Annotated in this window: 98 protein-coding genes, 2 tRNA genes and 3 pseudogenes (2 of these 103 running past the window's edge); 45 read left to right on the plus strand and 58 right to left on the minus strand. The window is 47.4% G+C overall.

The window, feature by feature from the left end:
• From rpsI to rpmJ, 8 genes are all read right to left on the minus strand, one after another.
• Positions 1 to 260 carry the 5' portion of a 30S ribosomal protein S9 gene (gene rpsI / locus ON05_RS26165; protein WP_010480589.1) on the minus strand. 154 nt of this gene lie to the left of the window's left edge, so only the first 260 of its 414 coding nucleotides appear in the window; the start codon lies at positions 258 to 260; its stop codon lies beyond the left edge, outside the window.
• Positions 260 to 715: a 50S ribosomal protein L13 gene (gene rplM, locus ON05_RS26170; protein WP_010480586.1), complete on the minus strand. Its 456-nt coding sequence runs from the start codon at positions 713 to 715 to the stop codon at positions 260 to 262. Before rplM ends, rpsI begins: the two co-directional genes overlap by 1 nt.
• Positions 716 to 747: 32 nt before the next feature.
• Positions 748 to 1,626 carry a tRNA pseudouridine(38-40) synthase TruA gene (truA, locus tag ON05_RS26175; protein WP_010480582.1) on the minus strand — a complete coding sequence of 293 codons (879 nt, stop codon included), beginning with the start codon at positions 1,624 to 1,626 and terminating at the stop codon, positions 748 to 750.
• A gap of 19 nt (positions 1,627 to 1,645) precedes the next feature.
• On the minus strand, positions 1,646 to 1,996 hold the full coding sequence (gene rplQ, locus ON05_RS26180; protein ID WP_010480580.1) for a 50S ribosomal protein L17: 351 nt from the start codon (positions 1,994 to 1,996) through the stop codon (positions 1,646 to 1,648).
• Positions 1,997 to 2,007: 11 nt separating this feature from the next.
• On the minus strand, positions 2,008 to 2,949 hold the full coding sequence (locus ON05_RS26185; RefSeq protein WP_010480579.1) for a DNA-directed RNA polymerase subunit alpha: 942 nt from the start codon (positions 2,947 to 2,949) through the stop codon (positions 2,008 to 2,010).
• Positions 2,950 to 3,179: 230 nt separating this feature from the next.
• Positions 3,180 to 3,572: a 30S ribosomal protein S11 gene (gene rpsK / locus ON05_RS26190; protein WP_010480577.1), complete on the minus strand. Its 393-nt coding sequence runs from the start codon at positions 3,570 to 3,572 to the stop codon at positions 3,180 to 3,182.
• Positions 3,573 to 3,631: 59 nt separating this feature from the next.
• Positions 3,632 to 4,012, minus strand: coding sequence for a 30S ribosomal protein S13 (rpsM, locus tag ON05_RS26195; RefSeq protein ID WP_010480576.1), 381 nt, complete (start codon positions 4,010 to 4,012; stop codon positions 3,632 to 3,634).
• 89 nt (positions 4,013 to 4,101) lie between these two features.
• Positions 4,102 to 4,215 (minus strand): 50S ribosomal protein L36, encoded by a 114-nt coding sequence (gene rpmJ / locus ON05_RS26200; RefSeq protein WP_010480573.1) that lies wholly within the window; start codon positions 4,213 to 4,215, stop codon positions 4,102 to 4,104.
• A 347-nt stretch (positions 4,216 to 4,562) separates the two neighbouring features.
• Here rpmJ and metH point away from each other — a divergent pair, with 347 nt between their 5' ends.
• The 4 genes from metH to ON05_RS26220 all read left to right on the plus strand — a co-directional run bounded on the left by metH (position 4,563) and on the right by ON05_RS26220 (position 9,524).
• Positions 4,563 to 8,159: a methionine synthase gene (metH, locus tag ON05_RS26205; RefSeq protein WP_010480571.1), complete on the plus strand. Its 3,597-nt coding sequence runs from the start codon at positions 4,563 to 4,565 to the stop codon at positions 8,157 to 8,159.
• Positions 8,160 to 8,254: 95 nt separating this feature from the next.
• Positions 8,255 to 8,479, plus strand: coding sequence for an AbrB/MazE/SpoVT family DNA-binding domain-containing protein (locus ON05_RS26210; protein ID WP_010480568.1), 225 nt, complete (start codon positions 8,255 to 8,257; stop codon positions 8,477 to 8,479).
• Between the two features lie 38 nt (positions 8,480 to 8,517).
• Positions 8,518 to 8,907, plus strand: coding sequence for a type II toxin-antitoxin system death-on-curing family toxin (locus ON05_RS26215; protein WP_010480567.1), 390 nt, complete (start codon positions 8,518 to 8,520; stop codon positions 8,905 to 8,907).
• Positions 8,908 to 9,227: 320 nt separating this feature from the next.
• Positions 9,228 to 9,524 (plus strand): hypothetical protein, encoded by a 297-nt coding sequence (locus ON05_RS26220; RefSeq protein WP_010480566.1) that lies wholly within the window; start codon positions 9,228 to 9,230, stop codon positions 9,522 to 9,524.
• A gap of 50 nt (positions 9,525 to 9,574) precedes the next feature.
• Here ON05_RS26220 and ON05_RS26225 read toward each other — a convergent pair.
• The 4 genes and pseudogenes from ON05_RS26225 to ON05_RS26240 all read right to left on the minus strand — a co-directional run bounded on the left by ON05_RS26225 (position 9,575) and on the right by ON05_RS26240 (position 15,713).
• Positions 9,575 to 11,103, minus strand: a pseudogene (locus ON05_RS26225) (IS5 family transposase).
• A gap of 398 nt (positions 11,104 to 11,501) precedes the next feature.
• Positions 11,502 to 12,161, minus strand: a complete 660-nt coding sequence (locus tag ON05_RS26230; RefSeq protein WP_010473685.1) for a Uma2 family endonuclease — start codon at positions 12,159 to 12,161, stop codon at positions 11,502 to 11,504.
• Positions 12,162 to 12,294: 133 nt separating this feature from the next.
• Complete coding sequence (locus tag ON05_RS26235; protein ID WP_010473686.1) at positions 12,295 to 13,005, minus strand: glycerophosphodiester phosphodiesterase; 711 nt, start codon at positions 13,003 to 13,005, stop codon at positions 12,295 to 12,297.
• Positions 13,006 to 13,037: 32 nt separating this feature from the next.
• Positions 13,038 to 15,713 carry a bifunctional diguanylate cyclase/phosphodiesterase gene (locus tag ON05_RS26240; RefSeq protein ID WP_010473687.1) on the minus strand — a complete coding sequence of 892 codons (2,676 nt, stop codon included), beginning with the start codon at positions 15,711 to 15,713 and terminating at the stop codon, positions 13,038 to 13,040.
• A gap of 557 nt (positions 15,714 to 16,270) precedes the next feature.
• Here ON05_RS26240 and ON05_RS26245 point away from each other — a divergent pair.
• Positions 16,271 to 18,346: a dynamin family protein gene (locus tag ON05_RS26245; RefSeq protein WP_010473688.1), complete on the plus strand. Its 2,076-nt coding sequence runs from the start codon at positions 16,271 to 16,273 to the stop codon at positions 18,344 to 18,346.
• Positions 18,347 to 18,434: 88 nt separating this feature from the next.
• Here the strand turns inward: ON05_RS26245 and ON05_RS26250 are convergent, their stop codons facing one another.
• From ON05_RS26250 to ON05_RS26285, 8 genes are all read right to left on the minus strand, one after another.
• On the minus strand, positions 18,435 to 19,556 hold the full coding sequence (locus tag ON05_RS26250) for an aminotransferase class V-fold PLP-dependent enzyme (RefSeq protein WP_010473689.1): 1,122 nt from the start codon (positions 19,554 to 19,556) through the stop codon (positions 18,435 to 18,437).
• A 34-nt stretch (positions 19,557 to 19,590) separates the two neighbouring features.
• Entirely contained in the window at positions 19,591 to 20,016 is a 426-nt protein-coding gene (arfB, locus tag ON05_RS26255; RefSeq protein WP_010473690.1) for an alternative ribosome rescue aminoacyl-tRNA hydrolase ArfB, read from the minus strand.
• Between the two features lie 56 nt (positions 20,017 to 20,072).
• The gene (locus ON05_RS26260) at positions 20,073 to 20,330 is read right to left on the minus strand and encodes a GIY-YIG nuclease family protein (protein WP_010473692.1); all 258 of its coding nucleotides are present in this window, start codon (positions 20,328 to 20,330) and stop codon (positions 20,073 to 20,075) included.
• A gap of 294 nt (positions 20,331 to 20,624) precedes the next feature.
• Positions 20,625 to 21,218, minus strand: coding sequence for a Uma2 family endonuclease (locus tag ON05_RS26265; protein ID WP_010473693.1), 594 nt, complete (start codon positions 21,216 to 21,218; stop codon positions 20,625 to 20,627).
• 86 nt (positions 21,219 to 21,304) lie between these two features.
• The gene (locus ON05_RS26270) at positions 21,305 to 21,712 is read right to left on the minus strand and encodes a PIN domain-containing protein (RefSeq protein WP_010473694.1); all 408 of its coding nucleotides are present in this window, start codon (positions 21,710 to 21,712) and stop codon (positions 21,305 to 21,307) included.
• On the minus strand, positions 21,712 to 21,903 hold the full coding sequence (locus tag ON05_RS26275) for a type II toxin-antitoxin system VapB family antitoxin (protein WP_010473695.1): 192 nt from the start codon (positions 21,901 to 21,903) through the stop codon (positions 21,712 to 21,714). Before ON05_RS26275 ends, ON05_RS26270 begins: the two co-directional genes overlap by 1 nt.
• A gap of 162 nt (positions 21,904 to 22,065) precedes the next feature.
• Positions 22,066 to 22,566, minus strand: a complete 501-nt coding sequence (locus tag ON05_RS26280) for a YchJ family protein (RefSeq protein WP_010473699.1) — start codon at positions 22,564 to 22,566, stop codon at positions 22,066 to 22,068.
• Positions 22,567 to 22,682: 116 nt separating this feature from the next.
• On the minus strand, positions 22,683 to 22,874 hold the full coding sequence (locus ON05_RS26285; protein ID WP_010473702.1) for a type II toxin-antitoxin system HicB family antitoxin: 192 nt from the start codon (positions 22,872 to 22,874) through the stop codon (positions 22,683 to 22,685).
• A 273-nt stretch (positions 22,875 to 23,147) separates the two neighbouring features.
• Here ON05_RS26285 and ON05_RS26290 point away from each other — a divergent pair, with 273 nt between their 5' ends.
• Entirely contained in the window at positions 23,148 to 23,372 is a 225-nt protein-coding gene (locus ON05_RS26290; protein WP_010473704.1) for a CopG family transcriptional regulator, read from the plus strand.
• Positions 23,356 to 23,667 (plus strand): type II toxin-antitoxin system VapC family toxin, encoded by a 312-nt coding sequence (locus ON05_RS26295; protein WP_010473707.1) that lies wholly within the window; start codon positions 23,356 to 23,358, stop codon positions 23,665 to 23,667. The genes ON05_RS26290 and ON05_RS26295 overlap by 17 nt, the downstream gene beginning before the upstream one ends.
• Positions 23,668 to 23,679: 12 nt before the next feature.
• Here ON05_RS26295 and ON05_RS26300 read toward each other — a convergent pair.
• A pseudogene (locus tag ON05_RS26300) lies at positions 23,680 to 24,872 on the minus strand (ISAzo13 family transposase).
• 595 nt (positions 24,873 to 25,467) lie between these two features.
• Here ON05_RS26300 and ON05_RS26310 point away from each other — a divergent pair.
• Both ON05_RS26310 and ON05_RS26315 read left to right on the plus strand, forming a co-directional pair.
• Positions 25,468 to 26,124: a hypothetical protein gene (locus tag ON05_RS26310; RefSeq protein ID WP_010469077.1), complete on the plus strand. Its 657-nt coding sequence runs from the start codon at positions 25,468 to 25,470 to the stop codon at positions 26,122 to 26,124.
• Between the two features lie 22 nt (positions 26,125 to 26,146).
• The gene (locus tag ON05_RS26315) at positions 26,147 to 26,761 is read left to right on the plus strand and encodes a TIR domain-containing protein (RefSeq protein WP_010469076.1); all 615 of its coding nucleotides are present in this window, start codon (positions 26,147 to 26,149) and stop codon (positions 26,759 to 26,761) included.
• Between the two features lie 124 nt (positions 26,762 to 26,885).
• Here the strand turns inward: ON05_RS26315 and ON05_RS26320 are convergent, their stop codons facing one another.
• Positions 26,886 to 27,425, minus strand: coding sequence for a PadR family transcriptional regulator (locus tag ON05_RS26320; RefSeq protein ID WP_010469075.1), 540 nt, complete (start codon positions 27,423 to 27,425; stop codon positions 26,886 to 26,888).
• 93 nt (positions 27,426 to 27,518) lie between these two features.
• Between ON05_RS26320 and ON05_RS26325 the strand changes: the two genes are divergently transcribed.
• From ON05_RS26325 to prmA, 4 genes are all read left to right on the plus strand, one after another.
• A complete protein-coding gene (locus ON05_RS26325) occupies positions 27,519 to 28,958 on the plus strand; it encodes a carotenoid oxygenase family protein (protein WP_010469074.1) in 1,440 nt (479 codons plus the stop codon).
• 124 nt (positions 28,959 to 29,082) lie between these two features.
• Positions 29,083 to 31,299, plus strand: coding sequence for an amino acid permease (locus ON05_RS26330; RefSeq protein WP_010469073.1), 2,217 nt, complete (start codon positions 29,083 to 29,085; stop codon positions 31,297 to 31,299).
• A gap of 137 nt (positions 31,300 to 31,436) precedes the next feature.
• Complete coding sequence (gene serA, locus ON05_RS26335; RefSeq protein WP_010469072.1) at positions 31,437 to 33,020, plus strand: phosphoglycerate dehydrogenase; 1,584 nt, start codon at positions 31,437 to 31,439, stop codon at positions 33,018 to 33,020.
• Positions 33,020 to 33,958, plus strand: a complete 939-nt coding sequence (gene prmA, locus ON05_RS26340) for a 50S ribosomal protein L11 methyltransferase (protein ID WP_010469071.1) — start codon at positions 33,020 to 33,022, stop codon at positions 33,956 to 33,958. The genes serA and prmA overlap by 1 nt, the downstream gene beginning before the upstream one ends.
• Positions 33,959 to 34,024: 66 nt before the next feature.
• On the opposite strand, the gene ON05_RS26345 is transcribed toward prmA, so the two are convergent.
• Positions 34,025 to 35,114 (minus strand): ISAs1 family transposase gene (locus ON05_RS26345; RefSeq protein ID WP_262561924.1). Its coding sequence is split into 2 segments (ribosomal slippage): positions 34,025 to 34,573 and positions 34,575 to 35,114, totalling 1,089 coding nucleotides; the frame shifts between segments, so codons are not numbered across the junction.
• Between the two features lie 1,362 nt (positions 35,115 to 36,476).
• Between ON05_RS26345 and ON05_RS26350 the strand changes: the two genes are divergently transcribed.
• Complete coding sequence (locus ON05_RS26350; protein ID WP_139025720.1) at positions 36,477 to 38,459, plus strand: alginate lyase family protein; 1,983 nt, start codon at positions 36,477 to 36,479, stop codon at positions 38,457 to 38,459.
• Positions 38,460 to 38,577: 118 nt separating this feature from the next.
• Here ON05_RS26350 and ON05_RS26355 read toward each other — a convergent pair whose 3' ends face one another.
• Positions 38,578 to 39,642, minus strand: a complete 1,065-nt coding sequence (locus ON05_RS26355; RefSeq protein WP_010472829.1) for a hypothetical protein — start codon at positions 39,640 to 39,642, stop codon at positions 38,578 to 38,580.
• Positions 39,643 to 39,874: 232 nt separating this feature from the next.
• Here ON05_RS26355 and ON05_RS26360 point away from each other — a divergent pair, with 232 nt between their 5' ends.
• Positions 39,875 to 40,309, plus strand: a complete 435-nt coding sequence (locus tag ON05_RS26360) for an HIT family protein (protein ID WP_010472830.1) — start codon at positions 39,875 to 39,877, stop codon at positions 40,307 to 40,309.
• 77 nt (positions 40,310 to 40,386) lie between these two features.
• On the opposite strand, the gene ON05_RS26365 is transcribed toward ON05_RS26360, so the two are convergent.
• Positions 40,387 to 41,457: a chlorophyll a/b binding light-harvesting protein gene (locus ON05_RS26365; RefSeq protein ID WP_010472831.1), complete on the minus strand. Its 1,071-nt coding sequence runs from the start codon at positions 41,455 to 41,457 to the stop codon at positions 40,387 to 40,389.
• Between the two features lie 660 nt (positions 41,458 to 42,117).
• Here ON05_RS26365 and ON05_RS26370 point away from each other — a divergent pair.
• On the plus strand, positions 42,118 to 43,338 hold the full coding sequence (locus ON05_RS26370; protein ID WP_236618940.1) for a lipid-A-disaccharide synthase-related protein: 1,221 nt from the start codon (positions 42,118 to 42,120) through the stop codon (positions 43,336 to 43,338).
• Positions 43,339 to 43,489: 151 nt separating this feature from the next.
• Positions 43,490 to 44,755, plus strand: a complete 1,266-nt coding sequence (locus tag ON05_RS26375) for an S-layer homology domain-containing protein (RefSeq protein ID WP_010472835.1) — start codon at positions 43,490 to 43,492, stop codon at positions 44,753 to 44,755.
• A gap of 59 nt (positions 44,756 to 44,814) precedes the next feature.
• Here the strand turns inward: ON05_RS26375 and hemW are convergent, their stop codons facing one another.
• Complete coding sequence (hemW, locus tag ON05_RS26380; protein ID WP_010472837.1) at positions 44,815 to 46,029, minus strand: radical SAM family heme chaperone HemW; 1,215 nt, start codon at positions 46,027 to 46,029, stop codon at positions 44,815 to 44,817.
• 232 nt (positions 46,030 to 46,261) lie between these two features.
• Here hemW and ON05_RS26385 point away from each other — a divergent pair, with 232 nt between their 5' ends.
• Together ON05_RS26385 and ON05_RS26390 are read left to right on the plus strand one after the other, a co-directional pair.
• Positions 46,262 to 47,347 (plus strand): PIN/TRAM domain-containing protein, encoded by a 1,086-nt coding sequence (locus ON05_RS26385; RefSeq protein WP_010472841.1) that lies wholly within the window; start codon positions 46,262 to 46,264, stop codon positions 47,345 to 47,347.
• A 59-nt stretch (positions 47,348 to 47,406) separates the two neighbouring features.
• Positions 47,407 to 47,478, plus strand: a tRNA-Thr gene (locus ON05_RS26390).
• A gap of 73 nt (positions 47,479 to 47,551) precedes the next feature.
• On the opposite strand, the gene ON05_RS26395 is transcribed toward ON05_RS26390, so the two are convergent.
• The 7 genes from ON05_RS26395 to ON05_RS26425 form a co-directional block, all read right to left on the minus strand.
• Entirely contained in the window at positions 47,552 to 47,974 is a 423-nt protein-coding gene (locus ON05_RS26395) for a hypothetical protein (protein ID WP_010472844.1), read from the minus strand.
• Positions 47,971 to 48,666: a DUF433 domain-containing protein gene (locus ON05_RS26400; RefSeq protein WP_010472846.1), complete on the minus strand. Its 696-nt coding sequence runs from the start codon at positions 48,664 to 48,666 to the stop codon at positions 47,971 to 47,973. Before ON05_RS26400 ends, ON05_RS26395 begins: the two co-directional genes overlap by 4 nt.
• 115 nt (positions 48,667 to 48,781) lie before the next feature.
• Positions 48,782 to 49,585 (minus strand): tryptophan synthase subunit alpha, encoded by an 804-nt coding sequence (gene trpA, locus ON05_RS26405; RefSeq protein ID WP_010472848.1) that lies wholly within the window; start codon positions 49,583 to 49,585, stop codon positions 48,782 to 48,784.
• Positions 49,586 to 49,587: 2 nt separating this feature from the next.
• The gene (locus ON05_RS26410; protein ID WP_010472850.1) at positions 49,588 to 49,890 is read right to left on the minus strand and encodes a DUF3007 family protein; all 303 of its coding nucleotides are present in this window, start codon (positions 49,888 to 49,890) and stop codon (positions 49,588 to 49,590) included.
• 4 nt (positions 49,891 to 49,894) lie between these two features.
• Positions 49,895 to 50,104, minus strand: a complete 210-nt coding sequence (ndhL, locus tag ON05_RS26415; RefSeq protein WP_010472853.1) for an NAD(P)H-quinone oxidoreductase subunit L — start codon at positions 50,102 to 50,104, stop codon at positions 49,895 to 49,897.
• A 157-nt stretch (positions 50,105 to 50,261) separates the two neighbouring features.
• Positions 50,262 to 51,320: a UDP-3-O-(3-hydroxymyristoyl)glucosamine N-acyltransferase gene (gene lpxD / locus ON05_RS26420; protein ID WP_029315165.1), complete on the minus strand. Its 1,059-nt coding sequence runs from the start codon at positions 51,318 to 51,320 to the stop codon at positions 50,262 to 50,264.
• Between the two features lie 45 nt (positions 51,321 to 51,365).
• Entirely contained in the window at positions 51,366 to 53,519 is a 2,154-nt protein-coding gene (locus ON05_RS26425) for an IMS domain-containing protein (protein ID WP_010472857.1), read from the minus strand.
• 298 nt (positions 53,520 to 53,817) lie between these two features.
• On the opposite strand from ON05_RS26425, the gene pdhA reads away from it, so the two are divergent.
• Positions 53,818 to 54,846 carry a pyruvate dehydrogenase (acetyl-transferring) E1 component subunit alpha gene (gene pdhA, locus ON05_RS26430; RefSeq protein ID WP_010472859.1) on the plus strand — a complete coding sequence of 343 codons (1,029 nt, stop codon included), beginning with the start codon at positions 53,818 to 53,820 and terminating at the stop codon, positions 54,844 to 54,846.
• Positions 54,847 to 54,967: 121 nt separating this feature from the next.
• Complete coding sequence (locus ON05_RS26435) at positions 54,968 to 55,381, plus strand: NUDIX hydrolase (protein ID WP_010472863.1); 414 nt, start codon at positions 54,968 to 54,970, stop codon at positions 55,379 to 55,381.
• 73 nt (positions 55,382 to 55,454) lie between these two features.
• Here the strand turns inward: ON05_RS26435 and ON05_RS26440 are convergent, their stop codons facing one another.
• The 3 genes from ON05_RS26440 to ON05_RS26450 form a co-directional block, all read right to left on the minus strand.
• A complete protein-coding gene (locus tag ON05_RS26440; RefSeq protein ID WP_029315166.1) occupies positions 55,455 to 56,252 on the minus strand; it encodes a hypothetical protein in 798 nt (265 codons plus the stop codon).
• 41 nt (positions 56,253 to 56,293) lie between these two features.
• Positions 56,294 to 56,770 carry a type IV pilin protein gene (locus ON05_RS26445; RefSeq protein ID WP_010472867.1) on the minus strand — a complete coding sequence of 159 codons (477 nt, stop codon included), beginning with the start codon at positions 56,768 to 56,770 and terminating at the stop codon, positions 56,294 to 56,296.
• Between the two features lie 919 nt (positions 56,771 to 57,689).
• Positions 57,690 to 58,154 (minus strand): type IV pilin protein, encoded by a 465-nt coding sequence (locus tag ON05_RS26450; protein WP_010472869.1) that lies wholly within the window; start codon positions 58,152 to 58,154, stop codon positions 57,690 to 57,692.
• 327 nt (positions 58,155 to 58,481) lie between these two features.
• Between ON05_RS26450 and ON05_RS26455 the strand changes: the two are divergent.
• Positions 58,482 to 59,474, plus strand: a pseudogene (locus tag ON05_RS26455) (IS1 family transposase).
• Positions 59,475 to 59,631: 157 nt separating this feature from the next.
• A complete protein-coding gene (locus ON05_RS26460; protein ID WP_010481871.1) occupies positions 59,632 to 61,158 on the plus strand; it encodes a YifB family Mg chelatase-like AAA ATPase in 1,527 nt (508 codons plus the stop codon).
• Positions 61,159 to 61,225: 67 nt separating this feature from the next.
• Here the strand turns inward: ON05_RS26460 and ON05_RS26465 are convergent, their stop codons facing one another.
• Together ON05_RS26465 and ON05_RS26470 are read right to left on the minus strand one after the other, a co-directional pair.
• Positions 61,226 to 62,413 carry a hypothetical protein gene (locus ON05_RS26465; protein ID WP_010481869.1) on the minus strand — a complete coding sequence of 396 codons (1,188 nt, stop codon included), beginning with the start codon at positions 62,411 to 62,413 and terminating at the stop codon, positions 61,226 to 61,228.
• An 88-nt stretch (positions 62,414 to 62,501) separates the two neighbouring features.
• Entirely contained in the window at positions 62,502 to 64,436 is a 1,935-nt protein-coding gene (locus ON05_RS26470) for an ABC transporter ATP-binding protein (protein WP_010481867.1), read from the minus strand.
• Positions 64,437 to 64,632: 196 nt separating this feature from the next.
• On the opposite strand from ON05_RS26470, the gene ON05_RS26475 reads away from it, so the two are divergent.
• Both ON05_RS26475 and ON05_RS26480 read left to right on the plus strand, forming a co-directional pair.
• The gene (locus ON05_RS26475) at positions 64,633 to 64,860 is read left to right on the plus strand and encodes a ferredoxin family protein (RefSeq protein WP_010481866.1); all 228 of its coding nucleotides are present in this window, start codon (positions 64,633 to 64,635) and stop codon (positions 64,858 to 64,860) included.
• Between the two features lie 15 nt (positions 64,861 to 64,875).
• Positions 64,876 to 65,631, plus strand: coding sequence for an ABC transporter ATP-binding protein (locus tag ON05_RS26480; protein WP_050857551.1), 756 nt, complete (start codon positions 64,876 to 64,878; stop codon positions 65,629 to 65,631).
• 22 nt (positions 65,632 to 65,653) lie between these two features.
• On the opposite strand, the gene ON05_RS26485 is transcribed toward ON05_RS26480, so the two are convergent.
• The 5 genes from ON05_RS26485 to ON05_RS26505 form a co-directional block, all read right to left on the minus strand.
• Complete coding sequence (locus tag ON05_RS26485) at positions 65,654 to 66,295, minus strand: thylakoid membrane photosystem I accumulation factor (protein WP_010481863.1); 642 nt, start codon at positions 66,293 to 66,295, stop codon at positions 65,654 to 65,656.
• Between the two features lie 207 nt (positions 66,296 to 66,502).
• Positions 66,503 to 67,285: a hypothetical protein gene (locus ON05_RS26490; RefSeq protein WP_262562379.1), complete on the minus strand. Its 783-nt coding sequence runs from the start codon at positions 67,283 to 67,285 to the stop codon at positions 66,503 to 66,505.
• Between the two features lie 26 nt (positions 67,286 to 67,311).
• Entirely contained in the window at positions 67,312 to 68,025 is a 714-nt protein-coding gene (locus tag ON05_RS26495) for a 2-phosphosulfolactate phosphatase family protein (RefSeq protein ID WP_262562380.1), read from the minus strand.
• A 187-nt stretch (positions 68,026 to 68,212) separates the two neighbouring features.
• Positions 68,213 to 69,277 carry a high light inducible protein gene (locus tag ON05_RS26500; protein WP_029315055.1) on the minus strand — a complete coding sequence of 355 codons (1,065 nt, stop codon included), beginning with the start codon at positions 69,275 to 69,277 and terminating at the stop codon, positions 68,213 to 68,215.
• Between the two features lie 268 nt (positions 69,278 to 69,545).
• A complete protein-coding gene (locus tag ON05_RS26505) occupies positions 69,546 to 70,595 on the minus strand; it encodes a chlorophyll a/b binding light-harvesting protein (protein WP_010476381.1) in 1,050 nt (349 codons plus the stop codon).
• A gap of 465 nt (positions 70,596 to 71,060) precedes the next feature.
• On the opposite strand from ON05_RS26505, the gene ON05_RS26510 reads away from it, so the two are divergent.
• From ON05_RS26510 to ON05_RS26550, 9 genes are all read left to right on the plus strand, one after another.
• Positions 71,061 to 71,133 (plus strand) — tRNA-Glu (locus ON05_RS26510).
• A 317-nt stretch (positions 71,134 to 71,450) separates the two neighbouring features.
• On the plus strand, positions 71,451 to 72,149 hold the full coding sequence (locus ON05_RS26515; RefSeq protein ID WP_010476380.1) for an NADH dehydrogenase subunit K: 699 nt from the start codon (positions 71,451 to 71,453) through the stop codon (positions 72,147 to 72,149).
• A gap of 89 nt (positions 72,150 to 72,238) precedes the next feature.
• A complete protein-coding gene (pheS, locus tag ON05_RS26520) occupies positions 72,239 to 73,231 on the plus strand; it encodes a phenylalanine--tRNA ligase subunit alpha (protein ID WP_010476379.1) in 993 nt (330 codons plus the stop codon).
• Positions 73,232 to 73,316: 85 nt separating this feature from the next.
• Positions 73,317 to 74,102, plus strand: coding sequence for a Uma2 family endonuclease (locus tag ON05_RS26525; protein WP_010476378.1), 786 nt, complete (start codon positions 73,317 to 73,319; stop codon positions 74,100 to 74,102).
• Positions 74,103 to 74,117: 15 nt separating this feature from the next.
• Positions 74,118 to 75,170: a tRNA dihydrouridine synthase DusB gene (gene dusB / locus ON05_RS26530; RefSeq protein ID WP_010476376.1), complete on the plus strand. Its 1,053-nt coding sequence runs from the start codon at positions 74,118 to 74,120 to the stop codon at positions 75,168 to 75,170.
• 107 nt (positions 75,171 to 75,277) lie between these two features.
• Entirely contained in the window at positions 75,278 to 77,389 is a 2,112-nt protein-coding gene (locus tag ON05_RS26535) for a M3 family metallopeptidase (RefSeq protein ID WP_010476374.1), read from the plus strand.
• 449 nt (positions 77,390 to 77,838) lie between these two features.
• On the plus strand, positions 77,839 to 79,290 hold the full coding sequence (locus ON05_RS26540) for a serine/threonine-protein kinase (RefSeq protein WP_029315374.1): 1,452 nt from the start codon (positions 77,839 to 77,841) through the stop codon (positions 79,288 to 79,290).
• 349 nt (positions 79,291 to 79,639) lie between these two features.
• Positions 79,640 to 81,730 (plus strand): GAF domain-containing protein, encoded by a 2,091-nt coding sequence (locus ON05_RS26545; protein ID WP_010476372.1) that lies wholly within the window; start codon positions 79,640 to 79,642, stop codon positions 81,728 to 81,730.
• 127 nt (positions 81,731 to 81,857) lie between these two features.
• Positions 81,858 to 83,678 (plus strand): response regulator, encoded by a 1,821-nt coding sequence (locus ON05_RS26550; protein ID WP_010476371.1) that lies wholly within the window; start codon positions 81,858 to 81,860, stop codon positions 83,676 to 83,678.
• A 60-nt stretch (positions 83,679 to 83,738) separates the two neighbouring features.
• Here ON05_RS26550 and ON05_RS26555 read toward each other — a convergent pair whose 3' ends face one another.
• Positions 83,739 to 83,960, minus strand: a complete 222-nt coding sequence (locus ON05_RS26555) for a ferredoxin-thioredoxin reductase variable chain (protein ID WP_010476370.1) — start codon at positions 83,958 to 83,960, stop codon at positions 83,739 to 83,741.
• Between the two features lie 300 nt (positions 83,961 to 84,260).
• On the opposite strand from ON05_RS26555, the gene glp reads away from it, so the two are divergent.
• Both glp and ON05_RS26565 read left to right on the plus strand, forming a co-directional pair.
• Complete coding sequence (glp, locus tag ON05_RS26560; protein WP_010476369.1) at positions 84,261 to 85,508, plus strand: gephyrin-like molybdotransferase Glp; 1,248 nt, start codon at positions 84,261 to 84,263, stop codon at positions 85,506 to 85,508.
• A gap of 176 nt (positions 85,509 to 85,684) precedes the next feature.
• Positions 85,685 to 87,013, plus strand: coding sequence for an ATP-binding protein (locus ON05_RS26565; RefSeq protein ID WP_029315373.1), 1,329 nt, complete (start codon positions 85,685 to 85,687; stop codon positions 87,011 to 87,013).
• A gap of 51 nt (positions 87,014 to 87,064) precedes the next feature.
• Here the strand turns inward: ON05_RS26565 and ON05_RS26570 are convergent, their stop codons facing one another.
• The 3 genes from ON05_RS26570 to ON05_RS26580 form a co-directional block, all read right to left on the minus strand.
• The gene (locus tag ON05_RS26570; RefSeq protein WP_010476367.1) at positions 87,065 to 88,939 is read right to left on the minus strand and encodes a diflavin flavoprotein; all 1,875 of its coding nucleotides are present in this window, start codon (positions 88,937 to 88,939) and stop codon (positions 87,065 to 87,067) included.
• Between the two features lie 164 nt (positions 88,940 to 89,103).
• Positions 89,104 to 90,840 (minus strand): diflavin flavoprotein, encoded by a 1,737-nt coding sequence (locus ON05_RS26575; protein WP_010476365.1) that lies wholly within the window; start codon positions 90,838 to 90,840, stop codon positions 89,104 to 89,106.
• A gap of 110 nt (positions 90,841 to 90,950) precedes the next feature.
• The gene (locus ON05_RS26580) at positions 90,951 to 91,868 is read right to left on the minus strand and encodes an alpha/beta fold hydrolase (RefSeq protein ID WP_010476362.1); all 918 of its coding nucleotides are present in this window, start codon (positions 91,866 to 91,868) and stop codon (positions 90,951 to 90,953) included.
• A 153-nt stretch (positions 91,869 to 92,021) separates the two neighbouring features.
• Between ON05_RS26580 and ON05_RS26585 the strand changes: the two genes are divergently transcribed.
• Together ON05_RS26585 and ON05_RS26590 are read left to right on the plus strand one after the other, a co-directional pair.
• Entirely contained in the window at positions 92,022 to 92,885 is an 864-nt protein-coding gene (locus ON05_RS26585) for a uroporphyrinogen-III synthase (RefSeq protein ID WP_010476360.1), read from the plus strand.
• A gap of 73 nt (positions 92,886 to 92,958) precedes the next feature.
• On the plus strand, positions 92,959 to 94,026 hold the full coding sequence (locus ON05_RS26590) for a 3-deoxy-7-phosphoheptulonate synthase (protein ID WP_010476358.1): 1,068 nt from the start codon (positions 92,959 to 92,961) through the stop codon (positions 94,024 to 94,026).
• 13 nt (positions 94,027 to 94,039) lie between these two features.
• Here ON05_RS26590 and ON05_RS26595 read toward each other — a convergent pair whose 3' ends face one another.
• Positions 94,040 to 94,870, minus strand: coding sequence for a hypothetical protein (locus tag ON05_RS26595; protein WP_050857503.1), 831 nt, complete (start codon positions 94,868 to 94,870; stop codon positions 94,040 to 94,042).
• Positions 94,871 to 95,025: 155 nt separating this feature from the next.
• Here ON05_RS26595 and ON05_RS26600 point away from each other — a divergent pair, with 155 nt between their 5' ends.
• Positions 95,026 to 95,412, plus strand: a complete 387-nt coding sequence (locus tag ON05_RS26600; RefSeq protein WP_010476355.1) for a nuclear transport factor 2 family protein — start codon at positions 95,026 to 95,028, stop codon at positions 95,410 to 95,412.
• A gap of 63 nt (positions 95,413 to 95,475) precedes the next feature.
• Here ON05_RS26600 and ON05_RS26605 read toward each other — a convergent pair whose 3' ends face one another.
• Entirely contained in the window at positions 95,476 to 96,087 is a 612-nt protein-coding gene (locus ON05_RS26605) for a hypothetical protein (RefSeq protein WP_236619036.1), read from the minus strand.
• Positions 96,088 to 96,156: 69 nt separating this feature from the next.
• Positions 96,157 to 97,536, minus strand: coding sequence for a class II fumarate hydratase (fumC, locus tag ON05_RS26610; RefSeq protein WP_010476353.1), 1,380 nt, complete (start codon positions 97,534 to 97,536; stop codon positions 96,157 to 96,159).
• 313 nt (positions 97,537 to 97,849) lie between these two features.
• Here fumC and pilM point away from each other — a divergent pair, with 313 nt between their 5' ends.
• From pilM to ON05_RS26630, 4 genes are all read left to right on the plus strand, one after another.
• Positions 97,850 to 98,938, plus strand: coding sequence for a type IV pilus assembly protein PilM (pilM, locus tag ON05_RS26615; RefSeq protein WP_010476352.1), 1,089 nt, complete (start codon positions 97,850 to 97,852; stop codon positions 98,936 to 98,938).
• 4 nt (positions 98,939 to 98,942) lie between these two features.
• On the plus strand, positions 98,943 to 99,698 hold the full coding sequence (locus ON05_RS26620; protein WP_010476351.1) for a PilN domain-containing protein: 756 nt from the start codon (positions 98,943 to 98,945) through the stop codon (positions 99,696 to 99,698).
• Positions 99,695 to 100,411: a type 4a pilus biogenesis protein PilO gene (locus tag ON05_RS26625; RefSeq protein WP_010476350.1), complete on the plus strand. Its 717-nt coding sequence runs from the start codon at positions 99,695 to 99,697 to the stop codon at positions 100,409 to 100,411. Before ON05_RS26620 ends, ON05_RS26625 begins: the two co-directional genes overlap by 4 nt.
• A 98-nt stretch (positions 100,412 to 100,509) precedes the next feature.
• Complete coding sequence (locus tag ON05_RS26630) at positions 100,510 to 102,558, plus strand: AMIN domain-containing protein (protein WP_010476348.1); 2,049 nt, start codon at positions 100,510 to 100,512, stop codon at positions 102,556 to 102,558.
• An 81-nt stretch (positions 102,559 to 102,639) separates the two neighbouring features.
• Here the strand turns inward: ON05_RS26630 and rpe are convergent, their stop codons facing one another.
• The 4 genes from rpe to ON05_RS26650 form a co-directional block, all read right to left on the minus strand.
• Positions 102,640 to 103,347, minus strand: coding sequence for a ribulose-phosphate 3-epimerase (gene rpe / locus ON05_RS26635; protein WP_010476346.1), 708 nt, complete (start codon positions 103,345 to 103,347; stop codon positions 102,640 to 102,642).
• 133 nt (positions 103,348 to 103,480) lie between these two features.
• Complete coding sequence (locus ON05_RS26640) at positions 103,481 to 104,932, minus strand: mechanosensitive ion channel family protein (protein ID WP_029315372.1); 1,452 nt, start codon at positions 104,930 to 104,932, stop codon at positions 103,481 to 103,483.
• 43 nt (positions 104,933 to 104,975) lie between these two features.
• The gene (locus ON05_RS26645; RefSeq protein ID WP_010476342.1) at positions 104,976 to 107,075 is read right to left on the minus strand and encodes an adenylate/guanylate cyclase domain-containing protein; all 2,100 of its coding nucleotides are present in this window, start codon (positions 107,073 to 107,075) and stop codon (positions 104,976 to 104,978) included.
• A gap of 70 nt (positions 107,076 to 107,145) precedes the next feature.
• Positions 107,146 to 107,337 carry a hypothetical protein gene (locus ON05_RS26650; protein ID WP_139025933.1) on the minus strand — a complete coding sequence of 64 codons (192 nt, stop codon included), beginning with the start codon at positions 107,335 to 107,337 and terminating at the stop codon, positions 107,146 to 107,148.
• A gap of 255 nt (positions 107,338 to 107,592) precedes the next feature.
• Here ON05_RS26650 and ON05_RS26655 point away from each other — a divergent pair, with 255 nt between their 5' ends.
• The gene (locus ON05_RS26655; RefSeq protein ID WP_010476340.1) at positions 107,593 to 109,308 is read left to right on the plus strand and encodes an AarF/ABC1/UbiB kinase family protein; all 1,716 of its coding nucleotides are present in this window, start codon (positions 107,593 to 107,595) and stop codon (positions 109,306 to 109,308) included.
• A 21-nt stretch (positions 109,309 to 109,329) separates the two neighbouring features.
• Here ON05_RS26655 and ON05_RS26660 read toward each other — a convergent pair whose 3' ends face one another.
• The 4 genes from ON05_RS26660 to ON05_RS26675 all read right to left on the minus strand — a co-directional run bounded on the left by ON05_RS26660 (position 109,330) and on the right by ON05_RS26675 (position 114,165).
• Positions 109,330 to 110,823 (minus strand): UDP-N-acetylmuramoyl-L-alanyl-D-glutamate--2,6-diaminopimelate ligase, encoded by a 1,494-nt coding sequence (locus ON05_RS26660; RefSeq protein WP_010476338.1) that lies wholly within the window; start codon positions 110,821 to 110,823, stop codon positions 109,330 to 109,332.
• A 28-nt stretch (positions 110,824 to 110,851) separates the two neighbouring features.
• Positions 110,852 to 111,124: a glutaredoxin family protein gene (locus ON05_RS26665; RefSeq protein WP_010476337.1), complete on the minus strand. Its 273-nt coding sequence runs from the start codon at positions 111,122 to 111,124 to the stop codon at positions 110,852 to 110,854.
• A 63-nt stretch (positions 111,125 to 111,187) separates the two neighbouring features.
• The gene (locus ON05_RS26670) at positions 111,188 to 113,542 is read right to left on the minus strand and encodes a tetratricopeptide repeat protein (RefSeq protein ID WP_010476336.1); all 2,355 of its coding nucleotides are present in this window, start codon (positions 113,540 to 113,542) and stop codon (positions 111,188 to 111,190) included.
• Positions 113,543 to 113,814: 272 nt separating this feature from the next.
• Positions 113,815 to 114,165: a hypothetical protein gene (locus ON05_RS26675; protein WP_010476335.1), complete on the minus strand. Its 351-nt coding sequence runs from the start codon at positions 114,163 to 114,165 to the stop codon at positions 113,815 to 113,817.
• 235 nt (positions 114,166 to 114,400) lie between these two features.
• Between ON05_RS26675 and ON05_RS26680 the strand changes: the two genes are divergently transcribed.
• A protein-coding gene (locus tag ON05_RS26680) for a M20 family metallopeptidase (RefSeq protein ID WP_010476334.1) crosses the window boundary here: on the plus strand, positions 114,401 to 115,343 show its 5' portion. The gene runs 236 nt beyond the window's last position; 943 of the gene's 1,179 nt are visible here — the first part of the coding sequence; its start codon is at positions 114,401 to 114,403; its stop codon lies off the right edge, out of view.

Below are 115,343 nucleotides of genomic sequence, written 5' to 3' on the forward strand. Positions count from 1 at the left end.
TTAATGGCATCTGCTTGCCCGGTCAAACCACCACCCCGTGCATTCACCAGCACATCGTAATCGTTCTCTAGTCCTAAGGATTCTAGAGGTGCCTTAGCATTGGCAACATAGCTGGGGTTAAACTGCAAGTACAAATCCCCAGGCTTACCGTTAATGGTCATCACACCACTGCCGGGAACCAGTCTGACCCGAACAATAGAGGATTTACGGCGGCCTGTGCCTCGGTAAGCGACGGCGTTAGATTGATCAGTGGCTTGCATTATGATTTAGCTCCTGGAATGGTCTGAATAGATAGAACTTCGGGTTTTTGAGCCGCATGGGGATGATCAGGACCCGCATACACTTTGAGACTTCTGAACAACTGACGGCCTAGGGCATTTTTGGGCAACATCCCTTTCACAGCTTTCTCGATAATGCGCTCGGGAATCCGCTCTTGTAGATGGTTAAACGTTTCAGTCTTCATTCCACCAGGGCGACCCGAATGGCGGCGATAGAGCTTTTGTTCGCCCTTATTGCCGGTGACGGTCACTTTTTCAGCGTTGATGACAATCACAAAGTCACCGGTATTCATAAAGGGGGTGTAAGTGGGCTTATTCTTGCCCCGCAGAATCATTGCAATCTGGGTTGCCAGACGCCCTAGTCGCTGATTTTCGGCATCAACGACGTACCACTTCTTGTCAGCGGTCGATACGGTGGGTAAGTAGGTTTTTTCCATGAGAGTTATCTATTTCAAAACAGGAAGAGGGGTTAGGACGCTGGATTCCAGCAATATTCAGAGGGCACACTCGACATCATCAGATGGGGAAAGGTATCAAACCAAACATCAGGGGAAAAGGGAAAGTCAGGATATCCTACCCGCAACAGGCAGAGACCCTTGGCTGGGGCAGAATATTTCACCTGATCCCGCCGCTCCGCTTGCCACAGCTCCGTAAAGCTATCGGGAGAGCGTAATCCCCGTCCCACCTGAACCAATAAGCCGACGAGCAGACGCATCATCCCGTACAGGAAACCGCTCGCCTGGACTTCAATCTGAATCAAAGGGCTACTGTCTTTCGCTTCGACTGTTGGCCGCTGCACACAAGTCGCTTCATGCACGTCTACCCAGGAGTGGGGACGACTGGAGCCAGCCCGGTGAAAGGCAGCCAGGTGATGACGACCAATCAGCGGGTCAAGAGCCGCCTGCATTCGCTGCACATCTAAGGGCTGATAATAATAATGCCAGCTATAGGGGCGCAAAAACAGATTGGGGCAAGGATCAGTATACAAAGTGTACCGATATCGTCGCCAGGTTGCAGAAAAGCGAGCATGCCAGTCCGAAGGGACTAAGGCTGATCCACGAATCAAAATATCCTGGGGCAACCGAGCATTGAGAACACTTGCCCACCGATGGGCTGGAATCGGAGACTCTACATCAAAATGGGCCACTTGGGCCGCTGCATGGACGCCCGAATCTGTCCTGCCTGCACCATGAAGGGTGACCGGATGCTGAACAATTTCCGCTAAGGTATCCTCGATATCCGCCTGCACACTCCGATGCTGAGGTTGCCGCTGCCAGCCATGAAAATGAGTGCCCAGGTACTGAATAACCAGGGCAACTCGTTGGGATGTTGGGGATGGCAATGGCATGACCGAGGCGGTTTAGTCCTTAAGTGAGTTCGATAATCGCCATTTCAGCATTATCACCGCGCCGACGGATCGTGCGAATGATGCGGGTGTAGCCACCGTTGCGATCGCCATAGCGGTCTGCCACCTGGTCAAACAGGGCATGAACCAACTGCTTGTCATAGATGTATCCCAAAGCCTGACGACGAGAGGCCAATGACCCATCCTTAGCTAAGGTGATCATTTTTTCAACTTGAGACCGTACGGCTTTGGCCCGCGCCTTAGTGGTCGTCACTCGACCATGGCGAATCAGCTGAGTAGACAAGGATCTGAGGAGAGCCTTACGCTGGTCGGCAGGTTTGCCTAACTTATGAACTCGACAACGATGACGCATGGAAATTAACCTTAACTTTTCGATTTTTCAGTCGGCATAGTAATACCAAGATGATCTTGGAGCGCTGCGATCACTTCATCCGCAGACTTGGCTCCAAAATTCTTGATTTCGAGGAGATCTTCTTGGGAATATTCCAGAAGATCCGCAACGCTATTGATTTGAGCCCGTTTGAGGCAGTTATAAGCCCGGACAGAGAGGTTTAGACCTTCAATGGGGATTTGATTGGTCTCGTCCTCTTCTTCCAGTTCAATATCCTCAACCACGTTAAAGGTGGCATCTTTGAGAGGGTTGAACAGATCAACCAAAATGGTAGCAGCCTGGCTTAAGGATTCCTGAGGCGTCAGATTGCCATTGGTCCAGATATCCAGAATCAGGCGATCCTTTTCTAAGGCACCACCGACTCGAGCGTCTTCTACTTCGTAGTTGACCCGTCGGACGGGCATATAAATCGCATCAATCTCTAAAAAGTCGAGGGCTGCGGCTTCATCTCGGTTTTTACCGACCGCATGGTATCCCTTACCCTGCTCGATTCTAAACTCCATCTCTAGGGTGGCATCCGAAGACAGAGTGGCGACGTACTGGGTTGGATTTACAATCTCAACTTCAGTGGGTAATTCAAAGTCATCGGTCGTGACCGTCGCTGGACCTTGGACAAATAAGCGACCAATCTGCGGATCGTTGGTATGGCTTCTCAAGACAACCTGCTTCATATTCAGCAGAATGTCGAGAACATCCTCACGAACCCCAGGAATGGTAGCAAATTCATGGTTCACACCAGCAATACGAACAGCCGTGACCGCAGTTCCTCTCAGATTTGCAAGTAAAACGCGTCTAAGAGCATTTCCAACTGTCGTGCCTTGCCCCCGATCTAAGGGCTCCAGAATAAACCTGCTATACTGGCTAAAATCCTCTTCAACTGTAGTTTCAAGACATTCAACCTGAAATTGCGCCACGAAAATCCCTCCCTTGTTGCTGTGCTCGAAATGTAGGTCGGTTCTTTGGAACCTGTGGAGTGAGAAAAAAGGTTTTAAAAGTTAGCTTTAGCTTGAGGTCTGCAAAAGCAAAGTTTTTAACTTCGTTGATGGATGAGGTATGCCATCAAATTCCAGGAGTTTCCATCAGCGCATGACTTGCTTTAACCCAGCAGAATGCTGCTAGCCAGCCAGCCTGATGAATCTTCGCCCTAGACGCGACGTCGTTTTGGAGGACGACAACCGTTGTGAGGAATGGGGGTAACATCTCGGATTAAAGTGATTTCAAGTCCTGCACCTTGAAGCGCACGAATCGCTGTCTCACGACCGGCCCCCGGGCCACTCACCATCACTTCGATTTGGCGCATGCCTTGATCCATGGCCCGACGAGCTGCGCTTTCTGAAGCAGTTTGAGCGGCAAAGGGAGTCCCTTTTTTAGCGCCTTTGAAACCGCTTGAGCCTGCAGAGGCCCAGGATACGACATCACCACTGGCATCGCTAATGGTGACAATTGTGTTATTGAATGTGGACTGGATGTGAGCCACCCCATTGGGGACATGCTTTTTTTGCTTCCGTCCACCGGAGCGTTTAGATTGTGGAGCCATACCTGATATTCTTTTGAACCAACTAAATCAGCGATAAAAAACAGAAGAATTTGAAAGGGTTACTTCTTGCTGGGAGCCTTCTTCTTACCAGCCACCGTCCGCTTAGCACTCCGCCTTGTTCGACTATTTGTCCGAGTCCGCTGGCCTCGAACGGGTAAGCCAGCCCGATGACGACGTCCTCGATAGGAACCAATATCCATCAGTCTCTTGACATTCATGGATTCCCATCGGCGTAAGTCACCCTCTACCTGATAGCCAGCCACAGCATTACGAAGAGCAGCGACATCCTGATCGCCCAATTCTCTCACTCGGGTATCAGGGTTAACGCCCGTCGCTGCCAAGATCTCTTGGGATCTGGTCAAGCCAATTCCATATATATAGGTCAGACCAATCTCGATCCGCTTATCGCGGGGCAGGTCTACTCCGGCAATCCGTGCCACTCTTTTATTACTCCCTAGGCTGTTTAATCAAAAATTTGTGTGGTTGCTAACGCGATGGGTTTAGAGACCAATCGGTTGATAGAAGATGGTTAACCTTGGCGTTGTTTATGCTTGGGGTTAGAACAAATCACCATCACGCGACCTCGCCGACGAATGACTCGGCATTTGTCACACATTCTCCGAACGGATGAACGAACTTTCATACTAGATTAGAGGACTACAAAACTATTACCATATCACTTCTATTGAAGTCCTACAAGCTTAATTTAGAGAAACTTGAATAGATGGGATCACGGCTCTGCCGGCATCCTGTGTAAAGCCCCGACAGTCATAACTTATAGCCGATTCAATATATTAGACTGAGTATAAAAATAATTTAGTCAGGCTCCTTATATTATCGGTCTTTCGGGGCAAATTTACAGGATTTTCCAGGGCAACTCCCCAAAAAATCTGGCTAAATGGATTTAAAGTGTATATCTAACCGCCATATGTATTGCGTCAGAAAACCGCAGCACAGCGGGAAACAGTAGTTTCTAACTTTATCTGGATCATGAAGAGTGTTTTCCTCGATCGGCTCCATAGTCCCGAACGCCCTGTCATTGTTTTTGACGGTGCCATGGGAACCTCTCTACAGATGCAAAATCTGACAGCAGAAGATTTTGGTGGTCCAGAGTATGAAGGGTGTAATGAATACCTAATCCAGACGAAACCAGATGCTGTAGCTACGGTTCATCGCAACTTCTTGAAGGCCGGGGCAGACGTTATCGAGACAGATACCTTTGGGGCGACTTCGATTGTCTTGGCTGAATATGATTTAGCAGATCGCGCCTATGAATTGAATAAAGCTGCTGCTGAACTTGCCAAGCAGGTCACTGCTGAATTCTCAACTCCTGAAAAACCTCGGTTTGTAGCTGGCTCGATGGGTCCAGGTACAAAGCTTCCCACACTCGGACATATTGATTTCGATACGCTGAAGGCGGCTTATGTCGAGCAAGCTAAAGGACTGTTCGACGGAGGTGCCGATCTCCTTTTGGTCGAGACCTGCCAGGATGTCTTACAAATCAAGGCAGCTTTGAACGCGATTGAAGTCGTCTTTGCCGAAAAAGGGGCCAGACTCCCCTTAATGGTGTCTGTGACGGTGGAAAATTTCGGCACCATGCTGGTGGGATCTGAGATTGGTGCAGCACTGACTGTTCTGGAACCCTATCCCATCGATATTCTGGGGCTAAACTGTGCCACTGGCCCCGATTTGATGAAGGAGCATATCAAATATTTATCCGAGCAATCGCCGTTTATTGTCTCCTGTATTCCCAATGCTGGGTTACCTGAAAATGTGGGGGGGCAAGCCCATTACCGCTTAACGCCAATGGAGCTGCGGATGGCGTTAATGCATTTTATTGAAGACTTAGGAGTTCAGGTGATTGGGGGGTGCTGTGGCACTCGCCCGGACCATATTCAACAGCTAGCGGAGATGTCCCAGGATCTCAAACCTAAGTCACGAGAGATTGGCTCACGGCAAAGTTTACCGCCCTATGCCCCATTGCCCTTTGTGCCTGCGGCAGCCTCAATTATGACAACCCAGTCCTACGATCAGGACAATTCCTTTTTGATTGTGGGGGAACGGCTGAATGCCAGTGGGTCTAAAAAATGTCGCGAAACCCTGAATGCAGAAGATTGGGATGGGTTGGTATCCTTGGCGCGATCGCAAGTCAAAGAGGGTGCCCACGTCCTCGATGTCAATGTGGACTACGTGGGTCGCGATGGCGAGCGGGATATGCGAGAACTGGCCTCCCGCCTCGTGAATACCGTCTCACTGCCCCTGATGCTCGACTCCACCGAGTGGACGAAGATGGAGGCGGGCCTAAAAGTGGCCGGGGGGAAATGCATCCTTAACTCCACGAACTATGAAGATGGGGAAGAACGGTTCTACAAGGTTTTAGAGCTGGCCAAAACCTATGGTGCTGGCGTGGTGGTGGGCACCATCGACGAAGATGGTATGGCTCGAACGGCAGAGAAAAAGTTTGAAATTGCCAAGCGGGCCTATGATGACGCCATTAACTATGGCATCCCTGCCTATGAAATCTTTTTTGATCCACTAGCCTTACCCGCCTCGACGGGGATTGAAGAGGATCGAAACAATGCCAATGCCACCATCAATGCCATTCGGCAGATTCGAGATGAGCTGCCGGGTTGTCATATTATCTTGGGCGTCTCCAATGTTTCCTTTGGCTTAAATCCGGCAGCCCGCGTCACCCTCAACTCAGTGTTTCTGCATGAAGCGATGGCGGTGGGGATGGATGCAGCGATTGTCAGTGCCAGTAAGATTCTGCCCCTGGCCAAAATTGAGGAGGAGCATAAAGCGGTCTGTTTAGATCTGATCTATGACCGCCGCCAGTTTGATGGGGAGGTTTGTACCTATGACCCCCTGACCAAGCTGACGACGCTGTTTGAAGGCAAGACGACGAAGCGCGATCGCAGTGTCGATACCTCTCTTCCCGTAGAAGAACGCCTCAAAAACCACATCATTGATGGGGAGCGCATTGGTTTAGAAGAACAGCTTGATATTGCCCTTAAGGACCACGCACCCTTGGCCATCATCAATACCTTCCTATTGGATGGCATGAAAGTGGTGGGGGAACTGTTCGGCTCAGGGCAAATGCAGCTTCCCTTTGTGTTGCAGTCTGCCCAAACCATGAAAGCGGCAGTCGCCTATCTGGAACCGATGATGGATAAGGAAGAAGCCGACGATAGTGGCAAAGGCACCGTTGTCATTGCCACCGTCAAAGGTGATGTCCATGATATTGGCAAAAACCTAGTGGACATTATCCTGTCCAATAACGGCTATCAGGTAATCAATCTGGGTATCAAGCAGCCCGTGGATACGATTATTGCCGCCTATCGAGAGCATAATGCTGACTGCATTGCCATGAGTGGATTGCTGGTGAAGTCCACCGCCTTTATGAAGGACAATCTGGAAACCTTTAACCAAGAAGGCATCACTGTTCCCGTGATTCTGGGAGGTGCTGCCCTCACGCCCAAGTTTGTCAATCAAGACTGCCAAAACACCTACAACGGCCAAGTGATTTACGGCAAAGACGCCTTTGCCGACCTGCACTTTATGGATAAACTGATGCCCGCCAAAACCGACGGGCAATGGGATAACCTCAAAGGCTTCTTAAATGAGCAGGCTCAGGCTTCTGAGTCAGTCTCGATAAATGGCTCTCAGCCCCAGGAGAACGAAGCAGAAGCTACCACTGCAACAACGCCTGTGGATACCCGACGTTCAGAAGCGGTGGATATCGATATCGATCGGCCTACCCCACCCTTCTGGGGAACCACCATCTTGCAGCCCGAAGATCTGCCTTTTGATGAACTCTTCTGGCATTTAGATCTGCAAGCCCTAATTGCTGGACAATGGCAATTCCGCAAGCCCAAGGATCAGTCCCGAGAAGACTACGATGCTTTCCTAGATCAGAAGGTCTACCCCATCTTGAACCAGTGGAAACAGCGCATCGTTGCCGAAAAGCTGCTGCATCCCCAGGCAATTTATGGTTACTTCCCCTGCTTAGCCGAAGAGAACTCCCTCCACATTTATGATCCAACAGTGGCGGAGAACCCTGGCGATACCTTACCTGAACCCGTCACCACCTTTACCTTCCCTCGTCAGAAGTCCATGCGGCGGCTGTGTATTGCCGACTTCTTTTTGCCTAAGGATAAAGGCATCGCTGAAAAGAGGTTTGACGTTTTTCCCATGCAGGCGGTCACAGTGGGAGACATTGCCACGGAGTTTGCTCAAAAGCTCTTCGCAGGTGACGAATACACTGAATATCTCTACTTCCACGGTTTAGCCGTCCAAACGGCGGAGGCCATCGCGGAATGGACTCATGCTCGCATTCGGCGGGAGTTGGGTTATAGCGAGAGTGAGCCGGACAATATCCGAGATATGCTGGCCCAGCGATATCAAGGCTCTCGGTACAGTTTTGGCTATCCGGCTTGTCCAAATATGCAAGATCAGTACAAGCAGCTTGACCTGCTGCAAACGGACCGGATTAAGTTGCATATGGATGAAAGTGAACAGCTCTATCCTGAGCAATCCACCACGGCGATTATGGTTTATCACCCCGTCGCTAAATACTTCAGCGCTTAATCTAGAACAAACGTCAAAAATCGACAGATCCAAGCTTCAATACACCGAAGAGAATAAGTTATAACATATGTATGACTTAATGAGCGTGTATTGATATGACGACGCTGAAAATTCGCAAAGTTGGTAATTCCCTAGGGGCAACATTCCCGAAAGAGGTATTGCAGAAACTAAAACTTCAGGAAGGCGATACTGTATACGTTACTGAAACCCCCGATGGTGTTCAATTGACACCCTATGATCCAAATTTCGATCAGGCCATGGAGGCTTATCGAAAAGTCAGCAACAAATATAGGAATGCCTTACGGCAACTCGCAGAGTAAGCCAGTCTGTTTCCAAAATCCTGATCAAGTTTGGCATTGTGGATGACCTATTTTGGCTGGACGAAAGAATTATTCGAGTGATCCATGAGGATCAGCTGAGCCAGCATGGTGGAAGTTCTGGTATCCGAGATGAGAATTTGCTGTTGGCCAGTCTGGCTCGACCTCAAAACTTATATACCTACGGCAACACGGTCACTCTATTTGATTTGGCCACAGCCTATGGTTTTGGTCTGATTAAAAATCACCCGTTTGTCGATGGCAATAAACGAACTGCTTTCTTAGCAATGGCGATCTTTCTTGAAGTAAATGGTTATTCTCTGGAGGTTTCAGAAACAGAAGTGGTTGTCAAAATGGAAGGGCTAGCAACGGATCTAGAGACTCAAAAGACTATCTCAAAATGGCTTAGGGAGAATTCTCTAACGCAGTAGCTGAAACGAATCATTTTTCGCCTGCCTAAGAGGCTATACTTCTAAGATTTTGACCTGGCTCAAAGGCCAAAGTCTACATAAAGCATCACTGAGGCTTTCGTGAGTTTCCAAGGGGACTACAAGCTCTGGGAATCTTTCGTTTCACCATAGTGAAATCGTACCGATCAATACTTGTTCTAAGTCCACCAGAAAGGTATTCCAGAAAAAGTTATTCAAAGTGATGTGCTGGCTAGCAGGCAAGGTTTTTACAGTACGTTCTGCTGTTGTGTCAATTTTTGATTTACTCTAGCCTAGCGATAAGGTCTATCAAGGAATAAGGTTTGACTGAGTTAGAGGAAGCAGCCTGGTTTTATCATGACTGGTCTGCAGGGGATTTACCTTGGGACCAAGGCAAGCAGATGAGCTTCGATCAATTTCATTCGAAGTACATTTTGCATGACTCTATCTGGCTTGGACTGTTTTATGACATTGCATTTGAACAAACTTTATCCCTAGCCATTCATTGGGATGCCATCTGGATTCCTGATGAGATTTACCAAAGTTCAAACACAGTCAGTGATTGGCCTTATTTATTCATTCGCATCGAACAAGCTCATTCAGTCACAACAGATAATTAGGGTTTGCTGAAAAAGTAAATTGAGCTAATTCCTGGCATCAAATCGTACAATCAACCCAGTTGTGACGGCCAGGGCCATATTCCTTCACTGGCCCTAGAAAAGCCCCAAGGCAGCCCTGGCAGCTCCATAACGCTTTCCAACACCAGCAATCCCACCCAAAAATGAATGATAAAAGGTGGCGGAGCCACCGCTCTAGATTCATCACCAAGAACGTGATAGCAATCGCACTAGCAGCCGTATCCGCTAACTTCGCCATCACTCGATTCAAGCCAAATCTTCGCTTGGCCTGCCCAAACTTGCCCTCAATTTGGACTCTCACCTTTTCGTCCTCCCGTGCTTGTTGCTTGAGTTGGCCCTGCACCTGGGGGTCTTGTTGAGGTCTTCCTAACGGTGGTCCACTCAATCGGATACCTCGAGCTTTACACCATCGTCGATTAGCTCGGGTTCGATAGATTTGGTCGGCATGGACTGAGAGAGGATAATGGCCAAAGCGACGATGAAAAGCTTCCACTTGATATTGAAGATGCTGGGATTCATTGAACGCATCCCAGCTTAAACGTTCCAGAAACACACATCCGTTGACACAACTGAGGGATAGCTTGGCCCCAAACTCAACAGGTACTCCAGCTTTGCCTCGGACCATCGGTCGGACATGAGGCTGAGTGAGGCTGACAATACGGTCATCTACTCGACGCACGTGCTGTTGATACATCCACTCTTGCTGTCGAAAGACTTCATGAATCACCAGCAACAGACGGTACTGTCGCCGGGACAGTCGGGACAGAGACGCTCCTAAAGCTATCAATCCATCAATGTGGGCTAGATTCCGACGCACATAGCCCAACTGCTGACGAATCCCTTTACGAATCAGCTTGCGACTCGGTTGACGTTTCTTGGCAATGGCCAGATAAGCTTTGCGGGCCTTTTGGCGGTAGGTGCGAGGTTTGCCCTTGAGAGACAGCATGACTTGAGCATATAAAGCATCAAGGATGGCTTCACTCGCTTTGCGGGCATCATTGAGCAGATCTAAGTCTGTCGGATAGCGAATATCGGCTGGCGCACAGGTCGCGTCTATCAACAATTGGCCCTGGTTGGGAGGGGCAGGAGGCTCATCTTCGTCATCTTCAGGAGAAGGAGATGACTCAGGGGACATCACAACAGGAGAACCCTCAGATGCGAGCACTGATTCCACGACTGCGTCGTTGACTTGAGTCAGTAGCTCTAGATTCAACCGTTGGCGAAAGTGAACCAGCATGGAGGCATCAAACGGAGCACTCTCTCGATATTCACTAAAACCCAGAAAGTACTGCAAGTAGGGGTTCTCTCGAATCTGTTCTACGGTCTCTGCATCGGATACACCCAGTTTCTCTTTGATGATTAAGGTCCCTAAGGCCACACGAAAGGGTTTGGCAGGTGCCCCCATGGTCTGACTGAATTGCTCTGCATACTCTGACTCAAAGCTCTCCCAAGGAATCAGCTCGGCGAGTTTGACCCAGCGATTCTCTTCTGATAGTTTGCCTCCGAAGGGCAAGTAGAAGTTCTTAAAGGACAGTTGACCGGGGGATGGGCGACGATACATTGGGGTGCATGTGCAAAGGTTTTGAGTATTTTGAACGATTTTCCTTGCACTTCTCAAGGGCGCTCAACACTTGGATACACTGCAAATATTCAACCTTAGACTTTCGAAGCAAGCCCTAATTATGGCGATTTGAAAGATATGCAAAGGTCCATCTTCACATCTGAAAACATTGTGATTTCTGATCAGAATTTGCTAGCCATTGATGATGTTTATGGTGGAAAGCTCAGTATCACCTATAAAGGACCTGTGACTTTTCTGGCAATCGACCCAGCCAAAAGAGTTGTATCGATTTAGCGCCACCTCGCTTTTATCGTTTATTCAACAATTCTTTTAGTACCAAGGGTTGAAAAGACTTCCCCTCAAACTTTTCAGACGGTGTAAGAAAATCACTGAGATCATTACAGTTTAGGTGCATGGTCCTGAACCCAAGTTTTTAACTCCCTATAAGCGGGTGTCTCTCCTACCGTTTTGCATTGCTGAAGAAAATGATAGAACCGTTCCAGCGGCACCCAGGGAAAGGTGGGACTGACGGGAGCATCCTGATATTGTCCTTGCTCCAACTGATAAATTCTCAATATTTGGCCATCAAAGCGCCACAGTTCAGGGACTCCCATTTGGGCATAGAGGTCGTTTTTGTTGATATCCGTATGACTAATGTCTACTTCCACCACTAGGTCAGGGGGTGGGTCAACATCGAGATCGACCGTTCGCCCTCGGACCACCGATTCATTCTGGATGTAATAGCCTCGATCCGGCTCAGCCCCTTTAAGAAGCTCCTTTCGTCTGAGGGTGGTGGAGGCCATGCCCTTAATGTTTTGGCCAGATTCAAAAGCCAAGGTGCGAATAAAAACCCCAATTACATCACTGGGGTTTTCGTGAGCTTCTAGGGGGACCATAAGCTCTAGAACTCCAGCACTATAGTGAAGCCGCACCGCTCGATGTTCACCAAAGGCAGCCAGAATGTTCTCATAGGTTTTCCAGTCAATATTATTTAAGGTGAGGCGCTGCTCAGCGGGCAAGGTTTTTGGAATTTTGACAACAGGCTGCTGAGTTTGCATAATCTTCACCTGAACGCTCACCCTCCCAGCATAGGCGTTGCAACACTGGAAATGGCATAGATATCACGGATCTTATCTGTACAATAGTTGAGAAAAGGTGATCGGTGTTCAGATAGAAAATTTAATAGCAACCCTATTTCAGTGCATTTAGATCCTGAAATACTGCAGATTGATCGGTGATGATATTGTCTACCCCATGTTCAATCATGCGCTGCATATCATCAGGCTGATTAACCGTCCAGGCATGAATGGCTTTTCCTTCTGCATGGGCTCGTTTGACTCGTTCTGGTGTAGCGAGGGTGAAGTGAAGTGAATAAAAATCGACCTCAAAATCAGGATACTCAGGTCGAGCAGGGGGAATGACTGGGCCAATCGTCAACCCAGGATCTAGCGTTCGTACCTGCCGCAAAATATCAAAATCGAGCGAGGACACCACGCAGTTTTGCTGCCAATTTTTTTCGTGAATCAGTTCAACCACCTGACTGACGAGTTTTTGTTCATGACCGTGAATTTTTAGCTCCAGGTTTAAATTGACGCGGTCCTTAGCTAAATCCATCACTGAGGCTAGAGAAGGGATTCGAGTATGCTTAAACGCCTCCCCAAACCACTGACCGACATCTAGGTTTGCCAGCTCAGAGGTAGTTAGGTTCCAGAGGTTGCGATCGCACCCTGCAAGACGCAACAAATGACTATCATGAATCACCACCAACCCATGATCTTTAGTCTCTTGGACATCCAGTTCAATAAAATCAGCCTGGTGTTCAATCGCTAGCTCAAAAGCAGGAATCGTATTCTCTGGGGCTAACTGAGAATAGCCTCGGTGAGCCGTAATTTGGGGCACCATTCTTATACTGTAGGTAATTTCTGAGTCTGAATTTACCTCAAATGCAAAGGGTTAGCATCTAAATGTGCTAGATGAGTCAAACGATTAAGCTTCAGAATTTTCGAGATGGAATCTGGGCTAACCGGTTTGCTCAGCAAATATCCCTGAGCTGTTTCACAGCCAAACTGTTGCAGCATTTGATACTGCTCTACGGTCTCCACACCTTCGGCAATAATTTCATGATCTAGATTGTGGCCCATATCAATCATGGCAGCAATTAAAGTCTGTGATTTCAGATCAACCAACATATCATCAATAAAATATTTATCGATTTTTAGACAATCCACCGTCAAGTGTTTAAGAGAAGCAAACGAAGAATAGCCTTTGCCAAAATCGTCGATGGCTAGCAAGACACCCAGATTTTTTAATTCTCGGAAGATCGAGAGATTTTGCTGATCGGTTTGCACCACACTCTCCGTTACTTCCAGCTTTAATTCCGTCGGCACCATACCTGTTTCCTCTAGAACATGCTGAATCAAGGACACAAAATCCTTATCCAAGAATTGGGCAGGAGAAATATTCACAGCCATCCGAATCGTTGGCAACCCCGCCTTCTTCCAAGCAACGGCCTGATTACAGGCTGTTTTCAACACCCATTCTGTCAGGGGCTTCATCATTCCTATTCTTTCGGCTGTGGCAATAAATTCCGTCGGTAACACCTCCCCCAGTTGGGAATGATGCCAACGGGACAATGCCTCAACCCCAATAATATTGCCGGAAAAGAGCTCAACCTGAGGTTGGTACACCAAGGACAATTGCTGTTTTTCGACCGCCTCCCTTAAATTTTGCTCCACGCGGAACCGATATTCTGCTTGCTCAGTCAGCTGTGGTTGATAGAAAGCATACCGATTTTTTCCGCGCTCTTTTGCCGCATACAGGGACGTATCAGCCGCTTTAATTAAGGTGGACAGCTCCCGGCCATCATCAGGATAGTGGGCAATCCCAATACTGCACGCTGGCGTAAACTTCCGCGCCGATAGTTCAATGGGCTGGGATACCTCTTCAAGGCAACGTTGGGCGACCTTAGAAGCCGCATAGTCATCATCAACCTCTGTCACCAAAATACAGAATTCATCTCCACTCAGGCGAGCGACAAAATCAATATCACGCGCAACTCGCTGCAACCGGTGCCCAATTTCTCTGAGCAGCAAGTCACCAGCATCATGCCCCAGACTGTCATTCACGCCCTTGAAGTTATCTAAATCAATATAGAGCAGGCCTAAACGAGATGCATTGCGCTCAGAGCGCTTAATGGCAACCTCAAGATTCTGATAAAAGTGAGCACGACTGGCCAACCCCGTTAAGGTATCGATAAAAGCTAATTCTCGAATCCTTTTCTGGGCCTGGTCCCGCTCCATCACAATCCCAGCCAGCCTTGCTGCCGATTTCAGATCATTGGACTCCGCTTCATTAGGCAAAGCAGGGTGGTTATAGTACATGCCAAATGCGCCCAAGACGATACCTGACGAATTTTTAATTGGCTCAGACCAGCAGCAACGCATGCCATGGGGAAGGGCGACATGTTTGATCTTGGCCCATTTGGGATCCGTTTCAATATTCTCAACCAACACCCGCTTGCCGGTATAGGTGGATGTGCCACAGGAGCCCACATTAGGGCCGTTTTGCAACCCATGAACCGCATCACAGTATTCCTTCGGCAGACTGGGAGCTCCACCATGCATCAGTCGACCATCTTGTAGCTCCAGCATTGAACAACGCATGCCAGGATGACGAGATTCATACATTAAGGCAATTTCATCATAGATTTTTGCGGCTGGTTTTCCTGTCGCAATCATCTCCAAAATTTCAGCATTTTTATCGTCAAAGGCTTCAGCTTTTTTCCGAGCTGTGATGTCAACATGGGTCCCCACTAGACGAACAGCCTTACCATCTGTCGCCCGATGAGCCAAGAATGCCCGAGAGAGTACATATATCTCATGGCCCGCTTTGTGCTGCATCCGCATTTCTACATCAAATGCATCAGATTTGCCATCTAGATAATCTTCAACCAGTGCCAGGACCTTCTTTTTATCCTCTGGGTGAACTAGGTTTTCCCAAGTGCTTAAATCATGGGCAAGTTCATCATTCTCATAACCCAGCATGCTTTTCCAGCGAGGTGAGTAATAAACTTCATCTGTTTCCAAATTCCAATCCCACAGGCCATCATTAGCTCCGCGCATCGCTAACGAAAACCGTTCCTCACTCTGTTGTAATTTCTCTTCTGACTCTCTATGAGACGTAATATTGTGGCCAATGCCGAGTAACCCAATCAGTTCTCCCTGAGCATCTTGAATGGGAACCCTGCTGACTTCCAGAAGTTCACCGTGTCCATCACTAGCAAAAGTTGTCCATTCCTCGATTACGGATGGGTATCCTTGGAGTATGACCTCCGTATCGTGCCTCCGAGACAAATCGGCCAACCGAGCATCCACTAATTCGTGGTCGGTTTTACCTACGATTTCTTGTTCAGGAAATCCAACAAAATCCTCGAAACGATTATTGCAGGCTAGATATACTCCATCGATATCCTTTAACCAGACAAGATCAGGCAAGTTGCGAATAATTGTTTTGTAAAAGCCAATCCCTTTTTCGAGATCTTTTGGAATTTTTTCTTGACTAAAAGTCTCTGTAAAGCCTACAGCTATAGACGATTGAATCTCGCATTGCATGACAAGTTGTTATGAGGCTAGGGTAAACACAATTTTTCTATTTCTATATTAAATTTTGAAATACGGATCAGAATCCGTATTTAGACTGAACTGTAGTTCTTAGAGCGTCTAGTAACCAGATGCTTTTTCATAAACCAAACATCGCCATTAGCAAGATCAAGCTCGGAATAATTATTATCATCACACAGACTTAGGCAGCATGTAATCGTCATCACTCGCCATGCTCCATCAAAATCCTTCATGTTCGGAGAATTGGTGTAACCCTTATGGAAACCGGGCAAAGCCCCAATATGGTTACAGCTTTTGCTTTTCCCAATACCACCGTTCTTCAACAGAACCTTGTTTACGGAAGCGAGCAAGCCCCCTGAATAAACTCAGAAATCGGCCATAAGAGCTATTTTTTATCCATATTTCGAACATTTTTTATCTAAACAAGAAATTTTCCTGAATTAAACCTCACTCAATACCCCTAAACGGCAGCAGATCGATTTCATTCCAGTCTTTTTTGCGATAGCTATGATGGTGGAGATAAAGTTTAATATCTCACCGCCACATTTATGAGCACTTTTCTTGATCTCACGCAGTTGTCCGCCGCGTCCTTAGCTCAGTTAGATCAAGCCCAACATTCACGCCAGAAAGCTACCAATCACCTGGAAGCCATGGCAGAGACCCTATCCGCTGCAGAAAAGGAAGGGTCTACCGCTTCGGGAGAACTCAGCCTAGTCACACAAGTGGAAACCCTTCGGAGCGTGGCAGGCAACCTGAAGCAAGGGATCTTTCGGTTGGTGGTGTTGGGCGATCTGAAGCGGGGGAAAAGTACGCTCCTCAATTCCCTATTGGGCGAGCGATTATTGCCCAGTGATGTCAACCCCTGTACGGCTGTATTGACGGTGCTCAAATATGGTCCCCAAAAGCAAGTCACTATCCACCATCTTGACGAAACGCCCCCTGAAAAAATTGCTTTAGAGGACTTTAAGCAGATTTACACCATTGATCCGGAGGAGGCTAAAGCGTTGGCCTCCAAAGACCAAGCGGCCTTTCCCAATGTCAGCCATGCCGAGATTGAATATCCTATTCCCTTGTTGCAACAAGGCCTAGAGCTGATTGATACCCCAGGATTGAATGATACGGAAGCCCGAAATCAGCTGGTCTTTAATTTTTTGCAGGACTGCCATGCCGTGCTATTTGTGATGGATGCGACCCAGCCCTGCACCTTAGATGAGCGTCGATACCTGCAAAACACCCTGAAGGATCGGGGTATCCCCATCTTTTTCTTGATTAATGCCTGGGATAAAGTTCAAAGCAATTTGATTAATCCAGATGATCGGGAGGCCCTTACCGCAGCAGAGGTTAGACTGCGAGAGGTCTTTCGCACCCATTTGACAGACTATTGCCCCGATCAATATGAACATCGAGTGTTTGAAGTCTCGGGTTTGAAGGCATTGCGATCGCAACTCCAAAACGACCCGGAAGCCCTCGCCCATTCAGGTGTGCCCGTCTTTCTAGACAGTTTGTTCGACTTTCTGGCCAACGATCGCATTCAGGCCGAACTAGACTATGCTCTCCAAAAAGCCCAGATGACCCACAAGCAGGTGTGGGCAGCCGTTTCTCGGCGGTTACCGTTACTGGATGAAGATCTGGATCAACTCAAAGAAAAGTTGGCCTCCGTCCAGACGGATTTTGAGCAACTGCAGTCCATTCGGGATGACTTTCAAACGAAAATTCGCCAAACCCGCGATCAAGAATCTCAAGCCATTGCGGATTCCTTTAAGACCTATATTCTCAAACTAGAAACTACCTTTGACGAGGATTTCGTCGCAGCCCAACCGGATTTGGATTTTCTAGAGTTTCTAGATAAAAACAATCGGGCCATGTTCTACACCTCCTTTAAGCGAGCCTTTGAACGCTATATGAATGACCGTTTGGCAGCTTGGGAATTTATCGCTAAACAGGATATTAGCCGGGCCTTTTCTGAACTCAATGAAGCGGCAGATGAATATCGAGTGGCCTATGAACAAGTGGTCGAGGTAATGAACGACAAGCTTTTGGGCAATCGCTTCTATGCAGCAGGGCATCGTTATAACCCCAAAGAAGTCGAAATTTGGACCGACATCCTCAAGGATGCGTTTGAGGCCATACCTGGCAATATGAATGGGGCGGTTGGACAATTCAATATGTTTTGGCAGGGTGTGATGCAGACAGCTGTAGCCTATGTATTGATTGTGATTGCCTTACAGGTAATCGGCTTGGTCTTTTCATCCCTCTTTTTGAATGTCTTTGCAGTGTTGTTGGTGGGAACTGGCGTTTTTGTGGGTCAAGCGGAATATGTGCGCCAAGAGTTCTTAAACGCAACCCGCAAGGAATTTGCCAAATATCTTCCCCAAATTGCCGAAGAGCAATGGCAACCCATTCATCAAGCCGTACAACGGTGCTTTGACACCTATGAAATCGAAGTGATTGAGCGGATTAATCAGGATATTGCCAGTCGGCAAGGGGAACTGAATAACCTTATCGCCCAAAAAGAATCCCATTCAATCCAGGTAGAACAAGAAAGTAAGCGACTTCAAACCTTAGAAAAGTCTCTAGGAGAGATGGTTCAGAAAATGGAAGAGGACTGTCAGCTAAAAGATTGATGCGCTCTATTGAAGGGAAACTGGACTGATGTCGAAAGCCTGTTATCCCTGACCGCTATAAATCAGGGAGATGGGCGAGCGCCTTGGATTATTCCATCTGCTCCAAGACATCGGCTAGGGTAGCAACGGTGCGATCGATATTTTGCAGTTTATCCAAGCCAAAGAGGCCAATCCGAAAGGTTTGAAAATTCTCAGGTTCATCACATCGCAGCGGAACACCCGCCGCAATCTGCATCCCAAGAGCCTTAAATCTCTGTCCAATTGCTGGATCGTCTGTGTAGCTCACCACCACGCTAGGGGACTGAAACCCTTCAGCTGCAACACTTTTAACACCTTTGCCGGTCAGCAGTGCTCTGACCTGATCACCGAGCTGTTGTTGCTGAGCACAGACGGTATCAAATCCATATCCAGCAGCTTCCTGCATCACATCCCGGAATACTCTTAGGCTGTCCGTGGGCATGGTGGCGTGGTAGGCATGTCCACCTTGCTCATAGACCTCCATAATCTGCAGCCATTTCAATAGGTCACAGGCAAAGCTGCTACTTGTCGTCGATTCGATCCGCTCTCGCCCTAAAGCACTCAGCATCACTAATCCACTACAGGGGGAACTACTCCAGCCTTTTTGAGGTGCACTGATCAAAACATCTACACCACAGGCGTCCATATCCACCCAGATGGTGCCCGAGGCAATGCAATCTAAGACGAATAAGCCACCTACTGCATGGACGGCTTTGGAAATGGCCTGGAGGTAGTCCATGGGCAAAATCATGCCCGAGGAGGTTTCCACATGGGGCGCAAAGACGAGGTCCGGTTTTTCGGACTGGATTCTGGCAACCACTTCTTCAATGGGGGCCGGGGCATAGGCGGCATGTTCACTGTCATCGACGGGACGAGCCTTGAGCACCGTTAATTGAGCCGGTATCTTCCCCTTCTCTAAAATTTGACTCCAGCGATAACTAAACCAGCCATTGCGAATCACCAGGCAGGATTGGTCGGTGGCAAACTGTCGAGCCACGGCTTCCATAGCAAAGGTGCCACCCCCTGGAACGATGGCCACGGCTTTGGCGTTGTACACCTGTTTAAGGGCCTGGGAGATATCCTTCATCACCGTTTGGAAGGCCCCTGACATATGGTTGAGGGAGCGGTCTGTGTAGACCACTGAATATTCCAAAAGTCCGTCTGGATCAATATTGGGCAGTAGTCCTGGCATGATGTCCTCTGTGCAGTTAGGTTTGAGTTAATGATTAAGCGTCCAGTGAAGGTTTGATATTACCCCTCAGCTTCTTCAATTTTCCGCGTTTGCTTTTGCTATCCAGCCGCCGTTGCTTGGCACCATAGGAACGTTTGGTAGGTTTCCGCTTTTTGGGGGTTGTAGTCACGCTTTGCAACAACGTTTGCAGGCGGTTTAAGGCATCTTCCCGGTTTTGCTGTTGGGTGCGATGTTGCTGGGCTTTGATAATAATGATGCCTTCTTTGGTGATACGTCTATCGCCCAGGTTGAGAAGCCGCTCTTTATACAAAGGAGATAGGGAGGAGGCGTTGATATCAAATCGGAGATGGATCGCAGAGGCCACTTTGTTGACGTTTTGTCCTCCAGCCCCCTGAGAACGGATGGAACTCAACTCAATCTCGTTGAGGGGAATAGAGGTACGTTGGGTAATCTTCAACATAAGTGAGTCGGCATCATCTGGGGACAATACATATCAGCGGTCTTTCCCCAGTGTAATCAAGAGCTGTGAGTGGCGATGAACGTCTCTTTTTGTTGCTTCGACAGTTGTTTAATTTGGTATTCCAATCGCTGAGCTTCGGAGCGACTGCCGACGGGTTGTTGATAGACCAACTGCAATGGGCCTTTGGAACGCAAAAACTTGGCCCCTTTTTTACTGTGGGTATGCTCCTCCAATCGACGCGCTACGTCTGTCGTCACGCCTGTATACAAGGCCCCGTCTCGGGTACGAAGGATATAGAGATGCCATTCAGACATAGGGGTTCTCTAGTGCGTCGATCAACAAGGGATTTCTATCATTTTGAAAGAGGAGAGATGCGATAGCTTCCGACCGATCATTGACCATCGCAACGATGATACGCATTCAACCACAATACTCCTGATGGCTTCACTTGTTTACTGATGATTGACACACCGCTCAAAGTCGAAATCTCCGTTTTTAACTTCTGCATCAAGTTGCGATGGTCAATGACCGGCCAGAGGCCATCGCAACCGAAGTGAAAATTTTGGCTTCGGAGCGTGCTGCTATCAAATGCAGATCCATATGGCTTATCACTGAATACTTTGCTGCCAAGTTCTCACAGCATCTACATGATTGGTAAGACTGATACAACGCAATAGCAATGCTAGGTCAATGCCTGGGATGGCCTCGCTTTGATCAATCTGCTCATATTCAGGCTGATCACCATCGTTCCGCAAATGGTAAATTTCCAGGACGCCATCTTCCCAAAACCAGACTTCTGATATGTTCAGCCGTCTATAAGCCTCTAATTTGTTAATGCCACCACTGGAGAAGACCACTTCAATGGCTAAATCTGGACGTAATTTCCCTGCTGTCAACTTGTAAGATTTATCCGCTTCGCGCTTTACTTGGCCAGTTTCGCTTTCCAGGGTCATGGATCCAGTGGGTGTAAAATCAACCCCCGCCATCAACAAGTAAAGCTCTAAAAGGGCTGCGATGCGCTCTTTTACCGTTTCATGGGCTTCACTTGGTATCGGCACAATCTCCAATACACCGTCTAAAAAGGAAAGTCGATATCCTGGTCGATCTAGTAATTGCTCTACGGCCTTAAACTCGCGCCAAGTTAGCCCCTCAAATAGTAAAGGGATTGTTTTCTGGGGATTACTCAGTGTTCCTGTTGTCATGGTAAATGGGTGATCAACACACCTCTACTGCTCTAAATAGCAGAATATGAAAGTGTTCTCTTTTATCCCGCCGCTCATCGCTCCCGTTAGCTTGTCTTGAAGAGTTTGATTGGTAAATGTTTGGCGTAGTGACTAAAGTCTTTATCGGTAGTGAAAATTTCGAATTTAGCGCGTATGGCACCAGCACAAATTAAGAAATCTGTGTGGGAGCCTTGAATTCCTTTTGAGCGGCAGAAATTTGAATATTCTGCAGCAGCTTCATAATCAGAGTCCACCAATGGTTCGTTTGGGAAATATTTTAGTTTCTGGCGCAGTTTTTCATATCGGCTTTTATCTGTGTAGCCGGACAACAATTCTTGTCTGATGGCACCAATGATTTTTACTTGATTCTCATCAATCAGTCGGGTGAGTTGCTTAACGATTGAGGTTTCGGCTGCAGAACTACCTCGTAGAGCTATGGACCAAACACACGTGTCAACCAGTATGCCGCTCATTATCGTCTTTGTTTATAGTCGTAATCGGTATCTTGAGGTAACTGGCCAAATAGAGAGATAATTTCATGCTGTTTTCGACGTTGCACAAACTCAGTCAGTGCTTGATTAACGGTCTCTTTTTTTGTAGAAAATCCTCCAATTCGCAGGGCCTCTTCCAGCAAGTCAGCATCGATAGAAAGGTTGGTAGCCATGGTCAGACTCTAGTTACACATTTATCCACACATTCTATTACACAAGCTAATTAACAAGGCAAGAGACTTTGAACTTACGCCGCTAGTAGAAGATTAAAAATTCCAATCAAATTGCGGCATAAAATTATCGTTCACTCCCTTGTTTGGCTCTCGTTAGAGTTATCAGCTTTTTTTGCGGTGGCACTGTTTAAACTTTTTGCCACTTCCACACCAACAGGGTTCATTCTTTTTCGGTTGGAAAGGCGATAACCTATCTCCATCGGTATAAAACCATTTGCCATTTTCTCTGATAAAACGCGATCTCTCATGGAGTTGGGCCGCAGAGTTCCCTTCTTGGTACACCGCGAAGAACTCCACCACCCCAGTTTTATCTTCAGGTTGTCCAGCTTGAGTGGCGAGTACCGTTAACCCCAACCAAGTCAGATGATTGGCAGTGGCAGTGATCAATTGTCGGCTATTGGGTTGGCGGTGACTGGGATGTTCGGTATTGAATAGGTAATCGATATTTTTGAGGCAATAGGCAGCGTAACGCGATCGCATCAGTGTTTCAGCAGTGGGAGCAGAGCGAGACCCTTGTAGATAAACCCCGCAGCACTGGTTTAATAACTTTTGACTGCCACAGGGGCAAGGCATCAAGGCGTTGCGATCACCAGAGATCAGCATGATTAAATTTCGACAGATAACACTAGATCTTCAATCTCATAGGGTCTGTTAGGCCAAAGCAACGCACCATCACTCATCATAGAAGCCATTTGCTCACAAGCCTCTTGCCAAACTGGTTACAAATCGAGGTATCGAGGTGATGTTTCCAGCATAGGAAATTCTTCTAAATATAGTCTTGTAGCCTCTTTTAAGCCTGCAAATGCTTCTTTTATCGTTGCCTCTTGATCCACCGTTCCTACTTCGGTGCATTCAGCGATAAACATATCGTCTTCTCTATGTAGAAAAGCGGTTAGATGGCGAGTTTTCATAGAAATACGCTTTTTATCAATGCACGCATAACTGCTGACTTTAGAGAATTTTCGGACCTATTTGTCAATCATAGGTGATAGATGAGAAGTATCCTACCTGGCTAAATTGTCTCAGGAAACTGAGGTCGACCAACCAGAACGTCCAAAAGTAAGAGCTGAGATTTAGGCTTAAAGTCTTACCATTAAAGCGATCGCAACCACCTAATTCTTTAGCCATCGACCTATACTTTCCAGATCTGCTACTCTGATAACAGAATCAAAAAAACTGTTATCATGCTGCGAACTCAAATCAGCTTATCTGAAGCAGAATATGAGGCTGCCAAGCAAGAAGCACAACGGTTAGGAATTTCCCTAGCAGAACTTCTTCGCCGCTCCTTGCGTAATGCTCTGCCAGTAGATCAATCCAAGCCTTGGATGCAATACGCTGGAATGGTGGAGTCAGGGAATCCCCAGAGTAGCCAGTCTATTGATGAGCTGGTCTATGGCCACAAAGACTAAGGCATACGTTGATACTTCCGCGTTTATTGCTTTTCTGGACCGTTCCGATACGTACCACCCTTTATTTCGACGGCTGTTTGCTGACCCACCGCCACTGATTACTACGCCTCTTGTGATTGCGGAAGGACATGGTTGGTTTCTTAAGCGATATGATCGGACGCGAGCTTTGCAGTTTATGGCAATGGTGGAAGTTTTGTCGCCTCTTCAAATTATCGATGTGGGTCTTCAGGAGCAAAAGGGTGCTGTAGAACTCCTGCGCAAATTTTCAGATCAGGATTTAGGGATCTACAAATAAATAAGGTACCCATCAATTGGGCACAATCTTGATATCCCATTTGGGTAACGCTTCAGAACATAGCCATTGTTGTTTGTAGGCTTCTAGCTCATCTGAGGGCACAGTAATGTTCTTTTCATAGGTGCCCTCAATCAAATGAACCAAAGGCTTCAATCCATTCCAGGTCATATTCGATGCCCACTGGACAGCCGTATCAATGGAGTTGAGGATAGTGCCATTCCAATATTGTTCCAAGGCTGCCCAACATCGCTCAATCGGATTGTATTTGCTGTGATAGGGCGGATAGTAAATCAGATGAACCGATAATCGTGTCATTTGGACAAACTCAACCATACGCTTGATAAATTGTGTGCGGTTACTGCGCACTGCAGAGCCGCCATCAAGGTTAATTTCTAATCCCTCTATCTGAGGATAGTTATCGTGATGTTCGCGCCACCAAGCCTCTAAACAATCAACAATAAAATCAGTAGTTTCAGCAGACTGACCAAAGTAAATTGACAGTTGCCCTGCGAGCACATCGAGAATCCCGAAGGGTACCAAAATAGCGTCCCAATGGTCATCATGGTCATTGGCTTTTGTCGCGTCTAGGGTACGAGCTTTGCCGCCACGAGAGAGGTTGCCAATTTTAACTTTGGCTTTGCTATCAATCGAGATGCGCAATAGGTTGGGGGCCGCATCGGCAGCATAATTGGCTTGAGCGACATTTGCGAAAATCGCATCGGTTTGCGGCAGTTTTTTCAGGGGTTTAACTTTTGGGTTTTTAAGCGATAACCCATTCGATTCAATAGATTGCCGATGGTTTGACGGGTTGGTAATGCCTCATCGCTGTAGCCTTTCTCCTCAATCAATGCCTCACGCACGGCCCTGGCACTGATACGGGTGTAGTACAACGTTGATTTGAACTTCGGATCAGCTTGGGCTTCACCATCAACTAAATCCCGAATGTCAGTTGCTAAATGGGGTAGTTTCGTTTCGCTAAGCTGACGACCTCGGGCTTGATAGTTGTCAACGCATCTAATGCCAGTCCGTCGTTCATCAAGGCCCAGTTGAACACTGGTACGTCTCCAACCTAAATGACGCTCAGCTTTGCGGGCAGAGCCGTCCAGGTAGTCTTCAGCCACTTTTGCCATGAATGCTCGCTTGTGTGGGCCTGTCAGTTTCTTGGCGGCATCTCGAAACGTCTCTTTTATAGGGGCATCTAGCATCAGATATCCTCAAAACAATCGGTCAATCATGTATTGACTTGTTTCTTAGATTCGCAGGTACTTTATTTCTTGGCAAGTCCCTTAACGCTGGCGGATGCGATGGGACTTCACATCATGGAGAGTTATTCCATTCAAACTTGCTGGTCAACTGATTTCCATCTGGGGCTGACCCGCGTACCACTTGTTATTCATCAGTATTAGTCTCTTTTCTTTGTGAAGGAGGATGTTCAGATCTACTCTTTAGCTTCTGAATTTATAACAGCAATTCTGAATTTTGAATCAACAGCGCAATATGAGTATTAACAACTGATTTTGAGATTTAAACGGGTAGTTTGCCTATTAATACTCTTCAAAAGCTCAAGAAAAGTCTCTAGAAATTCTTTACCCGTCTAGCTGATAGGCAATCAACTGTAAGTTTACATATAGGCAAATTTCTGTAAGATATCGTCTTTATTAGAGATGCTAATATAGAGGCAGAAAGGCTTTAAGAGGTAGCGAAATTATTCGCCCATTTCATGTTAACAGAAAATTTACCTTCTAATTATAGTTAAGTGCCCGAGCAAGCATATTCAAGTTAACTAAATAAGGAAAGCATATGAAAGAAGATAGTACAGGAATCCTAGTTAAAATATTGCTGGATTCAAATTTCAAACTATCTCTAGAAGTATCTCCTTTTATTATCGGTCCGCTTGGGATTGCGCTGGTAATATATCTGCTATATAAAACCTTTTCGTCTGGATGGAAGTTGCGAGACTTCGAAATTGATGAAGCTGAATTTGGTATTGGAGACCATAAGGTTAAGCTAAAACCAAATGATACAGACAAGCAGATCGCTTATCGTATCTGGGTCGAGCTAAGCACAAGAAAAATCGGCTTACCAATAGACCTAGAAGATGATGTGATTTCAGATATATATGACTCTTGGTACAGCTTTTTTTCAGTGACAAGAGATTTGATTAAAGACGTGCCCGTTTCAAGATTTCAAAGAAAAGATACGGAGAAAATAATACGTCTTTCCATCGATGTGCTAAATATTGGATTGCGACCGCATTTGACAAAATGGCAGGCGAGATACCGTAGATGGTACGAGGCAGAATTGGCCAAATCTGAAAGCGTAGAATTAGAGCCACAACAAATACAAAAGGCATACCCTCATATTGAAAAATTGGAGGCTGATCTGTTGTTAGTTAACAAGCGTTTGATTGGATATCGAACCAAAATGTATGAGCTTATTTCTAGCGTAGAAACATAGGAACTATTTCAATGGGGGTAAAATGAGAAGAGTATTTATTAGTTATCACCATAGGAATGAGCAGTATCTCAAGGAGCACCTTCTTCAATTGAATGGTAGTCATGAAATCTTTGTGGACTGCTCTGTCGATACAGGCGATATAGACGATGATTTAGAGCCGCAAGTAATTAGGCAGACAATCAGGCGAAACTACCTCAGTGAGTCAACAGTTCTAATGTTAATAGTTGGTAGGGAAACCAAATATAGAAAACATGTTGACTGGGAGCTGTATTCTAGCATGTATAATGGGACTAATTTCGGAAGGTCAGGGGTTGTGGTTTTGCTGGCACCTAACTGTGAATCTGAATATTTTTCGGCGCCTTTTGATGAGATAAAATCTACTTTCTATCCAGATGTTTCTAATTGGATAAGTATAGACAGCAGGGAGGAATATGAGCGCCGTTATCCGCATTTGCCTCCGCGTATCATTGATAATCTACTAAAGCGAGACAGTAAGATATCAGTCACCAACTGGAGTAAGGTTGCCAACGATCCAGAAAAATTGAGACTCTTGATTGAGTGTGCTCACAACGCAAGGACGACTTGCGAATATGATATGAGTCGAGCAATGAGAATGAGAGATCACAATCCAAATTGATACGCTTGAAAGCACTGAACAAACGCATGTTGTCGGACTGGTTTTCCGCTGCGCTCCAAACCAGCCGCAAATGTGGGCGTTGCCCGCTAGCATGTCTCTAGAGTTTTGGGAAACTCAAAGTGTGTTAATTGCAAGACTTCAATAAAGCCAAGGCTTCCTCACACCAGCCAATTACATCCATCTCATAACGTATACCTTGACGTAGCGTTAAATACTGACACTTGCCTCCCCAAGATAATTGCTCTGGCTCAGCAAAATGCTGCTGCTCAATCTGCTGATAGATCTGCAACTGCTGCTCATGTTCCTGCTGGTAACGTTGGAGTTCAGTCAGTAATACCTCAGGCTCTACCAAATCCCCAGCAAACAGCTTCACTAGAATTTCTTCCTTAGTGCGGCTACTTTTACTCGGCTGGGCAATCCATTTGGCCATCTCCGCCTTACCCATTTCAGTCAGGTGATAGCACTTTTTATCAGGACGTCCTGTTTGGGGAATCACCTCTCCCGTGATCCACTGCCGTTCTTCTAAACGATTGAGTTCTCGATAGATCTGCTGATGACTCGCAGACCAGAAATGGCCCACTGACCCATCAAATCGCTTCGCCAGCTCATAGCCACTGCAGGCTTGATCCGCCAAGGTTGCCAAAATTGCGTAAGAAAGACTCATATGCACTGATTGACATATTCAAATAATTGCATATAGTAAGAATATGCACTTTGTTGCATATTACATCGTCCTGGTTCCCTAGGAGACCCACCCATGCTCACCCAGTCTCGTCCTCAACAATCTCAGCAACCTTGGTACGGCATGTTTGCCCAGGCTGCATCCGAATTTCCGACCACCCCGTTACCGATTTTGTCCGGGACTATACCCGAAGACCTCAAAGGTTCCCTGTATCGCAACGGACCAGGTCGTCTAGAACGAGGTGGACAACGAGTCGGCCATTGGTTCGACGGGGATGGCGCTATATTAGCCGTGCATTTCGATAGCGCTCAAGCATCAGGCGTCTATCGCTATGTCCAAACCGCAGGCTATCAGGCCGAAGAACAGGCCGATCAATTCTTGATGGGAGGCTATGGCATGCTGCCCGCCGGATCCCTGTGGCGACGGTTGCGGCAGGGAGCGACTAAGAATGCTGCCAATACCTCTGTGCTGGCGCTTCCCGACAAGCTTTTGACCTTATGGGAAGGAGGACATCCCCATGCCCTGGACTTAAACACTTTGGAGACCCAAGGGCTAGACGATTTGGGATTCCTAGCACCGGATCAGTCCTTCTCTGCTCATCCCAAACGGGATCCGATCAGCGGCGAAATCTATAACTTTGGCGTTAGCTATGGCAAGCAAGGTCATCTGCATGTTTATCGCTGCAATCCAGCAGGAGCCGTTCAGCGCCAAACCAAAATTCCGCTCCAGGGCTTGCCGATGATTCATGACTTTGTGATGGCGGGGCCGTACTTAATTTTTTGTATTTCTCCTGTCTTCCTCAATCCACTGCCTATGTTGGTCCAGCTCAAAAGCTATAGTGACTGTCTGCAGTGGAAGCCTCAGCAAGGTACCCAAATTTTAGTGATTGATCGTGAATCCTTGGAAGTGGTTAGCCAGGGTGAAGCCGACCCCTGGTATCAGTGGCATTTTGGCAATGGTTATCTGGATGATCGAGGACATGCCGTCATTGATGTGATTCGCTATGCCGACTTCAGCACCAACCAGTTCCTCAAGGAAGTGGCCAGTGGCCATCCTCGCACCCCAGCAGAAGGACAGCTTTGGCGACTACATCTCGATCCCCAGACGAGCCAAGTGTTAGAAACCGATAAACTGATGGACCGCACGGGCGAGTTTCCGGTGGTTGATCCCCATCAGGTCGGACAGGCCCATCGGCATACCTTTCTCTCCACTCGCCCGACCTCAGATGCGACCACAGAACTCTTTCGCGAGATTGTCAGCTTCGATCACATTTCACAACAACTGAACAGTGTGCAGATGGGCGATCAAGCCTATTGCAGTGAACCGATCTATGCCCCTGATCCCGATCACCCTGGACAGGGCTGGATTCTGACCGTGGTCTATCAAGCGGCATCCCATACCAGTGAGGTGTGGATTTTGGCCGCCCATCGTCTGGAAGAAGGCCCGATTTGTCGCTTAGGGTTGCCTAGCATCGTCCCGATGGGGTTTCATGGCACTTGGCAACCTAGTTTATAACCCTTATCAAGCAAGGGGCGAAAGAAGCAAAGTACAATGCTACACACCTCAGCAATTCATCCTTTCGCCAAACGTTTGTGAGATAGTAACTGAGGCCCGCAATCCTTCATGTGCAAGTTTGTCTATGCCCAAATTCCCTTTGCGTCGGTCTAAGGCCCAAGCGGCCAGTACCGAAGAGACGTCTGGACTAGGCACATTTGCAGGCGTTTATACCCCCTCCCTGCTAACCATCCTGGGCGTAATTATGTACCTACGCTTTGGTTGGGTTGTGGGTAATGTTGGCCTCTTCAATACCCTAATCATCGTCACCTTAGCCACTTCGATCACCTTTTTAACGGCTCTGTCTATTTCTGCGATCGCAACCGATCAGGTCGTTCGCACTGGGGGAGCCTACTACATGATTAGCCGCTCTCTGGGCATTGAAACGGGCGGGGCCGTGGGGATTCCCCTATTTTTTGCCCAGGCGGTTTCCGTGGCCCTCTACACCATTGGCTTTGCCGAAAGTCTGGTTCGCATTTTTCCCAGCCTCAATCAAACCTTAGTGGCCGCTATCACCACCCTCTTAGTGGCAGGTCTAGCCTTAAAGTCTGCTGATATTGCCATTAAAGCCCAATTTGGGATTATGGCAGCCATTGCCCTCTCCCTGATTTCCTTTGGTTTTGGTCATGCGGTGCCACCGGAAACCGGGACAGATGCCATTCCCCAAGCCAAGAGTTTTTGGGAAGTCTTTGCCGTCTTTTTCCCGGCGGTCACCGGCATTATGGCGGGGGTCAGCATGTCCGGCGATCTCAAAGATCCGGCTCGGTCGATTCCAAAAGGCACCTTAGCTGCAGTGGGAACCGGCTATGTGATCTATATGGTGTTACCGATCCTGCTCACTATGCGAGCCGAGCCTGGCACTCTGATGCAAGATCCCCTTGTAATGCGCAAAATTGCCTTTTGGGGGGATGCCATCTTATTGGGAGTCTGGGGCGCTACCCTTTCCAGTGCGATTGGCAGTATTTTAGGGGCACCCCGAGTCTTACAGGCATTGGCGCGCGATCGCATCTTGCCTCGTAGTCTTCGCTGGCTGGGAATTGGCAGCGGTCCTACGGATGAACCTCGCCTGGGCACGTTATTCACCTTAGGCATTGCCCTAGCAGTGGTCTCCATTGGAGATCTCAATTTGATTGCCCCGGTTCTCAGTATGTTTTTCTTGACCACCTATATGGTCCTTAACGTGGCGGCTGGGGTGGAAAGCTTTCTCCAAAGCCCTTCTTTCCGTCCCACCTTCCGCATCCATTGGATTTTTTCTCTGATGGGTGCCCTGGGTTGTATTGCCGTCATGTTTTTGATTAACGGGTTGGCAACGATTGTCGCAGCCCTGATTGTTTTGGCCATCTACCTATGGCTAGAACGACAGCAGTTGGAAAGCGCCTGGGGAGATGTCCGTCGGGGCATCTGGATGACCGTGGTCCGCAAGGGACTGTTTCAAATTAGCAATGCCCCTGACCCCAAAAACTGGCGGCCTCATATTTTAGTGTTATCGGGCATTCCCACGCGCCGATGGCATTTGGTCCAAGTTGCCTCAGCCCTCACCCACAACCGAGGACTAATTACGGTCTCTAGTGTTCTACCCGTGAAGGGTAGAGACGTGGCCCAACAGACCACCATGGAATCGATGGTGAAAGACTATTTGGATCGCAAAGGGGTGAAAGCCCTAGTCCGATTTGTGCGGGATAGTGATCCCTTTTGCGGCGCAGAACGGCTAGTGGAAGCTTATGGGCTAGGAGCCTTGGTTCCCAACACCATTTTGTTGGGCAATACGGAAAACGCGACGAGCCGCGATCGCTATTGCCAAATGATTGCCCATTTCCATCAGGCCCAACGAAACGTCGCCATTCTTCGCTACCAAGACAATCATCAGAACCGCTTTCCCAACTTCTGCCGTCGGATTGATGTCTGGTGGGGTGGCCTGAAAGGAAATGGCGGTCTGATGCTGATCTTGGCTGACCTACTGCGGACCAGCATGGTGTGGCGACAAACCGAAATTTGGCTCAAGCTCGTCGTTCCCGACCAGTCTGCGGCCCAAGCGGCTCAGCGCAACCTCGACGATGTGGTTAAACGACTTCGCATCCGAGCAGTTTCCCAAGTGATTATTGCCAATGAACGCCCCTTTGCCCAGATCTTAAAATCTTCTTCTAAAGGGGCTGACTTAGTCGTTCTGGGGATGGCGCGTCCAGACGAACAATTCAGCGAATATTACGAGAGTTTACAGACTCGAACCACGGGATTGCCCACAACCCTATTTGTACTAGCGTCTCAAAATTTGGCCTTTGCTGACGTACTGGAGAAGGAATAGCTTTTTCAGCAGACCAGCTTTATATTTTTTACCCTAGTTCTTCCCTCGGGGTTCTTGTAGAATGGCGAACTGAGGTGTCAGAAACTGATTAATTCCGTTCTGCTCATCCCTGTGAACTTTCATTCTCCTTTCCTGTTATGCCCAAGGTTCTCGTCTCAGATCCAATTGACCCCTCTGGTATTGACCTTTTAGGTCAAGTTGCCCAGGTCGATGTGAAGACCAAGCTTTCTCCTGAAGAATTAATCCAAATTATTCCTGAGTACGATGCCCTGATGATTCGGTCGGGCACTCAAGTTACAGAAGCAGTGATTGAAGCCGCCACCCAGCTCAAAATTATTGGCCGAGCTGGTGTGGGTGTCGATAATGTGGATGTGCCCACAGCCACCAAAAAAGGGATTGTGGTGGTTAACTCTCCAGAGGGTAACACCATCGCCGCCGCAGAACATGCCTTAGCTTTAATGCTGTCCCTCTCTCGCCATATTCCCGATGCCAATCAGTCCGTTAAAGCAGGCAAATGGGAGCGCAAAAAGTTTACCGGCGTAGAAGTCTATAAAAAGACCCTGGGCGTTGTTGGACTGGGCAAAATCGGTTCCCACGTGGCCACCGTTGCCCGAGCAATGGGGATGAAGCTGCTAGCCTACGACCCTTTCTTATCCCAAGAACGGGCAGAGCAACTAGGCTGCAGACTAGTGGAGTTAGATTTTCTCTTCCAAGAATCGGACTACATCACCTTGCACCTGCCTAAAACCCCTGAAACTCAAAATCTCGTTAATGCTGACACCCTCAGCAAGATGAAATCTACAGCTCGCATTATCAACTGTGCTCGGGGTGGCATTATCGACGAAGAAGCTCTGGGCAAAGCCCTGGAATCTGGGCAAATCGCTGCCGCTGCTTTAGATGTTTATGCCAGTGAACCTTTGGGCGACTCTCCCCTTTGTCACCTAGAGCAAGACATCATTTTAACTCCCCACTTAGGGGCATCAACGGAGGAAGCCCAAACCAATGTAGCAGTCGACGTTGCCGAGCAAATCCGCGATGTGCTTTTAGGGCTACCGGCCCGGTCAGCTGTAAACATTCCCGGCTTACGTCCCGACGTATTGGAAAAACTCAAGCCATACATGCTCCTAGCCGAGACCTTGGGCAATCTAGTCGGTCAATTAGCGGGGGGTCGGATAGAATCCCTAGATGTCCGTCTCCAAGGAGAACTGGCATCCAACGATAGTCAACCAATTGTTGTCGCAGCCCTCAAAGGACTGTTATCCCCAGCATTACGAGAGCGTGTGAACTATGTGAATGCCGGTATTGAAGCCAAAGATCGCGGGATTCGCGTCGTGGAGACTCGTGATGCTTCAGTTCGGGATTATTCCGGTTCGATTCAACTCTCTGCAAAAGGCCCCACTGAAACCCGCTCAGTAACGGGTGCCATTCTAGGGGAGGACGAGCTGCGCATTACCAATATTGATGACTTTCCGATCAATGTGGTCCCTACCCGGCACATGTTGTTGACAGTACACCGAGATATGCCCGGTATTATTGGCCAAATTGGCTCCCAGTTAGGTAGCTTTAACGTCAATATCGCCAGTATGCAAGTAGGCCGCAAGATGGTTCGAGGCTCGGCTGTGATGGTTCTTAGCCTAGATGATCCCTTACCCGAAGGAGTACTGTCTGAAATCACGAATGTAGAAGGCATTCGGGATGCCTATATTGTGAATTTACAATAATGGCCGATCCAGGCATCCACACTCCGTCGGACGCTCCTACAGCTTTACCCCCTAGCCAATGGTGGGAAATTAAAGTTGTGGGAGTGCCACTGCTAGATGATCTACTCTTCTGGCGGCTACAAGAAGAAGGATGCCAAGGCACGGCCAGCCAAATAGTCAATCAAGAGTTGACTGTTTGCGGATATTTATCCCTGGATCGGGTCCAGTCCATCGATCTGCAAAAAATTGCCGAGAGATTACATCAGGATGTCCAGTCAGTGGGACATCCTGCCCCAGATATTAGCTGGCAACTGATCACAGAAGAAGATTGGGCCCATAACTGGCGAGACTATTGGCATCCTCAAGAAGTTGGCAATCGGTTACTGATTTATCCGGCTTGGCTAGAGGTGCCAGCGCAATGTGAACGTCTTTTGATTCGCCTTAATCCCGGAGTCGCTTTTGGCACAGGCGCTCATGCAACCACGCAGCTCTGCTTACGAGCCCTAGAACAACAAATTTCAGAACAATCCAATCCTCTCAGTATCGCTGATATTGGTTGTGGCACGGGTATTCTTTCCATTGCTGCTCTTCTTTTGGGAGTTCAAAAAGCCTATGCGGTTGATCTAGATCCACTCGCCATTGGTGCAACCCAAGCTAGTCGAGAACTGAATGGCCTCACTTCAGACCAGTTATGGGTTAAGGAAGGAAGTCTTGATCAAGTGATACAGCAGCTTCAGCATCCAGTCCAAGGGTTTTGTTGCAATATTTTGGCCCATATCATTCTTGACCTAATACCCCATTTCGCTGATATCACTGACCAAAACGGTTGGGGAATCCTTAGCGGCATTTTGGATACTCAAGAACCGATGATTATTGAGGCACTAAATGCTCATGGCTGGCAAGTTCGCGACACCCATCATGAGCAAGACTGGTGCAGTTTAATCATTGAGCGAAGCTGAAACACCGAACTCCCTAAATTCTGGCACTACCGATAGGTCGGATAAATCTGAAGTTGCAGGGCTGTTTTAAGTTAGCAGCGAAAAAATAATATCGACCCGATTAGCAAGCTTAGTCATCGCGGTTTTGAGGGATTGATAGTCGTTTAGCCGCAGGATATTAATCCCAATAGTTCTAAGCACTGACCAATTGAGCAGTGCTTGTTCATCTTCGAGTCGATAATCATCTTCGCCAAAAACAACATCCTTCGGCCAATGCAACCGATTTTCAATGCCCCAATGTTCTCGGACCAGAGATTGCCAATGATGGGGTGAGGTGGCAGCTGAACTGATGTAATAGGCCGTATTGTGATACTCCTTTCCTTTGCGAGTACCCCATCGTTGGACACAAAGTACAGAGCGAATTGCTGTCCATTCTTGTAGGGCTATGCCGACAGGCTCATAAACCTGTATACACCGATGTTCATCTCGTCCTCTACTTTGGGCGGAGTGGATGTGCTCAGCCATGGGTTTAAGACACTCAAAGTAAGTCTGGAGGTGGTCGTAAAGTCTTCCCTGATTGGATTTGACCGCCACAAGATAGTCGTTACCCGAGGCCACAATCTTCTCAAGTGTTTTTTTGGGCGTGTAAGGCATCCATGGTAATCAGCAAGCCATCGAGTTGAAGGGTTTCCAACAGTGCCTGCACGACTTTGATTTCGCTATTATCCTCCTGAGTGAGGGCTTCGAGCTTGAGGGTGATGCCTGCTTCCACCGCAAATAAACTCACCAAGCCCACAAAACGCTGCTTCCCCTTGGCATCTGTCAGCCCCTGACGAATCCGTTTGCCATCAATGGAGGCTGCATAATTATCGGGAGAGTGAGTCTGGGCTTTCGAGAGCATCCATGCTTCAAATTGGTGGCTCAACGCTTGGAAGTCAAGCCCCTTCATCACTCGACGAAAGGTACAGTGAGACGGAACTTCGAGGCTCTCAAGCCCCAATAGCTCACTTAAAGGCTGGCGATAATCGCTCACAAAGGTTTCTAACGGACGGTACCCTTGATATCCAGCAAGCATGCCCATCACCATCAATAGCAACAGCAGCCATAACGGATGAATACGGCCATGGGCACTGCGGAAATCCGGGACTTGCTTCAAAGTATCGATTAGATGGCTCATCGGTCTCTCTACTGTTGGTCAGTAGAACCATCCTATTTTTTCTAGGAGTAACGTAAAACAACCCTGTCTGAAGTTGAGCTCCCCATTTATTTCAATCTAACTTTATAGATGTTTTTCCAGACATCATCTGGAGTGTATTGATGATTTTTTCGTAGTTTTCCTCACCGTATTCACAATATTGCCCCCTAGACTAGGTCACAGCAAGAAAGCGGCAAACTTATTTTAGACAATTCTGAATAGCATAGTGGCATGAGTTTGGTTTAATAAACCACAGAACTAGATTCAAAATCTACTCACTTTACCAAGGTCTCTTTACCCCACTCACAGATATTGCTACTTGTAGTGATAACACAGTGATTATTGGCGAAATCACATCAATATCCTTTCCATTTAGATATATAAGCCTTTTTTATCAAAATTTTAGTCAGTTTGGACCTTAACAGACCTGAAAACCTTCTATTCTGAGTTCCTAAGAGTAGAGGATTAAGGGTTATAAACTGAGATTATGCTGATTTTTTGTTGGCTCAAATAAAAAAAATCGGTCGCCTCCTTACTATTTCAAAAGCGACAAACATGATTATCAGACTATTTTTAGTGTAGAATATTTCCTCAAACTAATCTGAGGAGCCGTTAAGATCAGAAGCCATGGCAACGAGCACAAAGGGAATAGAAATTAGTTTTCAATTAGCCTTTTGGTATAATATTTAGACTTTATCTAGGTCAATATCTAGTGAGGCAAAGACTAGAGCTTGTATTTTCAGTGATCTAATTCTTACTTAAAGAAAGAAAGTAATTTGTTTTTTTAATCATGGATATTAAGTCAAATACAATCGTTTTTCATACTTCAACATCTACTTAATTCATTCTTTATCAGTAGTTTTTATTTATTATCTGTACAATTCGTCGATTCTACTCATGATTTACTGGCGTACATAAGCCTGATATCTTTTATCATTCGCTAATCCTCTACTACTGGATTATTCAAGGTAGTTTCTGCTGTCTGCCAAATAGAATACAAAGCATGGATTATCGAATCCTCGTTCTCTATAGCAATATTGCAAGTATCATTTTAGATATTTTGCTGCAAATCAATTGAAGCGTAATATGGAAATATCGATTCTCATTCTCTTGGCATCCAGAGATCTAATTATGCAGCCCTCAACCCTCAAAGATACCCTCTAAAAACGCATCCTGCCTGAATTTAGTAAATTAGAACTGATGTTAATTCTGCAGCCGTATATTCAACAGGCTTTCAATAAAGTAGCAATTACAAGTAGCAAAGTTAAGAAACTAACGCTTGTTAGTTTCTTTAAACACTATATTGGCCTAACTTTATCGAACAAAAAGTCTGATGGAAATCAATTGAAATCAGTTGATGAGCTATGTCAGAAACATCCAAAGCTAATAACGAATCTATTTGAAAACATCAATATTGAACATCCTGGCCTAGAGACAGTCAGAGAATATGTCAATAAGGGTGACTATACTCAAGCCAGCCATTCGTTAATTACATATTTTCGAAATAAGCCAGATAAAATAGGCTGGAAGAATTTACTTCCAGAGCAAAAATTCAACAAGGATTTAGATGCAGACCATATTTTAAACAATGAATTTATCTTCCAACGTATTAGTGGCACCGTCCCACAAGACAATGATCGTTTTAACTGGTCTTATCTAGGTACTAAAGAAGATTCTGAGTGGGCATGGTTTTTGAACAGACATTACCATGTTGTCGATCTTTTTCATGCCTATTTAAGAAGTGGCAACTCAGATTATGTTCAATATATTTACCTCAGTATCAGAGATTGGATATTAACTAGCATTGCAGCCCCCAACACCCACTACTGGGCTCAGTGGCGAGGTCGGGAAGTCGCTTGTCGCATTTTGCACTGGGCTCCCATTTTTTATGGATTGCTTGAGAGTCCCAACTTTTCAGACGTCGATCATCTGCTAATGCTCGCAATTTTGCCCGTACATGGTAATTTTCTGCGTCATTGCCACACCTGGGGCGCGAACTGGCTTGCTCGCGAGATGAACGGACTAGCAACTCTAGCAATATGCTGGCCTGAGTTTAAATTCTCCCAATCTTGGTTGACTTACGCCCAATTTCACATGTCCCGCGAGATTGAATTGCAAGTCTATCCTGATGGCAGCCATAAAGAGCTAACGAGCCACTACCATCGAGTGACCTTGCTAGATTTCGATAATTTTGCCAAATTAATGCAGCTTTCTGGCCACAATTTGTCTATCTCCTTTGGCAAAACATTGGAGAGGATGTGGAACTATCTGGCATTCGCAATGCGGCCAGATGGTAGTTCCCCCCTCAATAATGATTCGGATCGAGATGAGCTTCGAACAACCATCAAAAGTGTTGCCAACCTATACAACCGCTCTGATTGGCAGTATATTGCATCCAATGGCCAGGAAGGAGGTGGTCCTCTCTCCCCATCTATTCTCTTTCCTTGGGCAGGCCAAGTGATTATGCGAAGCAGTTGGGACAAAGATGCTCACTGGGCATTTTTTGATGTGGGTCCCCACGGCATTAACTACCATACCCACAATGATAAATTGCACCTTTCTGTTGCCGCATTTGGTCGAGATTTATTAGTGGATAGCGGACGTTATCACTACAAACGAGATTCCTTTTGGCATTATTTTAGGAACTCAGCTAGCCACAACACTATCCTTGTTGATGGTCAGGGCCAAAATGCAGGCATCGGTGAAGCACTGAACCCCGTCGAACAGCAGTTTTATTCGACACCAGGGTTTGATTTTGCCTATGGCAAATTTGATCAAGGGTATCAAGGAGTCGCAGACAAAGTCATCCATTCACGATTCTTAGTCTATCTGCGCCATCAATATTGGGTTGTGATTGATCGTGTATCTGCCAACACTGCCCATCAAATTCAAACCCTTTGGCACTTTCACCCTGATTGTAATCTTGAAGTTCAAGGTTCCTCTATCGTCACTACTAATGAGAATTGCGGCAATTTAAGAATTATTCCGACGGATAATCTGTCATGGGATATCAATATTGCCAAGGGGAGTATGAAGCCGATTCAAGGTTGGTGGAGCAAAGAATATAACCATAAACAACCGAATCCAACGGCAATCTATTCATCCCCTATTTCTACAACAGCAACATTTGCCTGGATCTTATGTCCTGCGAAAGGTGTTGTACCGCCCATTGATGTTCGATATCAATCCATTTCTGGTGATCAGATAGAGCTAGAGATAACCTATGTTTCCAACCGGATTCAGCTCTCTTTATGTCTCGATGAACAATACATTCTAAATTCTCTGTCTTCCCATCCAGAGGCCATCATCCAAGTTGAAGGATTGTAGCCCGGACATGAAATGGCTTGAAGCCTGCTCTCAAAATTCACATGATCATCCATCATAGACCTGTCATGATGATGAGAGATGGCTGATTCAAACGCTTTTGAAGAGGAGACTTTCCAGCCTATAAGCCAGAGGCATGAATTTGGTAGGATATCTCCTCTATCGGCAGATTATTGATGTCATGGTTATCATAAGTTAGCTGTAGCCGACGCTCACCCGCATAATCTACTAATTTGCCACCATAAAGTTCTGCTTTTGAACCAAGGCTCTGGATATGGACTTTCCCTTGAAAGACCGTTGCGCGGGCAAGATAGATCACGAGATCATCTCTAGAGGGTCTATTCACGGTGGTACTGGCTGTTAAATGTGCCAGCCCTCTCTCGTCCATTTCTTGAGTCAAGGCCATAGAGGTGTTGCGAATCCCGCGAATGGCAACGATTGCAGATGCAACAGCTAAGGTAATATCTACGCCTTCTTCGGTATAGATTTTTTGGGTGGAAAGGAACTGGAAATTTTTTTCTCCTAAATCATCCCGGATGCGTCTATGTATCAAATTATGGGGATGATAGTGACTTAAGGCATCGGCAATGGCTCCACAGGCTGCCCGAGGTTCCCGCCAGGGTGACTCGCGGGTTTTACCATATACTCGTTGCCCGTCTTCACGTAATCGCCCCACATGGGTTTTGAGATCAATGGCGACCAACACCATAGATTCAGGGTTACCGGCATAAAGACGACGACGAAGGGATTCATCAATTTGATGAGCCACAGTGACATGGGCAAGGGTTGCCCCATTATCTGTTCCTCCGCCTGCGGGGAAAAAGGCTTCGAGTTTCAGCTCTCCAATTTCCGATAGGGTTGCAAAGCGAGAGGCGACAACATCTCGATATCGCTTTGTCGCTTCACCTTGGTGGATCCGATCACCACAATTGGTATAGGCCAAGGTTGTGACCACACTCGGTAAGCTTAAATCGGCACCGCACACATTGATATCCGTTTTGCTAGCTGCCGCAAACTGTAGTTCATCTCGGAGTAGCTGAAGACCATTGATCAGGGCATACCGATCGCTAACAATTTCATTGAGATAATTGTGATAGGCATTCCGTTCCATGCCAAAACTGGCGGACAGCTTCCAAAATGTTTCGAGGCGCTTTTGGGCAGAACTTGAATCAAATGGAATAGACATTAATGATTAATGGGCCGTATTCACAGACATTGACGCCTTAATATTGTGGACAAATCTGCTGTTTGCTCCGCTTGTCTTAGTAGGACTTAACATCTACATGCTATCTCGGGCAAAAAACGTCTCTTACCATCATCCTGGGAAAGCCAAGAATTGGGATTTGAGTGGTCTACTCCAGGTTTGTCGACAGGATGGGAAACCTAGGCAAATCCCCTGAAAAGTTGGAGCGATAAATGTGATAGATACTTGTCCTTTTTGTGCGATCGCACAAGGTGATGCGCCCGTCAGCACCGTCTACGAAGATGAAGCAGTGATGGCCTTTATCCCATTACATCCGGTCTATCCAGGGGCCTGTTTGGTCATTCCTAAAGCTCATATTGACCATTTCACCGACATCCCAGATCCTTTAGCTGCGAAAGTGATTGTGGTCGCCCAACAGGTGGGTCGGAAGATCATGACGGTTTACAAGCCATTGCGGATAGGCATGTTAGTGCATGGCTTTACCGTCGCCCATGCTCATCTGCATCTCATTCCCCAATATGGTCCGCTAGACATCATGCATAAACACTATGCCTACTGTGAGGATGGAAATGTCAAATTCGGTGATAAAGATATTCCCACCCCATCCCGCCAAGAACTAGATCAAATGGCATCCACTTTAAAGCTCTAAAAGCAGGGTTACCTACAAAAAAATCTGCTAGTTCTAGGAACTAGCAGATTATGAATTTTTAGAAAAGTGGTGAAGGTTTATGCGGGAGCATTACCTGTATCACGAGCAATAACAGCAGGGATATCTTCAAACTTGAAGCCCATTGCTTTCAAGGTGTGATAGAGGTGACCTTGCAACATATAGAAAGCTAGGTAGTAAGTAATATTTGCCAACCAAGCACGGGATGTGTAGAAACCATCTGCGAGATCAGCTGTGTCCTTAAAGTAAGGAGCAATACCAAACTTCACTTCCAGTGCAGGACCAAAGAACTCTACAGGATAAACAAGAGTATTCACTGCACAGAAATAAGCGGAGATGAATCCCATGAGGGCGAGGCCACCAATGGCAGTACCTAAGAGACCATCAGGAGAGTAAGTATACTTGTTGACGACCTTGGACCAAGGCAAAGGAGCAACATTGATGTGGAAAATACCACCAGCAATATCGACTAAACCAATAAACAAATGTCCAGAAGCTAAGTCTTCTAAGTTATCGACAAAGAAGCAGTTATAGCCAGGTGTAAACCAGCCATACTTTAGAACCACATCGCCGATTGTAGATCCAGGTGCAGCAACAGTACGAACTTCACCAATCGTGGGGTCATAGATACCGTGGAACTTGATCCACAGAACGAATAGCAAAGCACCCGTGCCAATCAACACGAGGTGATGACCAAGGATATAACCGAGTTTCTTAGGATCATCCCAAGAGAACGCAAATTGGTCAGTATTGCCACGTCCACCATCAGCCAATACAGCGGGGCCGATTTTCGCATGGAAGTATGCACCTCCAAACAGAACGAAGCTGGACACCATATGAATGGCACCGATTTGGGTAAAAACGAAGGTATTAGTGACAACACCACCTGAACCAACACCAAAACCCAAAGCAGCCAAGTGAGGGATTAAAACTAATCCTTGGTCAAACATTGGGAGGCTTGTATCAAAGGCTTGGTTCTCAGAAAAAGTGTTGAGCCCAACCCAGAAAACAATCAGTGCAATCTGAGCAATATGAGCAGCCAACCATTTGCCTTGAACCGCAGGATCTTCGAGGCGGCTATTGCCCGAATACCAGGGATATTCAGGAGCAGTATCGACTTTTGTTGCCATTTTCTTTATTCCAAAAGGATAATGTTTTGAGGAAAAACGACTCTATAAAATTTCGCCTGATAAAATTTATGTCACAGGAAAATGCAAGTATCTTAAACAGGCGGATGAAATAATGTTACGATGCCGCGCACTGTACAACAAGCGGTTCAGGAATTTATCCATTAGTGCTTGAGCATCAAAGCGACTCGTAAGAAACCAGCAAACGCGGAATGTCCACTATTTAACCAGCCAATTGAAGCTCAAGTATACCTTGCAGAATGCATTCAATCCGTTATCTATACTCCGTTTTAGATTTAATATCCAGATCAACCAGCCCTTATCTCCAAGCTGCTGTTGAAAACAGAATCGGGTTAACGCTTCAGACTACTTAATTTTTAGCGTTTCCACCACTAAGATTCCGAACAGAAAGTAACGTCGTGTAATGTTTTGTTAAGCGCCTTCAGATTATAGAAAACCTTTCAATCACTGGGATCCATCTATTCCATGACTGGATTGATATCTTTGCTTCATCATTCCCAGGCATCTGCTCGTAATCACTCTTAATAAGCATTAGCAATTAGCAATCAATCCGATCTAAGTTTCGCTGCTAGACCTGTGCCCTACTCCCTGTTGTCCAATGACGTTGCAAAGCCATAACTCTTCAGATATGGAAGTGGAGACTTGCTGAAGCGTATGGCGGCCCAACCCCACGGCAACATCCAACAACTGTTAGTCATCAGCAATGGGCATGGTGAAGATCGGGTTGCTATGCGTATTCTGCAAGTATTGCGTCAAGACATACCCAAACTCAGCGTTGATGCATTACCGATTGTGGGCATTGGTCAGAGTTATGGGGAACAGACCATCCCTCGCTTAGTGAAAGGCAAGGCGTTGGTGTCAGGGGGGTTTTGGGGACGTGAATTTGGCCGAGATCTACAAGAAGGATTCCTTGACCTCACTCTGCAACAAATCAGAGCCGTTAGACAGTGGTCTCTTAAGGACGGGGCAGTGCTGGCAGTAGGAGATATTGTGTCTTTGACGCTGGCATGGTGGAGTGGTTTACCCTATGCTTTCGTCGGCACTGCTAAGTCCGAATTTTATAGAGGCAGTCATCCACCTTATTTAAGGTCTTCAGTTTATTGGCCTTGGGAACGTTGGCTGATGACCCATAAGCGTTGTCGGGGCGTATTCCCTCGAGATCGCATCACGGCAACAACCCTACAGCGCTGGTCCATCCCCGTTTTCGACTGCGGTAATCCGATGATGGACGATTTGGAGCCTCAAAGTGAATTACCTGAGCTACCCCCTGGCTGTAAAATTCTGTTGTTACCGGGGTCTCACGCTCCTGAAGTCTTTAGGAATTGGCAGCTGATGATCTCAGCCATTGCAGGCTTAGACACGACTCAACAGGGGTATGTGTTTTTAGGTGCGATCGCACCCGGTATTGATCAACTGCCACTCCAAAAGATACTGGTGCAGTATGGATGGTCTACTCAGGACAACACAGCCCGTCCTTACTGTCAACAGCACCAGAATTCCCTACTGCTGGTGCCCAATGGTTTTAGAGATTGCTTGTCGATTGCCAATATTGTCCTGGCGATGGCTGGCACCGCCACAGAGCAAGCCGTCGGCCTCGGTAAACCTGTGATCACGATGCCGGGCCATGGGCCTCAGTTTACAGCCAAATTTGCAGCAGCCCAGGCTCAGCTCTTAGGCCCCTCTATTTATCACATCAGAACACCGGAAGAGTTGCCTCATATGCTATCGGCTATTCAGGAGCAATGCCGACAGCCACAAATTTGGCTTAAAAATGGCCGCCATCGCATGGGATTACCGGGTGCCTCTGCCAAGATTGCTCAAGCCCTGCAACAGTGCTTGTTAAATCCCTCAAGCTCCAAGTAAATGGTGTAAAGACGGCATCGCGGTCATCACAGATTTATTTTTGTAAATAAAATAAAATAAATCCCGCACTTTCTGGTTTCTGGGCTGATCCCTTCGATACTCAAAGGGAAGAAAACTCTATTTCCATAAATTATTTGGAGGGTCCTTTCGCATGCTGCGTGTTTCCCCACGATTTTCTAGAATTGCCCTGGCCTGGGGAGTATCCCTCAGCACCATTGCGCCCATTTTCTCAGCACTCCCTGCATCGGCCCAAGCCAATTTTTCTGATGTCAGTCTTGGATATTGGGCACGCCCATTTATCGAAAAACTAGCTGAGGAGAATGTCATTAAAGGCTTCCCGGACGGGACCTTTAAACCTGATCAGCCTGTCACCCGTGCTCAATTTGCAGCAATTGTTCGCCAGGCCTTCGATCGCGAGTCCACCCGCCAGTATCGCGGTTTTGCGGATGTCCCCACCAATCATTGGGCCCAGCCCGCCATTGATAAGGCTTACAGCACTCGCTTTATGTCAGGCTACCCGGGAAATTTATTCCAACCCAATCAAAGAATCCCCAAAGTCCAAGCCCTAGTCTCTTTAGCTAGTGGTCTAGAGTTAGAACCCGATGCCCCCACGGATGAGGTACTTGCCACCTTTCGGGATGCAGCAGATATCCCTGGCTATGCCGACAAAGGTGTCACAGCAGCGACGGAAGCAGGTTTAGTTGTGAACTATCCCAATGCCAACTTTTTAAATCCCAATCAGCAAGCCACTCGGGCCGAAATTGCAGCCTTTGTCTACCAAGCCTTGGTCGATCAAGGGGATTTAGATCCGATCCCTGACAAAGCGCGGGCCAATAACTACATTGTCAAACTAGACGGCACCGCCTCCCCAGAGAAACCCAGCACACCGATCAATACAGGCAATATCATTGCCTCTGGCTCCAAGATTCCCGTTCGATATCCAGGGCCAAACAAAGTCAATCTGATTGTTGCCCCCGGAGAAACGGTAGACACTAAGCTAGAAGTCGCAGAGGACATTGTCAATGCTGCAGGTACAGTGCTTATTCCCAAAGGCAGTCTGATCGAAGGAACGCTAGTGCCAGTTAATGTCGGCACAACCCCTGGGACACAGTTTGTAGCTAAAACCCTCAAAGTAGGGGCTCGTAACTACGACATCAGGGCCAACTCTGATCCCCAGGTAGCGGTTTCTCGGCAATCCGTCAAACCCAATGATATTAGAGGTGCTATCAGTACAACAGCCGGTCGAACCATTCTGAACTCCGTCCTAGGCAGTGGGTTTAACTTAGGCAGTTTACTCACCGGTGCCTTGCTAAGTGGGGTGGTCACCAGCCCCTCTGCCCCCAAAGACAGCGTGATAGTCGTCGATCCAGCCGCATTGGAGTTAACCATCCAATCGAGTTTGGATCTAACCACCTAGATCGCCTAAGCTCCCCAGCCCTTGAACAATACCTTTACTCTCAAGGGCTGGAGAACAGCTTATGGATCTAAAGCCTGCCAAATTGTCGTCAGAATCGTGTTGGAGAACAAAAAACCGTCCGGGTCCGTTAAACAAATAGCCTCCTCTGGATGATGAGGTAACTGCAACCAACCCTGCTCCTGGTAGGGAGCGAGACACTGTAGCAAGGTATCCACTATCTGAGGGCTGGCCAGATCTTGCAATGTGGAGAGGGAGACCCCCGTTGCCAATCTGAGGCCCATCATTAGGGTTTCTAGCAAAATGTCTAGGTCAGAACTCACCGCATCGTCCATCTGCCCTTGGGTCGCAATCAGCCGTTTTACCCAATCGGCATAAGCTTTGCGGGTCCGAGGACGACTAACCCTTTGCCCATGAACATAGCTGGTCGCCCCCATGCCGAAGCCATAATAGGGGTTGTTGCGCCAATAGACTTGATTATGCCGACAGGTATACCCTGGACGGGCATAGTTAGAGATTTCGTAATGGTCATAGCCAGCAGCGGTTAGGGTAGTGGCAGCGAGACGATACATCTGAGCTGCGGTTTCATCCGAGGGGAGGGGCTGCATTCCTGGCTGATACTTTTTTCCAAAGACTGTCGTGGGTTCAATCACTAAGTCATAGGTGGAAAGATGAGTGGGTTCCAAGGCTAAAGCTGCTTCTAAATTGGCCTGCCATTGGTCTAGAGTTTGGTTAGGTAAGCCCGAGATCAAATCCAGCCCAAAATTAGTGATACCGGCTTGGTGGAGAATTGCGATCGCATCATCGATATCCGTCACCGTATGGGAGCGCCCGCACACCTGCAACAACTCCTCCGTAAAAGCTTGAACCCCTAAACTAACTCTGGTTATACCTAAGGTCTTAAACTGCCGCATGAGCGGCCAGGAAAACGTCCCTGGATCCATTTCAATGGAAATTTCTATATCCGGCTCCAAGCCAAATTGTTGTTCTAAGCACTGCAAAATTTGCTCTAATTGCAGAGCAGATAACAGAGAAGGCGTTCCACCACCGAAAAAGATGGTTTTTAGGGGGTGCGGTCCTGATGCAGTGATCTCAATTTCCTCGCATAAAAGATCAACATAATCGGCAATCGCCAAGGAGGTCTCTCCTCGCTTTCGATCCCCAATCACCGAGATGGGAAAATCACAATAAAAACACCGCCGTCGACAAAACGGAATATGAATATAAGCGGAAGTAGGCCAAGCGCTGGCAATCGGCGCAGGTTGAGCTATTTTCACAAACTGGATTGCCTCAAGATAAAATCAGACCATTTACGACCAAAGTTGATCTAGATTTACGTATTTTAAAGGAATCTTTTTGGTCAAGGAAAAAAACGCCGTAAGGTCCTGAAATAAGGACACTATAATAATGATTAGAGCTATTTTTCTCTGAGAAAATAAGAAGTTCGATAACCCACCCTTATTATCTCTAAAAAAGTATGCCTCTCCTATTAAACGGTAAGCTAGGACAATGCTAGACCTATTTATCATCTTGACCTTCATTGCTGTAGGTGCAGCAGTGGGTTTTCGGGGCGTCGATATCTTACCCGACCTGTTGACCCCCAGCGAATTAGAAGGGGTTAACATTGACGGTCTGCGGTGGGTAATTACGGGCTTTGGGGCCCTCCTTAGTTTAGGCATCGGGTTCGCCGCTCAGGTCTCTTGCCGTCGAATTGAGAAAAAGATAAAAGCCTTACCCACGGATGTCTTACTCAGCCGATCAGCTGGTCTATTTCTGGGACTTTTAGTGGCCAATCTGATGTTGGCTCCTATCTTTTTATTCCCATTACCTAAGGAGTTTGCATTTATTAAGCCCACGGCAGCGGTTTTGGGCAGTCTTATCTTTGCATTTTTGGGGTTAACCTTAGCCGATATTCATGGCCAAACCATTTTGCGGCTAATCAATCCCAACTCCATTGAAACCATGCTGCTGGCAGAAGGAACGCTACAACCGTCCCCAACGAAAGTTTTGGATACCAGCTGCATTATTGATGGCCGGATTGAAGGGCTATTGCTCACGGGTTTCTTGGATGGCCAAATTTTGGTCCCTCGTTTTATTTTGCAAGAACTGCAAACCCTTGCCGATGCAGGCAATGACCAAAAACGAGCCCGAGGGCGGCGAGGATTAGATATTCTCAACCGTTTGCGCACAGAATATCCGGAACGGATCACCATACATCCTGCAGATTATGAGGATGTTTCTACCGTGGATGCGAAGCTGGTGCGACTGGCCCAGGATATCAACGCATCTATGGTCACCAACGACTACAACCTCAACAAAGTCGCCAGCGTCCAAAATATCCAGGTTCTCAATGTCAATGATTTGGCAAAGTCCCTACGACCAATTTATTTGCCGGGAGATAGCTTAGATCTCAAAATTATCAAGGCAGGTAAAGAGCCTGCCCAAGGGGTGGGGTATTTAGAAGATGGCACGATGGTGGTGGTAGAAGAAGCCAGCAACCATATTGGTGACAAGGTACCAGTCGTGGTGACTAGTGCGTTACAGACCTCGGCGGGCCGCATGATTTTTGCCCGTCCGCAAACCGCTTGGGCCTAATTCTCAGGAACCAGTTACTAGCGCTGAACAACCTGATATACTGGATTTTCAAATTTCATGCCGATGTAGCTCAGTGGTAGAGCACTCGATTCGTAATCGAGCGGCCGTGCGTTCAAATCGCATCATCGGCTTTAATGGGAAAATAGCCATTTTTTGAAATACAAGAATGAAGTAGTTCACTTATGAAGTAGCTCGCTAAAAAACTCACTTAATCAGCTTGTTGAGTTGGTTTTTGTTCTTCCAGAGTTTCACCTGACTGCTTTTATATATTTTAGCGACAAAAGGTGGACGATTCCCCGTCGAGAACTTCTCTATCTGAGCTAAAGCCTGTATACAGATAGCAGCCATCTCTTGCCGGTTTAGTTGACCAGAAACTAAAGTAAAGACTCGGGCTTTGGCATTGGCAATTGCGATCAACTCCAATGAATTACGGCTAATGGCTTTATCTTTAGTTAATACCACCCATCCTCTAGCACTAACTTCAGGTAGCCATTCTATATCAAGGGTTGCAGGGGGAAAGTGATCATCATGAATTTCCACTTTAGCTCCTGCTTTCCGCAAGGCTTCAGGAACAGATTTACCCATAGCTCGATCTGTGAAGATAACGATCTGAGGTCGTTTAATCACGCTGCTCGGAAGAGACTTTCAAATCGAATAGCTGCCGTAATTTGTTTAGTTGTGCACTCATATTCATTGGCAAGATCGTCTATATTTTCGCCTGCCTCATAAAGGTCAGATATAGCAATTGTAGGAACACCTCTGCCCGCAATTACAGGACGGCCAAATGAGATTCTGGGATCAATATATAAATCCATAGACTCATCTCCTTCTGGCTGAATAAAAGGAAATAGGCGAGAGGCGATTCCATTTTCGTCCCACTCTATACGAGTCAGAAGATGGACAATTGTTTCGCGCATTGCCAGTTGGCCAGATCGACCAACATCAACAAGTTGATCCATCGAATCGACAAACAAGCTAATACCATCTGTCTTAAAAGTCTTCTGAATGAGAGGATGCTCTTGTTCTAAATTGTTGCTTAAGTAGTCTAGCGCTGCCCGAACTGTATCTAATCGGACCCCATGAATTTCTCGGATCACCCGCAGAACATGAGCTTCAATCAGGTTAGCAAAAGACAGTTGTGGCAGGTTTGGTTTAGGACGCTGGATCAGAGGATTAAAATCCTTTTTACCTTGTTTAGTGGAATAGGAACGACCTTGAATCCAGGAACGTAGAGTTACCAGCGGAATACGCAAGTACCGAGCTGCATCAACCACTGAATATGTGGGGATATTGTAAATATCGGCATTCCAGTTTCGCAATGTATCAACCCAAGATAGGCTAAGGGATACTTTTAAGATACCGAAAGTAGAGTCTTATTCTTCTGTATCTCAAGTATCTTGCATTATCACAATAATTATTCCTTCAATGGGAAAATCATACTTCCATCAGTAGTGAAGATTTCAGGGATCGACAGAAGGTACTGACCGCTGCTACCCCTTGACTAGGGCTACCCTCACTTAAGCGATTCACAAACGCACTACCTACAATCGCCGCATCTGCACCCCAATCCATAACTTGGCGAGCATGTTCTGTTCTAGAAATACCAAAACCAACGCCAATCGGTTTATCGGTGACTTGTCGCAAATCAGCAATTAAATCTTGAACGCGGTTTTCCACCTTGGTGCGCATCCCCGTCACCCCTGTAGTACTCACTAGGTAGATAAAGCCTTGGGATCTCAGCGCAATTTTTTCAATTCGTTCTTTTGAGCTAGTGGGGGCAACCAGCAAGGTCACTTCTATGCCCAAATCAGCCGCTTGCTGCAACAGATTTTCCGATTCTTCTAACGGCAAATCGGGTACCACTAAACCTTTTACCCCAGCTTTTGCAATCTGCTGAAGATATTTTGTAACGCCCCGATGGTAAATGGGATTGTAGTAGGTAAATAAAATAATGGGGGCTTTAATTTCAGGCGAAAGCTCTGTCACCATCCCTAAAACATGATCTAGACGAGTCCCCCGCTGTAAGGCCCGAGTCGCGGCTGCCTGGATGACTGGCCCATCCGCCAAAGGATCAGAATAGGGAACCCCTAATTCAATTAAATCGGCACCACTCGCATCCAGCTGGCGTAGAGCACTGGCCGTGGTGTCTAAATCTGGGTCTCCGGCCGTTAAAAATGGGATCAGTGCGCATTGACCACGATCGCGCAGCTGCACAAAGCAATCAGAAACAGAAGTCATTACTAATCAGTCTCATCATCAATAGAAGCCTGTAGAGCTTCAAGTTCTTCTGGTGTCATTTCTTGCAAACGTTTTTCCAGGACAGCATTTTCATAGTCTTCTCGCTGCTGGTTATAGGTCATATTTCCCGTCACGACCCGTAGAAAGTAGGAAGCCACCCAACCCAAGAGGCCTGCGGCAAAAATAACCTGGCTCCAGACCCCTGCACTTTGGGGTTCGATACCGGCGTATCGCAGGCCCCCATAAATGAGCCCCCCGGCCAAAAACACGCCGAGACCAATTGAGATCGCATCTATTCGGCGCATGGGCTCAAATTTTGCGAGGTTGGGGACGGAAATTCAAAAAAGGGCTAAGCAGGAGCAAGCTGGGGAAGAAAAAGAACACCAGAAAGTACATAAACCCACGCTCTAAAGAACTAGCAACATACCAGCGCTTTTGGAGATAGAAATAGGTAATAGCGGGCATCACCAGTAGATAGCCACCCAACAGTCCCAATAAGAGGATTAAATTAACAACCATAGAAATTGGATATTTAGTCAAGTCCAAGGGGTTTAGAACAGGCTGGCATACAGCCTCAAGGACGAAGTCCTATGCATTTCGTCCTCTTATTCTACCTTGCAGGTAGCCTTCCCCCCAGAATTAACAGCAGGTCTCTGACCTTCCAGTTACTTTCAGATTAGTCAGACGCTAGCAGTTCGGCAATTTTCTGTTCTAAGACCTTCACCCGCCGGAGCAGCGGGGGTAACCATTTGACCACCGCCATTGCCCGTAGCCACAGTCGGTGGTCAATCGCTGGATAGCCCGCTACCTTCGAATCTGAACTTAAAGATTGGTGAACCCCACTCTGGGCAGCCACGGTCGTTCGATCCCCCAAGGTGACCTGCCCTGAAATACCTACTTGTCCCGCCAAAATTACCTGCTGCCCTAATGTCGTGGCCCCCGCCAAGCCCACCTGGGCACAAATTAGACTATCCGCTCCAATCTGGCTACCGTGACCAATCTGGACGAGGTTATCGATCTTTGTTCCCGCACCGATACGCGTTTCGCCCACAGCTGGCCGATCAATGGTCGTATTACAGCCCACCACAACCTGATCTTCAAGAATCGTCTGACCCGATTGGGGCATTGGATACCAACGACGATCTTGATCCACGACAGGGACAAACCCAAATCCCTCCGCCCCGATCACTGCCCCACTATGTATGACACAATCAGCCCCAATAGCCGTACGCTCATGAATCACACAGTTGGCATGGAGAATGGTGCGATCGCCAATTACCACCCCTGGATAAATCACCACATTAGGAAAAATTTGCACTGCATTCCCTAAATAGACATTCGCATGGATCACCACATAGGCTCCGATCCCAACGCCTTCTCCCACTTCAGCCGTCGTGTCAATGACAGCAGTGGGATGACGGTCCGACGGCAATCGCCAGGGTTGGTAAAAGTATTTCAGGGCCCGGGCAAACCAATATCGCGGATGTTCTATCGCAAACCAAGCAATCTCCCTAGACGTTGCCAGAGCTTGCAATTCAACATCAGGGGGCAATATCAAGGCACTCGCTTGAGTGTTTTGAATCAGGTGAGCCCGTTGTGAGCCTTCTACAAAACTAAGGGTTCCAGGGCAAGCCCGATCCAGCGCTGCACATCCTTCTAGGGTGGGATCCGTTAGGGGACAGCTCATGGCGACAGGCGTGACAGCAAGCCGCTCCATCAGCTCACTCAACTTCATCATTGAGGTCACCCCTCTACTACTATCCGAGCAGACTTGTAATGGTTAGTTCAGCACCTGCATTTGCTTGATCTTCCACTGATCTTGTTCTCGAACAAGCTGATAGCGGACACGATAAGTATCTCCCGTATAGGCATCTGTTGTCTGTTGTCCACCTTCGAAGACCTTCGCCGTCTCGGTCACCGTTGCCTCGACCGTAGCTTCAGTAGGGCTTTGCTGCGTAATCGCATTAATTTTCAGATCATCAAAGGTATATTCCAAGTGGATCTGATTCAGTTGATCCGACTGAGCACCAGCCTTCCATTCAGACAAGCTGGGCTCCGCCAAAATTTTATCCAGAGACGCAATTTGATGATCTTTGCCCATTGCCTCAGCTTTTGCCGATTGCCAAGACTGAATAATTTGCCGAGCACTCGTTGTCGTGATTTCTTCGCTAGTAGCTGTCGCAGGAGCAGGTGTGGGGCTAGCCACTGGCGGACTAGCAGTCGGGCTAACACTGGGGCTTGCAGGAGAAGGAATGGGGTCAGGGCTGGCTGGTTCCGGAGATGGATTCTCAGCACCTGGAACTGGATCTTCTGGGCGAGAGCACTGACTGATAAGACCAAATAAGGCGAATAAAACCAGTGCAACAGCTCCCGCTGCAAAGAACCATCGACGGTATTGCAGTTGCGATCGCGAACGTCGAGTTTTGGAGACACCTTGATTTCCTCGGCCAGCATCATCCGTCTGCAGAGACTCAGCCTTAGGTGCAGGGGCAGTAGTGGCTGGCATGGAAGATCGTTTTCGAGGACTATCTAGTCCCTTCACCGGAGTTAAAGGCGTAACCTTTTGCGTCGATACTGGCGGTTTTCCTGGAGGTCTTTGTCGTTTTGCCCCTTGGCGATGAGCAGTCTGTTTCGGCAGACGCCCTTCTCGGGCAGAGCTTAGGGTTTCACTTCCCTGTTTGGCCAACAGAGGTAAGTCTGTAGATGTTGTTGAAGCTGGCATCCGAGGCGAGACAGGCTCCGGTGCTAATCCATTGAGATACGCCTGAATATGTTCATCATTGAAATAGTTCTGCAAAGACACTTGGGTATCATTAAGATCCCTGAAATAGGGATACACTTCCTGCTGTAACCAGCGTTCTGTATATAGGAACAAGCCTGGGACTAAATCTTCAGCCCCTTCAGAATACTGATGAATAAACTCTAATGACTCTTGGTCCCGACTCAAGGGAAGTGTCTGAATCGCAGCCCCCGGCTGGCCTAACAACAAATAGCACATTGACTTTTCGACTTGAATATCCTGCCGATCAGCCAACTCCGTCAACGCCGATTTTGCCTGTTGAATAAACTCTGGTTTCCCCTGGGAACAGCCTTTAGCAACCAATGCATACACCAATAAGTAACTCGCCACCGCAGACGGGCGTTCACTCTCTTTTATAAAGAGATCTTGCTGTTCTTGTACCGTTAAATGACACCGTAATTGCTGAATAAATCGCAGAAAATCGTCAACACTCAATCCCGATAAATCATCTTGCGGCCCGTCGATCCCCCCCCGTTCATCTAACATAATTTGGAGAAGAGAAAAACCTTGCTGACGTTTGGCTATATTCTCTTCAGGCTCAGCCAGTAATTCCAAAATACGATAGGGGCGAAGCTTATATAAATCCAACTCAATTTCTCGTTGTACCGCAGGAAACAATTGCTCTTGAGTTAGCAACTTCAAACCAGACTGCAAAACGTCTGAAGCCTGTTCAAACTGTTTTTGCTGCCAACATTCTCGTCCCGCTTCTAAATTCGCTAAAGCCATCGCTAAGATGACATCTTCATCAGACCCATTATTCGCAGACGGCAAACGATTGAGATCAATGGAACGCTTTAGATATTCGGCTCCTAATTGAGCGATTCGCTCATAATCACTTTGCTCCTGCAAAAGCAATAAAGCACCTACCAACTGAGATTCTTGCAGTTCCATGCTCCCTATATCCGGAGAGGCAGATTCCGCTAAAATAGACTGGTCATAGGCAGTGCGTGCGTTGGAATCAGATAGCACAGCATGGGCATCTTGTAATAGCTGTGTGCGAGCTGCAATTGCTGTTTTAGAGTACTCTTGACGGGGGAGCTGCTGACAACGATCGGCAAATGCTTGTTCAATCTGCTCTGGTGTCGCTTGAATTGGCACACCCAATATTTGATATAAATCTAAAGGAATACGCACAATTCAGTATCCTTGTGAGCCATTTACCGGAAGTGAACAACAGATGAGTGACGAAAATACAAGACAGCAAAGCACTTGAAAATATCATAACCTGCTGCTTGTAAACGTATACTCTATAGAGGTTCAGTAACGTACATTCATAGCAGCTTAACAAGAAGGTTGACAAATATCAGCTACTCCTTGTCAGTTATGATGTTGGATTATTGAAATCTAAACAATCCCTAATACCAGACCCTGACAGGTGGCTCAATTAATTAAGCCTTGGCAACATCATCCCAACTGAGGACACTATACATCAATGGTTCAAGAAAGAGTTCTACCCAAATTTCCCACCCCTACAATCAAGATTACTCATGATGAAGGGCTTATCCTATACGAGGATATGGTTTTGGGGCGGGCTTTTGAAGATAAATGTGCCGAGATGTATTACCGCGGCAAGATGTTCGGCTTTGTCCATCTGTATAACGGTCAAGAGGCTGTTTCTACAGGCATTGCCAAGGCCATGCGTCCAGACGATTTTATTTGCAGCACCTATCGAGATCACGTTCATGCCCTGAGTGCAGGCGTCCCAGCCCGGCAAGTTATGGCCGAACTATTTGGCAAAGAGACTGGTTGCAGCAAAGGCCGGGGAGGATCAATGCACCTATTCTCCTCAGAACATAACTTGATCGGTGGCTTTGCATTTGTCGCAGAAGGGATCCCTGTCGCTACTGGTGTTGCCTTTCAAAGCCGCTATCGTCGAGAAGCGATGGGCGATGAAGCTTCCGATCACGTCACAGCCTGCTTCTTTGGGGATGGTGCGAGTAATAATGGCCAGTTCTTCGAATGCTTAAATATGGCCTCTCTTTGGAAATTACCCATCTTGTTCGTGGTGGAAAATAACAAATGGGCGATTGGTATGGCCCACGAACGCGCTAGTTCCGAAACCGAGATTTACAAGAAAGCCAAAGTCTTTGGCATGGAAGGGGTGGAAGTCGATGGCATGGATGTATTAGCTGTTCGTGAAGTCGCCCAAGCGGCCATTGCTAGAGCCAGAGCCGGTGAGGGGCCAACCTTAATCGAAGCATTGACCTATCGCTTTAGAGGCCACTCCCTGGCTGATCCAGATGAACTCAGATCTGCAGCAGAAAAGGAAGAATGGTTAGCCCGAGACCCGATTACGAAATTTAAGTCTTACTTAGTTAACCAAAAACTTGCTAAAGAGCAAGAGTTACTTGACATCGACAAGAAAATTCAAACCTTGATTGAAGAAGCCGTTCAATTCGCAGAGGAAAGCCCTGATCCTAAACCCGAAGATCTGTATCGTTATATCTTTGTAGATGACTAGCCTAGCTAGGCTAAATCGATCGCAACGCCTATTTGAACAGCTTGTCCTTTTTAGATTCAACAAAGATCATCACCCAACCCCAATATGCATGGCAATCAGGTTGCAAGCAAGGAGTATTTAAATGCCTCCAAGAAACCCGATTCCTACGGTTGATATCATCATTGAGATGTGGGATAGACCTCATCGCCCTATTATTTTGATCGAGCGCCAAAACCCTCCCTATGGTTGGGCACTACCAGGCGGCTATGTCGATTATGGAGAATCAGTAGAAGCTGCAGCCATTAGAGAAGCTAAAGAAGAAACTTGTCTAAAGATTGATTTACTAGACCAGTTTCATGTCTATTCAGCTCCTAATCGGGATCCACGTCAACACACTTTAAGTGTGGTATTTCTTGCAAAAGCAATGGGGGAACCCGTTGCTGCTGATGATGCAAAAACATTAAGGATATTTGAGCTGTGGCAGATTCCAGACCAACTCTGCTTTGACCATAATCAAATTCTCATGGACTACCGAATGCATCGATTTCAACATTAATGTATTCATATTCTGGCCTAAACCAGCTATGAAACGTCACTACGCTCAGTTTTAAATTACTTTAAGTTTTAAATTACTGATTTTCGTTCGGGAATTGTATCTTGACTACATTATTTTCAGTGATGATGACCTGGGCACCTAATTTCTCGATCTCGGCTATAGATCGTTGTCGAGTCTCGTCGTCTACAGCGTTGCGAAAAATCATCATCCATGCACTTATGCGAACATTTTTACTGTCTGGATTTTGGCTTAGGAACTTGGCTGTTTGGGTTACAATCGCGCTAATTCTTTGGGCTTCAGGATCAGGATTGTTTTTAGCCCACTTAGCCGCTTGCAAATATGAATTCTTAGCTGCTTGATTATTGCCTAAAAATAGTAACTCATCCGAAGCTTTTGATATCCAGATCGTATATGCATTAGGTGAGCTTTCAGGGGAGAGTGATTGCAATCCCTGATTTATTAGCTTTACAGATTTATCTGGCCGCCCTGCAAAAATTGAAGTAGCGGGAGACATAAATTTATAGGGTTCTGTAAATTGCGGGTTGCGATCGACAAATATTTCAAAATAATCAGTGCTCAACGCATACCCAACTTGCTTTCGAGCTTTTTGATCGCCAAAATACTGCAAAAAACGCAAAAAAGCCCAATCTGCAATCACATTATCATATCCAAACTTTGGCATTCGCTTAAGAAATTGCAAGTTGGCTTTTTCTTTATTAGTTTCGCGTATATAAAAGGATTTTGGTTGAGCTTTATTTTCTTGAGCCTCAACTTCTTCTAATGCCGAGAACTGTAGCAATGAAACACCTACCGCACAAATGGCAGTAAGTGTTGGCGCAATTAATTTCTTTAACAAGGTTGAACTTAGCATTGTGAAGGATGCTGTTAAAAAAATACTAGCTACTATGAACGTTAACAACTCGGTGGAGTAGCAATAGTACCACCACCAGGGGCAGGCTGTTCTTCGAGCGTAACACTAGTTGTAGCTAGGCTACCTAAAACAACATTTGCATTCGTACACCCTGTGATTGCAGTCAAGGTTTCGTTAGTCGGAGTTGCTCTAAACTCAGCTAGCGTTGAATTAGTAGTGCCAAACGAGTATGAATAGTCATCAGTTGTTAAGGGAATGCCGATCCCTAGTAAATTCATATTATTTGAAAAAGTTGCACTCTCCAATCGGTAAACCTGTTGTGCTCGGTTAACTGCACCAATTTGACTTTTTGCTGCAGACTGTCGTGATTTATTAGCCTGACCTAGCATAGAAGGCAATGCAACACCAGCTAATATAGCAACAATCACAATCGTGACTAATAATTCTATCAGAGTAAAACCCTGAGAATTATTATGCTTCATTAATTTTGACAAGAGTCGAGAATGATAGTGAGACATTGGTTGTGAGCTTGCAATCTAGTAGCTAGTTTTCGATTAATAATTTCTGAGAGCAAAAAATATTTAAATACTTTTTATAAGGATAGTTTATCAAAGGAAAAGTTCAGATCCTTTTCCTTAAGAATGAACAATCAAATAGCAGGGATAAATATCCTTATACAGCCAAGAAAATGACAGGGAGAATCAAGTAAATAACTATTATTTCCCCTCTTATGTTTATAATTTAACTTATTTCTATAATCAATGAAATCAGTGTAATCACGGTCATAACAAGAAGGATAATCTTAGATAAATAGAACGTGCATTACAGAGAAAGGATACTGAAGATTCATTAAAAAGAATCCTTTACCCTTATATAAGGGAGATCTCAAGCATGGTTATTCTTTGATTTTCAAAAAATCTAATTCAACATATTTCTAAAGCAGATTTACAAAGTATTCTAAAAAAACCTAAATCTCTTACCTAAAAATAAATAAGGCATCTATACACTCGATTAAATTTAATCACTCACATAGATCTTTTTTAGAGAGAGTTTCAGCGACTTAATAAACTAGCTTTTATTAATTTAATTTTAATAAAGTTCCAGTCATTTAATCCAGAAGATATTCACAAGAAGCATCTAGAATAAATTCGATAGAACTACCCTTCATGAAAAATGTATTTAAAATTAATTCCCCAAACATATATCCAGAAGATTAAAATAGGGAATAAAACCTAAAAGGTAAAAGTCTAGAACTTTTAGTGGCAAGTTTACTTACTACAAAACTTGCTGCGATTTTTTACACTCTCAAAATGATACATCCTCTATTTAAAGCAACTCAGACTTAGAGCTAAAAATCTTACTCTAAGCCTGAGTCGGGTGGATTATTGCATTGATTCAACAATCACCAAATCAATTTATCGCTGAGCTAGGTCAGAATTAGCAGCCTGCGGCAGGAGCAGCGGCATTACCAGGGTTCTCAGCAATCTCAGAATCAGTAGTACCTGTAGCAGCGTCTACGGACACACAACCACGATAGGCAGATAGACCTGAGCCAGTATCAATAGGTACAGCTGTAGTTTCACCTGCAATAGCTGTTGATACAGCAATCGCAATGGTGTAATCTTCAGTGCTAGCGTCAGCAATTTGCAAGTCAGCATATGCAGGAGCAAATTGGGGAGCTTCCAATCGGTAAGCTTGCTGGGCACGGTTAACAGCACCCACTTGGCTTTGGGCAGCAGATTGTCTTGCTCTATTAGCTTGGTTGAGCATGGAAGGTAGAGCTACAGCAGCCAAAATACCGATGATGATTACAACAACCAAAAGTTCAATTAGAGTAAAACCTTTGTTGCCTTTCTTATTTGCGAAGTGCTGGATGAGTTTGGCTTGTAGATTAGTCTTCATAGTTGTAAAGTCTCTCTTTGGGTATTGGATTCAAGTCTTTTTCGCTCCCAAATATACATTACCCATTCCTAAAACTTTTCATATCAAGTTGGAGACCGTTTTAACAAAGTTCAGTGTATATACAGAGATATCTCATATGCATTTTCCTAAGAGAATGAAGTACTTCCCTAAAAACACGGAATTTCTGACTGATTAATTCCAATACGGTTTCCCTTCAACCCTCCACTCAAACTGGTAGCTACCAGAAAAGTCCTGAGTCTCGCTTGAGGGCACTGTTCATTTAAGAAGTGACTGCTAGGATGATTCTGCAGTATCAGTTTTAGAGCAATGCAATGCATCCATTGTCAAAGCGAAAATGTCGTTAAGAACGGAACTAAGACGCTGAAAACAGCTCAAGTGGTTCAGTACTTTCTGTGCAAAGACTGTGGTCGTCGCTTTAACGAGCGTAGTGGGACGCCGATGGCGAGATTGAGAACGCCAGTAGAGACGATATCAATGGCCATCAATGCCCGCACCGAAGGCCTAGGGATTAGAGCTGCGGGGAGAGTGCTCGGAAAATCACCCAACAGTATTATCCTTTGGAAGAAGCGTTTATCAGCGCAATTATCAAACTTCTCCCCTCCTTCTCCCCAAGCAGCAGAGGTCACAATTGAAGGCGATGAAGTGTACCCCCGCGTAGGTGAAAATCTTCCCCCCCTGGCTCAGTGAAGGTTGGACCATTCATTTCATCGACCGTGAGAGTCGCTATTGGTTCGAGGCTCGCGCGGGTCTTAAGGATGAATCATTATTGAGAAAAGTGTCAAAGCTGCTTGGGATTGGGCTAAACCCAGTTCATCGATTCGTTGGTTCACAGATGGAGAACGTCGATACTCCAAGGTATTGTGGAAGCTAGCGAGTACTTACTTGCCCAGGAGTACCACGACCCAGGCCTATCCTTTCGCAAAGTATGGCGAGCGGGTTTAGAGGTGGCAATGAAGATCAAAGGGTCTCAAGGAAACCTCGGGTAATGTGGGTTAATCGAGAGCATCCTTATACGGCCATTAGCCCCAAGAGCGATGTCCATGCCAATCATCTTGAAGCCCTCCACAGTTCTTTGAGACGACGGGCTAGCGGTTATCGTAGACGCCAGAACCACTATGCCAAACCGTTGAGGGATTACAAAGAGCGCTGAATGTGCAGCGATTGATTCACAATTGGTGTCGTGCTCACTACAGCCATGGATACCAGCGAACCCCAGCAATGGTGATGGGATTTATCCAAAGGCCCGTTAAGATTGGCGAAGTGTTGGCAGTCAGAGCTTTTGAATGCCTCACTTCTTAACTGAACAGTGCCCGCTTGAGAGTGAACCTGTGTCATGGGGATAAGACCCATAAATGCTGAGGTATAAACTTGAGTGGTGTATATACGAAATGGTTGGGGCGACTCAAGATACAACATTGAAATTTATCAAAATACCAAGATTACAGGGACTCAACATATGCTGGCTCGAGTATGGAGCTCATCTTTAATTGGCATTGAAGCAATCAAGGTAGGGGTAGAAGTAGACGTATCTGGCGGATTGCCTGGAATCGTAATTGTAGGCTTACCTGATACGGCAGTCCAAGAATCGAGAGAAAGAGTAAAAGCGGCATTACGGAATTCTGGCTTAGCATTTCCTATGCGCCGAATTGTGATTAACTTAACCCCTGCCGATTTACGTAAAGAAGGTCCCAGTTTTGATTTGCCAATTAGTATAGGCATCTTAGCTGCGTCTGATCAGATTAATCCCCAGCTCTTAGGGGATTTCTTGTTTCTAGGGGAGGTTTCACTCGATGGTGCCCTCAGACCGGTTACGGGTGTGTTACCCATCGCTGCTGCTGCGAAACAAATGGGATTTGTGGGTTTAGTTGTACCTTACAAGAACGCCCAAGAAGCAGCTGTTGTAAAGGGCCTAGCCGTCTATGGCTTTGAGTCTTTATCTGAAGTGAGTAATTTTTTAAACAATCCTGATGAAGTTCAGCCCTTTCGAGAAGAAGACAAAGCTAATGATAAGCAAAGACAGTATCATCTTGATTTGAGAGATGTAAAAGGGCAGGCTCATGCCCGACGAGCCCTGGAAATTGCAGCTGCGGGCGGGCATAACTTAATATTCGTTGGACCACCAGGCAGTGGTAAAACAATGCTGGCTCGGCGACTACCAGGTATTCTTCCTCCTCTAGAATTCAACGAGGCATTAGAGGTTACTAAAATTCATTCGGTGGCAGGTTTATTGAGAGATCAAGGTCAGTTATTGCGTCAAAGGCCATTCCGATCTCCCCATCATTCTGCATCTGGCCCCGCATTGGTGGGAGGAGGCAGTTTTCCCAAACCAGGAGAAATCTCTTTAGCCCATCGGGGCGTTCTGTTTTTAGATGAATTAACGGAATTCAAAAGAGATGTCTTGGAATTTTTACGTCAGCCATTGGAGGATGGTTTTGTCAGCATTTCCAGAGCGAGACAGTCGGTTACCTTCCCGGCTCAGTTCACATTGGTAGCCAGTACTAATCCTTGTCCGTGTGGATACTATGCTGATCCGATACAAGCTTGTACCTGCTCACCTCGACAGCGAGAAACCTATTGGGCTAAATTATCAGGTCCTTTAATGGATCGCATTGATTTACAAGTGGCTGTCAATCGTCTGAAACCCGAAGAAATTACTCAGCAAAGCAAGGGAGAAGAATCGGCTCCAATTCGAGAGCGAGTCAAAGCAGCCCATCAACTGGCTACGTATCGGTTTGAGGCTGAATCCAATTTACATAGTAATGCGCAGATGAATAGCCAACAGTTACGCCAATGGTGCCAGCTGAATGATGCAACACGGCAATTACTAGAAACTGCAATTAGTCGCCTAGGTCTATCAGCACGGGCAACCGATCGCATTCTTAAGGTTGCGCGAACGATTGCTGACTTAGCAAATTCATCTAGTCTAGAAACCCCTCATGTTGCAGAGGCGATTCAATATCGGACCATTGATCGGCTCCAATAGGCAAGGCAGAAAAGAGCGGGGATGCTAAGGAGCTAATAAGCAGCCTGTTGTGTTGTAAATGTCAGAGCTAGTCTGGAGTATCCATCTCTAACCAATCTGGTAAATCGTCTAGATTGAGTTTGTCATGGGTCGCCAGTGTTTCACGATCATGTATGGACGGCAATCGATTAGATGGAGACTGCTTAGCATCATTTTGAGGGCTACTTGACATTGAGGGAGAGGTTTTAGATGCAGCCCGGGCTGAAATAGACTGATTGGGAATGGATTGTTGCAACTCTACCTTGGATGTTGTAGGTATTACTGACTGAGGTGATTGTGGTAAATTGCGTTTTGGAATAAAAGGTTTGGATTGGTGAGTGGAATTGGCTTGTTTTAAATGATCAACGGCTTCTTTTCTAGCGGTCTCAACCGCTTTCTTTGCCAAAGTCCGATGGGGTAAGATGACGTTTTGAAATAAGAATTCAATGGTTTGTGACTTCAGCCAACCTCGAGAAACCAGAATTTCCCCAAACCGCATTCCCGTTAATTCTTGATCGGATAATACAACTTCGACTTGAGCTGGGGATAATAACCCAGCTTCAATTAAATACCCACCAATCCTTTTACTGTCTGGAGAATGAGTCGCCACAGCTCGACGGTGACTAGAGTGATATCGCTCAGATTCATCTGAGTTATGACTTACACGACTCTTATTCTTGGGTGACACAAAAGATGAAGGAGCAGGTTGCTCTATTTTTTGCAGCCAAACCAACATATCGAGAGGATAAATCTCTGTTTGATAACCAGAGGTTTGAATGGTTAAGGTGCCATGCTCACAGTGAACGTCCCGAATAGGATACCAGATACCTCGATGGAGGATGAGTAAGCTCATTAAAGCAAGTTGCTTATCGCTCTTTTTGTAGCTCCACCATGTTTGCAATAAGTCTAAAGAATCAGTGAAGCGAACATGATAATGCTCCGGAATTTCAACAGGTTCATATTCATAAAAGCCGGAAATTTTAGACTGGCGAATGGGCAAACATTTTTGCGCAATCATAGCCTCATGGAGTTGAGACCAAAAACTTGATTTGTAGCGAATTGATGTGAAGCGCTGCTCACCATCTAATTTGGCTGTAGCGACTAGGCCTTCCGTTTTAGCCAGGAGCTGCAAAGTATCGCTAATAGGCTCAACTCTTAGGTCTGAGTTGGAAAGTAATGTGGACTGCCCCGATAGATAACTTGATACAAATGCTTGTAGTAGTTCGAGGTCATCCATAAAAATGAGTTGCTGAACTTTGCATAGAACGGCGGGCTTATTGTCATCATAATCTTTCGTTCACCCCCCTCGCCATAGACAAAGAAATTTAGGCAGATTTTTGTTGGGTTGGAAGGCCGACGGGGATCGAAGCGATTAGCTTACGAGTATATTCAGCGTCGGGGTGATGATAAATCTGATCGGCTGCGCCAATTTCTTCGAGTTTGCCACGATTCATTACCATAATGCGATCGCTCATAAATTTGACGACGCTTAAATCATGGGAAATGAAAATATAGGTGAGATCCAACTCTCGTTGCAGCTCTTTGAGTAGGTTAAGTACCTGAGCCTGGACTGAGACATCCAAGGCTGAGACAGATTCATCGCAAATAACGAATTTAGGGTTTAAGGCTAAGGCCCGAGCAATACAGATACGCTGTCGTTGACCACCCGAAAATTCATGGGGATAGCGGTTCATGTCACTGGATTTAAGGCCAACCCGTTCTAGAAGATACGCGGTGCGATCGCGGGGTGTATCTCCCCCTTGTTGCGCAGAAATTCGCTCTGTCAGACCTCCTGCAATTCGCATAGGCTCCATAATCGCTGCCCCAACATTCATCCGTGGATCAAGAGAGCTATAGGGATCTTGGAAAATAATTTGCAAATTTTGCCGCAGTTTCCGTAGATTACGCCCCTTGAGGTGGGTAATATCTCGATCCGCAAACTGAATACTGCCGCTAGTGGGCTTAATTAACCGTACGAGAGTACGGCCTAATGTGGTCTTGCCACATCCAGATTCGCCAACCAATCCCAAGGTTTCCCCTGGATAGACGTCAAAAGAAACATCATTAACGGCGGTGACATAACGAGCCGTTTTGCCAAACATCCCCTTGACCGGGAAAAACACCTGAAGATTCTTGACACTTAGTAAGGGTTTCTGTTGCGTCAATGTTTCTAGGCGTGTCTGCATCTCCGCTGCAGAAAATTCTGAGGCAGGATCAGCAGAAGAAACCGGTACGTCTTCGATCATTTGATCGATTGGTAGAGAACTTACAACCTCTGAGGCTTCACCCGCCACAAAATCAGCGACGGTCGGCAAACGCTTTAAACGTTGATCTGGACGAGGACGACAAGCGAGGAGTCCTCGGGTATAAGGATGCTGGGGATTTTCAAAGATCTCCTGGGCAGAGCCTGTTTCCACCACTTCACCTTGGTACATGACGGCTACCGTATCAGCCAGCTCAGCCACAATGCCTAAATCATGGGTAACAAAAATAATCGACATCTGTCTACGATCGCGAAGTTCTCGCAGCAAATCCAAAATTGTGGCTTGTACTGTTACATCCAAGGCCGTTGTCGGTTCATCCGCAATCAGAATCGCCGGGTTAGACGCAATCGCCATAGCAATCATCACCCGCTGAATTTGTCCACCCGACAATTGATGGGGATATCGATCCAAATAAGATCGCTTTTGGCGATTGATCCGCTTTTGAATCTCGGTATCGTCGGGAGACGAACCCTCTTGGCTAGCTGCATCCAACACGATTTGCTGCAATTCTTGATCAGACGGAATCAACTTCACCTCTTGAAGCAAAGCAATCGCCTGTCGCCGCGCGGCAGATACAGACAACTCTTCATGCAAACGTAATGCTTCTACAATTTGAAATCCGCAGGTATATACCGGATTTAACGAACTCATCGGTTCCTGGAAAATCATGGCAATTTGACTGCCCCGATAGGCCTGCATCGCGCCCATGGGTAGTTGCAGCAAATCCACAGATTGATCAGTATTCACTGCACCTGTCTCAGAAGGGGACGAGCCATGGAACAAAATTTCACCCTGGGCAATCTTTCCTGGCGGCGTCGGAACTAACCGCATCACGGATAAGGAAGTGACTGACTTACCGGAACCCGATTCTCCAACAATTCCTAGGGTTTGGCCTCGATGCACCGTCAGAGAGACATTATTCACCGCATTGACCGTTTGTCCTTCGGTCTGGAATTGGACCTGGAGGTTCCGAATTTCAAGGATGGGGTCAGTCATAAAGAAGCCGTTCTACTGTTGGGAAGGGAATTAACCGTGATTTTAGCAAGCTGTTTCTGAAAGCAGAAATCTAGCGACCAGGTTGAGAAGAAAAGCTGTCAGTGCCTGGAGCTGCAGGGTGTGTTCCTTCAGAATTCCTGTTACCCTGATAACACATTTACTTTGGCAAGTATTTTATAGAGGGAGATCAACGAACGTGGCTCATACTATTGTTACTGACGTTTGCGAAGGCATTGCGGATTGCGTTGATGCCTGTCCTGTGGCATGTATCCACGAAGGCCCAGGGAAAAACGTAATTGGTACGGATTGGTATTGGATCGATTTTTCCACCTGTATTGATTGTGGAATCTGTCAGCAAGTATGCCCCGTGGATGGCGCTATCCTGGCCGAGGAACGGTCTGATTTGCAAAAAACCCCTTCTTAAGGTTTGAACACAATGATGGATTCTGTGACGCCAGCTTCAAATCAAGCGTTGCTGTTGCAAGTTGAGAATGTTTTTGCAGGGTATGTCCCTGGCCTAGATATTTTGCAGGGGATCAATCTCAAATTGTTTGCCGGAGAAATCATCGCCATTATTGGCCCCAACGGTGCGGGCAAATCCACATTAGCCAAGGCAATTTGCGGTTTGTTGTCTCCTCATACCGGTTCTATTGTTTGGCGAGGGACCAATATTAGCGGACGTAAACCCAATGAAATTGTCACCCAAGGGGTCTGCTACGTTCCGCAATTGGCTAATGTCTTTCGCTCTCTCACGGTAGAAGAGAACCTAGAGATGGGGGCTTTTATTCGAGATGTCCCCTTAGGGGAACTAAAATCCAAAATTTATGCAACTTTTCCGAAATTAGCAGACCGTCGCCGCCAACAAGCCGGCACTCTCTCCGGGGGAGAGCGGCAGATGTTGGCCATGGGCAGAGCCATGATGCTAGAACCCGGTTTGTTAATCCTAGACGAGCCCTCAGCCGCCCTTTCACCCATTTTGGTAGATGATATCCTAGCCAAGATCCGCGAGATTAATGCTGAGGGAACCTCGATTATTTTGGTTGAGCAGAATGCCCGCAAAGCCCTAGCCATGTCTGACCGAGGATATGTGCTGGATTCGGGCCGAGATCGGTTTGAGGGGCCAGGTCCACAACTACTAGATGATCCAAAAGTAGGTGCACTGTATTTAGGAGGCCATGCCTCTACCAAAAGTTAGGTCGTTGAGATATCTCCTTTCATTATTGTTCGGGCACTGCGTCCTGCAATCCTCTTAAGGCCTCGCCAAAGAAGGTTTGATCCGCAGAAGGCGAAGGCGAAAATAGCGGACGATCCAACACAAGCGGCTCCGTTCTAGGGTCTAATCCCAACAAATCCCGAATGGGATTATCTAATTCTTCAAACGTCATCTTGCCATTTTGGTTCAAGATGGTTTGGCCAGAGGCATCAACCAAAACAAATTGGGGAACAAACTGACCGTTGTAATAGTACTGTGCCTCGTTAGGTTCGTAGTCTCGTCGGCCATTAATGGCATCGACCATCATGGGCATAAAGTTGAGGTCTCGCCTGTATTCAGCCTGTAGCTGAGTCAAGACCAAGGCATTTTGTTTGCACTCTTGACTGTCGTCTGAATAAAACATGATTAGGGTCGGCATTTCCTTCTTCATTGCCGCTGCTAGGTTCACCTTCGGGGGAACCAATGCAGCATTACTGGCATAGAGGATAAAGATATTGCCATCGAATTCATCGTCGTTAATCCCTGCGATCGCATCTTGAGACAGTCCCATCCCAAATCCGACCAGGCAAAAAACCAAGACTAGAACACAGACACACTGCTGACCGATACGACGCCAGCTTGGACGAATACCATCGCCAAAAAACATGATTCAAATTCCTCCAACAGCAAACGTATTAACCCGCCAAAGCACCATAGCTTAAAACTGCCCTCTAAAGTACTTGTAGCATTGCAGAGCAAGATAGTGCTGGATGAAAATATCCAAACACACCTACTAGAGCTTTGAAAGTTCTAGCAGGTTCTCTATTAATAAAACCAACTTAAGTTAGGTTGCCAGACAATTGGCGATATTCTCTTACTTTTCTTTTTTCCCGGGGACACGCTCATAGCCAGGCTTCGGCTTCGTCATTTTGGCCCATAACCCCTTAACATCATTAAGCATCGCTTCTCCCTTCTCCGCGACTTCCTTAGAGTCAACCTTGGGCGTCTTAGGTGCTGATGATTCCGCCTTAGGGCTGTCTGTCTTCGACTTCTCTACCTTGGACTCAGACGCTACCGGTGCATCGCCTTTAGACGCAGATGCTGACTCCTTCGGCTGATCTTCACTTCCCTTCGGCTCCACCTTCACAGCAGAAGTCGATTTCTCCCCTACATCCTTCACCTCTACCTTCGATGGTGTCGATGGCGCTGTGGACGCAGCTTTAGGAGCGGGGGTGGACGTTCCTTTAGACCCTGACTCTGGCTTCACTTTGGACTCAGCGGCCTGAGCAGAAGGTTTGCTCTCTGATTTCGCTTGAGGCTTGGCTTCTACCTTGGGCTTCACCTCTGTCTTCGCCTTAGGGGGGGCAGCTACTTTGGGAGCCCCAGCGGTTAGAGACTTCGCGGCAGGTCCTTTGGCTTTCGGCTTCGCCTCGGCTTTGGGAGCTGGCTTATCTTTGCCTTTGGCTTTGACCTCTGCTTTTGGTGTCTCAACTTTCTCGTCTACTTTGGCTGCTGCTTTCTTCGATTTCGTTGGCTTCTTCGCTTCTGCTTTTGCTTCCGGTGCAGGGGCTTCTACGTCTGGATTAGCGACGGCTGGGATGTTGACGGGCTTGCGACCCATGAGGCGACCTAAGAACTCACAGGTCTTCTCAATCACGCCTGGCTTGCGTTGAACAAAGATGCCTAATCCTTTTGAATTGGTAAGGTATCCAATACGTCTAGCTGGGAGCAATAAGCAACGTCGGCTTTACCCCGCATCTTTAATAACCGCTGACCATGACTGGCACTGGTCAATAATTCGGGCAACTGGTCTTGCCATTGACGAAATAAGGAAACGGCGGCGATGGCTTCGTCATTCCCGGCTAGTTTACTGAGGGGGGTCTTGCCTACGGCTAAGATGCCATCAATAATCGCACCGGCACAGACGGTATCTTCTAGGGAATAGCTGCCTTCCCAACCAGAACCCACGAGCCAAACGGTCCCAGGACGCTTGGTGGCGAGATAGTTCACGACGGCTTGACGGTTGGTCAAGGAGGCCATGATCACTTTGGAGGCGTTCCGGACGCTCTCGGAACAGCGGGTCCCGTTGGTTGTACTTAAAAATAATCGACGGCCTTCGGTGTTCTCGGGGGTAAAGGCTAAGGGGGAGTTCCCAAATTCACAGGCTTTGACTTTCCGGCCGCCTCGTTCACCTGCCCGAATCCGTTTGTCTTCCTCTACTGTTTCGCTGGCTTCTAATAATGGTTCAATATCACTAAAAACTTGGACGGCTGATGCGCCTGCGTTGATGGCCGCTGCGATGGTGCTGCTGGCGCGCAATACGTCGATAACGACGGCACAGCCGGGGAGACGATTATTGGGAATCTCTTCAGGGGTATGGTAAACGAATAATTTCACGGGATAAAGATGACCTATATCGTTATTTTCTATCGAGTTCTATTTTATGGGGCTTTGTTGCCACTTCTGCACGGTTTTTTCCTTTCTACAAAGCCTCTTCATACCAAAGGGCAAGCAGGATGTCCTGCTTGCCCTTGATGACTGACTTTATGGTCTGTTGGTACTTTGACCAGTGCGTCAGGGGGCTTTATTTGGTCAGAGCGTGGAGTCTTTCACCGCGCAGTCCATGCCAAAGGCCGCCACCTAACATCCAAACTAGACCCAGGATGAGCTGAAGGGTGGCAGCACCTGTCCGATCTACGCCATGGAAGATGGGGGGATAGGCCACATCACAGTAGCGGATGAATAGGGAGGAGCTAATGCCCATGAAACCTACGGCTGCAACACTCCATGACAGAATGATTTCACCGTTCAGAATCCCTTCAGAAATGGTCCAGCCTCCATTGGCGGGAGAGTAAACAGGACGCTTGTTGAAGATGGGGGTAGGCTTGCGATAAAGAATATGGAAGGCTGCACCCAATAGGTCAATCACACCAATCAAGAAGTGGCCGCCAATCACGTCTTCCATGTTGTCGACTGCTGCCATTCCAGCACCGCTCCAACCGTTGGGGGTAAATCCGAAAAGGTAGCCCAAAAGGGTTACAGGATTTAAGTTAGGACTGATTTGGTGCACGGTGTCTGTGTTGATGTCATACATGCCGGTGCCATAGGCAGCGTTGACGGCAAATATTAGACAGGCCACGCTGATGAAGACGAGGTGATGACCAATGATGGTAGAGAGGCTCTCAAAGTTGTCCCACTCATACCGGAAGGCAGCTGCATAGCTCTCGTCAGGAGCATCGTTCAGGTCTGCTTCTCCTCGGAAGGTGTGGAATAACCCGGCTGCGCAACATACGGCTGCTATGAAAAAGTGCAGGACTCCAATGACGAAGAACGGGTAGGTGTCAACGACTTCGCCACCTGCTCCAATGCCAACACCAAGAGCGGCTAGGTGGGGCATGAAGATCATCCCTTGATCTGGCAGGGAGACTCCCGGCTGATAACGGGCTACTTCTTGAACGATGAAGGCGCCTGGAACGACGCTCATTAAGGCGGCATGGCATAGGTGAGCACCCAAAAGCATACCGGATAGGTCGGTCATCCGAACGTTGCCGGCCCACCATTCGTTCTCAAAGTTGCTTAATACGGATGTCGGTAATTCAGTTTGGACGGCTACCTTGCCGCCTCTTCTTCCTCGTACAGATGCGGTCACAACTGTTTTCCTCTTGTCTTAGTTAAAGGTTTAAGAATTAGTTTAGGTGTTCTCCAGGACAGTTAGGATTGCCCGTGGATACAACAGATATGTGTAGTAAGCAGTTGTAGCAAGAACTAAACGATCTAAAGCTTGTGTTAGACGGATTCTAAGCTCAGAAATAGCTGAAACATTTAGGGTGACAGCAGATTGGACTATCATCTCAGTCCATGAGCTGTCACCCTAAAGCCGAGACGAACAAAAAGTTAACGCCTACTAGCAGATCAACTTAGTTTGCCTGAGGAGTTAGGCTAGCTAGGGCACGGGGGATACGACGGAAGTCAAATCCATAAGCACGCAACGCATGGAAGAGATGCCCCTGAAGACAATAGAAAGCCCAATAGTAATGGAAGTTAGAGATCCAAAAACGTGTAGTGTGACCACCATCAGATGCATCTAAGGTTTCTGCAAAATAGGGGGTAACGTTTAGCTTGGCTTCCAATACTGGACCAAAAAGCTCAACGGGAAATACAACGTCGTTTACGGAGCAGAAATAGGCTGCATTAAACCCTGCGAAAGCCAGTCCAGCAAGAGCATAAGCTAGTAGAGCTTCACCAGACTTCACATAAAGCTTATCTGTGTAAGGCCAAGGCTTTACAAGAATATGCCAAATACCACCAGCGATGTAAAGGGAGGAAACAAAGAAATGTCCACCAATTACATCTTCTAGATTGTTGACAAAGTAAGGATTGAATCCAGGAGTAGCCCAGCCGTATTTGAAAAATCTAACTAAGTTCAGACTGGGAGAGATGGCCCGGACTTCACCAGCTACTGGATCGTAAACGCCATGAGTACAAGCCCAAGTTGCAAATAACAAGCAAGCAGCACCTAAGAACAGAAGGTGATGCCCAAGGATACGACCTTGAGTCTCAAAATCATCCCACTCGAAATGAAATCTTTGAGCGCCAGAAAATTCGCTATCAGCTAGGACCTTAGGGCCTTTGGTAACGCCATAGAGAGCACCAGCACCTAAAATTGCAGCAGCAACAAGGTGAATCATTGCGATCGCAAAGTAGGGGTAGGTATCAACAACAGCACCACCAGCTGCAACCCCCCATCCGGCACGAGCTAGCTGGGGAATACAAACTAAATTTTGTTGATAAACGGGTAAGTCGGGGTTAAAACGGGATACTTCAAATAAGGTAAAAGAACCGGCCCAAAAGCACATGGAGGCAATTTGGCCGTTATGGGCAGCTAAGAATTGGCCGCTGTAGTCGGTAAAGCGGGAGTTCGCAGACCACCAGCCGTACTCAACGTCGGTTTGTCCATAAGTTTGCATTGTTAAATAATTTCCTCCTCTGTTATCGGTGCCACCGTAACTTTATTATCAAACTTAATATCAAAAATACTATCAGACCTCGCCTCTTGCTGTCTGTGGTTTCCAGTTTTTCGTCCGTTTTCTGACCGATCAATTTCCGCTTTAGAGTTTCGTCACTCAAGGGATAGGCGATTTTCACCTATTCTCAGAGGTTCCACACTTTTCGAAGCGATGACTCTAGAACCGTAGAGCCAAAGTGTAAAGTAATATTAAGTTAAAGGTATTTCGTTACTTCGTTAACGAATAGTTGAAGTAGTGATTTTATGACTGATTTGTCAGGCAGTGCTTGAAAAATGCGACTCGCGCTGTGGCACTCTACACTAGCTCTCTGTTTCAAGTTGACTTTAGAAAAACACAACTGTCAGACTAAACGTTGACAGAAGCTCAGAGTTTCGCTAGGTTAGAAATCGTCAAAAAAGCGTACAGGCCCCCATCGTCTAGAGGCCTAGGACACCTCCCTTTCACGGAGGCGACAGGGATTCGAATTCCCTTGGGGGTATTCATAAAAATATTTAGCGGCTCTCTGATATCAAGGAGCCGCTAAATATTTTTATACCTTGTCTAGCCCTGTCATCCCTGAGTGCTAAATGAGTTCGGGGGATTTCTTCATCTACCATGGTTGATAACCACGGTAGCAGTCAGGTTCTCCATGAAATTTGTAGAAACTAACGCAAAACTGTTGTTACATTAATAGACGGGGAAGTCTGCAAAAGAATTATTCTTCGCACTATTTGATATCCTCCCAGATGCTGTTCAGTAATTAGCTGCAAGCATTTCAGTTCATTAAACTAGCAAACATTGAGGGCCCTTTCTGCAATGCAGGACCAACAGATAATTAATCCAATTTCTCAATCTCAGATCCCTCAAGAGCTGTCTGAGAATGTGATTTTGTCTTCCGTGAGTGATCTCTACGATTGGGCAAGACTCTCTAGCCTTTGGCCCTTAATGTATGGAACTGCTTGCTGCTTTATTGAAATTGCAGCCATGATCGGCTCCCGATTTGATTTTGATCGCTTTGGCCTGGTTCCTCGTTCTAGCCCACGTCAGGCGGACTTAATCATTACGGCCGGAACCGTAACCATGAAAATGGCCCCTGCTCTTGTTCGCCTCTACGAGCAAATGCCCGATCCGAAATATGTGATTGCGATGGGTGCCTGCACCATCACAGGCGGTATGTTCAGCAGTGACTCTACAACTGCAGTACGCGGGGTTGACAAGCTGATTCCTGTTGATGTCTATTTGCCTGGCTGCCCGCCTCGTCCTGAAGCAGTGATGGATGCCATTGTTAAGTTGCGCAAAAAGATCGCCAATGAGGATGTGCGTGAGCGGGGCAATTTAATGCAGACCCATCGCTATTACAGCACAACCCATCAGATGAAAGTGGTCCCCCCCATTCACACGGGTGTCTATCTGGAGGCTGCTGCGCGTAAATCTCCTGCGGCTGCTTTAGGTGCGGGTGTGGGTGAAGATATGACACCTGCATTGGTGGCTGAAGCTGAGAAGGAAGAAGCCTAATTACTTCCTCCTTGTGGGTAGTGCTTTTCTGAATCTTCCATCCATGCTGATCCCAATGCGGATCAGCAATTCTATTTCAACGAAACGTCATGACCAGTGATCTGGAAACTCAGTTGCAACAGCTTCAAACAGAGGCTGCTGCAGCTATAACCACTGCGGATACCCTAGATGCCTTAGAAACACTGCGGGTGAGCTATTTGGGTAAAAAAGGCCAGCTGTCTCAGATCCTTAAGGGAATGGGCAAGCTGGATGCGTCGGAGCGTCCCAAGATTGGGGGATTAGCTAACCAGGTCAAGGAAGCGCTGCAACAGGGGTTAGAACAAAAAAAATCGGATCTCAATCAGGCTGCTATTGCTGCTCAACTGACTGCAGAGACTCTGGATGTGACTATGCCTGGGACCTACGTTCCTCAAGGGCATATTCACCCCCTGAATAGCACCATCGATAAAGCCTTAGATATCTTTGTGGGCTTGGGGTATACCATTGCCCAAGGGCCTGAGATGGAAACGGACTACTACAACTTTGAAGCCCTAAATACCCCGCCTGATCACCCAGCACGGGATATGCAAGATACGTTTTATCTCCCGGATGGTAATCTGCTCCGCACCCATACTTCTGCGGTTCAGATTCATTACATGGAAGACCACGAACCACCCATTCGGATTGCAGCCCCTGGGCGCTGTTACCGTCGGGATACTGAAGATGCCACCCACGCTGCTGTATTCCACCAGATTGAGATTTTAGCAGTGGATAAGGGGCTGACCTTTACGGATCTCAAAGGCACGATCAAAGTTTTTATTGAGCAAATGTTTGGTGAGGTGCCCATCCGGTTTCGAGCGAGCTATTTTCCTTTTACTGAACCCTCTGCTGAGGTGGATGTGCAGTGGAAGGGCCGATGGCTTGAGGTCTTGGGTTGCGGCATGGTCGATCCCAATGTCCTCAAAAACGTGGGCTATGATCCAGAGGTCTATACTGGGTTTGCTGCAGGCTTCGGGGTGGAGCGATTTGCGATGGTCCTTCACCAGATTGATGATATTCGACGGTTATATACCAGTGATTTGCGTTTCTTGCGTCAATTTTAGGTATGGCTTCTCGGGCTTGATCCTAGATTGAGGGTGGGACGGCTAGAATCTAGGTAGCGGATGTCTTTTCTATGAGGATACTGGAGTGCGATCGCATCCCTCCTTGAAACCATTAGATCCAGATCATCCCTCGGCTCCCCCTTGGCCCACCATGTACGATCTGCCGAGTGAGTATCCCGAGGAGCTGGGTTTGCCGGACGAATTTCATGATTTACAGCCTCAGCTTCTGAGTGCTACCTTCCGGCTGTCGGATGTAGCGCGGGATCAGATTTTTACCGGTACAGATCTCAATGTTTACTATGACTTGCAACATCCCCTCTGGCATAAGCGACCGGACTGGTTTGCCGCAGTGGGCGTTCCCCGCTTTTACAATCAAACGGAACTGCGCTTAAGCTATGTGGTCTGGGACGAGGGCGTCGCGCCTGCGGTGGTGGTGGAGTTGTTGTCTCCAGGAACGGAAAAGGAAGATCTTGGACAAACCACAGCTGCCGAGGGTCAACCGCCCACGAAATGGCAGGTGTATGAACAGATCTTGAAAATTCCTTACTACATAATTTATGACCGCTACAGTGGCAAATTACAGGGATATCAATGGCTTGAGGGTCACTATCAGTCCCTAGACATTCAAAACAAGTGCATACATCTGCCCCAGTTGAGCTTAAGTCTGGGGCTGTGGCAGGGAGATTATGATGGCATTTATTGGGAATGGTTGCGCTGGCTGGATACAGATCACCAATGGATTCCGACTCCCCTAGAGCAAGCTCAGCAGCAGCTCGGTCAAACAGAACAGCAGCTAGAACAAGCCGAGACCAAGGCTGCCCGGTTGGCAGAACAACTACGAGCATTGGGGATTGACCCCGATCAAATTTAGCTGTTTTTTGTTTTTATGATAGTTGCGCCACCAATTGATCAAGCCATTCCCCACCTAAGAGCAGACAACCTAAGAGCTGACCTCTCTACCCCCCTTCAGATCGGTCCCTTTGCTGTAAATAGTCGGGTGTTGCAATCGCCCTTATCGGGGGTTACGGATTTGGTCTTTCGACGGTTGGTGCGACGATATGCCCCCGAATCAATGCTCTATACGGAAATGGTCCACGCTAGCCAGGTCTGCCATGCCCGTGAACTCTCCAAAGTCATGGATGTGGATTTGGATGAGCAGCCGATCAGCGTACAGCTGTTTGATTGCCGTCCTCATTTTCTAGCAGAAGCCGCCCAAATGGCAGTCCAGGAAGGTGCAGACACCATTGATTTAAATATGGGTTGCCCCGTCAATAAGATCACCAAGAAAGGCGGTGGATCTTCGCTGTTGCGGGCTCCAGAAACGGCTGAAGCCATTGTTCGAGCAGTGGTGGCAGCGGTTGATGTGCCTGTGACAGTCAAGACCCGCATTGGCTGGAAAGATGACGAAATCAATATCCTGGAGTTTGCTCAACGGATGCAGGATGCAGGGGCAAAAATGATTACGGTGCATGGGCGCACCCGAGCCCAGGGATACAATGGCCCCGCTCAGTGGCAGTGGATTAAACAGGTCAAAGAGAAGTTGTCGATTCCAGTGATTGCCAACGGCGATATTGTCTCTGTTGAGTCGGCGATGGCCTGTTTGGAAATGACTGGGGCAGATGGGGTCATGTGTTCGCGCGGGACCTTGGGGTATCCCTATTTGGTGGGAGAAATTGATTATTTCTTAAAAACTGGACAGCAAAAAGACCCGCCCACCATTATTGAGCGATTGCAATGTGCACGGGAGCATTTGCAAGGGTTATGGGAGTACAAAGGCATCAAAGGGATTCATCAAGCCCGTAAGCATATGACTTGGTATGTGAAGGGGTTTGTTGGTGCGGCTGAATTACGAGATCGCCTCTGCCGGATCAATAGCGTCGAAGAAGGTCTAGATTTATTGGACCAAACCATAGACGGTAATCCCACCCCGCAGACTTAACCCAGTTCCCTACAATGTAGAAATGGACTGCTCCATCGATGTAGCTCCATTTCTCATGAGTAACTATGGGATTGACCTAGAATCTTTGATCAAACATACAGAACATTATGAGCAACGACACCCCCATCGCCGCCCAGGATAATCCCCTCCTCCTCTGTGAAGGCTTACCCCCTTTTGACCAAATTGAGGCGGAGCACGTGCTACCTGCCATCACCCAGTTATTAGCTGAGCTAGAGCAAGACTTACAAACCCTGGAAGCAGAGGTCCAACCCACTTGGACGGGATTGGTGGAGCCTTTAGAACAGCTCGGAGACCGATTGAGCTGGAGCTGGGGTATTATCGGGCATTTGATGGGAGTCAAGAATTCTCCAGAGTTACGGGAAGCCTATGAAGCAGGCCAACCCAAGGTAGTGGAATTTATTAACCGCTTGAGTCAGAGTCGTCCCATTTACAATGCCTATAAGCAGCTTCAACAGAGTCCAGACTGGTCTCAGCTTGATCCCGCCCAGCAGCGCATCGTGGAGAGTGCCATTCGGGATGCAGAGCTGTCAGGAGTGGGTCTCACTGGAGAAGCAAAAGAGCGGTTCAATCAAATTCAGCTAGAACTAGCGAATCTCTCGACTCAGTTCTCCAACCATGTCTTAGATGCCACCAAGGCCTTCAATATCTTATTGACCAATCCCAAGGAAGTCGCAGGCTTGCCGCCGAGTTTATTAAGTCTGGCAGCTCAGGCAGCCCGAGCCGTAGGGGAGAAAGACTCAACACCCGAACATGGTCCCTGGTTGATGACCCTCGATATTCCCTGTTTTGGCCCTTTTATGCAACATAGCCAGCGCCGTGACTTACGAGAAAAGCTCTATCGCGCCTATATTAGTCGGGCCTCTGCAGGGGAATTTGATAACACCGACATTATTGACCGGATTCTGGAGCTGCGGAAAGAAGAAGCCAAGCTGCTCGGCTTCGAGACCTATGCGGAAGCGAGTCTCGCCAGCAAAATGGCCCCCACGGTGTCTGCCGTTGAAACCTTACAGGAGCAGCTTCGACAAGCCAGTTTCGATCAAGCCACTGCAGAACTCGACACCCTGAAAACCTTTGCCCAGGAACAGGGATCTGAGGAAGACAGCGATCTAAAACATTGGGATATCAGTTTCTGGGCCGAACGCCAGCGGGAAGCCAAGTTTGATATTACCGATGAGCAACTGCGCCCCTATTTCCCCTTGCCCCAGGTCTTAGATGGCTTATTTAATCTAATCAATCGTCTATTTGGGGTGACGGTGACCGCCGCCGATGGCCAAGCACCGGTTTGGCAGGAAGATGTGCGCTATTTTCAAGTGGCCAATGAACAGGGAGAACCCATTGCCCATTTCTACTTGGATCCCTACTCTCGACCTGCAGAGAAGCGGGGCGGGGCCTGGATGGATGAATGTTTGGGTCGTGCCCAGTTCCGTCGGGGCGATACGGTTAAGACTCGCTTACCCGTCGCCTACCTGATTTGCAATCAGACCCCCCCGGTAGATGGTAAACCCAGTTTAATGACCTTCCGAGAGGTGGAAACCCTCTTCCATGAGTTCGGCCATGGGTTGCAGCATATGCTCACCCAGGTGGATTATGCCGGGGCAGCAGGCATCAACAATGTGGAATGGGATGCCGTCGAACTGCCCAGCCAATTTATGGAAAATTGGTGCTACGACCGCCAAACCCTGATGGGGATGGCCAAGCATTATGAGACAGGGGAGTCATTGCCAGAAGAGTATTACCAGAAGCTATTGGCGGCTCGCACCTATATGAGCGGCAGCGCGATGCTGCGGCAGCTCCACTTTGGCATGGTGGATATGGAATTGCATCATAACTATGAGCCTGGTGGTTCTGAGCAAGTGAAACAGGTGCGCGATCGCATCGCCAAAACCACCACTGTCCTACCCCCTCTACCCGAAGATTCTTTCCTCTGTTCCTTTGGTCACATTTTTGCCGGAGGATATTCCGCAGGATATTACAGCTACAAATGGGCCGAAGTGCTCAGTGCCGACGCCTTTTCTGCCTTTGAAGAAGCTGGCCTCGAAAATGACGCCGCCATTCGAGAGACGGGCCGCCGCTTTCGCGACACCGTTTTAGCATTAGGCGGAAGTCAACATCCCATGGAGGTCTTTAAATCCTTTCGAGGGCGAGAACCCAGCACAGAAGCGTTGCTACGCCATAGTGGTCTCAAAGCTGAGGTCTAAATGTCGTGTGGTCAACTTCAATCGCGATTGCCCAACACAACATGCCTGGAAGTTGGCCACGCTAGCATTATCCGAATATTCGATATCAGGGATAGGGGAAAGCCAAAGGAACATCAGGCACTCTCACTATCCCTATTTTTATTATCAATAAGGGATAAAATACTACAACTGCCAGAATAAACAGAAGTAAATGGCCAGGAAGCATTAAGATTTATTTAAGCTTTCCACCTCAGCTCTGCGAGACTCCCTCGATCAGGACTGAACAGCTTTACCAGACTATTCTGTGCCGTCGATTGATAGCGAAACCCCACGAGATACGAATATTATCTTGTCTCCCCCCTTAGACTTGAGGCCAGTTTCCCTGTCCTGTGACCTGGTACCATCACTGTTGTCTTCTCCAAAGCTCCTGTGATGGGCCGTTTGAAAAACATACTGTTATTCCTTGGGAAATGTCTCAGTGTCTTAATCCTGAGTGCTTGCACTCTAATGCCAGTGATAGTACAACCTGTCAACAATGTGGTTGGTCTCTACTCCTAGGCGGGCACTATCGTGCTCTTCACTCCCTGGGAACAGGGGGGTTTTCAAATACCTTTTCGGCAGTAGATGAGCACCGTTTGCAGTCCCCATGCGTGATCAAGCAGTTCATTCCTCCTCAACTTGATCCAAGCCGGGTCGAAAAATCAATCGCTCTTTTTCGCCAAGAAGCATCGATATTAAAAGAACTGGGCAATCATCCTCAAATCCCTTCGTTATTGGCATTCCTAGAACAGGACGGACAGCTATATCTCATCCAAGAATTTATTGAAGGGCAAGATCTCTTTCAAGAAGCCATCGAAAAAGGCCCCTTTAGCGAACAACAGATCCAACAACTGTTTACAGAATTGCTGCCGATCTTGCAATTTATTCATGAACGACAAGTCGTCCACCGAGATATCAAACCTGGCAATATTCTTCGTCAAGAGAACGGATCCCTTGTATTAATTGACTTTGGGGGGTCCTTACAATTGGAAGGCTCGTTTCGCCCTGTCACTGGAACACCTGGCTATGCATCCCCAGAACAGCTCAAAGGCCAAGTCGAGGCAGCTAGCGACTTACATAGCTTGGCGGTCACCGCTATACGCCTCCTGACAGGCTATCTGGCCCAAGAAGACTCAGACCCTTTCGCCAATGCGCAGCAACGGCACCAAGTCTGGCATCGCCTCAAGGTCAATGTTAGCCCTGAATTAACGCAAATCTTTGATAATCTTCTCCATCCAGACATTCAACAACGGTATCAGTCAGCCACCGAAGTATGGCAAGCCCTCAGTCCCAACGCCAACCTTTCATCTACCCCTTCCCCTAGTCTTCAGACCCTGTCGTCTCCCCTTCAACCCAAAATGACGACCTCGGCATCAATCCCTGACCTAAAAAGCGATGTAGGGGCAAATTACACCCATTTAAAAGACTTATTAACCCAGCAAAATTTCGCGGCTGCTGACCAAGAAACTTGGAATCTGATGCTAAAAATTGCGGGTATGACCACACAAGAGACCCTCAATATTCAGGTGGTTCAGAATTTTCCTCTCCAGGATCTAAAAACTTTAGATTCTTTGTGGACAGAGTATAGTGGCGGGCACTTTGGATTTTCAGCTCAAAGACAAATCTACCAACGACTCGGTGGTTCTCTAACGTTAGATTATGCCGTTTGGCAAACCTTTGGGAAGCAAGTCGGTTGGTTTAGTGAGGAGCAATGGCAGGACTATGCCAACTTAAAATTTACCCTCAGTGCACCGATCGGTCACCTGCCGGCTTGTTTTGCTGATCCCCTTAATCGTCAAGGGGTTGACCGGGGGGTTTGTGGATGGTGGCGCTTAGGATTTGTAACCCTTCTGCATCGTCTGGCATCATCAGTTGATGAATGAATTCTGCAGAATCTAGACCCTAAATACCTTGAGCGATTACCTCTCTGACATAAAAATTGATTCATTCAAGGATCGATTACTCGCTTCTTAGAACTGTTATTTACCGATGAAAGATAGTCCAACTTGGGGTTGGTTCAAGGGTGGCATTTTTACAATGGGTATCTCTTCGTTGCATATTATCTCTGAACATTGGAAAATCACTACAAGGTAAAATTCCACAACACATCTGACTCTTTGTTTTATAAACTGTTTCTACCTTATGAATTAAATAAACCCTTGAAATCCAAATTTTGGGACGCTTCCTCTAACGGTTAATTCTTGGCTTACATATGAATGAGGCTATTTTGTGATGACACATTCTTCTACTCCTTTAGACATCGATAGGGCTGGTCAGGATGATCTTTCTGGCAATCAAGATTCATCACCATCGGCTGTCTCTATCCCTCCCATGCAGGACTTAGACGCTGCAGAGCCTACAGCTGACCCGTGGAATACGCAAACAGAGACTACCGTTGATGAGGGTGTGGAAGAGGTCACCAGTGGGGTAACGGCTCAAAGTTCACAGTCCGAACATTCAACTTCAACAACGTCAACCCAATCTTCTAGCTGGGCTGTATCCCCCGGCCCTGAGAAGAATAAAGAGGTTCCGTTTAAAGCTAAAGCCATGTCTCTGGCCTTGGCTGTCAGTATGTTGCCCGTTCTTGCAGTCGGAACCGTCACCTACTTTAGTGGGCAATTAGTTCAGCAACAAATGACTCAGGAGCGGCAAGCTGGCAATCCAGATCTCCAGGCAACCGAACGCTCTATTCAGCAGCAACTCCCTTCCCTATTAATAGGAACGGGCATTACAGCTATTCTTGCCGGTGCGATCGCAGCTTGGTTAGCCCATCGAGCTACGACTCCCATACTGAAAGCAGTTCAAGTCTCTGATGAAATGCTCCAGCAAATTCGGCCGGGTATGGTGAAACCAGAGACAGCTGAGACAGATATTTTAAGCCAGCTAGAACATAATATTCGCAGTATCGAAGGTTATATCCCGGCCTTACTGGCCCAGCAAGATTCAGAAATTGAGCAGTTACAGATGCTCAAGTACATCACCAACAAAATTCGCGCCTCTCTCAATGAAGATGATGTTCTCAACACCACCGTGGAAGAAGCTCGCAAAATCATCAAGGCCGATCGGGTCATCGTCTATGGATTTGATGAAGATTGGTATGGCACGGTGATTGCTGAATCCGTTATCCCAGGCATTGCTAAAGCATTATGGGCAGAAATTAAAGACCCCTGTTTTGCCGAAAACTATGTGGAGAAGTATCGCGCAGGGCGGATTCAAGCCATTAATAACGTCCACGAGGCAGGTTTAACGAAATGCCATCTGGCTCAACTAGAACCCTTTCAAGTCAAAGCCAACTTAGTAGTGCCAATTCTGCGAGAGGAGAAGTTATTTGGTTTATTGATTGCCCATCAATGTACCCAACCCCGAGTATGGCAAGAGTCAGAAATCAACTTCTTTGCTCAAGTCGCCTCCCAAGTTGGGTTCGCCCTTGACCATGCCCGACTTCTCGTTCAAGTCGATCAAGCCAATAACAACGCGATGGCCCACACTCAGCAGGCAGCTCAAGACTATGAAATGCTACAGCAGAGAATTTCACAGCTTTCCTTAGAAAGCAATAGCGTGGTGGAATTATTTGGCACAGATGCCAACATGGCGATCACTAATACCCAAGATCAGATGCATGAGATTGCTGAAGCGGCTGATCAAATTCACGTCATCCTCAATGAGATTACCCAAACCCAGGAACAAGTGCAGATTGCCACACAAGAAAGTCAAACTGGGATGACCCATACCGTGGACCATTTACAGTCTCTATCCAAATTGGTAGAAACCGTTGACCAGTCGGTCCATCCCTTACAGCAACCCACCCAACAACTAGGTGAGCTGATCGATTTAATGGGGCATGTGGTGTCTCAAGTCCAGCTGCAGGCAATGAATGCAGCCCTAGAAGCGGCTCGATCGGGTGCTGCAGGTCAATCTTTTGCTGAGATCGCCGAAAAGGTCCATGGCTTATCTCGGCAATTAGATGCAACCCTGACGGATATCAAACCCTTAGTCAGCCATATTCAAACCACCACTCAATCTGTGGGTCAGGAGATGGCTAGTGGGAAAAACGCGATTGCGGTAGACACCCAAACCTTAGGCAGCACCCAAATCAAGTTGGCTGAATTAAATAGCTTAAATCAACGGGTCTTAGATCTCGTGCAGCAAATTGCTGAAGTCACTACAAATCAAGTGGAATTATCGGTGTTAGGTCACAAAACATTGGATCATCTTGCCAACACTACCCTCAGTGCAACAACGCAATCTTCCCAAATTGCAGAAGCGGTTCATCAGCTCATGGCTACGGTCAATAACGACCTCAACTCGGAAGATTCCTTTTAGGCCTAGTTCATGACTCTGATAACGTTCCATCCTTTGCTTTGTCTTGTCTTCAGTCCCATCTTATTTGTGTTGGGACTCTCCCCTCTAATCTGCCAATCAGTTCATGACCTATACAAGGAAGCCAGACATGGCTAATGAGACGCCGCTGCGCGATCCTGCTTATCAACTGTTTTTTCAAGAAGCATTAGAACTTTTACTGCAGATTGATACGACCTTACAAGAGGTGCTGCAAATTCCGAGTAAAACATCCATCGATTTTTTACTGGAGATGGCGCAAATCCTATATGAGGGAGCCCAATCCCTCAATCTCACTCAGTTAGCCCATCAGGTCCAAATCTTTTCGAGCTTAATGCTGAACTTACAGCAAGATCCCTTAGGAACGACTCCAGAGGATGCATATCAGTTGAGGCAAGCTTTTAAAGAGATGCAAACCGCTTTAGAGGCTTATATCTCTGGTCCACCTGTCTTAGATATGTCTTCAAACCTCGATGTTTCTTCAGAACGAGAGTCTTCTTCCCATGGGTCCATTGCTTTAGACGTCGCAGAAGATGAGTTAGCCACCAATGGTAATTTAATGCTGCCCGCAGGGGGGAGTGATGTTACCTCTTTAATCTTGATCTCTGATGTCGCGGAAATTTTGGATCAGCTGCAGCAGGTCTTGGTTAATCCCCAGGTATTTGACCTGGCAGCCGAGTTAAAAGCCTTGACAGAAGCATTATTGGGTTGGGGAGAAGTCTTAGAGCTCAATGAACTGACCACGATTGCTCAATCGACCTTAGACATGTTGGATAGCAATCCCCAATCTGCGATTTCGATTGGCCAATTATCTTTGGCTGGCTTTCGAGCCGCCCATAAAACGGCTTTACAAGCATTGCAGGCTGACTCAGGTTCGCAAAATGCTGACCATCACCCACAAAGCTCGAAGAAGCTGGATCTTCCATCGAGTCCCACGGCCATGTCTCCCATGGCTGCCGAAATTCCCACTGCTGAGTCATTATCAGCGTCAGATGAGGTGATTTTAAATGCCACTCAGTTATTTGTCTGGCAGCAAGAAAGGCTGCTCTTTACGATTCCGTCAGAGGCGGTGGCAGAAATCCTCATTCCCAGAGCTGAACAGTTAATGGGCAATGAGCATCAGCGTTGTTTAAGTTGGCAGCAGCAGTTTATCCCGATTCATCCATTGGGGCATCTGCTCAATCGAGGGGAGTCTCATTGGCCCCGACTCACTGCTGCGGTCTTGCCTGGACGTGGAGCAAATAGTGCGACGGTATTTGGCAGTTCTCCCTTGATCATTATTCATCAAGGGGGCCAAACCCTGGCCTTAGAAGTTGAAATCACCCGCTTAGTGACGGAGTCAGAGCTGGTTCTGCAAATTCCGGAAGGACAGATCCATTGTCCTTATTTTTCTGGCGAGACGGCCTTGGAGTCGGAGCAGTACGGAGTGGTTGATATTGCCGCCCTGCTCAATGAAATGTTGCATTTAAGTCCCCTGCCAATGCCCAAGGCAGTAAGGCTATCGAGTCCAGCAGTATCTGTCAGTCTAAAGCCCAAACGCCCTCCCAAAATTTCGAAGAAAACGCGATCGCAAACCACAATACTCGTAGTTGACGATTCCAAAATGGTGCGCATGATGGTTAGCACGGCGCTGCAATCAGCCGGCTACGACGTCCTTGAGGCGGCTGATGGTCAATTGGCCATCGAACAGGTAGAGCGGGCAGATATTCAGCTGATTATTTGTGACGTAGAAATGCCCAATATGAATGGGTTTGAGTTTCTAGAATATCGGTGCCGTCAGCCAGCCATAATGAACCTGCCAGTGGTGATGCTAAGCACTTGCAATAGTGACCAGCACCGGCAATTAGCGACGACCTTGGGCGCTAATGCTTATCTGACAAAACCTTACGATGAATCCAATCTCTTAGCCACCTTACAAGCACTGGTAGGCTAGCAGCATTCACCATTCTCTTCGGGAAATTGTTTGGCGTTCAGGAATAGATTGGGCGAAACGCTAGACAGACTCTATTTCATGCTCGCCCAAATGAATGCGGAGCTTCTTGCTGAACTTAACGAGATAGGGATAGTTGGCGCTCACTTCTCGCCCTTGCCAGTCCTTAATGACTTGAATCAGCTCACCTTCAGTCCCCTTAATATCGAAAGGGTTATTTCGATGTTCAGGATGATGGTAAATAATGACTGATTCTTTGACGCGGACTTGATCGCCTATTTGCATAACTTAGCCGATTACTCTAAACAGGGGCATCAACTGCTTGCAAATCTCTAGAGAGAGTGCAGAACAATCTCTATTAATCTTTGCACAAGATGGACCGTTGCTGATGGGGCAATCATAGGATCTTACGGTTAGTGCAAGGCTACAAAACCAGCCAAAGCAAGCCCCAATCAACTGATGAGAGCTTAGAGGGATGTAACAGAAAATACGATTATTTTTTGCAAAATGAAGGTGGGTCAGCCTAACTTGTAGGGGCAACCCCAGAAACCGCTCCCCTATCGTCATTGCGCCAAAAGGTATCTCATGCTCTCAGTTGACCAAGCAGAGTCTCTTATCCTCAAAACGGCTCAATCCCTTACAGATCAAGAAATCACTACTCTCCTCAACGCGCAACAGCGCATTCTGGCCACTGATATTTCCAGTACATTGGATTTTCCCTATTGGGATAATTCGGCGATGGATGGGTATGCTGTTCGCTATGCAGATGTCCAAGCTTGTGGGCCTGATACTCCAGCTATCCTCGATGTGGTGACGGAAATACCCGCCGGGACGTGTCCCAATCTCTCCCTAGCCCCTGGACAGGCGGCCCGAATCTTTACGGGAGCCATGGTGCCCCAGGGGGCAGATACGGTGGTGATGCAGGAGAATACCCTTCGGCAAGGTGACCAGGTTCATATCCTTCAATGCCCTCAACCCCAAGCCTTTGTCAGAAAGCGAGGTGCCTATTACCAAGCAGGAGTGCCGATTTTAAAGCAAGGCATGACTTTAACGCCCCCAGATATCGCCATTTTGGCAACGGTTCAGTGCACAGAAATTCCTGTTTATCGTCGGCCCGTGGTTGCGATTTTATCGACGGGTAATGAGCTGGTTGCGCCGGATCAGCCATTGCAGGCCGGACAAATTGTTGACTCCAATCGTTATGCTTTGGCGGCTTTAGTACAGGCAACGGGAGCCGAAGTTCAGCTGATCGATTTGGTGGGGGACACAGTGGAGGATTTGAAAGCTGCGATCGCATCTACAATTCCCCAGGCCGATGTGGTGATTTCCTCTGGGGGAGTCTCTGTAGGAGATTACGATTATGTGGATCAAGTGTTAGCGGAGTTAAACGCTGATATCCATATTCGGTCAGTAGCGGTTAAGCCTGGTAAGCCCTTAACCTTTGCCACTTTTCCCACTGCAGATGGAAGCCAGCCTGTTCTCTATTTTGGTCTACCAGGGAATCCAGTTTCCGCGTTGGTCAGTTTTTGGCGATTTGTTCAGCCAGCCCTCCGTAAAGTGTCTGGCCAGTCAGGCAGTTGGCGACCTCGTTTTGTAGAAGCAAGAACCTTACACCCTTTACCTGCGGGAGGACGGAGAGAGATTTATCTCTGGGGGCAGTTGAGCCTGGACGACGGCCAATATGAATTTACCCTCGCTGGTGGCAGCCATAGCTCTGGAAATTTGATGAATCTATCCCAAACCAACGGTTTAGTCGTTATTCCTGTTGATCATCCAGCGGTGGAGGCTGGAGAGTCGGTATCGGTGATGCAGGTGGGGGAAGCCACCACCTAAGCTATTCCAGCAAGCTCGATCACACGAGAAATTACCCTTGATTCATGCCAAATCAAAGACAACCATTGGCATTCTGGGGTCCTCAGTCTAAACTGTTGCCAAGCTGGCGCTATGTCTTGAGCAATGGGGGAGGTAGCCAGCGACGTTCGTACAAACTGTTTGCAGGAGTGATGGGCATGGCCACTGCCATCAAAATTAAACCCAAAGACCGGGATGCCGTGATTCAGGCCCTGCAAGCGGGCGTGGTTCCCCGCAAAGGACAACATTTAATCCAAGTCGGACGGGCTGAAGAGATTAAAGCCATTCTGCGAGATGTCGAACGCATTGCCGAAGGAGGGGCCGCCATCCGTTTCATTATTGGTGAGTACGGCTCAGGCAAAACCTTTTTCATCAATTTGACCCGCACCATTGCCTTAGAAAAAAAGCTGGTGACAGCCCATGCGGACCTAACGCCAGATCGACGTTTGCATGCCTCTAGTGGTCAAGCTCAGTCTTTATATTCGGAGCTAATGGCCAATCTGTCTACCCGCACCAAACCAGATGGCGGAGCCTTGCCCAGCGTGGTCGAACGCTTTGTGACATCGGCGATGACAGAGGGGCGCGATCGCAAAGTCAATCCCGAAGACATTATCCGAGAGCGATTAGCCCATCTCTCCGAATTCGTGGGTGGGTACGACTTTGCCGAAGTGATTGCCGCCTACTGGCGCGGCCATGATAGTGGGGATGATGCCCTTAAAGCCAATGCAGTCCGCTGGCTCCGGGGAGAATTTTCGACCAAGACCGAAGCTCGATCGGCCTTAGGGGTCAGAACCATCGTCGATGACACCAACGTCTACGATCAGCTCAAGCTCTTTGCCCAACTCGTGAAGCTAGCAGGGTACGACGGCTTTATGATTTGCTTGGATGAGCTGGTAAATCTCTACAAGCTCTCGAACACCCAGGCCCGCAAAAGTAACTATGAACAAATTCTGCGCATTCTCAATGATTGTCTGCAGGGCACTGCCGGTCATTTAGGATTTATGTTTGGTGGTACCCCTGATTTCTTGATGGATACACGCCGCGGACTGTACAGCTATCCTGCCCTGCAGACGAGATTGGCCGAGAATAGTTTTGCGGGGAATGGTCTTGTGGATTACAGTGGACCCGTTTTACGGTTAGCAAACCTGAGTCCCGAAGACCTATACGTGCTGCTGGGCAAAATTCGCCTGGTCTTTGCCGAAGGCAATATGAAGAAGTCTCGCCTTCCAGATCAGGGCATCCAGGCATTTATGGCCCATTGCTCGGACTATATTGGTGAAGCGTACTTCCGCACCCCTCGCAATACCATTAAGGCTTTTGTCGATTTGTTAGCGGTGCTAGAGCAAAATACCCAAGTCTCTTGGAAAGATCTAATCACTAAGGTCAATATTGGTACCGATGCCAATGGCGGAGCCAGCCCCAAAACCGCCTCTAAAAATGGAAAAAGAAGCCAAGCTAATGATGATTTAGCTTCTTTCAAGTTGTAAAAGCTATAGCTCGCCTACTTTATCCATGGCAAGACTTGTGTTCCGCTAATGTTAGTAGCGAGTTCCAGCTTTACGATGGTGAACCGCAGTTTTGACGTTAGATCGTAAAACCTCACCATTTTTAACGGTGGCATAAATCACCCAGTGATCTCCACATTCCATCCGATTGGCGACTTCACACTCCAGATAAGAGATGGAATCTTTGAGAATTGGACTACCATTGCTAGCAGTATCCGTCTCAATGCCTTGAAACCGATCTTCGCCAGGACCAAAGGGCTTGAGGAAATGCTTCATCGTCCGCTGATAGTTATCTTCTCCGAGAATATTGAGGACAAAGGTACTTTCGGTATGGAGTAATGACTCTACTGCTCGCTCCTTAGCTACGGCAACCGTGAAACCCGGTGGGTTAAAGGTGGCCTGAGAGACCCATGAAGCCAACATCCCACTCTCAACATCCCCTTGCTTAGCTGTCAGGATACAGAGGGAACCGACAATTCGTCCGACCGCCTGTTCAGTCGCAGTGGTCTGAGTGACCACTTGAGCAGAGCCTTGCTTGCGGGTCTTAGCTTTCACCGCTTTCTTAATTTTTTGGGCAAAGTCCGTCCCCGCTTCTTCACAGGTTTTAAGGGTGACATCGGTGGGCTTGAATTTCACCTTAATCGAGTCAAAACCAAAGCTATAGCCTGCATCTCTCAGCTTGCCCTCTAGTAGGTCAATCGCTTCTCCACTCCAGCCAAAAGACCCGAAGACACCTGTAGGCTTACTTTTGGGGACTGTAGACAACAGGATACCTAGAGCCGTTTGAATTTGAGTTGGGGCATGGCCTCCTAGAGTAGGCGAACCAATAATAAAGCCCTCACAATTATCGGCAACAGCCTGAATATCTTTAGGGCTAGCGGTTTCACAGTTGATAACCTGCACCGCCACCCCTGCTTTGGTAATCCCGCGGGCAATGGCTTGACCAATAGTGGCAGTATTGCCATAGGCGGATGCATAGAGAATCGCCACTGAGCTCGTTTTCTTTTGCTGTTCTTCACTCCACTGTCGGTAGGTCCGAGTCAGCTCCTGAACACCGTACCGGACGATGGGGCCATGGTTGGGAGCATAGGTGCTAATCGCCAACGGGGCTAGCTTATCAAGCACCACCTCCACTTGGCGAGCATAGGGGGCTTTCAAACAATCAAAGTAATAGCGCCGATCTTCTCTCAGTTGGGTGGTGTTATGGTCAAAGGCATCCTCACTACAAAGATGAATGCCAAAGAACTTGTCGGAAAAGAGGGTGCGGGTAGCCGAATCGTAGGTTAGAAGGCTATCGGGATAGCGAGGGGTAGTGGCCCGGACAAATTGCAGTCGGTGTCCTTGCCCTAAGTCCAACGTTTTATCGCTGGCGCTACTTCTAACAATCTTGAGGTTCAGTTCGTAGTCCGGCAATGCCGTTTTAAGGGCGGCTGCACCGGGATTTGAACAAACGATAGTGACATTAGGCACTTTATCAAGAAGTACTTTCAGAGTTTCAGCCCGGTTGGCGTTGACATGACCCAGCACCAAATAATCCAGCGTTTGTAAATCAAAGTCAAAATTATCCAAATCAACAGACTGCTGGGTAACCCACCGGAGCTGATCCCACAGCCGACCAAAAATCGGTTTAAAGGCAGTACTAGACTGGGCTGAGATGGCTTGTAGCTGTTGAAAAAAGATTTCTGTAAAAGATCCTCCCGGGGGGTCAATCAGGGCTGTTTTATCGCCTTTGATGATGTAGGTATTGGCGGTAGTTCCCCGTTCCAGGGCATATTCAATTTCAAATCGGAGGCGATTCCAACTGCGCGATCGCAACGCCAATGTCCCAGGTGCAATCGGTACGACCTGGACATCTCTAGCTTTACCAGGTGCGGCCTGAGAGGGAGGAGTGAGGGTTGAAGGGGTCATAAATCTATCCGTCTAACTGCGAGGATGAACTAGATTGAAATTGAGCTAAAAACTGCTGCACAGCTTGAGGGGGCTGGAGTTTTCTTGCTCCACAGCCTCCGATAATGGCAACCTTTTACGCGGGCTAAGCCTCAAGATGCATCGCAACTACTGGGGAATAGACCTTAATAATAGGTTCCCACCTGACGGTGGTGAACCGCTGTCAGACTATCGGGTTTCGAGACTTTACCGACGGTCACTTCGCTATAGACCAACCAATGGTCACTGCATTCCATCCGGCTCGCTACTTTGCATTCCATATAGGAGAGGGCATCGGCCAAGATGGGAGAGCCATTTTCGGCGGTCCGGGTTTTGACCCCTGCAAATCGGTCAGCTCCCGGTGGAAATCGCTTGAGGAAATGGGTCATTAAGGTCGCGTAGTTATCGGCCTCTAAAACATTCAGAACAAAGGTATCGTTCACTTGCATTAGGGATTCAATAGCACGGTCTTTTGCCACAGCCACCGTGAACCCAAGGGGTTCGAAGCTAGCCTGAGCCACCCAGGAGGCGAGCATCGCCCCCTTTAGATCGCCTTTTTGAGCGGTAAGGATATACAAGCCACTGCTCAAGCGCCCTAGAGCTTTTTCCAGGTCACCATCAATCTCCTTAATCTTTTTGATATTGTCCTTCTGCGTCAACTTTTGCCCCAAGTCAGTCCCTGATTCTTCACAGGCTTGGTAGATCGTTTCTGTCGGCTTATCCTTGACCCGAATAGCCCCAAAAGCTTCCTTTAAACCGATATCCTTAAACCGAGTCAGTAAGGGGTCAATAGGCTGATCATCACCACCATAGGACTCGAAGGCCCCAAAGATCTGCTTATTCTTGGCAGCGGCTAACATCTGGCTAATCGCCGTTTGGGCTACTGTGGCATAAGCTCCTGAGTTAGGGGGCGTCGTCACCACAAAAGCGGAGACGTAGTTGATCAATTCCTGGACTTCCTGCACATCGGCAACTTTGAGATCCATCATCTCGACGGCAACCCCGGTCTTGGAAATGCCCCGGGCAATGGCTTGGGAGAGGCGATCGCTGTAGCCGTAATCGGACAAATAAAAGACTGCAGCCGTTTGCTCAGCTTTGGATTTCTCCTGACTCCACGTGCGATATCGTTCCGTTAATTCTTGGACATTGTGACGGAGTAAAGGACCATGTCCCGTGGCAATGGTGTTGATACCTTCTAGCTTATCCATCCGCTTCATCGCACCCAAGACGGAGCGAGCGTTAGGTCCCATCAGACATTCATAGTAAAACCGATAGTCGGGGGAGAGGGCTTCTAAATCTTTATCAAAGGTGTCATCGGTACAGAAGTGAGAGCCAAAGGCGTCACAGGTATAGAGGATTTGGGTCTTGTGATCGTAGGTAAAGATGGTGTCAGGCCAGTGCAAATTCGGAGCATTGAGAAATTCCAATACGTGGCCTTGACCTATATCTATCTGGTCGCCATTCTTAACAATTTTGCTGTTGATGGATTCATTGACAAACTCTTCCAGAAAACTGATGGCGATTTTGGCACCCACCACCACAGCCTGGGGGGCGAGGGCTAAAACATCTTTAACCAGGCCGCTATGGTCTGGTTCGGTATGGCTAACAATTAGGTAATCAATTTCAGCTGGATCGATTTCACCTTGGAGGAGGCTGAGGTACAATTCCCGAAATTTTTCATGGGAAGTGTCGATCAGGGCGACTTTATCGCCCCGAACCAGGTAGGAGTTGTAGGTGGTGCCGTTTTGTAACCCGAACTCGATATCAAAGCGATCGCGATCCCAATCTAAGGAGCGCATCACGGTGGTATCGTCCCCAATTTCCAGGGTCTGAGTGGTTAATCGGTTTTCGGATTGTATGTTGCGATCGCCTAGTGCTACCATCAGCCACCTCCTATGCTATTGCAGATTGTTAAGATATATTGCAATTCTAGCGTAACATCCCCCTGGGCTTTGATTAGAACTTGTGATGAATGGCATAGCGTTTTCCTGTCTCAAGCCATGCCTGTCGTTTTCCCTGCAAACTCAGATTGAATTTCCCGTAGGGTTTGACGCAATGCTCCAGCATGGATCCAGCCCACAAAACCACTGTATAGGCACTGGCCTTGAGGGCAGGCGAGGAAGACATGATCCACTCGGGCAGGATTCTTCCATAACCGTAGGGTTAAGCCCGAGTCAAAGCTCAGGGCTACTTTTGACTTCTCAAAATCCCGTCGGTGGGCATCCGTCATCCCAGGGACGGCCTGTAACCGTTGAATAATCTCTAGCTCGGGGGAAGGCTGGACGAGAAGGGGTTGACGAGGCGATTGCCAAAACTCTCGTATGGCTTGATCGATAGCTTCGTCATATCGCTGAGCACTATGGACAATATCAGGCAAGACGACGTGGTGAGCATGATCAAATTGGGTGGCTCCCAGCATGATTAAGCCATCGCTACCGCCATCGGTATTGCTGGCAATGGAAAGGGTGGGGACTTGAGCTGCGATCGCACTGGCAATACTTCGTCGATTCTTACCTAAATCTCGGGCAATCCCTAGCCCTACTTCTAGGGGATCCATCATTCGACAAACATCCGATCCGCTCACGGGTGATCCAACTAAAATCAGGGATTCTATCTGAGGCCACCATTCTGGATGGCGATGCAAGACTTCTAGCCAAATCAAGCCCCCCATTGAATGACCCACAACGCGAATGGGAAGTTGGGGATGTGTCGAGATCGCCTGAGTGGCAATGGTTTCTACGTCTTGAACCAAAGGTTCAATGCGCAGCCAAGTCCGCCACCAGCCTAAATTAGGGGCAATGATTTTAGTATTGGCTGGGGCAACCCTTCTCCCCAAGCGAGCCATGGCTCCATTGGTATCGGCCCAGCCATGCTGGACAAATAGCAAGCGTTCCGGAATTGAAGACGTCATAAACTTCTCTGGAAAATGACAAACGAGGTTGGACCAAGTCCTGATCTAACCTCACCTTAATCTGATTTATCTCCGCTTCACTTGGACGAATATTCACTTTTGAGACTGGCTATCAACGTCTGGCAGAATAGGTCGTAGTCTTCGATGGATAGAATGACGGATCTACTGCTATCGACAGCACGCCTGCCTCTGGGCAATAAACGGATTGTCATTACAGCTCCTCGACCCTATGCCGGACGTCTGGCGACGGCAATCATCCAGCAAGGGGGGTTGCCCATTGTCATGCCCACAATAGAGACCTATGCATTAGACCCTGCTCCCGATTTGGATCACGCCTTGCAACAGCTCAGGGATTTTTCGTGGGTTGCTTTCACCAGTCGCACAGGCATTCAAGCCGTTATGCTGCGGTTACAACAGCTCGATATCCCCTTATTCCTTCTCAATCAATGCCATATTTGCGCCATTGGCCAAGATGCAGACCAACTGCAAGCGCTAGGCGTTCGGGTTGATCTCATTCCCAAGGAATCGAGTCCCGCTGGCCTTGTGGCAGAACTGGCCCAAATCCCTGACATAGACACCCAGCGCATTTTAGTGCCGATTCCCCAGGTGGAGCGGATACCGGAGCCAGATATCGTGCCCAACTTTCTGGCTGATCTGCAGCAATTGGGATTAACCGTTGTATCGGTGCCCGCTTATGTCACACGTCGGCTGGAGGCCACGGCCTATGCCGTCGAGGTGGAACAGATTCGCCAGGGTAAGGTGGATGCGATCGCATTTAGCAGTACTGCTGAAATCTCGGCCTTGCTGCAGATGGTGGATGCCGAAACCCTAATGAAACATTGTGTGATCGCCTGTTTTGGTCCCTATACCGCTGGGAACGCAAAAGACTTAGGGTTATCCGTTGATATCGTGTCCCAGGATTTTAGTTCATTTACAGGCTTTACCGCAGCCATCGCTCAATTTTTCCACCCCGCTTCCGCAGATATCCCTAGGCAGGACCCCGTAATTTTGCCGTAAACTGTAAATACGTAAATACGCCCCTGGCCAACTTTCCGTGAGCAAGGCCAGTTCCTGGAGTTTTTGAGACACCATGTATCAGACCGCCGACCTACATGTCGTTGAAACCCGTCCCTTGATTAGTCCTGCTTTGCTCCACCATGAAGTTCCGTTGACGGATACAGCGGCTGCTTTGGTTGCAGAAACCCGCGATCGCATCCGTAATATTCTCCGCAACGAAGACCAGCGTCTCTTAGTGATTGTTGGTCCTTGCTCGGTCCATGATGTTGATGCTGCCTTGGAATATGGCAAAAAACTAGCGGTGCTCCGCGAACAGCTTTCCGATCAGCTTGAAATTGTGATGCGGGTGTATTTTGAAAAACCTCGGACCAGCATTGGCTGGAAAGGGCTGATTAATGATCCACACCTAGATGGCAGCTATGACATCAACACCGGCTTGCGCTTAGCCCGTCAACTCCTGCTGGACTTAGCAAACCTAGGTTTACCCGCCGCCACCGAACTTCTCGACCCGATCACACCTCAATACATTGCCGACTTAATTGCCTGGACTGCCATTGGTGCCCGCACCACGGAAAGCCAAACCCATCGGGAGATGGCTTCGGGCCTATCCATGCCCATTGGCTTCAAAAATAACACCGACGGGAGTTTGCAAGCCGCCAGCAATGCCATGCTAGCAGCGAACCAACCCCATCGTTTTCTAGGCATCAACCACCATGGCCTCGCCAGTATTGTCAAAACCACAGGCAACCCTGACACTCATTTGGTCCTTCGAGGCGGCAAACAAGGCCCCAACTATGCCGCTGAGAATGTGGAACAGGCCACCAAAGAACTCGCCAAACACAATCTGAATCCCAGAGTCATGGTGGACTGTAGCCATGCCAACGCCAACAAAGACCATAACCGGCAAGTCGAGGTCCTAGAAAACGTTGCACGGCAACTCAACAATAGCTCCCAACGGCTGTTAGGGGTAATGATTGAAAGTCATTTAGTGGCTGGGAACCAACCCATTTCAGAAGATTTGAGCCAGCTAACCTATGGACAAAGCATCACGGATGCCTGTGTCAACTTCGAAACGACCACCAAAATGCTAACCACCTTGGCAGCATCGGTTCGCGGCGCTGACACAGTCTCAGTGAGCTAAAGCCCCACATCTTCTAAGGTGTCAGCAGTTTCTTCTTTTGCTCAGCGGTCAAAATAGACAGGATACGCTGTTGGGCTAGGGACTCAACTTCTTGTAACTGGGATTTTTGATTACCTGTGAGATTGAGCTGTTGCAGTGCAGCAGATTGGGAAAGATTTGCCGATTGCAGAGTTTGTAATTGCTTTTGTTGATCTGGGCTAAGAATAGTTTGGATTTGGGCTTGGGCTAAGGCCTGAACCTGCTGCACTTGTGCCTGTTGCTCCGTCGTCAGATTCAATGCCGCTAAAGCTGAGGGCGGTGAAGAGGGCGGCGTCGCGGGGGCCGTTCCCGTTGACGAGGGAGAAGGAGCAGGCGCAGTTGCTGGAGAAGGCAAGGGGCCCTTTTGCAGCTGTTTTTTCTGTTCCGCATTCAAAATAGAAAGCAGTCGCTGCTGAGCAATGGCTTCAATCTCTTTTAGCTGGGTGATTTGGTCCGGGGCTAGGTTGAGCTTCGCCAAGGCAGCCCCTTTGGAGGCCCCTGAAGATTGTAGAGACTGCAGTTCAGACCATTGGGCTGGCGTCAGGACATTTTTAACCTGGGCTTGAATTAAAGCATCAATTCTTCGGATCTGGGCCTCTTGAGCAGCACTGAGATTCAACGAGGAGAGAGGATTCGCTGGAGGTGCTTGGGCAATCAGTGGAGGTTGCGAACGAACAACTACGCTAGGTGCAGTAATTGCGAGTTTTTTCGAGGGGACCTGCAGTTGTCCTGGCAAACTCAAGGGTTTTTGAGCTTGAGCGACAGGCTGAGTGAGGGCGAATGCGATCGCACCCACGGCAACAGAAATCAGTTTGGGTTTGATCATGATTAAAAGCATCAAGAATTCGTCAATCAGTCTACTCTCTGAGGGCTGCACAGATAACAAGTTGTTAACCTAGGCCGAGAATCAGAGAAGGAGGGTCTACAAAGAAAGAAGAAAAATAAGCCCCTTTTGTTTCACAGCATAGGACATCTTTCCCCATGCAAGATGAGCAGGTTATTCTTGACGCCAACGCCGCTTTTTATCGCGCTTTTGAGAAAAAAGATCTAGCAGCCATGCAAAAAGTATGGTCCCACGGCATTGCTAGTATCTGTGTTCACCCCGGTCGAGGGGAATTAAAGGGGTGGGACGCCATTGAGTCATCTTGGCAAAAAATCTTTAAAAATACCGCCTATCTAGAAATTGACACCAAAATCATTACGGTCAACCGCAGCGGGGATTTAGCTTATGTTGTGCTGATCGAGAAGGTGTTGCAGGTGGCTCAACGCCGCCAACAAAAAGCTGAATCCATGGCCACTAATATCTTTGAGCGCATGGGTCAAGACTGGTATTTAGTCCATCATCATGGAAGTCCAATTGTCAGCTAGGCCCTGAATTGCTCTAGGGCCTAGCTGACAATTGCCTCTTCATGCTTCACCATAAGTCGAGGATTAACGTTTCTTTTTCTTCTTTAGCTTTTTGAGAAATTCAGGATCTTCTCGCATGGTCCGAGAAACAGTCTGAAAGGCATGCTCAACTTGGGGGAGGGGCAAATAAGTATCGGCTTCTAGAGCCAACATCACCTTACTGCCATCACTTAAAGGCACCAGATAAATTTCTACGATGTTGTAGCCTCGATTTGTGCGTTTATACTGCAGCTCTCCAGACAATGTTTGTCCCAGGAAACGCCGCTGATGATATTCTCGCGCTGGGGCATTAATCCCCAAATAGGTTGTTTTGAGGTATCCCAACAACTCCTCATCTTCCATATTTAGCAGTTCTAGCCAGTCTGCAGCTAAAGCGGCCATGCGGATTTTGAGTTTGCGGTTTCCTTTTTGCGCCACCACGCCGACGGTATCGTTGCCTAGGGATTTAACCTCGGAAAACCCTCTAGGGGTTTCAAAAATCAGACCATTGGCAAAATGGGTGAGACGCTTGGGTTGTGATTTAGCCTGGGTAGTTGCTGAGGGCGTTTCCTCCGCGAGACTGGCGAGAGGAAGAAGCGTTGGGGTTAGAGCGATCAGACCTGCGATCGCAGTCGGTAACATCCGAAATTGAGTCATAGTATCAACCAAAAACTAAGGAATCAGGACAGTTCTGAACGTCTAGTAAAAAAGTCAAATATTTGAGTCTTAAGGGTGAGTCATTTGCATCGGCTGCACAGATTGATCGAATTCTTCAGCCGTCAGAAAGCCAAGGGCGACGCAAGTTTCTCTTAAGGTTTGGCCCGTTTGATACGCTTGTTTCGCAACTTGTGCTGCCCGGTCGTAACCAATTTGAGGCGTTAGCGCGGTCACCAACATCAATGACTGATTTAGATAGGTTTCTATTTGCGACAAATTGGGTTGAACACCAACAACCAGATAGGCTTTGAACGCACTACAGGCATCCGAAAGAATGCGAATAGAGTGCAAAAGATTGTGAATAATCACTGGCTTAAAGACATTCAGCTCTAGGTTACCCTGACTCCCTGCAAAACTAATCGCCGTGTCATTACCAATCACCTGAGCGCAAACCATCGTTAACGCTTCACACTGAGTTGGATTCACCTTTCCAGGCATAATGGACGACCCTGGTTCATTGGCTGGCAAGCTTAACTCCCCCAATCCACAGCGAGGTCCCGACGCCATCCAGCGCAAGTCATTGGCAATCTTGACTAGACTACAAGCCAAAGTTTTTAGCGCACCACTCGTCATCACTAAAGCATCATGGGCAGCCAGTCCTGCAAACTTATTAGGGGCAGTCACAAAGGGCAACCCCGTCAACTCTGCAATTTGGTCAGCAACTCGCTCTGCGAACTCAGGGTGAGTATTCAATCCAGTCCCCACAGCTGTTCCCCCCAATACCAATTCATGTAAATGTGGCAATGTATGCTGGAGTCGCTCTAGATTCTGCTCCAGTTGCGTCACATATCCCGAGAATTCTTGTCCCAACGTTAACGGCACCGCATCCATCAAATGGGTCCGACCAATTTTGACAATTCCATCAAATTCACTGGCCTTGGCCCCTAAGGAATCGCGAAGGTCAATCAGCTGAGGAATCAATTGATGGACCAGTTGTTCCAAAGCTGCTATATGCATAGCGGTTGGGAACACATCATTTGAGGATTGAGACAGATTGACATGATCATTGGGATGGCAAGGATCTTTACTCCCCAACTGACCACCCGCTAGCTCAATGGCGAGATTGGCAATTACCTCATTGGCATTCATATTGGATTGAGTGCCACTGCCGGTCTGCCACACACGTAATGGGAACTGATCGTCCCATCGACCATTCACCACTTCGGTAGCAGCCTCAACAATCAGGTTTGCAACCTCTGGGGACAGGCGACCCAAAGTCAAATTCACCATTGCCGCCGCTTGCTTAACAAGACCCAACCCACGAATCATCGCCCTCGGCATTTTGTCATCACCAATCGCAAAATATTTTAGGGACCGTTGAGTTTGTGCGCCCCAATAACAATGACTCGGCACCTCAACGCTGCCCATACTATCGGTTTCAATCCGCACTTTATCGTTACGCTGAGATAGTTGAGACATGCGTAGTTCGGCCTTTTTTCGAGAAATGTCAGCAAATTTTAGAGTATGGTACAACCATACGTTAACGTGGGTATCCTGACTGAGAGGGTGAGTTCAGGCAACTTACACGTTCAGTTTTTTGCATCATCCTTCATAATCTAATGGTGTTATTGAAGCTGTAATGGTTCGAACCGGAAGATGTTGATTGTGCCCAAAAAAGTGGGTATCCTCCCAACAGAACAAAGCCTCAAACATTAGGTTTAATTATTTCCATATTGTTATTCAGCCTGTAGCGGACATACCTGTGGTGACTTCATTAAAAAGTCTGTTTTCGAATTCGAATCAGGGGGTAGGCGTAGAGTTAACCCCGGACAGCGTGAATATCGTTCAACTTAAGCAACAAAAGCAGGGGACAAACCTCAATACTTTTGCGGCAATTCCGATTCCGGAAGGTGCTTTTCAAGATGGACGGATTACAGATCCGGACGCCATCGCCGATGCCCTTCGTCAAGGAATTACAGAACATAAAATCAAAGCCAAAGCTGCCATATGCGCCGTTCCCATTGGTGAAGCTGTCATTCGGTTGATTCGTTTACCGGCCGAACTGGACGAAATGGAGCTGCGGGATATGGTTCTTAATCAAGAAGCAGCCATATATCTGCCCTTTCCGAGAGAAGAAGCAGATGTTGACTTTCAACGGTTAGGAACAGACATCGATGAGGATGGTATTGAAAGAGTCGAAGTACTTCTCGTTGCCACGCCAAAAGATATTACTGAAAATTACCTCAATGTTTTCCAACAAGCAGGTCTAGATCTAAAAGTTCTAGAAGTCAGTAGTTTTTCCTTAATCAGAACGCTGCGAAATCAACTCCTCCAATTTATGGAAGGAGAAGCAGTGGCACTGGTGAATATTGATTTTGATGGTACTGAAATTAGTATCGTCATGGATGGTATTCCTCAATTTAATCGTAAGGTCCCCATTGGCACTCATCATCTTCAAAATGCTTTGAGTCGGGCGATGAACCTGCCTGGCGCAATGGGGGCAGATTTATTGCAAGGGATGACCGTTCCTTTAGATGTAACGGACAACACCGCCAATAATCCCAGCTCTGCTGCCATCCTGAGAATGTTAAGCGATTTATCGGATGAACTTCGCCGTTCCATCGACTTCTACTTAAACCAGGGTGAAAATTTAGATATTACGCAAGTCTTTGTATCAGGACCAGGTGCCAGTTTAGGACAAATTGATGAGTTTTTAACCCAGCGTTTAGGACTGACAACAACATTAGTCGATCCAATCAGCTCGCTCGGCATTCAAAATTCAGACAGTATTCCGATGGCTCAGCGTCCTGCCTTAAGTGTTGTTATGGGTCTTGGGATGCGGGAGGTATAAGTGCATGTATTCAATTGATATCAACCTATTAAATGATCGCCCAGAATATGGTCAACAAGTTGTCTCTTCTGCCAACTATGACAGTGATGATAAAACACCATTGTTTATCGGCTTGGGTGTGGGTGGAGCAGCCTTAGGGTTAGTTCTCATTGGCTTTGGCGTCATGTCCTTCTTAAATCAGCAGTTAGTAGCTGAAGAAGAGAATCTAGATAGTGAGCTGGCACAGTTAGCACCAAAGTTAGCTGAGGTCGACGATCTTAAATTGCAAGAACGGCAAGTGAAAGAGGAGACCAAAGCATTAGCAACGATTTTTAACCAAATCAAGCCTTGGTCAGCAACCTTGCAAGATATTCGCGATCGCATTCCCCCCACCTTACAAATCACCAAGATTCAGCAAAAGGCTGCAACACCCCCTGCCCAGTCAGCTGGACAACCTCAGGATAAAGCCGCTCCAGTCGCAGCTCTATCTGCACCGACGCAGTTGACGATTACGGGTCAAGCGCTTTCCTTTAGTGATGTGAATGACCTGGTTTTGACCTTGAGAAAATCACCGTTTCTGACCGTAGCGCAAACACAGCTGATGTCATCTGAACGCAAAACGGATCAGAAAACTCAGGTTTCATTAGTTCAACATCAATTGGAAACCACAATTAATGATGTTCCAGCGTCTGAATTACTACAAATTCTGAACGCAAAAGGTGCATCTGGATTAGCTGCCCGAATTGGGGCGCTGAAGCAAAAAGGAGTAATGAATCCATGACGGCCACTGGCGGATTTGCAAGAGAAGACGAACTCTTGGGACCTTCTTATCCCACTTTATTTGGGATTACTTTTACCCCCACGGTATCAGGAATTTTGGCAGCTGTTGTTGGTGTAGGCCTAGCAGCATATGTCGGGACTCAGCTTGTCTCACCTAAATATGCTGAATACCAAGAGCTTCAAGAATCTGTTACACAAAAAACAAATGATTTAGAACAAAAAGAAGCCACTACCCAACGAGTAGATGAGATCATAGAGCGACTTAATCGTGCGAAGCGAGAGAATAAAGAGGTTCGCACTCTTTTCTCTGATCAGCAAGCATTGGATACATTGCTATTAGATTTAAATCGCGTCATCGTTTCTAGCAATGCTGAATTACAAACTTTTAAGCCCGATCATAGTTCTTCTGGCATCGTAAACGATGGTTCTTTGGGCTTACCGTTAGACAGGAAGATCAAACGGCAAGTCACTTCAGTCTCTTTTCAAGGAACGTTCAACCAAACTTTGCAAATTATGCAAGCCATTGATCGTCTGCAAACTGTTTTGGTCGTTCGTGACTTATCGATGGAGCTACAAAAGCCGACCGAATTTGGCCCTCGCAATCTTGTGAAGTCAACCTTTAATTTGCATGCTTATGTGCCCTTGAGCGAAGAAGAAGCTGCTGCTGCTCAGGCTGCTGCGGCAAAAGCCGAGCCGGAAGCAAAGACGAATTAGATGAATATATTTCATTCAATCGCTATTGCCTATGCTGCAACTTGCAGCCAAATCTACAACGAACAGTCATCAATAATTATTAAATAGAGGAGTGTAGGGTGAACTCGTATCAAGGAAAACCCGGAATTATTATAGGCTGCACTGCAGCTGCATTAGGCGCAATGATTCAGCCGGTATGGGCTGCTGAAACTGAAGTCACCAATGTTCAACTCAATCCCACCTCAAAGGGATTTGAACTCGTACTCGGAACTCAAGGTGATAACCGCCCTCCCATTTTTACGGTCAATCGAGGCAATACATCCGTTTCAGACGTCAGCAATTCTCTCTTAAGGCTACCAGAGGCAGGCCCATTTCAACAGAAAGATCCGGCTCCTGGCATTAAATTCGTTGAAGTTCGACAATTAGATCCTGATACGGTCAGGATTACAGTAGAAGGAGTCCATTCTGCTCCCATTGCCGAAACGATTCGCAACGACAATCGGGATGGTGTTTTAGCCATTAAATTTGATGGTGCGCCTGGTAGTACGGATTCAGTCACAACATCTTCTCAGCCCTCTAATCTTCGCTCTCGAGCTAGTGCTGTCCCTCCCTTTAGAAGTCGGGCAAAGGCTCCACCTGTTGGAGATATGGCAATTGCCCCATTGAATGTTGAGCCTGAACGCATCGATCTTGGCAGCGATCAAATCATTCCTAAGCTATTGCTTCGTGAGGCCCCTGTTCGTGAGGTATTAACACTCTTGGGCCGTGCCGCTAATGTGAACGTCGCATTCGCGGAAGATGGAGGAGACGGAGAAGAAGGAGCTTCCGCCTCATCTACCATCACCTTAGACATCGAGAATGAATCTGTTGATGATGTCTTTAACTACGTCTTACGCTTATCTGGGATGCAAGCTAACCGGGTCGGTCAAACGGTCTTTGTCGGCAAAACGCTACCAGGTGATGCCCAAAACCGGGTTGTGAGAACAATTCGTCTGAATCAACTTAAGGCAACAGCGAAGATCACAAGATCAAGTTCATTCACCAATGAAGCAGAAACTGGAGCCAATATCACACCTTCTGGTGCCGATAATGATGCTTCTACTCCCCAAACAGGTATAAAACGAGAAAATTCTGTTAAGGAAGAGATTGAATCACTAGGAGCAAAAGAACTCCTTGAGAATTATGGTGCCAATGGTGGCAGCGCAGAAGGAAGTAGCGCTAGCTTATTGGAAGGCTTGGAAGTCGTTGCTGATGCCCGGACTAATACCATCACCCTAATCGGGACTCCCCGAAAAGTGGAAACAGCAACAGCCCTGCTGACAAGAATGGATGTGCGTCAGCGTCAGGTAGCTATTAATGTCAAATTTATTGATGTCAATTTGCTGAAAGGTAAACTTTCCAACGCAGATCTACAGTTTAGAGCTAATGACTCCTTAGGAATTGGTTTTAGGCCAGATGCTAATGGAAGAGGTGGCTTAACTTCAATCTTTGGATCAGGCACTGTTCCTATCGTAGGTAGCGGCTTATTCACCTTAACTGAAACCTTCTTAGGTAATTTGTTTGTATCAATACAAAATAATGATGCCAAAATCCTAACGAACCCAACTTTATTAGTACAAGAAGGTAGTTCAGCTCAGGTCAATCTAACTGAGCAAGTTTTCACAGGCTTTGTACAAAGAGTTTCAAGTTCAGGAAGTACAGCAGGTGCCACTACTGATTCAACTAGTACTGAACCCAACATTCAAAATGCAGGAGTTATTCTAAACGTTGTAGTAGATCACATTGATGACAATGGGTTTGTAACGTTGAATCTATCACCAGAAGTCAGCTCTCTATCAGGGAGAACTTTTGTTGATGCTCTATCTGGAGATACCGCTTTCCTCTTACAACAACGCCGAGTTGAAACAGGAAAAGTCCGTTTGCGAGATGGTCAAACAATAGTATTAACTGGAATCATTCAAGATCAAGATAGAGTTGATGTTAGCAAAGTGCCTATCTTAGGGGATATCCCATTATTGGGTCGGCTCTTCCGACGTGAGAATAAAACTAGACAGAGAAGTGAATTAGTGGTGCTAGTGACTCCGCAGATTGTGGATGATTCGGATCAAACCACTTATGGTTATCGCTATACACCCGGTGAAGAATCCCAAAAGCTTCTGAATCCCTAGTTCGCACTAAGAATCATAAAAGTACCCCTCATCTTGAAGCAAGATGAGGGGTACTTTTATGGAATATAAAAATATTTGGAATTAGGCTGTGACTAATTCGGGTTCAGGACGTTTGCTGTTACGAATGGCTTTGATAGTTTCAGCATAGTCATCTGCTTTGAACACCGCTGAACCAGCCACAATAGCATTTGCTCCGGCTTCAAGTACTTGCCAAGTATTGTTCGCTTTGAGACCACCATCCACTTCAATCCAAGGATCTAGACCGCGCTCATCACACATTTGGCGAAGCTGACGGATTTTGGGTAGGACTCCTGGGATAAAACTTTGTCCCCCAAAGCCGGGGTTAACACTCATAATCAAAACCAGATCGCAGAGTTCTAAAACGTAATCAATCTGTTCTAGAGACGTGCCGGGATTCAAAACCACTCCTGCCATTTTACCTAGCTCTTTAATTTGGCCTAAGGCGCGATGAAGGTGGGTTGTGGCACTAGCTTCGGCATGAACGGAAATAATGTCTGCCCCTGCTTTCGCAAAATCGGCAACATATCGCTCTGGCTCCACAATCATCAAGTGAACATCCAAAGGCTTCTCAGTAACGGGCCGGAGGGCATCCACAATCAAGGGACCAATAGTGATATTCGGAACAAAACGACCATCCATCACATCCACATGAATCCAGTCTGCCCCTGCTTGATCGACGGCTCGAACTTCCTCACCTAAGCGGCTAAAATCCGCAGATAAGATAGACGGAGAGATGACGGTCGATTTGGGTGAAGAAGATAGAGTCATGGTAAAAGATCCGGTGATGACGACTGCTTAAAGAGGCAAATTTAAAAACTTGAGCACTTTCGCAGTAACCAGTTTAACAAAATCTTCAACTTTGACCTAACCCCGATTCTTAATCAAACCCTGATGTCATCGGTTAAGCATAGGTCTGGTGGGCAATTTGAATCGCTTTGCGTCGGGCTTCGATGATTTCATCCATCTCTCTTGCCAGTTGGGGGGTGCGTTCAATCAAAACCTGCATGGCTTCGATTTCTAAAATCATGACATCCACATCGCTTAGGGCAACAACGGAGTTAGAACTCGGTTCTCTGGAGAGCAAAGCTGTGGCCCCAAAAAAATCTCCTTTGGATAATCTCAGCACTTCTTGGTCATGGTTGGTTTGGCTCAGGACGTTCATCTGGACCTGCCCGGTCAACAGAAAGTGCAGATTTACCTCTTCCTGTCCTTGATAGATAATACGTTCGCCTTTGCCAAAGGATTTAAAATCTGCATTGGTCACCAGTTGCTCCAAGACTTCTGCATGGGTCGTGATGAAACAGGGTAGCGATCGCAACTCCGTAATAATCCGATTCGTACCGCCATTTAAATCAGGCTTGGGGGGGCGTTCATGAATCAGAGTGCGGATGGGAAATGGAATCGTTAAGCCATGGCGTTGGGCAGCATACCAAACCCGAGTCATAAATGCATCGCGGATCTCGGGTACCCGATCATATTCTCGTAAATATAAACGGACATAGTAATTAATGGATGAATCCCCATAGGCACTGGTTTGGATAATCGGTTCTGGATCCGATAAAACCCCTGGTGTTTCTAGAGCCGCTTGCCGGATCACCTGCTTAACCTTATTGGGGGGGTCATCGTAGGAAAACCCCAATTCCATCGGTTCTCCATGCAACGATTGGGGGCGTCGATAGTTATAGAACACTTCCTTGGCCAACACAGAGTTGGGCACAATCAGCATTTCTTTATTGCGGGTAATCAAATGGACAGCCCGCCAGTTAATCTCAATCACCTTGCCGACTGTGTCCCCAAACTTGAGCCAATCGCCAATCACAAAGGGGCGACCAAACAACAGGGCAATCCCTGAAAACAAGTTGCCAAGGGTATCTTGTAGGGCCAAACCAATGACAATAGAGCTAACCCCTAAGGCCGTGAGGAGGCCCCCTAAATCCGTTTTCCAGACCAAAGAAAGAACAAAAGCCGTCCCGATTAATATCAAGAAAAATCGAGTTAAATCTCTCAAGAGTTTAGGCACCTGAGCTTGCCAAGTATGGCCCCCTGCCTCCACAAACAGCAAAACATTTACAAAGGACAATGCCGCATGGATTAAGGACACCCACAAAGATGTCTGAATCAAGCGAATGGCCGTTTGTTCAGGATCTAAGCCGACAATTTTAGTCAAGACAATAAACCCCACAAAAATTGGTAACACCAAATTTCGCAAGATTCTCAGAGTCTGGACAAGTGGTTTCCCCTGTTTCTGGGAATAGACAATGGATTCATTTAAAACCAACATCAGGCAGGGGAACCCAACCATCAAGCCGCAACTCCAGAGGAACCAGGATTGCTGAAGAAGAGAAGAAGTCATACTTGCACGAAAAAGATGTCAGGGGAGATGGGAAAAAAGAGTGCTAAATCTTGAGCAACCAAGCAGGGAGCTTATTATCACCGCTAATTTCTACTTCACGGCCATTTTCAAACTCATAAATATCACCCAGCTGGTTATGAACCGCTTGACTGACCTGAACCGTATCACCTTCACCCGCCGTTTGCATGCGATGAGCAATATTGACCGTATCTCCCCACAAGTCATAAATAAACTTACTGCGACCAACAATGCCTGCCACCACCGCGCCAGAATTAATGCCGACGCGAGCTTTCAACGCCGTTTGATGAGTTTGGTTGAACCGCTGCACAATCCGGGTAATCTCAATGCCGAAGTCCATAATCCGTTTGGTATGGTCCAACCGAGGGACAGACAGGCCACACACAGCCATATAGCCACTGCCAATGGTTTTGATCTTTTCGACACCGAAGCGTTCGGCTGCTTCATCAAAAGCCCGAACTAACTCATTTAGCAAAGCCACAATCTCACTAGCAGAAAGTATTTCAGCCAGATCCGTAAATCCTATTAAGTCTGCAAATAATACAGTGACATTGGCATAGCTATCCGCAATTTGCTCCTCACCACTTTTCAAGCGTTGAGCAACGGGTTCCGGCAAAATGCAGGAGAGTAATTGCTCATTTTCCTGGCTTTGATGTTCGAGGGCTTGGGTTTTATGGGATAGACTTTCCACCATTTGATTGAACGAAACCGCCAGATCGTGGAATTCATCTTGAGAATTCATGGAAACGGTGACATCGGTATTACCTTCGCTCAGTTGCCGAAAGCCGGTAATCAACGTTTGGATCGGTTTTACAAACAAGCGAGACAGTAACAGCGCCAGAATGGTGATCACTAAGATCAAAATTGCGGTGGAAATCAGGACTTGCTTCTGAAATTCAGTAATGGGGGCAAACGCTTCATCGGCATCCATTTCCGCTAAGATAGCCCAGTCCAAGCCTTTGACTTGCAGCGTACTGTAGGAACTGAGCACTGGAATGCCACGATAGTCATTGACAATGTCGATGCCAGAATTACCCAACAGCGCTCGCTGGGCTGCAACTGTTTTGACTTCTTGCTCCAAGATTGAGTTTTTCTGCCGCCGCATCCGCTCAATTTGTGACGACTCCACACCACTTTTAGACAGGGTTTGGAAATAGCTGGGAGAGTTCTCCAATAAAAAGCGCGAGTTAGAGCGCAACAGGAAATCGGGCCCCACTAAGTAGGTTTCTCCACTTTTACCTAGACCCATGTCTTGCCACCGTTGACCATTGGTCATAACTTCGTCAATCTTGTTGATATTGACCTGGAGGGCCATGACGCCAATGAGTTCTCCTCCCTCGAATAATGGGCTCGCAATAATGGCAGCAGGACTATTGTGAGAGGGACGATAGGGTTCAAAGTCGGTGAAGGTTACAAACTTGGGTTCTCCTTTACGCACCACCTCTCGGAAGGCTTGAGCTAAGACACTTTGAGAATAGGGTCCTGACTCCAAATCTGTACTGAAATCAACCCCCTTATAGGCGCTATAAACAACTTTCCCTGACTTAGGGTCAATCAGGAATAAATCTTCATAGGTAAACTCTGAGACCAAAGAGCGGAATGTTGGATGGTATCGCTGATGGACTTGAGTATATTTGCTCCCGTCCCCAGGATTATCAATTTTGACTTTTTCATCAAAATCCGGTGTTTTGATCGTGTAGTGATATTGCAGGTAAACATCGCTATTCCCCAGGGGCAAATAGGTTTGTACCTGAGGCTCTCCGTCTATATTGGCGTCTAAAGGCTGGATAAACTCCTTTTGATAGTAAGCCTGAATCGCTTGCTGCCACTGACTGGGGATTTTTTGGGACTTGAGTTCCTGGTGGGCTTGCTTAAAGGCTTTCATGGCCTCTTTAGTGGTGGGATCATCACTGAGAAAGCGCATTTGGTGATTCAGTTGATCAAAGAACGAACGCACCTCGTAGCTTTTAGACGTACGCAAGCTAGTGAGCTGATTGAAAATGCGGCGAGTCAACGCAGCTTTACCACTGTTGTAACCAATAAAAGCAATCACTAAGATTGAGCTTACGCTGACCCCTAGGAACATCAGGGTCAATTTGGATTGAATACTTAGCTTCTTCAGCACTCGTCAGATCTTCCTTGGGCAATGGGTCACGGTCTTGCACTTGGCTTGTTTTTACCACGCTTCGTACCGTTTATGGCTGATAAATCTTTGTTTTTGCTACAACTGTAGAGATATTGGAGTTGAATCCTGAAATGAGGGAATCCTGGAGATAACGGCTTTCACTTTCGAGCCAGGTCATTAACATTCGTTTTTCCATTACCTGAGGGAAGGATTGAAGCGCCATCGCGCTTGTAACCTTTACACCATAAGGTACTTCAGCCAAACACTATCAATCTCTTTGGCAAGAGGCAAGTCTTTAAACTTTATGTATCTTTACCTAAACAGGATTTAATTTGTACTTTCTTATACTATATTTAAGTTAAGAAAAGATGGTCTTGAGCATAGTTGCCAAGCAATCAGTTTTAGCCTGCAAATTTGTGATTTGGGAAGTGCTAAAAACTTCAATAAAAAGCTAGATTTGCAATGGTTTAAGGGTATTGAGAACGCAGTTTTGGAGTTGTGAGGACAACGCAACGTGATGCAGCAACAGCTCATGTCATCCCCCCCGCCTGCTAACAGCGCACTGCAGCGATATGACGCCCGTAAGATCGCTGCTTACTACCGCTGGCGTCCTTGGAAAGCGCTCTGGCGTCTTATCTACATTATCAGTCTTTTCAGTGGATTTATTTGGGGGCTGTTGTGGGATCGATGGACCCATACCAGCACAGCCCATTCTCCTCAACGCGCCATTCAGATTCGGAAAATTCTGACCCAATTAGGGCCAACTTTTATTAAGGTGGGACAAGCTTTATCGACTCGCCCTGATCTGATTCCCAAGGACTTCCTGACAGAGCTGATGTTGCTCCAGGATCAGCTGCCTCCATTCCCCAATGAGCAAGCATTTGCGCAAATTGAAGCTGAGTTACGCCAGCCCGTCCGGGAGATTTATCAAGAGATTTCAGCTCAGCCCGTTGCGGCTGCTAGCTTAGGCCAAGTTTATCGAGGCCGATTGTTTACGGGTGAAGAAGTCGCCATTAAGGTTCAGCGCCCCAATCTAAGACCGAAGCTGACCTTAGATCTATATCTAATGCGATGGATGGCGGCTCGGTTTGGACGATTTCTCCCCCTCAATTTAGGTCATGACTTAACCCTGATTGTGGATGAGTTTGGGACCAAGCTATTTGAAGAGATTGACTATATCAATGAAGGTCAGAATGCCGAGCGGTTTGCAGAGAACTTCAAAGAGTATCCTGCGGTCGAAGTGCCCCGGATTCACTGGGCTTACAGTAGCAAGAGGGTTCTGACCCTTCAGTGGATTAATGGGTTTAAGCTGACTGATAGCCAATGTGCGGTTGATGCCAATATGGACCCGGATCGTCTGGTACAGATTGGCGTAATTTCTAGCTTGCGTCAGCTGCTAGAGTTTGGTTTTTTCCATGCCGATCCCCATCCTGGCAATCTGTTTGCCACCTCCGAAGGCAGCATGGCCTATGTGGACTTTGGCATGATGGACCAGCTCGATCAAACCACAAAGAATACCTTAGTGGATGCGGTCGTTCACCTCGTTAATAAAGACTATGAGTTGCTGGCAACTGATTTTGTCAAGCTGGGCTTTCTCACCCCTGAAACAGATATCCGCCCTATTATTCCAGCGCTGGAAGATGTATTCGATGACATCATTGGCGCTAAGGTGGGTGATTTCAACTTCAAAACCATTACCGATCGGTTCTCGGAGTTGATGTATGACTATCCCTTTCGAGTACCGGCAAAGTTTGCGCTGATCATTCGGTCTTTGGTGACTCAAGAAGGGGTCGCCCTATGCCTTAATCCTGACTTCAAGATTCTGGAAGTGAGTTATCCTTACGTCGCTCAGCGTCTGTTGGCAGGAGAGACGCCTGACTTCCAGCGTCGTCTCTTGGAAGTGCTGTTTAAGGATGGTAAATTCCAATGGCAGCGTCTGGAAAACCTGATTGCGATCGCACAAACGGATCAGAGTTTTGATCTCATCCCCACCGCCCGCTTAGGCATGCAGTTCTTGATGTCTGATGAGGGAGATTATTTACGGCGTCAGGTGGTCTTGGCCTTGATCGAGGATGATCGGCTCCATACTGAAGAAGTCGAACGACTGTGGAACTTAATTAAAGGCGATTTGAAGCCAGAGAAGCTCTTTAGTGTTGCCCTAGGCGCCTTGGCTGAATTCTCTGACTCCAATCTTCCTGAATGGCTCCCCCGTCCGCCTCTGCCTGTCTCTTAAACGTTTCAAACAGGCAAAGTCTTAACCATAGCGCTGTGCTAAAGCGGCTTGAGCTTCTTCTCGATCATCAAAATGGATTTTCTCTGTACCTAGGATTTGGTAATCTTCGTGTCCCTTGCCTGCAATCAGGATGGTATCGCCGGGTTTTGCTTGTGCGATCGCAGCCTGAATCGCCACCCGCCGATCCACCTCCACTATGGGCTTCACCTTCGTCGGAATACCCGCCAACACATCCTGCAAAATCTGCTGAGGATCCTCAGTGCGGGGATTATCGGACGTGACAATAGCCCGATCCGAAAGACGCGCGGCAATTTCTCCCATCAAGGGTCTTTTAGTCCGATCGCGATCGCCCCCACAACCGAAGACACAGGCCATCTGACCTTTGACAAACGGACGAGCAGCCTTCAACAAATTCTCTAGGCTATCGGGGGTATGGGCGTAATCAACAATCACGCTAATATCCTGGTCTGCAGAATAAGTAATTTGCTGCATTCGACCGGGCACCCCAGGGAATTGAGCTAAGGCTGGGGTGATTTGCGTTAAGGTCAGTCCTAATTCCAGGGCAGCCCCCACAGCCGCCAATAGATTAGAGACATTAAACTGCCCTACCAAAGGCGAAAAGAACTCCACCGTGCCTTTCGGGGTATGCAGTTGTCCTTTAACCCCAGCGGTTTCATAGGACAGACCACTGGTATATAAATCCGCCGGTCCCTCAATACTGTAAGTCCAGCATTGATTCGGACCGATCTGGTCTACTAGGCGCTGACCGTAGACATCGTCAATATTGATAATGGCTCGCCCTTGTAAATAGTCCGGGGAAAACAATAGCGCCTTGGCGGCAAAGTAGTCTTCCATATCCTGGTGATAATCCAGATGATCTTGGGTCAAATTCGAAAACACAGCCACCGTAAACTGACAGCCCAGCACCCGCTGTTGGGCTAGAGCATGGGAGCTGACTTCCATCACCCCAAACTGACACTGGGCTGCCACCGCATCAGACAATTGCTGCTGTAAATCCACCGCAAAAGGCGTCGTATGGGTAGACGTCACCTGATGCCCAGGCCAGCGAGCATACAGGGTGCCAAATAAGGCAGTGGGGGCTTGGGCCGTCGTCAATAAATATTCAATCAGATGGGTGGTGGTGGTTTTTCCATTTGTACCGGTCATGCCCACCAGCTTTAATTTCTGGCTTGGCTGACCATAAAAGGTGGCTGCCACCTCAGCACAAGCCCGAGGCATATCCTTCAGGGCCAACACACAGTGGGTACCCACATCCGCCCGATCCACTTGATCAGAAACCAAGGCAGCAGCAGCACCCGCCTCAATTGCACTTTTCCAAAAACTACCACCATCCACGCGGGTACCCGGCATACCGATAAATAAATATCCTGGCTGGACTGCCCAGGAATTGGTCGTTAACCCCGTAATCTCTGCGTCTAGGGCTGGATGGTCAGTGGGGGGCGTCTCCCACAGGTGGGTAGACAATTCAGCGAGTAACGTACGTAATTTGACCATGCCCAATCCGTTGATGTCGATAAAAACACTAAAGATACTTTTGCAGAAATCGCTGCAATTGCTCAACTGATAAGCGAGGAGACGGACGCGGAAGGGGTATTTCAGTCCCTTGATCCACAGCCCCATTCTCTCGCTTTATCAATACGGGAATTTCATACTGATAGGCTTGAAACCAATCCTCACGACTCGTAATATTGCGAATTTCGAGTTCAATAGGGGGATCATGGATTTGCTCTAGTTTCTCTTGTAAACCCTCGCACAGGTGACATCCTGGTTTACTGTACAAAATCAAGGTAACCATGATTGCAGCATAGATGACACAACGCCGAAAACAGATCAGCTTCTGGATTTTAGCCTAGATGGTCTACAGGAGGAGACTATCATCGGGGTCGGCCTCATCTTCTCCGGTATCGTTGAGGGCATGGGCCACATCTTGCATAAAGTTGAGGGTTTGTTGATACCGCTGCATCTCTCGCTGCTCCAGAAAGATCTTGAGCCCTGCTGATAAAGACTGTAAGCTGCCCTGGCGGTCGCCATCTCTAAATAAAGCAACACCTTGGTCATAATATTGTTCAGCTTCTTGTAATCGTTGTTTTCGATTACTAGCGACGGGCTTCACCTTCTCTCCTGGAGGAAAATCTGGCGGCGATGCGGAGAAGTTACTGCTATAGCGATCTAGGGGACTTAGGGATGCACCACAATGAATACAGAACTGGTTGCCTGGGCTATTTCCCTCATGGGTACAGGACTTCTGTGAAGTTTGCGTAGCCTGAAGGATTTCATTTTCTTGTTGAAACAGGGACGCCATCGAATGGGTCGCGTCATCTACCTGAGGCGGAGAGGGCCGCGTTGAGGCAGCAGGAGACGGCGCTGCTTGGGGGTAAGAAAACTCAGTTGAGGGAGCTGATGCAGTGTTTAAGGGTTGAGGCTGAGGACGCTTAGGGGATTGGCGAATCACATGGTTTAAGTCAGCCTGAGCCGCCGCCTCATCCCCCAGGGCCGACAGGCAACGCGCTCGTTTAACATAAGCTTCTCGGTTATTCGGATCGAGGCGAATCGTACGAGAATAATCTTCAATGGCACCTTGCAAATCTCCGCCTAAGGCTCGACTCTGACCTCGATTAAAAAAGGCCTCTGCATCCAAAGGGTTCTGTTCAATGGCACGAGTATGTTGGGCAATCGCCCGTTCCAGAGTCGGGGCCGTTATCTCAGGGGCTGGGGGTGATGGCTGAGGAGAAGCGGGGGGTGGCGGAACTGGTGGTTCTCCCTGCGCAACTGAGGAGGATGGCTCTAGTTCAGAAAAATGCGGATCTATGACAATATCCGTAACCACAGACTCTTTTGCAGAAGTCGGTGGTGTATTTGATGAATTAGTCTTCTCAGCATTAGAATGCTCAACTGTTTTTAATTTCCCGCTTGCGTCTGGCTGCTCGCTAGAACTATCAATCACATCATTAGCAGGCGGATCGGCTGATTGAAGCTGATCAGTAGCAGTCCCGGGTGGTAATGGGTGAGTTTTGGCAAACGGACTCTGATAAGACAGCTCTTTCAGATCCTGCTTCAACGTCTCTAGAGTCGTCGACAATTCGCCACTAAAATCCCGTATCAGCCCCAAAGAATGTACCCGTGCCCAATGAATCGCCTGATTCAGATCTTCCATAGCTGCTTGGGATTCACCCAAGGCCCCAAGGCTTTGTCCCCGCTGATAGTAGGCTTGACTATTTTCTGGATCATTATCAATGATCTTGGAGTAATCTGAAATCGCTCCATCCAAGTCACCGCGCTGGATACGATTATTCGCCCGTTCGAAGAACCCTTCCATGGACGTGGGTTCAAGGGGCACTGTTGCGGGATGAGGTTCTTGCTCATCGTCAGAATCTTCCACCGGCTCCACGGAAACAGGAACGCTTTCTTCCAGTAGAGACAGGGGGTAATCCGTTGCCGTTGAGCTGGGAGAAGAGACATCAACGGGAGCTTCTTTTAACATCCCCAATGCATAAGCCCGTGTATAAGCAGCCTGATGGTTCGGATCATGCAGCAAAGCTTCACTAAAATCCTTAGAGGCCTTCTCAGCTTCTCCCATTTGGGCGAGGCAATAGCCCCGATGAAAGTATGCATCTGCTAATCGAGGGTTATGTTCAATGGCCGATGTAAAGTCTTCAATCGCCTTCTCCAACTCACCGCTCTGACTGAGAAACATTCCCCGCTGACAATAGGCATTCGCATCCTTGGGTAACCGCAGAATAACCTGACTGAAATCCGTCAGAGCACCAGGATGATCCCCTAACTCAGCTCGACTATCAGCCCGTTTATAGTAGGCTTTGATGCAATAGGGATTAATGCGAATTGCTTGACTATAATCCTGAATTGCTCGCTGAAACTCACCGCGTTGACGATAACTATTACCCCGTTGAAAATAGGCTTCATCATAATCTGGGAGTAGCTCAATCGCCTCAGAAAAGTCGTGGATAGCAGCTTCAAACTTCCCCAGGGAATTGAACAGAAAACCTCGATTAAAATAGGCCGTGGCCTTAGCTGGGTTGAGGGCTATCGCTTCGTCAAAGTCTCCCAATGCCCCATCCAGATCCCCGTTCGTGGCTCGCTTATTGGCTCGATTAATTAGAGCATCGGGATTATGGAGATTCTCGCCATACACTTTAGCCAAAGCACCCCCTTCATCTACTGGGTTACTGCCAGCAGGAGGTGAGTTGTTGGGCAATATCTTGCGGATTCTCCTTAAAAAATCAGTCACTTGAGGGCCTAGGTTGCTGTCAAGAAAGATCAGTGAAGAAAAAGAATTCTCGTGTTCAATATCAATATAATTTCAATCTAGGTTAAGGGCTAACTGGGTGAATGTAGTTTTTGACTTTAGACCATGAGGTTCCCTTAGAATATCGCGAGTCGTTCGGAATCCCTATAGTTTAATTCTACCAAGTGAGAATAATCCCAGGAGGAGGCAAGGTGTCTTACAGACTACAGTGCTCCAATACCTCAGGAAGAAGGGCGATCGTTCTTGAGAAATAGCTCATATGAGATATAGGCAATCGAGCCGATCATAATGGCCATCGCCAGCCACATCGCAATTTTTACTGCAACCACAACGGCGACCACAACCGCTAGGAATTTACCGACATTGACAATTTTGCGGAGGGTGCGCTTGAAGGATGACTTGGTAGGGGGAACATCCGTCACCACTTCTACTTCTTGGGCTGCTGAAGAAGATCCTTCAGACCTGCCATAGACTTCTGATTCCAGTTCTCGCAACCGGACACTCAATTCTCGTTCTTTGAGTTCTTGTTCCCGACGTCGTAAATCTTCTTCTGGATTTTGGTTCGAAGTCATAACAATACTGAGGGTAAGCTAAAAGTCAATAGGTTTGGAGGACGGCTTTGGAGCTAAAAATAGCCTTGGGAATTCGAGGTACCTGCTTTCCTTAGATTGCCCAAATTCGGCACTTTTGAGAACAGAAAAATGAAGGCAAAACGGTTGAGAGATTGAGACCCACATTGAACATAATCTACAGGAATAAGTATCAACCGCTAGCATAAAGTATGGATAGCGAAATCAAAGGGTTTGCATGTCGACTCGAATCAAACAGCTTGCTGAAACACTCTCTCCTCGACTGATTGAGATTCGGCGTCATCTGCACAGTTACCCCGAGTTAAGTGGTCAAGAATATCAAACGTCTGCTTATGTTGCTGGCATTCTGTCTTCCTATGGGTTACATGTACGGGAGGGAGTGGGAAAAACAGGGGTGATCGGTGAATTAAAGGGAGAAGGAGACGATGCTCGTCAGCTCGCGATTCGCACAGACATGGATGCTCTGCCTATCCAAGAAATGACTCAGCTAGAGTTCGCTTCTCGTAAACAGGGGGTGATGCATGCCTGCGGCCATGATATTCACACCACGATCGGTTTAGGCACCGCCATGGTGCTCTCGGCCATGCAGGATGAAATTCCGGGCAAACTTCGCTTCCTGTTCCAACCCGCTGAGGAAATTGCCCAAGGGGCGGGCTGGATGGTGGCAGATGGTGCCATGGATGAAGTCGATGCGATTTTGTCCGTGCATGTGTTTCCCAGTATTCCTGCGGGGTCAGTGGCGGTGCGCTATGGGGCCCTAACCGCAGCCGCCGACAATTTAGAAATTACGATTATGGGAGAAGCGGGTCACGGTGCACGCCCCCATGAAGCGGTGGATGCAATTTGGATTGCGGCCCAAGTGATCACCACCCTACAGCAAGCTATTAGCCGTACCCAAAATCCTTTACGGCCGGTGGTGTTGACCATTGGCCAAATGAAGGGAGGACGAGCTCCGAATGTGATTGCAGATCAGGTCCAAATGCAGGGGACCGTTCGATCCCTACATCCAGAAACACGCGCTCAACTCCCCCAATGGATTGAAGAGATTGTGGCCAGCGTTTGCCGCCCCTATGGTGCCCGCTATCACGTCGATTATCAGGCGGGGGTGCCTTCGGTACACAATACGGCCAGCTTGACCCAGTTAATCGAAACTGCCGCCC

This window comes from Acaryochloris sp. CCMEE 5410, assembly GCF_000238775.2.
Classification (GTDB): domain Bacteria; phylum Cyanobacteriota; class Cyanobacteriia; order Thermosynechococcales; family Thermosynechococcaceae; genus Acaryochloris.

Coding starts and splice junctions, on each gene's coding strand:
- rplM (WP_010480586.1), bottom strand. CDS start 715: ATGGAAAAAACCTACTTACCCACCGTATCGACCGCTGACAAGAAGTGG.
- truA (WP_010480582.1), bottom strand. CDS start 1,626: ATGCCATTGCCATCCCCAACATCCCAACGAGTTGCCCTGGTTATTCAG.
- rplQ (WP_010480580.1), bottom strand. CDS start 1,996: ATGCGTCATCGTTGTCGAGTTCATAAGTTAGGCAAACCTGCCGACCAG.
- rpsK (WP_010480577.1), bottom strand. CDS start 3,572: ATGGCTCCACAATCTAAACGCTCCGGTGGACGGAAGCAAAAAAAGCAT.
- rpmJ (WP_010480573.1), bottom strand. CDS start 4,215: ATGAAAGTTCGTTCATCCGTTCGGAGAATGTGTGACAAATGCCGAGTC.
- metH (WP_010480571.1), top strand. CDS start 4,563: ATGAAGAGTGTTTTCCTCGATCGGCTCCATAGTCCCGAACGCCCTGTC.
- ON05_RS26210 (WP_010480568.1), top strand. CDS start 8,255: ATGACGACGCTGAAAATTCGCAAAGTTGGTAATTCCCTAGGGGCAACA.
- ON05_RS26230 (WP_010473685.1), bottom strand. CDS start 12,161: ATGCAAACTCAGCAGCCTGTTGTCAAAATTCCAAAAACCTTGCCCGCT.
- ON05_RS26235 (WP_010473686.1), bottom strand. CDS start 13,005: ATGGTGCCCCAAATTACGGCTCACCGAGGCTATTCTCAGTTAGCCCCA.
- ON05_RS26240 (WP_010473687.1), bottom strand. CDS start 15,713: ATGCAATGCGAGATTCAATCGTCTATAGCTGTAGGCTTTACAGAGACT.
- ON05_RS26245 (WP_010473688.1), top strand. CDS start 16,271: ATGAGCACTTTTCTTGATCTCACGCAGTTGTCCGCCGCGTCCTTAGCT.
- ON05_RS26250 (WP_010473689.1), bottom strand. CDS start 19,556: ATGCCAGGACTACTGCCCAATATTGATCCAGACGGACTTTTGGAATAT.
- arfB (WP_010473690.1), bottom strand. CDS start 20,016: ATGTTGAAGATTACCCAACGTACCTCTATTCCCCTCAACGAGATTGAG.
- ON05_RS26260 (WP_010473692.1), bottom strand. CDS start 20,330: ATGTCTGAATGGCATCTCTATATCCTTCGTACCCGAGACGGGGCCTTG.
- ON05_RS26265 (WP_010473693.1), bottom strand. CDS start 21,218: ATGACAACAGGAACACTGAGTAATCCCCAGAAAACAATCCCTTTACTA.
- ON05_RS26270 (WP_010473694.1), bottom strand. CDS start 21,712: ATGAGCGGCATACTGGTTGACACGTGTGTTTGGTCCATAGCTCTACGA.
- ON05_RS26275 (WP_010473695.1), bottom strand. CDS start 21,903: ATGGCTACCAACCTTTCTATCGATGCTGACTTGCTGGAAGAGGCCCTG.
- ON05_RS26280 (WP_010473699.1), bottom strand. CDS start 22,566: ATGCTGATCTCTGGTGATCGCAACGCCTTGATGCCTTGCCCCTGTGGC.
- ON05_RS26285 (WP_010473702.1), bottom strand. CDS start 22,874: ATGAAAACTCGCCATCTAACCGCTTTTCTACATAGAGAAGACGATATG.
- ON05_RS26290 (WP_010473704.1), top strand. CDS start 23,148: ATGCTGCGAACTCAAATCAGCTTATCTGAAGCAGAATATGAGGCTGCC.
- ON05_RS26295 (WP_010473707.1), top strand. CDS start 23,356: ATGGCCACAAAGACTAAGGCATACGTTGATACTTCCGCGTTTATTGCT.
- ON05_RS26310 (WP_010469077.1), top strand. CDS start 25,468: ATGAAAGAAGATAGTACAGGAATCCTAGTTAAAATATTGCTGGATTCA.
- ON05_RS26315 (WP_010469076.1), top strand. CDS start 26,147: ATGAGAAGAGTATTTATTAGTTATCACCATAGGAATGAGCAGTATCTC.
- ON05_RS26320 (WP_010469075.1), bottom strand. CDS start 27,425: ATGAGTCTTTCTTACGCAATTTTGGCAACCTTGGCGGATCAAGCCTGC.
- ON05_RS26325 (WP_010469074.1), top strand. CDS start 27,519: ATGCTCACCCAGTCTCGTCCTCAACAATCTCAGCAACCTTGGTACGGC.
- ON05_RS26330 (WP_010469073.1), top strand. CDS start 29,083: ATGCCCAAATTCCCTTTGCGTCGGTCTAAGGCCCAAGCGGCCAGTACC.
- serA (WP_010469072.1), top strand. CDS start 31,437: ATGCCCAAGGTTCTCGTCTCAGATCCAATTGACCCCTCTGGTATTGAC.
- prmA (WP_010469071.1), top strand. CDS start 33,020: ATGGCCGATCCAGGCATCCACACTCCGTCGGACGCTCCTACAGCTTTA.
- ON05_RS26355 (WP_010472829.1), bottom strand. CDS start 39,642: ATGTCTATTCCATTTGATTCAAGTTCTGCCCAAAAGCGCCTCGAAACA.
- ON05_RS26365 (WP_010472831.1), bottom strand. CDS start 41,457: ATGGCAACAAAAGTCGATACTGCTCCTGAATATCCCTGGTATTCGGGC.
- ON05_RS26375 (WP_010472835.1), top strand. CDS start 43,490: ATGCTGCGTGTTTCCCCACGATTTTCTAGAATTGCCCTGGCCTGGGGA.
- ON05_RS26385 (WP_010472841.1), top strand. CDS start 46,262: ATGCTAGACCTATTTATCATCTTGACCTTCATTGCTGTAGGTGCAGCA.
- trpA (WP_010472848.1), bottom strand. CDS start 49,585: ATGACTTCTGTTTCTGATTGCTTTGTGCAGCTGCGCGATCGTGGTCAA.
- ON05_RS26410 (WP_010472850.1), bottom strand. CDS start 49,890: ATGCGCCGAATAGATGCGATCTCAATTGGTCTCGGCGTGTTTTTGGCC.
- ndhL (WP_010472853.1), bottom strand. CDS start 50,104: ATGGTTGTTAATTTAATCCTCTTATTGGGACTGTTGGGTGGCTATCTA.
- lpxD (WP_029315165.1), bottom strand. CDS start 51,320: ATGAAGTTGAGTGAGCTGATGGAGCGGCTTGCTGTCACGCCTGTCGCC.
- pdhA (WP_010472859.1), top strand. CDS start 53,818: ATGGTTCAAGAAAGAGTTCTACCCAAATTTCCCACCCCTACAATCAAG.
- ON05_RS26435 (WP_010472863.1), top strand. CDS start 54,968: ATGCCTCCAAGAAACCCGATTCCTACGGTTGATATCATCATTGAGATG.
- ON05_RS26440 (WP_029315166.1), bottom strand. CDS start 56,252: ATGCTAAGTTCAACCTTGTTAAAGAAATTAATTGCGCCAACACTTACT.
- ON05_RS26445 (WP_010472867.1), bottom strand. CDS start 56,770: ATGTCTCACTATCATTCTCGACTCTTGTCAAAATTAATGAAGCATAAT.
- ON05_RS26450 (WP_010472869.1), bottom strand. CDS start 58,154: ATGAAGACTAATCTACAAGCCAAACTCATCCAGCACTTCGCAAATAAG.
- ON05_RS26460 (WP_010481871.1), top strand. CDS start 59,632: ATGCTGGCTCGAGTATGGAGCTCATCTTTAATTGGCATTGAAGCAATC.
- ON05_RS26465 (WP_010481869.1), bottom strand. CDS start 62,413: ATGGATGACCTCGAACTACTACAAGCATTTGTATCAAGTTATCTATCG.
- ON05_RS26470 (WP_010481867.1), bottom strand. CDS start 64,436: ATGACTGACCCCATCCTTGAAATTCGGAACCTCCAGGTCCAATTCCAG.
- ON05_RS26480 (WP_050857551.1), top strand. CDS start 64,876: ATGGATTCTGTGACGCCAGCTTCAAATCAAGCGTTGCTGTTGCAAGTT.
- ON05_RS26485 (WP_010481863.1), bottom strand. CDS start 66,295: ATGTTTTTTGGCGATGGTATTCGTCCAAGCTGGCGTCGTATCGGTCAG.
- ON05_RS26505 (WP_010476381.1), bottom strand. CDS start 70,595: ATGCAAACTTATGGACAAACCGACGTTGAGTACGGCTGGTGGTCTGCG.
- ON05_RS26515 (WP_010476380.1), top strand. CDS start 71,451: ATGCAGGACCAACAGATAATTAATCCAATTTCTCAATCTCAGATCCCT.
- pheS (WP_010476379.1), top strand. CDS start 72,239: ATGACCAGTGATCTGGAAACTCAGTTGCAACAGCTTCAAACAGAGGCT.
- dusB (WP_010476376.1), top strand. CDS start 74,118: ATGATAGTTGCGCCACCAATTGATCAAGCCATTCCCCACCTAAGAGCA.
- ON05_RS26535 (WP_010476374.1), top strand. CDS start 75,278: ATGAGCAACGACACCCCCATCGCCGCCCAGGATAATCCCCTCCTCCTC.
- ON05_RS26540 (WP_029315374.1), top strand. CDS start 77,839: ATGTCTCAGTGTCTTAATCCTGAGTGCTTGCACTCTAATGCCAGTGAT.
- ON05_RS26545 (WP_010476372.1), top strand. CDS start 79,640: ATGACACATTCTTCTACTCCTTTAGACATCGATAGGGCTGGTCAGGAT.
- ON05_RS26550 (WP_010476371.1), top strand. CDS start 81,858: ATGGCTAATGAGACGCCGCTGCGCGATCCTGCTTATCAACTGTTTTTT.
- ON05_RS26555 (WP_010476370.1), bottom strand. CDS start 83,960: ATGCAAATAGGCGATCAAGTCCGCGTCAAAGAATCAGTCATTATTTAC.
- glp (WP_010476369.1), top strand. CDS start 84,261: ATGCTCTCAGTTGACCAAGCAGAGTCTCTTATCCTCAAAACGGCTCAA.
- ON05_RS26565 (WP_029315373.1), top strand. CDS start 85,685: ATGGCCACTGCCATCAAAATTAAACCCAAAGACCGGGATGCCGTGATT.
- ON05_RS26570 (WP_010476367.1), bottom strand. CDS start 88,939: ATGACCCCTTCAACCCTCACTCCTCCCTCTCAGGCCGCACCTGGTAAA.
- ON05_RS26575 (WP_010476365.1), bottom strand. CDS start 90,840: ATGGTAGCACTAGGCGATCGCAACATACAATCCGAAAACCGATTAACC.
- ON05_RS26580 (WP_010476362.1), bottom strand. CDS start 91,868: ATGACGTCTTCAATTCCGGAACGCTTGCTATTTGTCCAGCATGGCTGG.
- ON05_RS26585 (WP_010476360.1), top strand. CDS start 92,022: ATGACGGATCTACTGCTATCGACAGCACGCCTGCCTCTGGGCAATAAA.
- ON05_RS26590 (WP_010476358.1), top strand. CDS start 92,959: ATGTATCAGACCGCCGACCTACATGTCGTTGAAACCCGTCCCTTGATT.
- ON05_RS26595 (WP_050857503.1), bottom strand. CDS start 94,870: ATGATCAAACCCAAACTGATTTCTGTTGCCGTGGGTGCGATCGCATTC.
- ON05_RS26600 (WP_010476355.1), top strand. CDS start 95,026: ATGCAAGATGAGCAGGTTATTCTTGACGCCAACGCCGCTTTTTATCGC.
- ON05_RS26605 (WP_236619036.1), bottom strand. CDS start 96,087: ATGACTCAATTTCGGATGTTACCGACTGCGATCGCAGGTCTGATCGCT.
- ON05_RS26620 (WP_010476351.1), top strand. CDS start 98,943: ATGTATTCAATTGATATCAACCTATTAAATGATCGCCCAGAATATGGT.
- ON05_RS26625 (WP_010476350.1), top strand. CDS start 99,695: ATGACGGCCACTGGCGGATTTGCAAGAGAAGACGAACTCTTGGGACCT.
- rpe (WP_010476346.1), bottom strand. CDS start 103,347: ATGACTCTATCTTCTTCACCCAAATCGACCGTCATCTCTCCGTCTATC.
- ON05_RS26640 (WP_029315372.1), bottom strand. CDS start 104,932: ATGACTTCTTCTCTTCTTCAGCAATCCTGGTTCCTCTGGAGTTGCGGC.
- ON05_RS26655 (WP_010476340.1), top strand. CDS start 107,593: ATGCAGCAACAGCTCATGTCATCCCCCCCGCCTGCTAACAGCGCACTG.
- ON05_RS26660 (WP_010476338.1), bottom strand. CDS start 110,823: ATGGTCAAATTACGTACGTTACTCGCTGAATTGTCTACCCACCTGTGG.
- ON05_RS26665 (WP_010476337.1), bottom strand. CDS start 111,124: ATGGTTACCTTGATTTTGTACAGTAAACCAGGATGTCACCTGTGCGAG.
- ON05_RS26675 (WP_010476335.1), bottom strand. CDS start 114,165: ATGACTTCGAACCAAAATCCAGAAGAAGATTTACGACGTCGGGAACAA.